Source organism: Aeromonas sp. ASNIH1 (genome assembly GCF_002934285.1).
Lineage (GTDB): Bacteria > Pseudomonadota > Gammaproteobacteria > Enterobacterales > Aeromonadaceae > Aeromonas > Aeromonas caviae.
Genome location: NZ_CP026228.1, coordinates 4,740,536 through 4,855,033 on the forward strand (window position 1 = coordinate 4,740,536; position 114,498 = coordinate 4,855,033).

The window sequence follows — 114,498 nt, forward strand, 5'->3', positions numbered from 1 at the left end:
AAGGCCACTATTGCTAGTGGCCTTATTAAGTCTTTGATTTTAATGGTGCCTGAGGCCGGAATCGAACCGGCACGACGCGAACGTCGAGGGATTTTAAATCAAAGAGATTCGTTTGCACCTCATTGCATGAAATAGCAAGCAGATGGAGCGAGTAACACCGCTAATTCACAACGAATGGCACCATGTCATAGGTCATCGCATACCGCTTATCACAGAATTCACAAAGATACGCCGCCGTGTTGGTCTTGCCCCCGATCTGATAATCTCTGAGCCTTCGCATTTGCAATCGTTTCAGTCGGAGTCCCCCATGGCAGCCTATTCCCCTCCCTTCACCCTGACCCACGCCATGTTGAGCCGGGTGGCGGAGATCGCCGAATTGGTGGGGCAATGGCGCTCGACGCAGAGCTCGCAAGTGCCCATGCTGCGCCGGGAAAACCGGATCCGCACCATCCAGGCCTCCCTGGCCATCGAGCACAACACCCTGAGCCTGGAGCAGGTCACGGCGGTGATCGACGGCAAACCTGTGTTGGGATTGCCCCGTGAGATCCAGGAGGTGCGCAATGCGTTTGCCGCTTATGAAGCAATGTCGGCTTGGGCCCCTACCTCTTCTGCGGATTTGCTCAGGGCCCATGGACGTTTGATGCACGGGTTATGCGATGACGCAGGGCAATGGCGTAGCAGTGGGGTCGGCATCTATCGGGGTGAGCAATTAGTGCATATGGCTCCCCCCCCGACTCAGGTTCCGCGTCTGATGGAACAACTGGTGCAATGGTTGGCAGAAACAGAGGCCCATCCCTTGATCGCCTCTTGTGCCTTGCACTACGAGTTGGAGTTTATCCACCCCTTTTCCGATGGAAATGGTCGTATGGGACGCTTGTGGCAAACGGTGATCTTGAGCCGTTGGCAACCAGTGATGGCCTTCCTGCCGGTGGAAGCGATCATCAAAGAGCGCCAAGAGCACTACTACCACCAATTAAGTCAGGCCGACAGGCTGAGTGACTGCACCGATTTTATTCTGTTTCTGCTAGAGGCGCTGCAAGATGCGTTGGCCGAAGCGATTGCCGCACAGCCGACATCTCAGCCCACCCCGCCAGAAAAAGTGAGGGTAGAAATGCCGGTAGAAATGCCGGTAGAAATGCGGGTAAAAACGCCGGATGCGGTGTTGGCTATCTTGGTGGCTGAGCCGACCTTGACCCTTAAACAAGTAGCCGAGCGGATAGGCAGATCGACCAGCACGGTGGAGCGAGCGGCGGCGGCGTTGGTTAAGGCGGGACGATTACGCTTTGTTGGTCCACGCAAGGGTGGGCATTGGGAAGTGTTGTCATAGGACTGCTTGCTAAGGCCACCGAGTGAGTTGCTACAGCCGCCCAGCTTCCGGGTCGCATCAGTAAACATACAACCAGCCAAGTAAACCCAAGCGCAACGAACCCCATTTGCGCACAAAGGGGGGCGCAGTAACTCTCTGTTTTATCTCACTAACACCACAAGGTGTAAGATCTCCATTGGGGATAATCAGATACTGTGATACTTGCCCCACATCCCAATGGATAGACTCCTATAGGTCAGCTAACCTGACCTCACCACATCCCCAAAAAGACGCATGAAATGGAATTCTCGTCGCTCGCGGTATCTGTTCTGGCAACTACTGGCTTGTTCTTGTGCCCAATATTCTTATCTGTCGGGATCATCTTGTTAATAAGAAAAAGGCTTCGCTCACATAGGGTCAGCCCGTTGACCGCCGACCTGCTCAGGCCAGCGGGTCACACCCTGCAACAGCAAATCCAGGACCTGCAGATAGACCTCTTTTCCCAAATGCTATTCACACCATTGACCATGATGATGATCGGGTTCTACCTCTTGTTACAGAGCTACATCGATAAGAAGGCTATGAGCACGACTGTGATGCTGACTTCTGGGGTAGTCATGCTGAGTCTCTTTATCTATGGCACAACCAAAACTTACAAAATGGCCAACAAGGTTCAACACCTCAAGCTGGGTTACTCCTGTGAACTGGCAGTGGGTCAGGAGCTGGACCAAATCGTTAGGCCCCAACAGCACCCCTATCGGGTTTACCACGATATCCCGTTTGATGGATTCAACATCGACCATTTGATCATCTGCCCTAACGGGGTCTTTGTCATCGAGACTAAGGGTCGCTCCAAACCCATCAACAATGGAGAAAAACAGTTCAAGGTTCGGGTCGAAAATGATGCGCTTCACTTCCCAAACCATGTTGAAAAAGCGCCGCTCGAACAGGTCCGCCGTAACGTCACCACTGTGCGTAACTGGCTCAACAGTGCAACTGGGACCGAAGTCCCGGTAGGTGGCGTTCTGGTTCTACCTGGCTGGTTTGTGGATTTACGCCAGAAGATCACCTTCCCCTACATCGTCAGTGCCGCTGCACTCCCCAAGCAACTCCCCCAATTTAGGGCAGGCTCACTAGAACTCGCCCAGATCCAGGCCATAGCGCACCAGGTAGAGCAAAAAGTACGGGACGTCGCCAAGGCTGGCTAAGAAGACTGTATTGCTGACAGAGATTTCACCAATCGGCAAACTGAGTAGCCTACGTTAGTGAGGGGGCTTGCAGGTGTAGATACAAGCAGAGACACTTCAGAGCATCGCTAGGGAAGGTGCGAATAAGTCATATGGCACGAGAGCATTTAATGGTAACCCATTGATATTAAATGACTAAAATTTTCATTTTTTGTTCGTGGGATACTTGTTCGCACTTTCCCTAGAAGGACTTGCAAAGCACTATAAAGAGATTGAAACTAATATAGAGCATGGTCTAAAGGACTTTAAGACACTGAACGAATGTATCGCACAGACCAAAAATGTTTCCAAGTATATCGACATTGGCTTACCGCCGCCTACGTTCAGATTATGGGATAGCGAATCCTTAAAGGAAAACATTAAAAAATGTAGGGACGAGCAATATAATTGCATCGCTAGGGGTAGTGCTACCTATGTAATATCAGATTGGACATGGTTTGGCAGTAAATCTGATGGTGCAAAAATGGCAGGGGATTACCGAAAATTATTGCTGAAAGCCTTTAATGCAGAGTTTGAGACAATACGAAAACAAATGCGCCTTAATAGTTATGAAGTCGCTTTGAAAAAATTGTATAGATTGAATGAACAACTCACAAAATTAGGAGAGACCGTCGGTGCATACATTACAACGCAATATCTTGATTTTAAAGTTAAAGAACTGACCGTTTGGCATCAAGAGCTGGTTAGGCTTGAAGAGTTGAAGCAGATAAAGAAAAAACAACAAGCCCAACTCAGGGCACAGAAGTCGTCCGGTGATGATGTGGATGAGCTGGATGAGGAAATCGGAGTCACGGAGTCACAATTAAGAAGAGCAAAGCGGGCGGCAGAAAAATTGGTCGGCGAAGAGCGGGCTAGGATGCAGTTGCGCATTGATGAGATTGAGGAAGAAAAGCGTCGGCTGGAAGAGAAGTACAGTCGCGCCATCTCACAAGCCCAATTGACCCGAGCCGGATATGTATATGTGATTTCCAATCACGGTAGCTTTGGTGAGGATGTGGTGAAAATTGGCATGACGCGACGCTTGGAGCCCATGGATCGCATCATTGAGCTGGGAGACGCCAGTGTCCCATACAAGTTTGATGTCCATACCTTAGCGTTTGTTGAAGATGCACCAAAAGTGGAAAGAGCGCTGCACGAACTGTTTTCGGAGAATCGCGTTAATAAGGATAACTTTCGAAAAGAATTTTTCTTTACTGATCCAAAAATAGTTAAAGAAGCAATGGAAAAAATGGGAGTCGAGTCAGATTGGTACTTTGAAGCTGAAGCAAAAGAGTTCCGTGAGAGTGAACTGATCCGCACTACATTAAATGCTAAAAAAAGCAGCATGACACTGTCTTCCATATTACCTGCCAGCATCTAGGAGAAACGCGATGTTGATTACAAGCATTATCAGTATCATTCTGGCTCTGGTATTTTCCTTTTATTGCTATCAAAAGCACAATAAATTAAAACCTCTTTATGATGAGCTGGATCGACACTTTGCGCCCGTAGAAAGAGAGAAATCCAGGCTGGATGAGATCGAAGTTAGGTATAGGTTACTTCAGCAAAACTACCAAAGTGGTAGAGCTACATTGACGCTGCAAGAAGATTCCTGATTACCCATGACCCTCAGCCAGCTTCAAGAGCCGATATGGCATCGGAGGGCTTGCCACGACTGCATGCCCCAATTCAACCAACATGCTCTTGAGGTCAAAACGATGATTAAACCGGAAGCAGTATTCCGCAAGATGCCTTGGTAAATGCTTCGCTCCGAGCGTATGGCAACTGCCCCGCAGCGAGTTTTTCACATTTCCTATCATCGTGTTTACCCAGTTGAATGCCGGATGATCCAGCCAGTCCAGGTTGCCCCCGGTGACAACACCCAGGTGCTCACAATTGGCCTCCTTGACCGCTTTGAAACAGGCCAATCCATCGGATATCACCGCGCTACCACTGGCAATATGCCGTTTTGCCCAATCAGCAACGGACTTGGTTTTGAAACCATCGACCACCGTCATCCGCATCTTGATTGGATGTCCTTCCTTGTTCAGGGCCACTGCTGCCACAAACGGCGTCTTGCCTGCCGCGCCCCGACCCCGTTTACCACCACGGCGCTCGCCACCCCAGTAGACATCATCGAGCTGAATGATGCCGCTGATGGGCTGCTTGTCATCGGACTCTTTCATGGCTTGCAGCAGCTTGTGCTTGAGCATCCAGGCGGTGTCATATTTGACGCCCAACTGGCGCTTTAGCTCCATCGCTGACAAGCCTGTTTTGGTTTGTGACAACAGGTGCATTGCCAGAAACCACTTGGTCAGTGGGAGCTTGGTGTTTGCGAAAATCGTGTTTCCAGTCAATGACATCTGGTGACGGCAGTGATTGCATTGCCACACACGTGGCCGCCTTCTCAGGCGACAACAGGTCTTGTTGGCACATTCAGGGCAGACAAAGCCGTTAGGAAAACGCCAAGTGAACAGCGCGTTTTCGCACTGAGCCTCAGTGCCATAGTCCTTGAGAAACTCAAACAGGCTGTAGCCTTTCTGGAATTGGATTTTGCTTTTGGCCATGATCTCGCACCTCGATAACTGTACGTAAGATCAGTATAGTTCGTGGTAACTGACTGCTAATCATGGGTAATCAGGAGAAGATTTGATCAGCCAATATGACATTGGCATAGGGACTGTAGATCAGGCAATGTATAAGTGCTCCAAGGATTCATCCAGTTTAGATGCACTAAACCTGAGGCTCGCCAAAGTCCAGAGTGAAGCAACGCTACTGGTAAAGAATAAGCAAGCTTGCATCTGTACGTTAGGCGATAACTTCGTAGTCAATAACAGCAAGGCAAAAGCAAAAACTCTGATTAATCGTGAGATAAAATTGCGTCTGAGATGCTTCGATAATGAGGTGAACGCAGCTATTTCATTGGCAGACTGGAACAACATCAATCGCCTGATAAGCCGTATCCGACGCAGTTTTGATGAGATCAATGATTGCGGTAAAATAATAAAGACTCAGCTCCAAACTCCCTACCTTTTGCTAAAGCTTGAGGAACTAATGCTTTCCTATGAAGTAATAAAATTGACGTCAGATATAAAGGAGAGTGAACGAGAGGAAAATAGGCTACAAAAAGAGGCCGAGCGTGAAGAGGCAAAGATAAAATCTGCGGCAGAAAAAGCAACAAAAAATAGGGAGTTGATGGAAAAGCTGATTCAAAATGAATTGAGTAAGCTTGATTCCGCAACTGAGGAACAGCGTGAATTGCTGGCAATGCACCAACAAGAATTGAAAATCCTTAAGCAACGCGAGCAAAGGGCTGTATCGATGGCACAGATCACCCGCGCTGGTTATGTATATGTGATCTCGAACGAACTGTCCTTTGGCACTGACATTGTAAAAATTGGCATGACCAGACGAGTAGACCCGTATGATCGTGTTCGTGAGTTGGGTGACGCCTCAGTACCGGACACTTTCGACGTACACGCGATGTTTTACTGTGAGGACGCACCGGCGCTTGAATCGGCGCTCCATAAGCGGTTTGCTGATGTCAGGATCAATCTGGTCAATAACAGGAAAGAGTTCTTCAGGGCTACACCGGATGCTGTGATTGCCGCTGCTGAACTAAATGGCATCGAAGTGATCCGAGCGGCGTAGCGAACAGCGCTTGGTGGAATAACACCATTAGGGATACACATATATCTGTCTTTTCTCCCTCCTCGCTGATGACAAAAAAACAAGCCTCCCAGCCACAGGCCGGGGATACTTGTTTTGTGGATCAGGTGAGAGGGACACCTGAAACAGACGAAGGATGGACTAACCTACTGAGCCGCTGACCGGTTTTGAGTTGGGTTAGTCCATGGCTCCTTGCCCTGCATGGAAAGGTAAACTCCACAGCACCACTGCCAGTGCCGAACCGCCGCGGGTTCCTGTTCCTCTCCTGTCCGGTGCGACGGTTACGCAGCCACTGAGACGGTAAACACGCCCATCTGGTAGTAACTGACGAAGTTCGACTCCCACATCGTATAGAGCTCCCTGGCCGACGCTGGTCCCATCTGGCCGTAACGGAGGGTAATCCCCCCGAAAAACTGAGGTGCTCATAAGTAGAATTTTCTCGTATCTTGAACGCAGGAGGTTCTACATGAAAACATCACGCTTTAGCGATGCACAGATCATCGCCATCCTCAAGCAGGCCGAGTCTGGTTCACCCGTCCCTGAGCTCTGCCGTGAGCATGGCATCAGCTCCGCCACCTTCTACAAGTGGCGCTCCAAATTCGGTGGCATGGATGCCTCTCTCATGGCGCGCCTCAAAGAGCTGGAAGAGGAAAATCGTCGCCTTAAGAAGATGTATGCCGAGGAGCGCCTAAAGGCTGAGATCATCTCCGAGGCGATGGCAAAAAAGTGGTGACGCCATCTGCCCGCAGGGAGATGGCGACCAAGGCTGTGGCTCATTACGCCATTTCTATCCGTCTGGCTTGCCAGGTGTTCAAGGTGAGCGAGGGTTGCTACCGTTATCAGCCCGTGCTGGCTGATGAAAACCAGGAGATTGCCGACTGGCTACTGCGCCTCACCGCCAACCAGCGCAACTGGGGTTTCGGACTGTGCTTCCTGTACCTGCGTAACGTCAAAGGCTTTGGCTGGAACCACAAGCGGGTCTACCGGATCTATCGGGCGCTAGAGCTCAATCTGCGGATAAAACCCAAGAAGCGGCTAGTACGCGCCAAGCCGGAGCCGTTGGCAGTCCCTGACCAACCGAATCACTGTTGGTCGATGGACTTTATGCATGACCAGCTCAGCGATGGTCGTTCGGTGCGGTTGTTTAATGTGATCGATGACTTCAATCGCGAAGCACTGTGCATCGAGGTGGATTTTTCCTTGCCTGCCTCGCGAGTCAAACGGGTGCTGGAGCAGGTCATCGAGTGGCGGGGCAAACCAGCCGCAATCCGCTGTGATAATGGTCCGGAATACATCAGCGAAGAGCTCAAGCAATGGGCGCAGCAGAAGAGGATTGCGCTGAGGTATATCCAGCCAGGCAACCCGCAGCAGAATGCCTACATAGAGCGATTTAACCGCACTGTGCGTTACGACTGGTTGGGCCATTACCTGTTTGAGTCACTGAATGAGTTACAGGAATTTGCCACGAACTGGCTGTGGGTTTATAACCATGAGCGGCCCAATATGGCGCTGGGCGGCTACACGCCGAAACAGCGCTTGGCACAGGCCGCATGACCTCTACTTTTGAGTGCTCCAAAAAATGGGGGGATTACCGGAGCAGGTAGTATTCTTCGCTCAAAAAGTTGAAGTCGATCTCTTTGACCAACTCCGCCATATCATCCGGCCCCTGATAGCTAAAGTCTGTCACGTAATCGAACTGCCACTGGTCTCTACGCTTTAGCAGCCGTATTTCTACCGGATGAAAGCCGCCACGAACCGGGCCGTAATCCGGGTCTCGGAAGTTGAAGACCAGACTGGATTTTCCCTTCAGCACCATTCCAGATCTAACCAGTTCCAGATCCAGAATACTCATCAATGCCTGACTGACAGGCAGGGCAAAATCGCCCGCAAATGGGATCGTCATAATCACCTCAGATTGGTTGTTTGGGGGGGCTCACCCTTGGACAGGTGAGCACTATGCAGGGGTTATTCGATGGTAGAAGTTACGGTACAGAGCTCATTGGTTAGCGACCCCCAGCGCTCAAGGTAATCAGGTACCAGTTCGTGCAGCATCGGATTACCGTCAGCCTTCTGGACCAACTTCAGCCCGTCCGAGCGCAGAATGGCTGATAAGAATCCGGCGTTGTTGGCGCTGCCACCTTTAAACAGTCGCTTCATGACGCTGGATTTAAACGGCTTGTCAGCGGGCAAGGAGCGCAAGATGCCGTCAATCTCTGACAACGCAATCCACTCCTTGCTATGCAGACCCCCGCCCTGATTGCCGGTAATTTTCAGGAACAGCTCGCCACTCTCTTCATGACGACCAATGGCATAGAAAATCAGCCCTTCTGATCGGGCACTGAGTTTCTCGGCGGTATGGTTGAGCAAGGTGTGTATGGGGGCAGGGCCGCCGGGCACGGAGTCTGCGGTGTCGCCGGGTCCAGGCCTGGCCTTGTCGGCGTCAGCCGCAAGGGCTGGCGAGAGGGGGTCGGCGCAGCCGCTTGCTCCGGAGGTGAGTGGGGGCTCTGTGGTTGGCGCGGTGTCGGGGGTGTTTGATGCTGCTGCCGTATTACTGACAGGTTTAGGGGTCTCTTCAACGCGGTGTTTACGGGGTCTTGCCATGATAGTTTCCTTACAACGTCGTTAGATAACCGGAGATTGCGATCTCCAGATCATCGGTAGATGGGTCATAGATAAAGGGTCATAGAAAACGCGATAGCGTGACAGGACCGACTCCATCACTGTCACAGTGATCTCATTCGGTCTTTCGCGGATTGGCGGTGGTGCGACTTAACCGGTAATGCTGCTAATGCCGAGGTGATGACCGATAAATCATCCAGATAACCGGCAAATGGAATGGGATCGGGTACTACGTCGAACGGATTTACCAGATAAGCCAGCGCACCGATGATGAGCGCATAGCACCAGACCGGCAGATCGCCATCCGTGAGCAGGACATACAACAGCACGGCCTTCTCCAGCAGCTCCTTAATCCCCTTGATCTCTTTTAACTTGCGCATGATGTCGCTATGGCTGGGGTTACTCATGGTGCATCGCCTCCAGGGTGGGAAGCAGCGGTGCATCTGAGTGGATCAACAGGTATATCCCCGCCCCCTCATCGTTGAGGATAGTCAGCAGCAGACGCCAATCTTCGGATATGGCGAGCTCTTGCTCCGGGTAACGCAAACCGAACATCACCTGATTCTGGATATGCTGCGGTAAGACCTGAAACTCACTGACCGAATCACCCTGCTCGATAATGACCAGACTGCAACCGGTCGCGTCCCAGAATGCCCTCGCCTCCTCTACTGATGAAAAGGGCTCGATAATTTGCTCCATGACCATTGGATAAATGTCCGGGTAGGCCGCGAGCAATGTCTCCTCCGGCCATTCCATACAAGTTTTCATCGTGTTTCTCTCCAACAAAAAGGCCCTTAAGCTCAGATGAACTTAAGGGCCTGGGAACTGTGAAATGTGGACCAACAGCTGATGTGACAGCGCTGTCTGGTTATTAATATCTGTTTATAAACAATACCTTTTCGGTCACTCCGCCTGGATCATAGACGAGAGACCTTCGCTGATATTGCGACTACGCTCAGAGGTCAGCTTGGCATACCGCTGGGAGGATTGAATGCTGGCGTGTGCCAGTTGCGCCTTCACGTCATACAGGCTGTATTGACCGGAAGAGACCAAGGCACTGGCGACAGAGTGGCGAGCTGTATGGAAGCAGACCTCATCGCGGTCTTCGATACCGGCCTTCTGCAACACCCGTTCATAGGCACATCTGGGTTCACCGATGGGCTTGCCCTGACAGCGAATATGCTGGCTCGCGAACACATAGGGATTACCGGCTATTCTGGGGAGCTTCTCCAGAATATCGATAGCCAATGTGCTCAGGTAAATGATCCGGCTCTTGCCATTCTTGGTCAGGGGTACGAACAACGTCTTATCCTCCCAGTTCACATGTTCCCATTTAGCGAGTAACACCTCTGATTTTCTTGCCCCCGTCAGGTAGAGCATCGCAATGAAGCTGCCTGCGGCTTGATTGCGATCCTGCAATGCCACCTCAATGACCCGTTTCATCTCTTCAATCGATAGGAAGCGTGTCCTGGCATTGTCCTCCTTCAACAGCTTGATCTTGGCCGCCTCGTTGGTGTCCAGAATGCCCCAGCGCACCGCATAGCTACCCATGGTCTTTAACTGGGCCAGCACACGGTTGGCGGTACTCGGTGCGTAGGCCGTCTGCTGAGGGTTGTTAGGGTGAACCATCTCCGATTGCAACTGCAGGACATCCATCGCCTTGAGCTGTCGGTAACGTATGGCCCCAAAGCGTGGTTCTATGTTGTGTTTGAACCGCTGAATATCGCTGTTGATCGACCGCTTGCCGATGGTCTTGAGGTGCGGCAAAAAGGTCTGCCAGAAGAACTCCGAAAGGGTGGGCTCAGTTTTGTAGCTATCCCGCTCTGCTACCGGGTCGATGCCTTCTGCCAACATCGCCTTGTACTTGCGGGCAATGGTCCTGGCTTGGCTCACATCGATATCGCCGAATCGCCCCAGGGCGATGCTGCGTTTCTTACCCTGGAGGGTATAGCGCAGTAGGAAACGCTTACTGCCCTGGCTTTTTCCTGACAAGAGTTTTAAGCCGATGACCTCTGTATCGGAGAACTCCAGTTCAGTAGCGCCTGCGTCTCGTTGTTGTGCGGGCAAAGCCTTGATGGCTGCATTGGTAAAGCGAAATTTGGTCTGCATAGATACCTCCGATGATAGGTTGGATCATGGGATTAATATCTGTTTCAAAGGGGGTTCAATGCGGGTTTGGGAAGTGCGCGGCCAAGACGTAACAGCACGCCACGCTTGCCTTAGTACCAGAGACAGACCCCGGAAAAGTCCGGAGCAGTAGCCTACCAAACGTCCTTGGCTATGTTGGAAGACTGAGCAGGTTGTTCGCAACGAATTGCAGGAAGTAGTAAGTCGCTTAGACAAGAAATGGACAAGAAAGGAAAAGTGAGAGAGGGAAAACGCTGGGGAGCAAAAACAAAAACGACGCAATGAAGCGTCGTATCTGTTTAATCTGTAAGGCTTTTTCTTCAATTTTAATGGTGCCTGAGGCCGGAATCGAACCGGCACGACGCGAACGTCGAGGGATTTTAAATCCCTTGTGTCTACCGATTTCACCACTCAGGCACCGCAATCGGTATCAAGTCCGCGGGCGGGCTTGTCAATATGGAGGCACGTTCCGGAGTCGAACCGGACTAAACGGATTTGCAATCCGCTGCATAACCGCTTTGCTAACGCGCCATGCAAAAGAGAGAAACTCTCTATTGTCTGAATTTGGAGCGGGAAACGAGACTCGAACTCGCGACCCCGACCTTGGCAAGGTCGTGCTCTACCAACTGAGCTATTCCCGCATCGGTCTGGCTGACTGCCTGACTGTGATAACGCATTCTAGCGATGTTCCCCGCCCAGTCAACCAAAAACATTTAATACGCTGATCGTTCGGGTGTTTTTTACCCTTGTCCCACACTTTTGGCGCTCATGGCCGTTTCTCGGCGCCAGTGGCAGAGAAACGGCCATCTTCCCGTCGGGACTAGAACCGGGAGTGGTAGCTGAGATCGCCCCAGGCTGCCTTCATGTACTGGAACATGGACCAGAAGGTGAGCACGGTGGCCACGTAGAGCAGCACATAGGCGAGCCACACCATCCAGATGTCGTATTGCCAGATGAGGCCGGTGAGCGACACCATCTGGATCATGGTCTTCCATTTGCCAATCCAGCTGACCGCCACCGAGGAGCGCTTGCCAAGCTCGGCCATCCATTCACGCAGGGCGGAGATGATGATCTCCCGGCCAATCATGGTCATGGCGGGGATGGTGACCCAGACGGTGTTGTAGTGCTCGACGATGACCACCAGGGCCGCCGCCACCATGATCTTGTCGGCTACCGGATCGAGGAAGGCGCCAAAGGCGGTGGACTGGTTCAGCTTGCGGGCAAGATAGCCGTCAAACCAGTCGGTTGCGGCCGCCAGGATGAAGACGATGGCCGCCGCCATGTAGGACCACTGATAGGGAAGGTAAAACAGGATGACGAAGACGGGGATGAGCAAAATCCGAAAGAACGTCAGCAGGTTAGGAATATTTGTCATTATTTTCAGCCACTTCTTGTATGCCGCTACATGGTAGCCCCAAGCCGATCGCGGATGCAACCGAACTGGCGCCCGCCTTGGTCCATTAATCCATCAATAACCTCAGGATGCCGGTCATTATGGCATTTGGGAGCCCCCTGCGTCACGGCTCTTGTGCGCAGGCGGCACGCCCTGATGCCCCCTGGCGTGACCTCCTTCACACCAAAGGCAGCGCTAGAGCGAGTGCAATGCGTCGTGGATGGACTGGGCCAGCTCCTGGCTGATGCCGGGCACCTTGGCGAGCTCGTCCACCCCGGCTTTTTTCACCTCCTGCAAACCCCCCAGGTATTTGAGCAGCGCCTGCCGCCGTTTCGGCCCCACCCCGGGAATCTCTTCCAGGGTACTGGTGGTGCGGGCCTTTGCCCGCCTGGCCCGGTGGCCCGTGATGGCAAAGCGATGGGATTCATCGCGAATGTGCTGGATGAGGTGCAAAGCGGGCATGTCTGCCGGCAGGTGCAGCTCTTCGTGGCTGTCCCCCAGGATCAGGGTCTCCAACCCCGCCTTGCGGGTCACCCCCTTGGCGATGCCCACCAGCAGCGGGTATTTGCCGCCGAGAAACTCCAACTGGCGCGCCAGGATCTCCTCCGCGCGGCGCAACTGGCCGAGACCGCCGTCGATGAACAGCACATCCGGCACCTTGTCCGGCTCCTGCTGCTTGCCAAAGCGGCGCTCCAGCGCCTGCTCCATGGCGGCGTAGTCATCCCCGCCGGTGATACCGTCGATGTTGAAGCGGCGGTATTCCGAGGAGAGCGGCCCCTCCCGGTTGAACACCACGCAGGAGGCCACGGTGCGCTCCCCCATGGTGTGGGAGATATCGAAACACTCCATGCGGGCGATGGGGGTCTCGAGCTCCAGCAGCTCCTCCAGCTGATCGTAACGGGCGCTGATGGTGCTCTTGTGGGCGAGGCGCGAGCGCAGCGCAGTCTGGGCGTTGATGGAGGCAAGCTTGATGAAGCGGGCCCGTTCGCTGCGCGTCCGGCTCACCACCCGCACCTTGTAGCCGGCGGTCTGGCTCAGGGTGTCGGCGATGACGCTCTCATCCTCCAGCGCCACGTCCAGCAGCACCTCGCTCGGGATCTGCCGTCCCCCCTGCCCCGACAGATAGAACTGCAGCAGGAAGGATTGCACCACCTCGTCAAGCGGGGTATCGGCCGGCACTTTCGGGAAGTAGCTGCGCGATCCCAGCACCTTGCCCTGGCGGATGAAGAGCACGTGGATGCAGGCGGTCCCCTGCTCGAAGGCCACCCCCACCACGTCGAGCTCGTCCAGCACGTTGCCGCTCACCGACTGCTGCTCGGTGACCCGGCGCAGGGCCTGGATCTGATCCCGGTAGCGGGCCGCCTCCTCGAAGCGCAGATCGCCGCTGGCGGACTCCATCTTGCCCACCAGCTCGCCGATCACCTGCTGGTTCTTGCCCGCGAGGAACAGCTTGGCCAGCGCCACCTGCTGAGCATACTCGGCCTCGCTCACCAGCCCCGCCACGCAGGGGCCGGCGCAGCGCTTGAGCTGGTAGAGCAAGCAGGGGCGGGTACGGTTGGCATAGACGGCATCCTCGCACTGGCGCACCGGGAAGATCTTCTGCATCAGGTGCAGGCTCTCGCGTACCGCGCCACCGGAGGGGTAAGGGCCGAAATACTCCCCCTTCACCTTGCGGGCGCCGCGATGGACGCCGATGCGCGGGTGCCGATGGTCGGTGATGATGATCCAGGGGTAGGACTTGTCATCCCGCAGCAGCACGTTGTAGCGGGGCTGGTACTGCTTGATGAGGTTGTGCTCGAGGATCAGCGCCTCGGTCTCGGTGTGAGTGACCGTTACCTGCACATCGGCAATCTGGCGCACCAGGGTGCGGGTCTTGATGCTGTCGACATTGGCTCGAAAGTAGGAGGCGAGCCGTTTCTTGAGATCCTTGGCCTTGCCCACGTAGATGACGGTGCCGCCGCTGTCGTACATGCGGTAGACACCACTCTGGTGGGTGACGGCGCTCAGAAACGCCTTGCTGTCAAAATGGGGCTCGGGAGAGAGGGTCATCGGCAACTCGACTCAACGGATGAATGCAAAAAGACGGGGAGAGCATACTGCCCACAGCCAGAAAAAAGCAAAAGGCGGCCGGTGCCGCCTTTGGTGTCCACATGCCCCCGTTACAGGGTATCGGCATCCAGCATGCCATAACGAATGGCCAGATGGGTCAGCTCCACGTCGCCGTTGATCCCCAGCTTGCTGAACAGGCGGTAGCGGTAGCTGTTGACCGTCTTCGGGCTCAGGTTGAGCTGCTCGGAGATGTCGGTCACCTTCTGCCCCTTGGTGATCATCATCATGATCTGCAGCTCCCGCTCGGAGAGGGACTTGAAGGGGTTCTCGTCGGCGGAGGCGAACTGGCTCAGGGCCATCTGCTGGGCGATCTCCGGGGAGATGTAGCGCTGACCGGAGTGAACCAGGCGAATGGCGTGGATCATCTCGTCCGGCGCGGCCCCCTTGGTGAGGTACCCGGCGGCGCCCGCCTGCATCACCTTGGTAGGGAACGGATTTTCTGAATGAATGGTCAGCACTATGATGCGTACATCGGGGCGGATCCGCAGGATCTTGCGGGTCGCTTCCAGACCGCCGATGCCCGGCATGTTCATGTCCATCAGGATCACATCGGGGTGATGTTGCCGACAGAAGGCCACCGCGGTTTCCCCGCTCTGCGCCTCGCCCACCACCTTGATCCCGCGGACGTCTTCCAAAATGCGTCTTATCCCTGTACGCACCAACTCATGATCATCGACCAGGAATACATTAATCACCCAAACACCCCGTTTTTTTATCTCGTTATATGCCAGTTAGGGTTAACACGGCGTCTTGCATCATAACCAAACTCGATGATTTGGCAAACCATGGGCGGGAAAAGTTTGAAATTGCTCGTAAAATCCGTTTTAAATCAAATTATTATACAAAGAATCAATTAAAAAACGGCGCCCTGGGGCGCCGTATTGCATCAAAGCCGTTCCGCCAGTCTCAACCGGCCAGCAGCGCACGTACCTTGTCGAGATCGGCCTGGGTGTCCACCCCCACCGGCGGGGCTTGCAGCGCCTGGGCCACGTGGATCTTCTCCCCGTACCAGAGCACCCGCAGCTGCTCCAGGGCTTCGACCTGCTCGAGCACGCTCGGTGCCCAGTCCACGTAACGCTGGATGAAGCCGGCGCGATAGGCGTAGATGCCGATGTGGCGTTGGTAGTGATCGCCAATCTGCTCGCGGCTCCCCGCAACGCGATCGCTGGCCGCAAAGCGGTCCCGATCCCAGGGGATGCTGGCGCGACTGAAATAGAGGGCATACCCCTCCCGGTCGGTCACCACCTTGACGGCATTGGGATTGAACGCCTCTTCGGCATCCCTGATCGGCACCGACAGCGTCGCCATGGGCGCGCTGGCCGCGGCCAGGTTGTCCGCCACCTGGCGGATGATGACGGGGGGAATGAGGGGCTCGTCCCCCTGCACGTTGACGATGATGGTATCGGCGGCAAAGCCGTAGTGACGGCACACCTCGGCCAGACGCTCGGTGCCGGACTGGTGATCCGGTGAGGTCATGCACACCTCGAACCCGGCAGCGGCGGCAAAGGGAGCCAGAGCCTGCTGCACCCGCTCGTCATCGGTGGCGACGATCACCCGATCGGCGCCCGATTGCAGGGCCTTCTCCACCACGTGCTGCACCATGGGCTTGCCGTGAATGTCGGCCAGCGGCTTGCCCGGCAGCCGGGTGGAGGCGTAACGGGCAGGAATGACGACGACGAAACTCATGGCTTCAGCTCTTCCAGCGCCAGGTGACGGGCCCGGTTCTCCAGCAGCACCGGGATCCCCTCCTCCAGGGGATAGGCCAGTCTGTCGAAGCGGCAGATGAGCTCCTGAGGGCCCTCAGCGTGCGCTTGATAGTGCAGTTTCCCCTTGCAGACCGGGCAGGCGATGATGTCGAGCAGTTTAATATCCAGTGCCACAACGAAACTCCTTTAACGATTTCCCACAGGCGATCTTGCCTGGCATGTCAATGTGCAGGGCCAGCCCCCGAGTCCGGGCGCTGGCCGTCTGTTCCAATCCGGTGGCGCCCGTCAGGGCGCCTGGTGCCCGTTCCTTCTTCCGGGCTGCGGGCCCAGGGTGCGCAGCAGCGCCTCTCCCAGGGCATCGGGCAGCTCGGCGCTGACCGGCAGATACCACCAGTTGTCCGGGGCGAAGGGGCGGCACTTGACCGCATCCTTCTCGGTCATCAGCAAGGGGCGCTGGCCGAAGCGGGCCAGCAGCTCGGCGGCGTCGAACGCCTGGTGATCCCCGTAGCCGACGCTCTGCACCAGCTCGTAACCAAGGGCGGTCAGGGTGGCGAAGAAACGGGGGGGATGGCCGATGCCTGCCAGGGCATCCACCGGCCCCGAGAAAGGGGCCGTGAGAGGCGCATCGTCGCACACCCGGCGCAGGGTATCCGGCACCAGGCGCATGGCGTACTCGCCACGGGCGGGTTCGCCGCCGTTGCAGATGATGGCGTCCACCCGCTTGAGGCGGGTCGTGGGCTCGCGCAGCGGCCCCATGGGCAGCAGACAGCCATTGCCAAAGCGGCGCGCCCCGTCCACCACCACCAGTTCGATGTCACGGGCCAGGGCATAGTGCTGCAGGCCGTCGTCGGTCACGATGATGTCCACCTCACCGCTTTGCTCCAGCAACCGCACAGCATCAGCCCGTCTGGGGGCCACCGCCACGGGGCAGCCGCAGCGCCTTGCGATGAGCACGGGCTCATCCCCGGCCTCGGCCGGGGTGCTGCTCTCATCCAGTCGATAGGGGTAATGGGGCGCCTTGCCGCCATAGCCGCGGCTGACCACGCCCGGGCGCCAGCCCCGGGCCTGGAGTTGTTCCACCAGCCAGACCACCACCGGGGTCTTGCCGTTGCCCCCCACCGAGAGATTGCCCACCACCACCACCGGCAGGGTGGCCCGATAGGCGCTGAACCAGCCTCGGCGATACCCCAGACGGCGGACGCCGCTAATCAGGGCAAACAGCAGGGCGAAGGGGGCCAGCCCCCAGCGCCAGAGGCTGTTCCCGTACCAGAGTCTGGCCAGCATCAGCCCTTGTTACCCGTGGCTGTATTACCAAACTGAATGGCCCGCAGCTGGGCATAAGTACCATGCATGTCCATCAGGGTTTGGTGGTTGCCGCGCTCGACGATGTGTCCCTCGTCGATCACCAGGATCTCGTCCGCCTTCTCGATGGTGGAGAGACGGTGGGCGATCACGAGGGAAGTGCGCGCCTTGCACAGCTCGTCGATGGCCGCCTGGATGTGGCGCTCGGACTCGGTGTCCAGGGCCGAGGTGGCCTCGTCCAGCAGCAGCACCGGGGAGTCCCGCAGCAGGGCGCGGGCGATGGCGATGCGCTGGCGCTGGCCGCCGGAGAGGGAGGCGCCGTTCTCGCCGATGACGGTGTCATAGCCTTCCGGCATCTTGCTGACGAAGTCGTCCGCATGGGCGATGCGGGCCGCCTGCTGGATCTCGTCGCGGCTGTACTTCTCTTCCGCCGCGTAGGCGATGTTGTTGGCCACGGAGTCGTTGAAGAGGTGCACGTGCTGGGAGACGAGGGCGTACTGCTTGCGCAGCTCGCTCAGGCGGTATTCGCGGATGTTGACGCCATCCAGCAGAATTTCCCCCTCTTCGATGTCATAGAAGCGGGTCAGGAGGCTCGCGATGGTGCTCTTGCCGGAGCCGGAACGACCCACCAGGGCCACCGATTTGCCCGCCTCCACCTTGAAGCTGATGTTGCGCAGCGCCGGTGTCTCCTTGGTCGGGTAGGTGAAGGTGACGTTGCGAAACTCGATTTCACCTCGGGCACGTTCCAGGGTGCGGGTGCCGGTGTCCTGCTCCGGGGTGGAGTCCAGCAGACCGAACAGGCTCTGGCAGGCGGTGATGCCGCGCTGGAACTGGTTGTTCACGTCGGTCAGGCTTTTCAGCGGCTTGAGCAGCATCATCATGGAAGTGACCATGACGGTGAAGGTGCCCGCGGTCAGGGTCGCCTTGACGCTGTCGATGGTGGCGACATAGAGGAAGACCGCAAGGGCCACGGAGGCCACCATCTGGACGATGGGGCTGCCGATGGCGTCGGCGGCGACCATCTTCATGGTCTGCTGGCGCATCCGGTTGCTCACCTGGTAGAAGCGCTTGTCCTCCACCTCCTGGCCCCCAAACATCAGCACCTCTTTGTGCCCCTTGAGCATCTGCTCGGTGGAGGTGGTGATGTCACCCACCGCCTGCTGGATGTGGCGGCTTATCTTGCGAAAACGTCGGCTGATGATGCTGATGAGGATCCCGACCAGGGGCCCCACCACCAGGAAGATCACCGACAACTGCCAGGAGTGCCAGAACATCAGGCCCAGCAGGCCGATGACGGTGGCCCCTTCCCGCACCAGGGAGACCAGGGTCGAGCTCGCGGCGGACGACACCTGACCGGCGTCATAGGTCACCTTGGAGAGCAGGTTGCCGGTGTTCTGGCGGTCGAAGAAGCTCATGGGCATGGCCATCAGGTGGCTGAACACCTGCTGCTGCAGGCGCATCACCACGTGGTTGCCGACCCAGGCCATGCAGTAGTTGGAGAGGAAGGCGGCGCAGCCGCGCAGAGCCACGATGCCGAGGACGAAGAAGGGCATCCACTTGAGCACGCTGCTGTCGTTGCCGTTGAGCCCCTGGTCGATGAGCGGTTTGATGGAGTAGACGAAAGTGGTATCCACGGCCGCGTAACCCAGCATGCCAATGATGCCGCCCACCAGACCCAGCTTGCGATCCCGGACATAACCGAGCAGGCGCTTGAAGACGGTCCAGCTCTCTTGTGAGGTTTCTTGTTGCATGAATAGCCGTTAATAAGGGAAATGACGGGCTATTCTAGCCAAACCTTGGAGCTACACCAAGCGCCGCTGGCGCGATGGCTACAACCCGGGTCACAAATGAAGGCCGCCCCTTGCCGGGCTGGCTCACCGGCTCCTCACTCCCTTTCCCATACCTGCGGCTGCCACCAGGGGCCGCCACGCCTGTACCAGGGCCCCTGCTCCCGCTCGGCCCGGATCCTGAGCCCCGCGCCCCCCGGCTCGATCAGGATGGCGCCATCCTGCCCCGTGACCCACTGCCGCGCCCCCTGGTATCGCGCCACCACCTCGGGGCGGGGAAAGCCCCACTGGTTCATGAAGCCTGCGCTGTGCACCACGAAGGCAGGTTTCACCGCAGCCACGAAGGGGGCCGTGGAGGAGGTGCGACTGCCATGATGCGGGCTCACCAGCAGGGTGCTGGCCAGCCCCGCGCCCTCCACCTCCTCCAGCGCCAGTGCCAGCAGGCGGCGCTCCGCCTGCTGCTCGATGTCGCCGCTCAGCAGCAACCGATGACGCCCGTCATCCAGCTGCACCACGCAACTGTCGTTGTTGCGCCCCGCCCCGGCTGCCAGGGGCCAGAGCACCCGCACATCCAGTCCCTGCCAATGCCACTGCTGACCTCGGCGGCAGGCCTGGGTAGCCGGTGCAAAGGGGAAGGAGGAGAGCTCCCGGCGCACCGCCATACTCTGCAGCAGAGCCTGCCGGTTGCCCGCGTGATCCCTGTCTCTGTGGCTGATGATCAGGGTGTCGATCACCCGGATGCCGAGCCGGTTGAGCAGGGGCAGGATGGCTGCATCCGCCATGTTGTAGCCCCCGGGGTAGCGATCCCCGGTATCAAACAGGATGGCCCGATCCCCCCGGGTGACGAGCACCGAGAGCCCCTGCCCCACGTCCAGCACCCGCACCTGCCAGGAAGCGGGAGCAGGCCAGAGGGCGAGCAGCAGGGCCGCCGCCACCGGCCCCCCCAGGGCGCGCCCTCCCGGCAGATGCCATCCCGTCCACAGCAGGATCAGCAGGGCGCTGGCGGGCATCAGCCAGCCGGGCACCGGCCACCAGAGCTGCAGGCAATCCGCCAGCTGCGTGAGCCCCCACAGCACCCACTCCAGGCCGAAGGCGGAGACCCAGAGCAGGCCGTGGGCCAGCAACGTGGAGAGGGGCGCCACCAGTACGCCGATAAGCGCCAGGGGAATGATGACAAGGCAGAACAGCGGCAGTGCCAGCAGATTGAGCAGAAACGCCAGGGGCGCCATCCCCTCGAACAGCAGCAGTTGCAGGGGCAGCAATCCGAGCAGCAGCAGAAGTTGCAGCCGCACCAGGCCGGGGCGATCGTGCAGCAGGCTCGCCAGCAACAGCAGGGCCACCGCCAGAAAAGAGAGCCAGAACCCTGCAGAATAGAGGGCGAAAGGGTCCCACAATGTCAGCACCACAAAGGCCCACAGCCAGATCCGGTGGCTCGGCCAGTCCCGCTTTAGCCAGCGCAGCAGGCTCCACACCAGCACCATGATGAGGGCACGCTCGGTGGCCACCGCAAACCCCGCCAGCCAGCTGTAGGTGGCCGCGAACAGGAGTGACACGCAGATAGCCCCGCGCAGCCCGAACAGCCGCCCGAGCCACCAGCCGAGCACCGCTACCAGAGCGATATGCTGGCCCGAGATGGCGATGATGTGGGTCAGGCCGCTGCCGCGAAAGAGTTCCCACTGGGCATCCGTGATCCCCCCCTGTTCCCCGAAGGTGAGGGCCGCCAGCAGGGGGGCCTGCGCCATCCCCTCCCAGGAGCGACTCGCCGCCGCCAGCCAGCGATCGCGCACACCCGGGGGCACGGCATCCAGGGCGATGACCCGGCGCAGGTTGCCGGTGGCGGTGATCCCCTTGCCAAGGAGCAGGCGCCGCCCATCCATCCCCGCTTCGTTGGCCAGGCCATGGGCCGGCTTGAGAGAGGTCACCAGGGTGACGCGGCTGCCGGCAGGCAACGGCGGCAACACCTGATAGGCATTGACCCGCACCAGGGGTGGCACGATGAGGGGGCGATCGTCCAGGGTGTCGAGGCGCAGCAGCAGGCGCGCAAATTTATCCCCCTCTTTCTCTCCCGAAGACTCCGCACTTTGCACGTGTGCGGTTATGATGTGGCTCGTTTTTTTGCCAAGCTGATCCAGCCAGGCAAGCCGGTAGTGCAAATTCACCTGCATCCAGAGGATGCCGAGCAGCAGAAACAGCAGCCGCCAGCAACGACCACCGGCGAGGGGGAGCGCGAGCAGCAGCATCAGGCCACCCCATTCCCATGAAGGCAGCCATGGCCACAGCAGTGAGGAGCTTGCCCCCAGGGCAAACGACAACAGACGCAGATCCATGGAGCAAGTATTTAGCAAGGTTCAGAACATGCCCAAACGAATCATACAGCGCTGGCTACCCGACCCGGCGACCCTCAAGGAACACAAACACTTGCGACTCTTTGGCAAGCTGCTGCTGGATGCCAATCTCTGGCATCTCAACCGGCGCTCCGCCGCCGGTGCCTGTGCGGTCGGCCTCTTCATGGCCTGGGTGCCCCTCCCCTGCCAGATGCTGCTGGCCGCTGGCGGCGCCATCGCCTGCCGGGTCAACCTGCCCCTCTCGGTGGCCCTGGTCTGGCTCTCCAACCCCCTGACCATGCCACCGCTGTTTTATGGCGCCTATCTGGTGGGCTGCCAGTTGCTGGGGCAACCCTCCCAGCACATCGAGATCACCTTCACCTGGGCCTGGCTGGTGTCGGTGTTCGAGACGGTGGCCCCGCCGCTCTTGCTGGGCTCCCTGGTGCTTGCTCTGCTGAGCGCCCTCGTCGGCTATCTCCTGGTTCGCGCGGGCTGGCGCCTGAGCACGGTGCGCCAGTGGCAAAAACGCAAGGTGGCGCGCCCATGCTGAATCGCTGGTTGGCCCGCTTCAAGATTGACCCCGATACCCTGCGCCAACAGAAGTGGTTCGCCCTCTTTGGCGAGCGACTGCTGACCCCCGCCCTCTGGCAAGGGGGAACGCGGGCCCTCTGTGGCGCCGTGGCGGCCGGGCTGTTCGCCAGCTGGATCCCCATGCCCATGCACTCCCTGGTGGCCGTCGCCTTGGTGCTGGCGTTCAGCTTCAACCTGCCGCTGGCCCTCTTGGCGGTCTGGTTCAACAACCCGCTGACGCTCCCCTTCATGTACCTCTACGCCTATCGTACCGGTTGCCTGGTGCTGAACGAGACGCCAGCCCCCTTCCATCTCACCTGGTCCCTGCACTGGCTGGAGCAGGAGGCAGCCACCCTGGTGCCCCCCTTCCTGCTCGGCAGCCTGCTGCTGGCGGTGCTGAGCGCCACCGCCGGCGCCTTGCTCACCCTGCTGCTGTTACAACTGGGCAAGCTGACCCGCCCCCGCTAGGTTGCCAGCACGCCGTCCTTGTCTCGGGTGGCGTGCCTTGCCATCGTCTGCCTCTGCCACCACACTCCTTGTAACCCGTTGTTTTTCGACCCCCATTCGAAACAAGGAGCCCACCATGGCCGAACCGCTCACGCTGGCCCATGCCAATGGCCACCCCCTCTCCCTGCTACCCGCCATGGCCAATCGCCACGGCCTCATCACCGGGGCCACCGGCACCGGCAAGACAGTCACCCTGCAGGTGCTGGCGGAGGGGTTTTCCCGCCTCGGCGTGCCGGTCTTTCTGGCCGACGTGAAGGGGGATCTGAGCGGCCTGGGCGCCGCCGGTACCCCCTCTGCCAAGCTGGATGCCCGTCTGGCCCAGCTCGGCCTTCAGGCACCCGACTTTGCTGCCAGCCCCACCCTGTTCTGGGATCTCTTTGCCGAAGAGGGCCACCCGGTGCGGGCCACCGTCTCCGACATGGGGCCTCTGCTGCTTGCACGCCTGCTCGGCCTCAACGACACCCAGAGCGGGGTGCTGGAGCTGGTGTTCAAGGTGGCGGACGACGAGGGGTTGCTGCTGCTCGATCTGAAAGACCTGCGGGCCATGGTGCAGTTTGCGGGGGAGCACGCCAAGACCCTCACCACCCGCTACGGCAATGTGTCGACCGCCTCCATCGGCGCCATCCTGCGCAACCTCCTCACCCTGAAGAGCGCGGGCGGCGATCACTTCTTCGGCGAGCCCATGCTGGACATCCAGGATCTGATGCAGACCGACGAGGCGGGCCACGGCCATATCAATGTGCTGGCCGCCGGCAAGCTCACCCAGTCCAGCCGCCTCTATGCCTGCTTCCTGCTCTGGCTGCTCTCCGAGCTGTTCGAACAGTTGCCCGAGGTGGGGGATCCGGAAAAGCCCGTGCTGGTGTTCTTCTTCGACGAGGCTCACCTGCTGTTCAAGGATGCGCCCAGGGCACTGCTGGAGAAAATTGAGCTGGTGGTGCGCCTCATCCGCTCCAAGGGGGTGGGCGTCTATTTCGTGACCCAGAGCCCGGCCGATATCCCCGACAGCGTGCTGGGGCAGCTTGGCAACCGGGTGCAGCACGCCCTGCGCGCCTTCACCCCGAGCGATCAGAAGGCGGTACGCATCGCCGCCAACACCCTGCGGGCCAACCCGGCCTTCGACGCCGCCGGAGCCATCACTGAACTGGGGGTCGGGGAAGCGCTCATCTCCCTGCTCGACGAGAAGGGACGGCCCAGCGTGGTGGAGCGCGCCTTCATCGCGCCCCCGGCCAGCCGCATCGGCCCCCTGAGCGCGGCCGAGCGCCAGGCGCTTATTCAGGGCTCATTGCTCTACGGCAGATACGACACCCAGGAGGACAGGGAGTCCGCGTTCGAGCGGCTTCAGGAGGCATCGCCCGCCGCCGGTGACGAGACCGCTTCCCCACAGACCGACCAGGGCGGCGGTCTGCTGGATGCCTTGAATGGCATCCTGTTCGGTCGCACCGGCCCCCGTGGTGGCCAGCATGACGGGGTGGTGCAGACCGCCGCCAAGAGCGTGGCCCGCACCCTCGGCAACGAGGTGGGACGCCAGCTGATGCGCGGGGTGCTCGGCTCCCTGCTGGGGAGCAGCAAGCGGCGCCGCTGATGCCGGAAAATGAAAAAGCCCGCCGACACGGCGGGCTTTTTATGGCTGAAGCAAGGCGCTTGGCGCAGATGCTTCTCTCTTACAACACCTTGGCGATGGCGTCGCAGAGGGGATCAATGTTGGCGCGGGTGATGCCTGCCACGCTGATCCGGCCGGAGCCGACGATGTAGATGGCGAATTCGCTCTTGAGGCGCTCCACCTGATCCTTGGAGAGACCGGAGAAGGAGAACATGCCGTTCTGTTCGCGGATGAAACTGAAATCCTGGTTCACCCCCCGCTCGGCCAGCTTCTCCACCAGCAGCTCACGCATCTCGCGAATGCGCACCCGCATGGCGGCCACTTCTTCCACCCACTCCGCATAGAGGGCCGGGTCGCTCACCACGGTGGTGACAACGGCGGCGCCGTGTGACGGCGGGTTGGAGTAGTTGGCACGAATGACGGTCTTCACCTGGGTGAAGGCGACGTCGGCCACCGCCTTGGTCGCGCAGACCAGGGTGAAGGCGCCGACCCGCTCGTTGTAGAGGCCGAAGTTCTTGGAGAAGGAGCTTGCCACCAGCAGCTCGTCGTGGCACTCGGCGAAGATGCGAAGGCCTTCGGCATCCTCTTCGATACCCCGGGCGAAGCCCTGATAGGCGAAGTCAAAGAGCGGCAGCCAGCCGGCGGCGGCACTCTGCCTGGCCAGGGCGCGCCACTGCTCGGTGGTGGGGTCGATACCGGTCGGGTTGTGGCAGCAGCCGTGCAGCAGCACCAGATCCCCCGCCTGCGCGTCAGACAGGGAGGCCTGCATGGCGGCGAAGTCGAGCCCCTTGGTGGCGGCGTCGTAGTACTTGTACCACTTGACGGTCAAACCGGCCGCCTGGAACACGCTGACGTGGTTCGCCCAGGTGGGATCGGAGATCCAGATGGTCTTGGCGAGATTGTTGCGTACCACGAACTCGGCGGCGATGCGCAGGGCACCGGTACCGCCCGGCGCCTGCGCCGTCTTGGCGCGGCCGCTGGTCACCAGGGCGGCATCACGGCCGAACAGCAGTTGCTGCACGATGCGGCCGTATTCGATATTGCCTTCGATACCGAGGTAGTTCTTGGTCTTCTCGTCGGTCAAGAGCTTCTGCTCGGCTTGCTTGACGCAGTGAAGGATAGGAGTGGCACCGGTCTCATCCTTGTAGATACCGACCCCCAGATTGATCTTGTGGCTGCGAGTGTCGGCACGGAAGGCTTCGGTCAGGCCCAGGATCGGATCCGCTGGGGCGGCAACAACCTTTTCAAACATGGTATTCCCTGTAGTCCGTTGAGTTCGTTGGCTGGCAAAGTAGGTTGGCAAACAAAAGCGCCCGTCCAGGGAGCGCTTCGTCAGCTCTTTATACCACTGCCTTCCATAGGGGAAAACCGCTTTCTCGGCGCCGCCTCAACCAATCCCGTGCCAATCCGGTGCCAGGGCACACACCTCGACCGACAGACCCCGATTCGACTCCACCAGATCATTGCACTGCGCCAGCAGCGCACGGGGGATACGGCTCGGCTCCCAGGGCCGGCCATCCCCCAGGGGAGCCCCGTAAGCCGCCTTGATGGGCACCAGATCCCGGGGCAGCCACCAGCTCGCCGGTCTCCCCAACCGCTGGGCCAATGCCAGTACCCTGTCGACCCCGGCCGGATCCAGGGCAGTGAGGTGGCTCCAGAGGGTCTGGGGCGGCAAGGCGGCGATCAGGGGCTCCAGCGTGCCGGGATCCTCGGCAGGATACCAGACCAGCAGGGCGTCGGCGGGCAGTGGCAACTCGGCGAAGGCGCCGACGGCATCGGTCGTGATCACCCGCTGTATCTCCCCCTCTCCCCAGAGGATCTTGCCAAGCTGCGCCAGGGTGCGGGCTGGCAGCGCCACCTCCCCCAGGGTCTGGAGCCAGGGGGCGGCATCCAGCAGGGTGCCGCCGCTGAGAAACAGGCTGAACGGCCGTGCGGCCCGCAGACGAAGGGGCAGATCAGTGCAAAGCCGGATCCCCTTGTCTTCGAAGTCAATCTGCTCGATGGGGCTGAAATGACCCTCCCCCTTGCGATACAGGGCCGCCAGCACCCGCTCGTTGACCCTCTCCCCCAGTTGCCAGCCGTGGGATTGCAGCCACTCCTCGGGTTCCGGCGGGGCACTGGCCATCTTCACCAGCATCAGCTCCCGGGTCAGATAGCGGTGCCCGGCAGGGGTGAGCTCATAGTGATGATTGCCAAGGGCCAGCAGCAACTGGTTGTCCCGAAGCATGCCGATGAGCGGCTGCCATTGACGACCGCGAACAGCCTGGGAGCCGCCGCTCAGCAACTGCTGTGCCAGCGCGCGCCACTCGGGGTGGGTGAAATCGATCAAAGGCATCCTTCCCTGTCGGCCAATCTGCTTCAACAAATTGAATAATCTAGCGATTTACCAGAGGAGAACCAAGGGGGCAAGGAAGACAACGTGATATGGCGCAGGGCCAGAGGACGAAAAGTGGTGAAGGGGCCAAAAAACAGAACGGCCAAGCGAGCTTGGCCGTTCATCAACTAAATCAGCGCAGAGGCTAGATTAGAAGTTGTATTGCAGGGCAACAGTGAACTCGTCGTCCTTGTCGTTGATACCCTGGATTTTGTACTCGGTGTACGCCTTGAACTTGGAAGTGAAGTTGTACTGCACGCCCAGCAGGGTTTCGTCGACGATGTCTTCGTAAGAAGAACCGGCGGAGTTGGACAGTACCTTGCCTTCGGCGAAGTTGTAACCGGCCAGGAAGGTCCAGGCGTCAACGTTGTAGGAAGCAGCCAGCTCGTAGCCACGGCCCTTGTCCTTGTTGTTGCCTTGGGTGGTGTTGTCGTAGCTCAGGTCACCCTGGGTGTACATACCGGCGAAGTAGAAACCGTTGATGGCGTAGTGTGCGCCCAGGGCCCTAATGCCAGTCAGTTAAGCCTGACTGGCATTGTTTTTACTAGGTTTTCTCGTCGCATACTTCTGTGGTTTGGCTTTGATGCACCTTGGGTAACTTCGTTCTCGGCGGGCGGGTAACTTGAACTGCTCTGCCTGTTTGTCCAACTCAGCGACACGCCCTGGAACCATGCCCGGTGACACAAACGGCAGGCAACTGAGTTCATGCAGCAGATACACCGATGCCATGTGAAAGCTCAACTGGCTGGCCGTATAGCCCTTTAAGCTCGCCGCCATCCTAACCATCTGATATCTCAGTAGGTTATAGGCCAATACCAAGCCCCATAGCTCCTGCCTTACTCCATCGGGTTTCTTGCTGCGCAGCGTCAGCCGGTGCTGTTGCAGGCTATGTTTCATCTCCCGATAGCCCAGCTCGATTTCCCAGCGATTCTGGTATAGCTCCATCAACTCGCTGGCCGGGAAGCGCAGCGGGTCGGTGAGCGAGGTCAGCACCTGCCGCTCCTTGCCGTTTACCGTCCGGGTCAGCAGCCGGGCTTCGAACTGCTCCGGCAACTCGCTCCACTTCTTCTTGGCCTGCGGACTGGCTCTGAGGCGTACCAGCACATCCTGCCGCCCCAGCTTGCGGATGACCTCGTATTGAGCCCCCTTTTTCAGCGGAATAAGCCAGTGACGCGCTACGCCCTGGCGTTGCCAGGCATGGAGTAACCCCAGTGAGTAGAAGCCCTTATCGAACAGGGTCAGGCTATTATCGGGTGTTTTTTCAATCAGTTGCTCTGCCAACACCATCTCGTTTACCGCACAGGAGTCCATCACTGTCTGGGTCAGCAGATGACTGGTCAGCTCCATCTGACACAACATGCGGACCTGGGGATATTGCGTCTCCCCCTGGACGGTTTTCGACTTGGCAAAGGCGCCGGCATTGTCCGGAGTATCGGGCGTGCGCCAGACCACCCCGTCCACGGCCAGCAGCTGCAAGCCGGCCCAGGTGGGGTGCTGACACAGCTGATGCCAGAGTGTGGCGGTCTGCTGGAACACCTGTCGAACGGCTTGGTCAGCCAGTTTTTGGCGCGCCTGGATGAAGGCGCTGGGGACGACAAACGGCCGGTCGCCGGGTAACAGGATATCGAGCTGGTTGGCCAGCTGGGCCATAGGGACATGACGAAACAAGGACATCCCGATAATGGCCCATAGCACCCGCTCCATGGGCATGCGCCGTCGGCGCAAGGAGACGGAGCCCGTCTCGGCCAAGCAAGCCTGCACCAGTTCAGGTGACAGCAGGTCAGACAGGGACTCAAACTTTCCGGGAGGACAGGCGTGAATGAAGTCGAGAGCTTGGTCGATACGCATAAAAAAATCCGAAACCCAACAAGGAGTTTCGGATTCTTACACAGCCTGAGGATCGGTCAATGGATCCTTAACTGATCGGCATTACGCCCAGGGCCCACTCTTTCTTGTCGCCAGAAGCGGTGCTGACGGTGCTTTCCAGGTCGGAGTAAGCGTAACCGGCGTTCAGGCCCAGACCGAAGTCGAAGTCGTAGCCAGCAGCAGCGGCGTAGCCGTAGTTGCGCTTGACGTTCGGACCGTAGACGTCGGTTTCCTTGATGCCTTGACCGATGTCAGTAACCTTGACGGCTACGTCATCGTTGGTCTGGTAGGACACTTTGCCCTTGAAGCCACCGAAGGTGTTGGAGTAGATGATCTGGCCTTCTTGACGACCGTCGTAGAAGTTACCTACGTCACCCCATTCGTTGAAGATATCGGTCGGCTCCAGCACGTCGTAGAACGCGGTGTCGGTCTGGCCGAAGATGATCTTGCCGTACTGGGTACCGTCCAGGCCGACATAGATGTGACGGGAGTTGAACTTGTTGTCAGAGTTTTCGGCGGATACTTGCCACTCGGTCTTGGCGATACCGGACCAGGTGTTGTTCAGGCCGACTTTGCCGGACCAGCCCAGACGGGAGGAACCAACCAGTTCAGCGTCGGTGTCGTCGTGGTCTGCGTACATGTTGGCTTGTACACGGCCGTAGATGTCAAAGGAGGTGCCGTCTTTGTCGTAAACGACAGCAGCGTTGGCTGCGGATGCGAACAGAGCCGGGATAGCAATAGCCAGAATTGTCTTTTTCATAGTTTCCAATGCCTACTGTAATTAAACACTAAGTCCTTGTTATTCCCTGTGTTAGCGATGTTCTTTGCATCACTATGGCGCCGAGACTATCACCGGGTTTTCGAATCCGCAATGAAAAAACTTGGAACTTTTTATGAAAACCATAGTCACAGGGAAAAATTTGTGAGCTGAATCTCACAATGTTTGCCCCATCAGGGAAAACGTTTACAGCGATACTCTCTGCCTGAATCCCTCTTTTTTGGTGGTTTATTGCAACCCCCTGTTCCCTCATAACATATGTGCAAAGCCGGGGCTGACTCGACTGCTTCTCCCCTGCCTCGACCCGGGCCGCCTGTTGCGGGTATCCTGTTGCCATCCACACCGACACGGCCACACCTTCTTTATGCTATCGACTCGCCTCAAAGCCACCATCCGCAATACCTATCGCCAGATTGCCGATGGTTTACCCGGTTTTGTGCCGCGCAAGGAGCAGAATTTCCTGGTTGCCGAAATCGCCAAGACCCTGACGGGAGAATATGACAGGAGTCGCCGCATCCTGGTGGCCGAGGCAGGCACCGGCATCGGCAAGTCCCTCTCCTATGCCCAGGGGGCCATACCAGTGGCACGGCTGACCCAGAAGAAGCTGGTGATCTCCACCGCCACCGTGGCCCTGCAGGAGCAGCTCATCCACAAGGATCTCCCCTTTTATCACCGTCACAGCGAGCTGCCGTTTCGTTTCATGCTGGTCAAGGGGCGCCAGCGCTACTGCTGCGAGCACCTGCTGGAGCAGGCGGCAAACGGCAGCGAGATGGCCAATTTCGAACTCGACTTCGGCGCATTGAGCAAACACAAGCCATCGGATGCTGACAAAGCGTGCTACCAGGGGCTGTGGCAGGCCTACACCGAAGGCAAGTGGGACGGGGATCGGGACAACTGGCCCAAACCCATTACGGACCCTTGCTGGGATCGCATCGCCGCCGACCGCCACACCTGCAACAAGGCCCTGAGCCACCATCAGCACTGCCCCTTCCACCGCGCCCGCAACGACATGGACGCAGCAGACGTGCTGGTGGTCAACCACGCCCTGCTGCTCTCCGACCTCACCATGGGGGGCGGCATCATATTGCCGCCACCGGACGAGTGCATCTATGTGCTGGACGAAGCCCATCACCTGCCCACCATCGCCCGGGATCACGGCGCCGCCAGCGCCAGCATCAAGGGATCCCGCCGCTGGCTGGAAAAGCTGGTGCAAAGCGCTGGCAAACTGGCAAGGACGCTGAACAAGGAGAGCCTCCTCGATCCCCAGCTCAAACTGCAGGATGCCCTGGCCTCTCTCCAGCCGGATCTCAAGGCCCTCGAGCAGTGGCTCACCAGCAATGACCACCTCTTTGGCGGCGAGCCCCACCACAGATTCGCCGATGGGGTGCTGCCGGATCCCCTGCCCATGCTGGCGGAAAACCTCAAGGAGGCGAGCAAGAAGGCACTGAGGGCGCTGGACAGAATGCAGGGGGCCATCGGCGAGGCGCTCAAGGATGGCGAAATCCGTCGCAAGGAGGCCGAGCCTCTGCTGGCGGAGAGCGGTTTTCACCTGCAACGGCTCGAGAGCTTCTGCGCCCTCTGGGAGATGCTGAGCCGCCATGTTCCCACCGGCAAGACCCCCCTTGCCCGCTGGATGGCCAGAAGCGAGGACGGGGACATCTGGTTGCACGCCTCCCCCATCGAGGTGGGGTATCTGCTGGAGGAGTGGCTCTGGTCCCGCTGTCTCGGGGCCGTGCTGGTGTCGGCGACCCTCACCGCCCTCTCCTCCTTCAGTTATTTTCGCCACCAGGTGGGGCTCAAGGAGCATGACGGCACCCGCTATCTGCGGCTGCGCTCCCCCTTCGACTACCACAAGGCCGAACTCTATCTGCCCAAGATGGCCCATGAACCCAGTGCCCCCGCCTTCACCCAGGAGTTGATCGATACCCTGCCCCGCCTGCTGGCAGGCAAGGAGGCCAGCCTGGTGCTCTTCTCCTCCTATCGCCAGATGAACGAGGTGGCGGTGGGGCTGCGGGCCAAGGGGATGTCGCTCCTGGTACAGGGGGAAGCGTCCCGCAGCGCCCTGCTCCTCCTGCACAAACAGAAGTGCGACGGCGGCCAGGCCAGCATCCTCTTTGGCACCGGCAGCTTCTCGGAAGGGCTGGATCTGCCCGGCCACTACCTCACCAACCTGGTGATCACCAAGCTCCCCTTCGCGGTGCCCAACTCCCCCGTGGAAGAGGCGACCGCCGAGTGGATAGAGCAGCGCGGCGGCAACCCCTTCCTGCAACTGACGGTGCCGGAGGCGTCACGCAAGCTCATCCAGGCCTGTGGTCGCCTCATCCGAAAAGAGGCTGATCGGGGGCGGGTCACCATCCTGGACCGGCGCCTGCTGACCAAGCGCTACGGCAAGGGCCTGCTGGACGCCCTCCCCCCCTTCACCCGACGCATCGAGTGACACGGCTGACGCCCGCCATGCGCTCCCCTGACCCTCATGTCAGGAGGTGGCAGGAAGATAGAAGAGCACGCTGCCCGCAGGACTCGGGGCAGCGGGATCCACACCCCGCACACCGGAAGGCGCCATAAACGGCTATTGCCGCTGTGGGGCAAACCTGTAAAAATGACCCCCTATTTTTCAGTGGGCAATTGCCTGACTGTTCAAGGAGATGAAATGAAACTGACTGTTCTGGTACCGGCCCTGGCTGGTCTGTTGTGGGCAGGTAGCGCCCTGGCCGCTAGCCAACTGGAAATTACGAATCCCTATGTCATCCAGCTGCTCGATGGCGAACCCGTCAACCCCCAGCTGCTCGACAAAGCCACCGTCTTCTCCCTGGAGCCCGGCAGGCACCAGGTCGTGGTCGCCTTCGAGGGCAACTACTCCAGCCGCAGTGAAACCAAGCTGGTCACCGCCGAGCCCCTGGTGATCAACTTCACCGCCGCCGACAACCAGCAACTCTTCCTCGACTTCAAGAAGCCCCGCAAGGAAGAAGAAGCCAAGCGTTTCGTCAAGGAACAGAACGTCGTTCTGAAAGACAAATCCACCGGCCAGGTTCTGAAATCCGAGCAGTTCGTCATGCCGACCGTGGGTGGCTTCCAGCTGACCCGTGACTATCAGCAGGAGCTGCTGAAGATGGGCAAGGCCTTCAACCAGCCCAAGACTGTGTCCGTCTCCACCGCCGCCGTGATGGCTGCCGCCAGCGCACCGGTGGAAGTGGCCCCGAGCAAGGCCATGAGCAACCCGGAAGCCCTGACCCAGCTGCAGAGCTGGTACAACAAGGCCGATGCGGAGACCCGCAAAGCCTTCCAGATCTGGGTGATCCAGCAGCAGTAAGGCGCATCGCACGCCTGCATCGAGGGGAGCCTGGCTCCCCTTTTTCATACCCGTTCATGGCCGATGCTTCATGTCACTGCGCATCTTCTATCACCCCCACTACTCCGCCCTGAGGCTGCCCGAGCGTCACCGCTTCCCCCTGGCCAAGTACCAGGCGCTGTTTGAACGCCTCGTCGCCCTCGACTATCCGCTGGCACAGGCCACCCCTGCCAGCCGTGAGCAGATAGAGAAGGTGCACGATGCGGCCTATGTACAGGCCGCCCTCGCCGGCACCCTCGATGAAGGGGCCATTCGCCGGCTCGGCTTTCCCTGGTCTCCCCTGCTGATAGAACGTACCCTGCACTCGGTCGGCGCCACCCTGGCCGCCAGCCGCCACGCCCTTGCGCAGGGCTGCGGACTGCAGATCTCCGGCGGCTACCACCACGCACACCGGGGATTTGGCAGCGGCTTCTGCCTCTTCAACGATCTTGTGATCGCAGCGCGAACCTGCCTGGACGAGGGACTCTGCGAGCGGGTACTGATCGTGGATCTCGATGTCCATCAGGGAGATGGCAGCGCCGCCCTGTGCACGGGCAGCCGTGACATCATCACCCTCTCCCTGCACGGGGAACACAACTTCCCCCGCCACAAGCCAGCCTCCCATCTGGACTTTCCCCTGCCAAGCGGCATGGAGGACGACGCCTATCTCGAGACCCTGGACCAGGCCCTCGCCCTGGCTCATCGCCTCTACGCCCCTGACTTCATCCTCTATCAGGCCGGGGTGGATGTGCACCGGGACGACGAGCTGGGCTACCTCTCCCTGAGCGACTCCGGCGTGCGCCAGCGCGATGCCATGGTCTTTGACTCTGCGCTTCGCCACGGGCTGCCCATTGCCGCCGTGCCCGGTGGCGGCTACCGGCGCGACTGGCAGCGGTTGATCCCCTTGCACATGTCCCTGTTCGAGGAGGCCAGACGCCGCTACGGCTAGCACATGGCGCCGCTTACCCCCTCCCGGCCACAAAAAAGGCGGCACCTGGGCCACCTCTTCTTTATATAAAGCACAACAACGCCAGCCCTCCCCTTCTCCCCCAGCCGAGCTCCCCGGAAAGGCCCGTCAGAGATCGCCCCCATGAAGGCGTCAGAGAAGCCCGACAGTCCTCAGGCATGGGCCACCGGCGTCGGGTGTTCTCCCATTTTGCGCAGCAGCATCAGCAGATAGATAAACGACACACAGGCGATCACGATGAACAGCAGGTTGTCCGAGTAGCGCTGCATCAGGAGTGCCGTCAGGGTCGGGCCGAGCAGGCTGCCGATGGTGTAGCTCAACAGCAGCGCCTGGTTCATGGCCACCAGCTGATGGTGCGCCACCTTTTCGCAGGCCCAGGCCATGGCCACGGGGTAGAGCGTAAAACACGCAGCCCCCAGCATGAACAGCGCCGGTCCCATGACGGCACCGCCGAGCATCGCCATGCACCCCAGGATCACGGCAAACACCTGCACCCGCAGCACAGGCAAGCGCCCGAAGCGCTCCGCCAGACGGCCGATGGGCCACTGCCCCAGAATGCCGGCGCTGACCATCACCGCCATCCAGAAGCCGATGCCGGCGTCGCTCACCCCCTGACGGTTCAGATAAAGAGGCATCAGGCCATAGAGAGATCCCAGCACCATGCCGGAGATGATGCAGCCGTTGACCCCCAGCCGGGCCTGGCGAAGGCGCAGCATGGGCCACACCAGGGCACTCGTCTCCTGTTCGCTGCGCGCGTTGACGATGCGGGCAAACAGCAGCGGCAAGACGGCTGCCAGTACCAGGGCGCTCACCCAGGGGAGGACATCCATCAGCCCCGTCGATACCTTGCTGACCAGCAGTTGCCCGAGCACTGTGCCCAGGTAATAGACCATCATGTAGGCCGCCAGCAGACGGCCCCGGTTGCGCGCATTGCCGCTGCACATGAGGGCGCTCTCCACCACCACCCAGATGATGGCGCAGCCCACACCGGCGATGAAGCGCCATGTCAGCCAGCTCCAGAACCCCTGGGTGACCCCCAGGCCGACGCAGCCTGCGGCAAAGATGGCAGACGCCAGGTAGTAGCTGCGGTTGAACCCGAGGCGCTTGATCAGCGACCCCGCCAGCAGGGTGCCCAGCAGGTTGCCGGTGAAATAGGAGGAACCGACCATGCCCACCTGCCAGGTCGGCAGATTGTCGTGGGCGAGCCAGAGCGGCACCAGGGTGTTCAATACCGCGATGGCCAGGGTCAGCAACAGCAGGCCACAGAGCAGAAGCAGCACCGGGCGGGAATATGTGGTCATGGATAAAACCGTGGGGAGAGGCAAAATGCGAGCGCATCATGCCACCGCCAATGCCATTGTCAATCGGCGCTGAGTAGGGATCGCAAGGTGTGGCGGCACGCAGCTCTTGCCGAGCACCACGGCACCGCTAAGCGCTAACCCTATCCTCTTGATTAACCAGCGCTTTGGCCATGATGACGATCATGGGCCGGTTGAGCATCGACCTTGTGGCCTCTCCACAATCCTGAAGGCCCAAACAAGAAGAGGCGACCCTTGGGCCGCCTCTTCTTTCTATCAAGCACAACCTATCGTGCACAACGCCGGTCAGCGCTGGCGCTTCTTGGCGTACTTGCGACGGGCCCGGGCCTGGCGCTCCTCTTCCCGCTCGGCCTTCTCCTTGGCCTTCTGCTCGGCCTCGGCCTCGGCCTCCACGATCTCGACCCTCACCATCTCCGGGGTCTCCAGGGAGATGCGGCCCAGCATGCCGGAGCGGAACTCGTTGACCAGGATCTCGGACGCCTTGTGCAGATCCGCCAGGCCCCCCTTGCGCATGAAACCGCGCTGGCGGGCGATGAGATCCAGCAGCTCGATCTCGGTTTCGGGCAGCTCGCTCAACTGGTAGCGTGCCTTGATGCGCTCCGGATAGGCCTTGATGAAGTAGTCGGCGGCAAACATGGCGATGTCGGCGTAGTCGAAGACGGTATCCTTGATGGCCGCGGTGATCGCCAGGCGGTAGCCACAGGAGGGCGGGTTGAGCTTGGGCCAGAGGAAGCCCGGGGTGTCCGTCAGGATGACGTGGTTGTCCAGCTTGATCCGCTGCTGGGACTTGGTCACCCCCGCCTCGTTGCCGGTCTTGGCGATGATGCGACCCGCCAGGGTGTTGATCAGGGTGGACTTGCCCACGTTGGGGATGCCCATGATCATGGCGCGCACCCCGCGCAGCTCGAAGTTGCGCTCCGGCAGCATCTCGTGGCACAGGGTCAGCAGTTGCTTGATCATCGTAGGCTCCTGCTGGGTCAGGGGCAGTGCCTTGATCCCCTTCTCCTGCTCCATGTGGGCCACCCACAGCTCGGTGATCTCGGGGTCGGCGAGGTCTGCCTTGTTGAGCACCTTGATCACCGGCGTCTCGCCGCGCAGCTCCGGCACCAGGGGGTTCTCGCTGGAGAAGGGAATGCGGGCGTCGAGCATCTCGATGATGACATCGACCTGGGGCATGACCTCTGCAATCTCTTTGCGGGCCTTGTGCATGTGGCCGGGGAACCAGTTGATGGACATATCCGTTACTCTCTCATTGGAATGCGGGCCCCTCTCGGGGCTGCGGGCGCTCGGGGCTGCGGGCGCGTGGTGATGCGCCAAACTGCTGGCACTCATCGCAAGGGGGCGCATTTTACCTGCTGCGGCCCCGATTTGACAGGCCATTCTGGCCGGGTGTTGTCACCCGGGTGGCCGGATGCCCGCCACGCCACCGGGAGGTGAGTGGCAGAACACAATCAACATAACCCATTGATATAAGATAACATTTGCAAGACGCTTTCACCGTATTGTCATCTCTCTTCACTAAAAGTGTCATCTGCCCCCTCTAGGCTGCGCTCAGGTTTCACAAGGAGCGAACCCCAATGAGAAAGATGGCAGGACTTGCAGTGATGATAGGCGCCGCCCTGGCCGCCGGCTGCAACTCCAACAACGACAGCAACACCCCGGAACCCAGCGCCAAGAACGTGATCTTCTTCCTCGGCGACGGCATGGGTCTCAACACCCTCACCGCCTCCCGGATCTATGGCGTCGGCGAAGAGGGCAGCCTCACCATCGACACCCTGCCGGAAACGGCCTTCATCAAGACCTTCTCCCACGATGCCCAGGTGACCGACTCGGCCCCCTCCATGGCGGCCTACATGACCGGGGTCAAGAGCAACAACGGCGTCATCAGCATGGACAGCGACGCCACCCAGGAGAGCGATTGCAGCCAGAGCGGCGGCAAAGCGGTGACCACCTTGCTGGAGCTGGCCAAGGCCGATGGCCGCGGCACCGGCGTGGTCACCACCACCCGGGTCACCCACGCCACCCCGGCCGCCACCTATGCCCATATCTGCAACCGGGATCTGGAGGCTGATATCGCCGTCCAGATGGTGCCGGGGGGCAGCGGTTACAACAGCGCCCTGAAGGAGGGGCTGGATGTGGTGCTCGGGGGCGGCAGCAGCTTCTTCCTGCCCAGTGCCGACAAGGGCAAGCGGACCGATGGCCGCAACCTCATCGACGAGATGAAGGCGAAGGGCTATCAGTTTGCCGCCACCCTGGACGAGCTGAACCAGGCCGATGCGAGCAAGCCGCTGCTGGGCCTGTTTGGCTCAAGCCACATGAAATATGACCTGGACCGGCCCGCCAGCGAGCCGTCACTGGCCCAGATGACCCTGGCTGCCATCAAGCAGCTCAAGGGCAAAGAGAAGGGCTACTTCCTGATGGTGGAAGGGGGGCGTATCGACCACGCCCTGCACGACACCAACGCCAAGCGCGCCCTGCAGGATACCCTCGCCTTCGACAACGCCATCCTGGCCGCCATCAATGAAGTGAAGAAAACCGATCCCGAGCTGAAAAACACCCTGATCGTGGTCACCGCCGACCATGACCACACGCTTGTGCTCAACGGGTACGCCAAGCGCACCGGCAAGACCACGGCAGGCAATGCGGGCGTGCTCGGGCTGGTGAAGAACTACGAGACCGGCGAGCCGAGCAAGGATAGCGATGGCATGCCCTACACCATCATCGGCTTTGGCAACGGCTACAACCGAGTGGATGGCCCGCGCAGCAGCGTGGCGGCCCTCGACGACGCCACCACCTCCGCCGACGACTATCACCAGGAGGTGGTGGTCAAGGTGGGCGAGATAGGCAACGAGACCCACGGCGGTACCGATGTCTTCCTCGGCGCCATCGGCCAGGGGGCGGAGCGCTTCCACGGCTCTCTCGACAACACCGCCGTGTTCGGCAAGATCAAGGCTGCGGCCAAGCTGTAAGGGATTATCAGGATGAACATCACCATGAAAAAGACGCTGGTCTGCACCGCCCTGCTCGGCACGCTTGGCGGCCTCTCCCAGGCGCACGCCGCCGATGCCAAGAACGTCATCCTCTTTATCGGTGACGGCATGGGTCCCACCGTGCTCACCGCCACCCGCCTGTTCAAGGTGGGGGAAGAGGGGGATCTCGAGATGATGAAACTGCCCCAGAGCGCGCGCATCAAGACCTTCTCCCACGATGCCCAGACCACGGACTCCGCCCCCTCCATGGCGGCCTACACCACCGGCGTCAAGATGAACAACGAGGTGATCGCCATGAGCAGCGACACCAGGGCCGTGGCACCGTCCAAGGATGCCAACGGCAACAAGGGCATCAACAACTGCACCAGCGACAACGGAAGCCCGGTGCCCACCATTCTCGAGCTGGCCAAGGCAGCCGGCAAGTCGGTGGGAGCCGTCACGACCACGGAGCTCACCCATGCCACCCCGGCGGCGACCTATTCCCATATCTGCCACCGGGATGCGGCCTACGCCATCGCCGAGCAGGCGGTACCGGGCGGCGCCGGCTTCAACCAGGCGCTGGGGGATGGGGTCGATGTGCTGATGGGGGGCGGCGCCAACCACTGGACGCCCTACAGCGCCAGCAACAAGGGCGGCCGGGCCGACGGCCGGGATCTCACCGCCGAGCTGACCGCCCGGGGCTACCGCTATGTCACCACCAAGGATGAGCTCTCTGCTGTCAACTCGGGCAAGGTGCTGGGGCTGTTCAGCACCAAATCCCACCTCGACTACGAACTGGACCGCGTCGCCAAGGGGGCGGCCAGTACCCAGCCGTCCCTCTCCGAGATGACCGCCAAGGCGATCGATCTGCTCAGCCAGAACAGCCAGGGCTACTTCCTGATGGTGGAGGGGGGACGTATCGACCACGCCCTGCATGCCACCAACGCCAAGCGATCCCTGACCGATGCGGTGGCGCTGGACGAGGCGGTCAAGACGGCCCTCGGCAAAGTGGATTTGAGCGATACCCTGATCGTGGTCACCGCCGACCACGACCACACCATGACCATCAACGGCTATTCCGCCAAGGGCAACAAGGTGCTGGATCTGGTCAAGAACGCCGATGGCTCGACCCAGAACGACGCGGACGGCAAGCCGTTCACTACTCTGGTATTCGGCAACGGCCCCAACCGCCAGGACCAGCGTCCCACCCTCACCAGCGATGAGGTGATGGCGGATGACTACCTGCAGGAGACCGGGGTCAAGCTCGGCTCCGAGACTCACGGCGGCGGCGATGTGATGCTGTTCGCGGGCGGAGCAGGCAGCAGCCAGTTCAAGGGCACCCTCGACAACACCCGGGTGTTCGGCAAGCTCAGGGAGGCCCTCGGCCTGTGATAAAGGGGCCCGGCACTGCGCCGGGCACCTTTTCCGTCGAGCGAGAGACGATGATGAAATATCTGCTTTCTTTATGGCTGCTGGGCAGCGCCCTCTCCTTCCCCCTCCTGGCCGACGAGGTGCCCGATCTGGCCGCCCGCATCCGCTACGTGGACAGGGTGACCGGCAGCGACGGCATCACCCGGGAGAGCCAGTGGCAGGAGAAGTGGCTGCGGGTCGGTGACCAGGTGTGGAGCCAGCGGCTCATTCCCGTTCCCCTGGCCCGTGCCTATCACGCCACCCATGATGCCCGCCCCGGCCACAAACACTTCACTCACCAGATGGCGGCACGCTGGGTCACCCGCAGCGAGGGAGACGCACTCCAGTTGCGCTACGCCGATGCCTGGCACAACCAGCTGGTGGAGGTGCCGCAGGAGGAGTACGGCCAGGTGGCCTTCAAACCGGAGTGGGCGCGGATCCGCCACCTCATCAACCCTTCCCTGTTAGAGGGAATGACACCGCTGGATGAGGCCGCCCCCGACCAGGCGAACTGGTATGAGACCCGCGAAGGTCGCCAGCGTACCCGCATCCTCTGGTCGAGCCGCTGGCAGTTGCCCCTGGTGGTGGAGTCGGCAAGCCTCGACGGTTATCGCAGCTACCGGATGGAGGTGACGCTCAAGACGCTGCCAAAGACCCTCCCCTGGCAGCAACTGGCAGGGTACCAGACCCTGGATCTGCGGGATTTCTTCGACTGATCCCCCCAGGCGGCAATCGCCTGGCTGACATGGCGTAACGGGATGTTACACTCTCTGTACTCATCCCGGACCCGAACATCCATGCGCCTTGTTACTCTGCTTCTGCTGCTCTCCCCTCTGATCGTCTGCGCCTTTTCGGCCCGTGCCGTGGTCGTCGTGGCCGCAGACATTCCCCCCTATGTGATCCGCGCCCAGCAGGGTGCGCCGAGCGGCATGGCCATCGAGGTGCTGGAGGAGGCTGCCCGCCGCCTCGGGGAACCGCTCGAGATCGAGTTGATGCCGCTGGCTCGCGCCCTCAGCCAGGCCAGCCACCGCCCGGATGTCCTGTTGTTGCCCCCGGCCCGAAACCCCCAGCGCGAACCACTGTTTCTCTGGATTGCCCCCCTGCTGGAGGAGGCCTTCGTGCTGGTCAGTCATCGCCGTCACCATCCAGCGCCGCTCTCCATGAAGACGCTGCCAGGCCTCACCGTTGGCGTAATGCGTGGCTCCCATAGCCAGAGCCTGATCCAGCCGCTGACAGGGGTGACCCGGGAGCTGGTCACCGAGGAGGTCAGCAACGCCAGCAAGCTGGCGCGCGGCCGCATCCAGGCCTGGGCGGTGGCCTGGAACACCGCCCGTTACAACCAGCAGCGGGCGGGTCTGCCGCTCCCGGATCTGGTGCGGGGCGAGACCTTGCAGCAGAGCACCCTATACCTGGCCGCCAGTCCCCGCTTCTCCCGCAGCGAGGCGCTGCGCTGGCGCCGGGTCATTCAGGAAATGAGGGAGGATGGCAGTCTCGCGCGCATCCTGCACCAGTACGATTACCAGGCTCCCTGATGAGACAGTCAGTCCAATTGCCAAACCACCCCAGAATGGTTATGGTATCTCCATGAAAGCAATCATGATTTTTTCCAGTACGCTCACACCCCGCTGAGCCCCCGCCCTCGCCCCGCTGCGCGAGTCGCTCGGGGGCATCGCTTTTGCTGTCTGCTTTTTACCCTTGCACCGTTTTTTGTCGACCAGTCTGCCCGTCATCCTGGTCCCTTCAGTCATTGATAAGGAAATACCCTATGAAACAGCCTCATCTCGTCATCTCCAGCCTGGATCTGGATCGCATCGAACAGCTGCTTGGCAACCACCCCCAGCACCTTGCCCTGCAAGAGGAGCTGGATCGCGCCGAGATCCGCGAACCCGCCGACATGCCGCCGGACGTGGTGACCATGAACAGCACGGTGCGCTTCAAGATGCAAAACAGCGGCAACGACTTCTGCCTGACGCTGGTCTATCCGAAGGATGTGCAGGGGGACGAATCGAAGATCTCCGTGCTGGCGCCAGTGGGCAGCGCCCTGCTGGGGCTCAAGGTGGGTGACAGCATCGCCTGGCCGGGGCCGGCCGGTCGTACCATCCAGGTGGAGATCCTGGAAGTGGTCTATCAGCCGGAACGCGCGGGGGAGTTGCACCGCTGACAGGCTGCCAGGCTGCCATTCAGATCTGATGCGACCAGGTGGCTGACTCGGTATGCCTTTGTCTGGTCGGAGCCAAGGGCCACCGGCCGGGCATGACCTGACGGGGGATCAGGCCCCCTGACAGATCCGGTTCTTGCCCTCCCGCTTGGCCTGATAGAGAGCGCGATCTGCCTGGCTGAACAGGGTGTCAAAGTGCCATTCACGGGCGCTGGGCGCCCACCCCAGGCTGGCCGTCACCCGGACCCCCTTCAGCCCCAGCGTTTCTATCCCCTGGCGGATCTGCTCGCAGCGCGCCTGCTGGGCCAGGGGGTCGCGCTCGGGCAACAGCAGCACAAACTCTTCCCCGCCGAAGCGGCTGGCCACCAGATCCCGCTGGCCGGCAAGATAGCGACCCACCGCCTCCAGCACCCTGTCCCCGGTCTCGTGACCGTGGCGATCGTTGATCTGCTTGAAGTCGTCGAGATCCAGCACCACCAGCGCCCCCAGCCTTGCCATCGTCACGCAGTGATCCATGAAGCCGCGCCGGTTCAGGAGGCCGGTCAGGGGATCCTGGCTGGCCTGTCGACGCAGGGCCAGGGCCCGGTACTGGGTACAGAGCAGCAGCACCCCGAAGGTCGACAGATAGTTGCCCATCAGCATGGAGAGGAAGGGGAGCACATTGACCGCATGCTGATCCATCAGGACCCGCACCTCGCCGCCGAGCAGGGCCTCCATGCGCACCAGATTGAAACCGTAGAGCAGGATGTTGACCACGGTGAACACCAGCACCGCAGGCAGATAGTCAGGGTAGCCATGGCGCCAGATGAGCCAGACAATCACCGCCCCCACCATCATGTAGCTCAGGCAGGCCAGCAGCACCCGGGGGGCCATCTTGTCGTTGAAGATGACGCTCCAGCAGAGGATCAGCAGATAGACCAGCATGAAGAGGGTGAATGCCCGCCAGTTTGGCGGCTCCCCGAAGAAGCGCTGGATGGCGAGTGGCATCAGGGCGAGGCAGAAGGTGATGAGCAGGTTGGCCAGCCAGATCCCCGCGATATGGGGGGAAAATGCCTGCATGAAGAAGAGCGATTGCGCCGCCAGGGCACAGAGGCTGGACCACCACCAGAGCCCGAGACCGGGTATTTCCCTATGGGTCGACCAGATGATGGAGAGGGTGATGAATCCCAGGCTGTAGCCCCCGAGGGCCATCAACATCAGGGTAAATACGCCCAGATTGAGCAGAATTGAGGCGTCCATTCCCGAACCTTCCAATGGGGATGGCTGAGTATATGGGAAGCCCATGACAAGACACAGAGGGAGCCTATGGGCCGGGCAAAAATATTTGCCCGACTCGCACGCCCCATTCCCCGTGAAGCGTGCCGGACAACGCCCTGTCTGTGCCCGGATTTTCCACCGAGACGGCCGCCGGATATTTTGCACTTGAACCGGCGCCATTAGATAGATATGTTGTTTTCATGTGGTTTTATGAGTCACCACGAGGGATAAAAGTCTCCATAACTTATTGAGTCTTCTGGCACAAACAGGTTTTGGTACATTTTTCATCCAACGAACCATTCATAGAATCTCATATGGGGCTTTTGCCCCGACCAAGACAATAATCCTGTCTTGCCTGCTGCCGGATGCAGCAGTCTCTTGTGCCATGGAGTCGCACGGGAGCAGGTTCAAGGCCGACCACATTTACGACAGAGACGTCATTTATGATCAAAAAACTCATTCTTTCTACCCTGCTGCTGTGCGGGTTGGCCAACGCCGCGCCCACTTCCACCCTGGATGCCGTACTGGAGCGCGGTGTGCTGCGGGTCGGCTTCGATGCCGGCTATCAACCCTTCGAGATGACCAACAAGCAGGGCCAGTACATCGGCTTTGACGTGGATCTCGCCAAGATGGTCGCCAAGGAGATGGGCGTGAAGGTGGAGTTCGTCAACACCGCCTGGGACGGCATCATCCCCGCGCTCTTGACCGACAAGTTCGACGTCATCATGGGCGGCATGACCGTCACTCCCCAGCGCAACCTGCGCGTGAACTTTGCCGATCCCTACATCGTCGTCGGCCAGACCATCGTGCTTCGCAAGGACAAGGCGGGCGAAATCAAATCCTTCCAGGACCTCAACGATCCCAAATACAAGATCGCGGTCAAACTCGGCACCACCGGCGAGCAAGCGGTCAAGCGCATGATCCCCAAGGCCACCCTGCTGCAGTTTGAAACCCAGGATGACGCCAAGCTGGAAGTGATCAACGGCAAGGTGGATGCCTTCGTCTACGACCTGCCCTACAACGCCATCTTCGCGTCCCAGAACCAGGGCGCCGTGGTGCACCTCGACAAGCCGTTCACCTTCGAGCCGCTGGCCTGGGCCATCCGCAAGGGGGATCAGGACACCCTCAACTGGTTCAACAACTACCTGCGCCAGATCAAGGGCGACGGCAGCTACGACCGTCTCTACAAGAAGTGGTTTGAATCCACCGCCTGGCTGAACCAGCTCAAATAACCTCTCAAAGGGGCGGCATGCCGCCCCTTCACGCAGACTCCCCACACGATAACGACAAAAGAGGTTGTGACAGTGATCAACCCCAAACTCACAAGACAGATGGAAAAACAGCCCAATCAGCTGCTCTGGCACGGGATCTTCCTGCTGCTGGTGCTGGCCGCCATTTTCGGCATCTACAAGGCCGTGCAGGCAGTGGATTACACCTGGCGATGGGAACGCATTCCCCAGTACATCGCCTATCAGGCAGAACAGAAACACTATGCCGAGTTTGACGGCACCGTGGTCGCGGACAAGGGACAGCTCTTCCTGCAAGACGATCTCGACCCCAGCCGCCGTCAGGCCATCGCTCCCAAGGGCTCCCAGCTGGCTGAAGGGGATACCGTCTTCCTCGGCGATACCCTGGATGTGCAACTGAGCTGGACCGCTGGCCCCATTGCCTGGGGCGTCTGGGTCACGGTCAAGCTCTCCCTGGTGGCAGGCATCTTCGCCATCCTGCTTGGCACCCTGGCCGGGCTCGCCCGCCTCTCCCCCAATCCGGCCCTGCGCAACCTGGCCGTGACCTATGTGGAGCTCATCCGTGGCACCCCGTTGCTGGTGCAGATCTTCATCGTCTATTTCTTTATCGGCACCGTGCTGAACCTCGACCGATTCACCGCTGGTGTGGCGGCGCTCGCGGTCTTCACCGGCGCCTACGTGGCGGAGATCGTGCGCGCCGGCATCAGCTCCATTCACAAGGGGCAGATGGAAGCGGGCAGAAGCCTTGGCATGACCTCGGCCCAGACCATGCGCTACGTCATCCTGCCCCAGGCCTTCAAACGGGTGCTGCCACCGCTCGCGGGTCAGTTCATCAACCTCATCAAGGACTCCTCTCTGGTCTCCGTCATCTCCATCACCGATCTCACCAAGGCGGGGCGCGAAGTGGTCAGCTCCACCTTCAGCCCGTTCGAGGTGTGGTTCACCGTGGCCCTGCTCTATCTGGTGCTGACCGGCACTCTCTCCTTCCTGGTGCGTCGTCTGGAGGTGAAATATGCGCGCAGCAACTGATCCCGTTATCAAGGCGCCATCGGTGTCGAAACGTTCTGCCATCACCGGCACTCCCTGTCCCTTCCCGGTGCGTCGTCTGGAGGTGAACTATGCGCGCTGCAACTGATCCCATCATCAAGGCGACCGGTGTAGAGAAGTTCTACGGCACTGAGGTGCACGCCCTGAAAAACGTCAGCACCCAGGTGGCCGAAGGGGAAGTGGTGGTGATCGTGGGGCCGAGCGGCTCGGGCAAGTCCACCTTCCTGCGCACCCTCAACCAGCTGGAGACCATCAACGATGGCAATATCGTGGTCGACGGCATCAGCCTCACCGAACCCGGGGATGTCAACAAGCTGCGGGAAGAGGTGGGCATGGTGTTCCAGTCCTTCAACCTCTTCCCTCACCTGACGGTGCTGGACAACATCACCCTGGCCCCTCAGAAGGTGAGAGGGCTCTCTCGCCAGGAGGCAGAGGAGCGAGCCAAGGCCCTGCTGCTCAAGGTCGGTCTCTCCAACAAGGCCCAGAGCTACCCCTCCCAGCTCTCCGGCGGCCAGCAGCAGCGGGTGGCCATCGCCCGGGCGCTCGCCATGCAGCCGCGCATCATGCTGTTTGACGAGCCCACCAGCGCCCTCGACCCCGAAATGGTGGGAGAGGTGCTGGACGTCATGAAGGGGTTGGCCCGCGAAGGGATGACCATGGTGGTGGTGACTCACGAGATGGGCTTTGCCCGGGAAGTGGCGGACAGGGTGCTCTTCATGGAGAGCGGCGAGCTGCTGGTGGACGAGAAACCCGCCGACTTCTTCGACAATCCACCCTCCCCGCGCCTGCGCCAGTTCCTGAGCCAGGTGCTATAACCCGCGATGCACCAACACGAAGAGGGAGCCCATGGCTCCCTCTTCTATGCTTGCCTTCCCCCCAGATCATCTCCCTGGCGCATTGCTTGCCGCAGCCTTTTGCCATCGGGTTGTCACCACGCCAACGAGCAAGGATGTTAATGAAATTTTAAATTCATCCGGTATGCTGACATCCAACTGGTCCAACCGGATGGCTCACATGGATGTGCAACTGCTCTTGCTCTACCTCTCGCCCCTCTTTCTGGTTTTCATCGGCTGGGAGATGCTCTACCTGCGAAAACACGGCGCCGCCTATCCCACGGCGGGCTACCAGTGGAAGGATCTCTTCGCCAATGCCACCCTGGCACTGATGCATCAGGGGGGCGATGCCCTGGCCGCCATTGCCATCGCCTATCTCTATGACACCCTCTGGGGCTGGCGATTATTCGATATCGAGCTGAACCTCTGGAGCCTCTTGCTGCTCTTTCTGTTGCAGGATCTCTGCTACTGGCTGTTCCACTTCGCGAGCCACCATGTGCGCTGGCTCTGGGCCTCCCACGTGGTGCACCACAGCTCGGAGCGGCTCAACCTCTCCACCGCCTTTCGCCAGAGCCTGATGTACCCGGTCTCCGGCATGTGGCTGTTCTGGATCCCCATGATCCTCATCGGCTTCCCCCCCGAGGCGGTGGTGGCCACCGTGCTCTTGAGCCTGGGTTTTCAGTTCTTCGTCCACACCCAGGTGGTGGGCAAGCTGGGCAAACTTGAATGGATCTTCAACACCCCGTCCCACCACAGGGTGCACCACGCCAGCAATGCCAGATACATCGATCGCAACTTCGCCGGCGTGCTCATCATCTGGGACCGGCTGTTTGGCACCTTCGTGGAAGAAGACTTGGGCGAGCCGTGCCGTTTCGGCATCACCAAGCCAATTCACAGCTTCAACCCCCTCACCCTCACCTTCCACGAGTGGCGCGACATGCTGCAAGAGGCCCGGGGCCTCCCATGGCGGCAAAAGCTCGCCGTGCTGTTTGGCAAACCGGCGGGCCCCACCAGCGGTTGACCCACCGACCAGAATAAAAAAAGAGCGCCCAGGGGCGCTCTTTTTCATGACAGGGACAACCCCCGGGTCAGACGTGAACGAAGGACCAGACGGCGGGGATCAGGCTCAGCAGCGTCACCCCGGCCAGCAGCCGTTCGCGCCCGCTGAGCCGCTGTTCGGCGCCGAGCTGGCGACGGCTGTAGAGAAACAGCAGCAGACCCGGCCCGTAGAGCAGAAGCGACAGCAGCAGGTACTCCACCCCGGCGGCGTAGAGCAGCCAGAAACCATAACCACTCGACACCAGCGCCACCACCCGCATCAGGCCGCGGCCCTGCCCACCCTTGCCACTGAAGACCAGCTTGAGCAGGAAGAGGCCGATGAGCAGGTAGGGCACCAGGATCATGGAGGTGGAGATGAGCAGCAGGTTGGTGTACCCCTTGCCAAGCAGCCACACCAGCAGCAAGCAGCCCTGCACGGTCAGGCTGGTGAGCCAGAGCGAGGCGATGGGGGTGCCGTTGCGGTTCTCGCGCCGGAAGATGGCCGGGAAGGCCCCGTGACGCGCCGCGCTGAACGGCACCTCGGCCGAGAAGAGGGTCCAGCTCACGTAGGAGGCGAGCACCGACACGATGAGGCCGGCGCTGATGAGCAGCTTGCCCCAGGAACCCGTCATCTGGGCCATCAGTCCCGCCATGGAGGGGTTGGGCAGGGCCGCAAGCTCCGGGCGGCTCAATATTCCGAGCGCCAGCACCGAGATGAGCACATAGAGCAGCAGCGCCAGCACCACGCCGAGCACGGTGGCGGTGCCCACATCCCGCTTGTTTCTCGCCCGGGCCGAGAGCACCGCTGCCCCTTCGATGCCGGTGAAGACCCAGAGGGTGATGAGCATGGTGTTGCGCACCTGCTCGGAGACCGGTACCGCCAGGGTGCTGCCCTCCTGATCTGCCGCAAAGGTGACCGGATCGAACCAGTAGCAGGCGAACAGGATGAACAGCAGCAGCGGCAGGCTCTTGGCCAGGGTCGCTACCAGATTGAACAGGGCCGCCTGCTGCACGCCGCGGGCCACCAGCAGGTGCACCGCCCAGAGGATGCAGGACTCGCCGACAAAAGCTGCCAATGTGTTGCCCTCGCCAAACCAGACCCGCTCCGGCGTATCGACGAAGCTGCCCAGCGCCGCGAAGGCGATCACCAGATAACCCACCACGCCGATGGTGGCACATAGCCAGTATCCCCAGGCGGAGAAGAACCCCACCAGCTCGCCAAAGCCGGCCCGGGCATAGCTGTAGATGCCGCCGTCGAGCTCGGGTTTGAGCCGCGACAGGTAGAGGAAGCTCATGGCCAGCGCCAGTATGCCGACCCCGGTGACGGCCCAGCCGATCAGCACGGCGCGGGCGCCCGCCACATCGGCCATGTTCTGGGGCAGGCTGAAGATGCCGGCCCCCACCATGGAGCTGAACACCAGCGCAGTGAGGGACCAGAGCCCGATCTTGCTCTCTTTCATGGGCGCTCCTTAACGCAGCCGGCTGGCCAGCGCCTCGATGTGTTCCGGGCCGATGCCGCAGCAGCCACCGATGAGGTTTGCCCCGGCTCTGCGCCAGCGCTCGGCCCAGCCGAGGTAATCCAGCGGCCCCAGATCGCCGCGGATCTCGTCCAGACCGTCATTGGCAGTCGCCTCCTTGGGCTGGGGCGGGAAGGCGTTGGCATAGGCGCCTAGGCGAACGTCGGTGCGCCCCTGAACCTGTAACGCGGCGACGGCCACCTTGAGCGCCCCTTCAATCACCTCGGGCTGGCAGCAGTTGAACAGGATGGCATCCACCCCGGCCGACGCCAACGCGGCCACGGCATCCGCCACCCGCTCGCCGGAGCGCAGGGTGGGCTCGCTGCCCGGCGCCTCGTCTTCCAGAGTAAAGGAGACCCAGAACGGCTTGCCGTCCTCGGGCAGCAGGGCCTTGAGGGCCAGGGGTTCGGCGATGAGGCTCATGGTCTCCGCCAGCCAGAGATCCACATGGGGTGACAGGGCCCGGATAAGCGGTGTCGCCAGCTCGCTCACCCGCTCGGCCTGATAGAGGTCCGCACGATAGGAGCCAAAGAGCGGCGGCAAGGAGCCGGCCACCTTGACGGCTCCCCCCTGCTCGTCGGCCACGTCTCGGGCCAGTTGCCCGGCCAGAGCTGCAAGTGCCTCCCCTTGGGCGGCAAAGCGCGCCTCGCCGATGTGGAAGGGCACCAGGGCATAGCTGTTGGTAGTGATCACCCGGGCACCGCTCGTCGCATAGGCCTGGTGTACCTCGCGCACCGTCTCGGGCGCTTCCATCAACGCCAGCGCCGACCACTCCGGTTGACGGAACGGCGCACCACGCCGCGCCAGTTCACGGCCCATACCGCCATCGAGTACCCACAAATCCTGCTTGTCCATCTCTGTCTCTCTGCGTCTCCCCGCCATGACGGGTGTTTATTGTGTGAAACCACATTAAGCCATCAAAACATCTAGACGGCTAGAAATCCCAAATATCATGACCCAAAGTAGAACAAGAGGCAATCGGGGGCTACGAACAAATCCGGGCAAGCTCAGGATGATGGCGGCAAAGGGAGATCTCCCCGGCACAGGCATCACCTGGGCAGGCACTGAAACGACAAGAGGCCACCCCGGGGGGTGGCCTCTTGTGAAACAGGGGATCAAGGCGGGCACAGCCGCCGATAACCAGGGGCTCAGCGCCCGGCCAGCACCCGCTTGGTCTGCTTGACCCAGTCGGAGACCCGGCCCTGCTGGGGATAGCCCTGCCAGATCTGCTCCCACTGGGCGGGGCTGAGGGGGCGGCCCAGCCGACGCTGCACCCCGGCATAGAGGTAGTCGTGGGCCGTGGTGCGTGCCTGGGCCGAGGTGAGGAACTTGGCAACAGGGTCGGTGAGACGCACGTCCCGCATGCCGAGCAGCGGATAGTCGCTGTGCACCGCCGCCAGCATGGTCTCGCGCATGGCGGATTCGATGTAACCCCGGGCAAACAGGGCGGTGACCGATTCAAGCGACCCTTGATCCGGGCCGTGATACTCCTCGTCGAACACCGGGCTGGGCTCTGCCACGGCGCTTTGCACCACCGCATCGGGATCCTGCTGCGGGACCACCACGGCAGGCTCGGGGGTAACGGGTTTGGCAGGCGTCACTGGCTTGCGCGGTGCGCTCTGGCTGCAGGCACCCAGTGCCAGGGCGAGCGCCACACAGGCCAGCGCACGGGAATGAGTCTTCATCTTCATGATTGCTAACGAACTCCTTTAGGATTCCTGAGCGGGCTTCTCATTGCTCGCAGGTTCTACCCGGGTGACCAGCAACTGGTCAATCTTGTAACTGTCGATGTCCACCACTTCGAACTTGTAACCGGCATATTTGACCGAGTCGGTGCGCTTGGGGATCTTGCGCAGCATGTACATGATGAAACCGGCGATGGTCTCGTAGTTCTGGTTTTCCGGGAACTCCTCGATGTCGAAGGCGCGCATCACGTCGGAGATGGGGGTCACCCCGTCCACCAGCCAGGAGTTCTCGTCCCGCTGGACGATCTGCTCTTCCACCACGTGGGTGGCCCACTCCCCCATGACGGTGCTCATCAGGTCGTTCATGGTGACGATGCCCACCACCAGGGCGTATTCGTTCATCACCACCGCAAAGTCGCCGCGATGGTTCTTGAAGTACTCCATCGCCTCGTAGAGGTTGAGGGTGTCGGGAATGATGATGACGTTCTGCACCAGGGAGCCGCTGTTGAGATCGATGCTCTGGCCGCTGATGACGCGGATCAGCAGCTCCTTGGCATCCACGAACCCCTTGATGCTGTCGAGGTTGTGGTCGCACACCAGGAACTTGTTGTGGGGGTGCTCGGCGATCTTCGCCTTGATGCTCTCCTCCCCCTCTTGCAGGGTGAAGTAGATGAGGCTCTCCCGCGCCGTCATGGCGGAAGTGACACCCAGAGACTGGAGCTCGAACACGTTCTCGATGAGCTGGTGCTCCTCGCGCTGAATGACACCGGCTTCGGCACCTGCATCCATCACCGCATAAATATCGTCGGAGGTGATCTCGTCGTTGCGCACCATGGAGATGCGCATCAGCCGGAACAGGCCGTTGGCCATGCCGTTGAACAGCCACACCAGTGGCATCAGCAAGGTGACGCACAGCATCATGGGACGCACCACCACCACGGCGATCCGCTCGGGCATGGTCATGGCAAGGCGCTTGGGCATCAGGTCCGCTATCAGGATGAACATGCCGGTGACGAAGACGAACGAGGCCGCAGAGCTAATCTGGCCGAGCCAGGGCCCCTGGTAGAAGCCGGCAATCAGCTCCCTGATGGCGGGATTGAGGGCGGATTCCCCCAGGATACCGCCGAGGATGGCGACGGTATTGAGGCCTATCTGCACCACGGTAAAGAAGTTGCCCGGCTGGGCCTGCAATGCCAGCACCTTCTCGGCGTGGCGGTTGCCCTCGTCGGCCATCACCTGCAACTTGATCTTGCGGGAGGCGGCAAGGGAGATCTCGGAGAGTGAGAAGAACACGCTGCCGGCGACCAGCAGCATCAGAAAGAACAAACTATCGGCAAAACTCATGATTAACCTATTGCGACAGCCGCCTTAGCACAAGACGGCAAACTGGGCCCGGGAAACCGGACCGTGACTCCATCCGGGACTCACACAGGGGCCATATTCTAGCAGAAAAGCGCCCGCCGGGTGGCGTTATCTTGAACTGCCGTGCCATGCAATGAAAAAGGCGCTCAAAGCGCCTTTTTATTCAATCAGGGTTGGATTCCCGTCCTGCAGCCGCGACGGGAGCTCCACCCAAGGCGCCCCATCAGCCCTTGCCCAGCAGATCGCTCAGGTCATCGGCCTTGGTGTGGCGCACATCCTTGCCCTTGACGTAGTAGACGATGTACTCGCAGATGTGCTGGCAGCGATCACCGACCCGCTCGATGGCCCGTGCCGCCCAGAGCACGTTGAGCACCTGGGGGATGGTGCGCGGATCTTCCATCATGTAGGTCATCAGCTCGCGGATGATGGACTCGTACTCCCGATCCACCTTGTCATCTTCCTTGTAGACCGCCAGGGCGGCATCCAGATCCATGCGGGCGAAAGCGTCCAGCACGTCGTGGAGCATCTTGATGGTGCGACGCCCCATGTTCTCCAGCGACACCAGCGGTGGCTGGGGCTTGTTGGCGTTGTCGGTCAGCATGCGGGCAATCTTGTCCGCCACGTCGCCAATCCGCTCCAGATCCGTGATGGTCTTGATGATGGCCATCACCAGCCGCAGGTCGGACGCAGTGGGCTGACGCTTGGCGATGATGCGGGTGCACTCCTCGTCGATCGCCACTTCCATGGCGTTGACCTTGTGGTCGTTGGCCACGATCTTGCGCGCCGCATCCAGATCCTGGCCATGGATGGCGGCGATGGCGTCGGTGAGTTGCTTCTCCACCAGCCCCCCCATCACCAGTACCTGATTGCGCACGCTCTCAAGCTCGGCATTGAACTGACCGGAGATGTGTTTGTTGAGGTTCATATTGTCCATACCAGTAATCCTTGTTGCTCCGATTATGCCTTAGCCGTTGAACTGACTGCCAATCTGTTTGTTGATGCTCATCTTGCTCATCTTGCTCATCTCAATCAGCGGCATCCCTTAGCCGTAACGACCGGTAATGTAGTCTTCGGTCTTCTTCTTGGCCGGGGTGGTGAAGATGGTGTTGGTATTCGAGTACTCGATGAGTTCCCCCATGTACATGAACGCGGTCTGATCCGAGACCCGCGCCGCCTGCTGCATGTTGTGGGTCACGATCACCACGGTGAACTGGCTCTTGAGCTCGTTGATGAGCTCCTCGATGGTGAGGGTGGAGATGGGGTCCAGCGCCGAGGTCGGTTCATCGAGCAGCAGCACTTCCGGCTCGATGGCGATGGCACGGGCAATCACCAGACGCTGCTGCTGACCGCCGGAGAGACCAAAGGCGTTGTCGTGCAGACGATCCTTCACTTCCTCCCACAGGGCGGCACCGCGCAGGGAACGCTCGGCGGCCTCGTCCAGAGTACGGCGGTCATTGATGCCCTGCAGGCGCAGGCCGTAGACCACGTTCTCGTAGATGGACTTGGGGAAGGGGTTGGGGCGCTGGAACACCATGCCCACCTGACGGCGCAGGGCGGAGACATCCACGCTCTTGTCATAGATGTTGTGGCCGTGCAGCTGGATCTCCCCCTCGATGCGGCAGATCTCCACCAGATCGTTCATCCGGTTGATGCAGCGCAGCAAAGTGGACTTGCCGCAACCGGACGGGCCGATGAAGGCGGTGACCTGACCCTTGGGGATCTTCATGTTGACGTTGAACAGCGCCTGCTTGTTGCCGTAGTACAGGTTGAGATCCTTCACCTCCAGCGCAGTCTGCTCCGGGGTCAGGTTGAGCAGGTCGGTGGCGGTGTGCGGGGCCGAACTCGGTGTTACGTTGATCATCTGTTTACCTCAAATTCTCTTGGTGGCAGCGGGTAAACGTCTTGCCCGCTGCCGGAATATCTGGTTGGCAGGGAAGGTCCCTGCCCGTCTCTGTAATGGCTGGATTAATGTTCCAGCGACCGGAATTTCTCGCGCAGGTGGTTACGAATACCGATCGCCGTCAGGTTGAGGCCGACGATCACCGTCACCAGCAGGAAGGAGGTGGCGTAGACCAGAGGACGCGCCGCCTCGACGTTCGGGCTCTGGAAGCCCACGTCATAGATGTGGAAGCCCAGGTGCATGAACTTGCGCTCCACGTGCAGGTACGGGAAGTTGCCATCCATCGGCAACGTGGGAGCAAGCTTCACCACCCCCACCAGCATCAGCGGCGCCACCTCGCCCGCCGCACGGGCGATGGCCAGGATAAGGCCGGTCATGATGGCCGGGCTGGCCATGGGCAGCACGATGCGCCACAGGGTCTCGGCCTGGGTGGCACCTAGCGCCAGCGAACCCTGGCGAATGGTGCTCGGGATCCGGGCCAGCCCCTCTTCGGTGGAGACGATCACCACCGGCAGGGTCAGGATGGCCAGGGTCAGGGCTGACCAGATGACACCAGGGGAGCCGAAGGTCGGGCTCGGCAGCGCTTCCGGGTAGAAGAGGCTGTCGATGCTGCCCCCCAGGGTGTAGACGAAGAAACCCAGGCCAAACACGCCGTAGACGATGGAGGGCACCCCCGCCAGGTTGATCACCGCGATGCGGATGATCTTGGTCAGGCTGTTCTTGCCCGCGTACTCGTGCAGGTAGACCGCCGCCACCACCCCGAGCGGGGTCACGATGATGGCCATCAGGATCACCATGAAGACGGTGCCGAAGATGGCCGGGAAGACGCCGCCCTCGGTGTTCGCCTCCCGGGGGTCATCGGAGACGAACTTGCCAATCTGGTGGAACCAGTGACCCACCTTGGCCATCAGGCTCATGTCGTTGGGCCAGACCACATCCAGCACCCGGGACATGGGCATGGTCACCAGCTCGCCGCGCATGTCCTTGACGGTGATGCTGTCTCTGTCCGCCTGGGTGCGCAGGGAGAAGAGCTCTTTCTCCAGCACCTGGTAACGGTCGTTGAGCGCCTGACGCTCGCTCGCCAGCTCGGCTTTAAGCTGATCGGTCAGCTTGTCATCCAGCTCGGCCTTGCGCTCTTTCAGGCGCAGGCGCTCCAGCTGATAGTTGATGCTGCCGATGGCCCCTTTTTGCAGGTCGTTGGCTTGGCTTGAGAGGCCGTTGGCACGGGCCAACACCCGCTGCAAGGCGGGATGCAGATCCGTGGTCAGCTCCTGGCCATCTTCCTTCACCGAGGTGATGTAACCATAGAAGTTGCCGTTGGTGGCGCGTTCCACCATGGCGAGCTCCGCCGGCTGGGTGCGCGATTTGATATCGGTCTCCAGCACCCAGCGAAAATCGAGGTCCACGAACTCCCGGTTGCCGGTCTTGACCAGATAACGGGTAATCTCTTCGCGATCCTCCCCTTCCAGCGCCTGGCCTGCGGCGCGCAGGCGCTCCACCGGCACCAGCTCCCGGTCGTTGATCTCGCCAATCAGGACGCTCTTGTTGCCGCTTGCATCTTCAAGTTGCCACTCATAGATGGGATGGGGCCAGAAATAGACCAGACCACGCCAGCCGATCAGCAACAACAGACCCAGTACGGCCACCAGACTCAGGCTGACGGCGCCCCCCGTCATCCAGATCCAGGGGGCCCCCGATTTAAACCACTTACCCATTGTCGATTCCTTAGTCCTTACAGAGAGCTGTACTTTTCACGCAACCGCTGGCGGACGAATTCAGCCAGGGTATTGAACAAGAAGGTGAACACAAACAGCACGAAGGCGGCGAGGAAGAGCACCCGGTAGTGGGAGCTGCCCACTTCCGATTCCGGCATCTCCACCGCGATGTTCGCCGCCAGGGTCCGCAGCCCCTGGAACATGGAAAAGTCCATGATGGGGGTGTTGCCGGTGGCCATCAGCACGATCATGGTCTCGCCCACGGCGCGGCCAAGGCCCATCATCACCGCCGAGAAGATGCCTGGGCTCGCGGTGAGGATCACCACCCGGCTCAGGGTCTGCCACGGGGTCGCCCCCAGCGCAAGCGAGCCCTGGGTCAGGTGCTTGGGCACCGAGAAGACCGCGTCTTCGGCGATGGAGAAGATGGTGGGGATGACCGCAAAGCCCATGGCGATACCGACCACCAGTGAGTTGCGCTGGTCAAACTTGATGCCCATGTCGTGGGTCAGCCAGATGCGCGAATCACCGTGCATAAAGGCGTTCTCGATGATGGGACTCAAGGCGAAGGCGCCCCATCCGATGAACAGCAGCACAGGGATAAGCAGAATGGCGTGCCAGCCTTCCGGCAGCCAGGTGCGGCCGCGCTCCGGCAGATAGTTCCACACCAGGGCGGTGAGCAGCATGCCCATGGGCAGCAGGATCAGCAGCAGGATCACCCCGGGCAGGGCCCCTTCGATGATGGGAGCGAGCCACAGACCCGCCAGGAAGCCGAGGATGACGGTCGGCAGCGCCGCCATGATCTCCACCGTCGGCTTGACGTATTTGCGCAGCCCCGCCGACATGAAGTAGGCGGTATAGATGGCGCCGGCGACACCCAGGGGCACCGCGAACACCATGGCATAGAAGGAGGCTTTCAAGGTACCGAACACCAGGGGCACCAGGCTCAGCTTGGCTTCGAAGTCGTTGCTGGCGGAGGTGGACTGCCACACGTACTGGGGCTCGGGATAGCCTTCATACCACACCTGTTGCCAGAGGGCAGACCAGGTTACCTCGGGGTGATCGTTCTCGACGTCAAAGACCTTGAAGTCATCCCCCTGCTGGGTCAACAGCAGGTTGTGGCGAGGAGAGATGGCAACGGCAGCCAGGTTGCCCCCGTCAACCTTCTCGCCAAGCAGCTTGGCTTCGCCGGTGGCATGGAAGAAGTTGATGGTGCCGTCGCTGCCTGCGCTGATGAAGCCCTTGCGAAAGTGCTCGGGGGTCAGCAGGGCGACCGGCGCGTCACTCTTGAAGTCACGGATCTGGGTGAACTGGCGCTTGCCATCCTTTGCCACCTCGAACCACTGGGAGATGACGCCGTTGTCGTTGCCCACCAGCAGGGAGGACGCACCGGAGAGCAGGGCCACCTGGGTCACGCTGGCATTGGGGGCGTTGATCTCCATGACATTGCGCAGGGAAATGTCGCTCAGGTTGTGGATGTCATAGACCGACAGGCGGTTGCCCTCGCGCACGAACAACAGGCGCAGGTTCGGGGTCAGCAGCATCTGGTCAACATGGCGTGGCAGGGACGGAATGGTGTAGGTCTGGTTGCTCCACTCGATTTCGCCGGAGAGGAAATTCTCCTCGCCGCTCATCACCATCAGCACACCACGACCATCTTCGGTCACGGCCGCGGTCGCCATCTTGTCCTTGGTCGCCTCGAAGACCATGCGCGTCAGCGCCTTGCCCTGGGGATCGATCACCACGGGGGTCTCGCCGAAGGGATATTGCAGGCTGGGCTCGATGACGCGCACGTCATTGGGATAGGAGATCTTGAAATAGGGTTGCACCACCTGGGCCTTGCCGTCGGCAAACCCATAGGCGATGAGTTTCTGGCCCGGCGCAGGCGGCGCAACCGCCGTGATCTCGCCGTTCACCTGCGCCTCGCCAATCACCTGTCCGGTCTTGATCTTGCCATCCGGTTGCACGGCAAAGAACTTGACCTTCCCCAGGTCACTGAAGCGGTAACCTATCTCGTTTTGCTCCTCGACCCCGAGCCAGGCGGTCTTGCCCTTGATGGGCAGGGTGAAGGAAGCGGTGCTCTCCATGCTGGCGCCATTGAAGATGGGCTTCACCACATAAAGCAGGTAGAAGAAGATAAGCAACAGCGCCACCAGCACCAGGGCTCCCCCTGTGGTGACGCCATATTTGGCCAATTTATCCTTGATCCGGCGTTTTCGACTGCCCGCCATGACCAGATTTAACGATTCCGATGACATGCAAGACCTCAATGTGAGCTAGGCTTGGCGGCATTATATGGCGGATGCATGACAGTTTTGTTACATCAACAGCGGCAAAGAGCGCGGGCTTCATCGCAGGGGTGGCAGTTGGTAGGAAGCAGGCCGCCGGTCTGGCAGTGAAATAAAAGCAAACGGGGCCATCAGGCCCCGGTGTCATCGTGAGGAAGCGCCTCTTTCGCGGCGAGTCTGGCCGCCTTCTTCTCGGCGCGGCGCCGTTTGAAGAAATCCGACAGCTGGGCCGAGCAGGCGTCGGCGAGCACCTCCCCCGTCAGTACCACCTGGTGGTTGTGGCGGGGATCCAGCAGGATGTCGAACACAGAGCCTGCCGCCCCCGTCTTCAAATCCCGGGCACCATAGACCACCCGCTTGACCCGGCTGTGGATGAGGGCGCCGGCACACATACAGCAGGGCTCCAGCGTCACATAGAGGGTGGTGTCGAGCAGGCGATAGTTTTCAAGCTGCTTGCCCGCTTCCCGAAGCGCCATCACCTCGGCATGGGCGCAGGCGTCGTGCTCGCTGATGGAGCGATTCCACCCCTCTGCCACTATCTTGTCCCCCAGCACTAGCACGGCGCCCACCGGGATCTCGCCTATCCCCTCTGCCCTGGCTGCCAGGGCCATGGCATGGCGCATCCAGCGTTCGTCCTCCTCGCGCTGGCTGATCTGTGCTGCAACTTCAGATGGTTTCACGCCCTGATCCTCTCGTCGATATGATGTCGGCTTGCCTGGCCCCTGCACGGCATCGGCCGCGTACTCCCGGATTGCTGCGTCCCGGCCCTGGGCACACCGGGCCCCTTCCCCCTCGCGCTAGCCGGTAGCCGGTAGCCCACGGCAGAAGATGCTGTCAATGAAAGAGAGGCCAAAGGCCCCGGCGACATCGGAACACCCCGAGTTGGGTGTTCGCCACCCTGTGCCCGCCTAAGGGGGCGGCGATTATGCCAAAACTCCGGCCAGGGCCCAAGTTGCATCTTGGCTGAACAATAAAGAAGCAGTCGGCATCTCCCTGATAAAAAAGGAGTTGCGCCCGCCAAATCATCCGATTAGACTTCCTCCCCGTCAGCCGAGCTGACTCCGTCGGTGTGTAGCGCAGCCAGGTAGCGCATCTGCATGGGGTGTAGAGGGTCGGAGGTTCGAATCCTCTCACACCGACCAAATTCCCCGAGAATAGCCCAGTCAAACGACTGGGCTATTTTTTTGCCTGCACGCCCGACGCTTGCCTCTTTTTCCTCTCGCCTCCCCCGTTCATCGGGTCGCCGCTTTTTATTGGCATGAATTTTATACAGAACCACTTGAAGCTTTCATAAAGTGCCGCTAGGATACGCAACTTTTCCGCCGGCCATAAAAACAGGGAGGTGGACACTAGGGTGATGGAATCACCGACCGGCTTGCAATCAATGAGGCAAGCATCCATGACCCAAGCTGTTGACTCCCAGCCCGTTCAGCCCCTGATCTCCCCCACGCCTTCCGAGCTCGATTCCGCAGAGCACGGGTTTGGCAGTTCAGTGCACCTCGATGTGATCGATCTCGCCGCCCCGGATGAAGATTACTGAGACGAGCCCGTGCCATAGTGCGGTTCAAGACGCCGGTTTTGCTGTCCGGCACCGCCCTTGACCCAGGCCAACAGACCGCCACCGCAAATAACGACAAAATGCTAGTTTTTATTCAAAAATCAGTTTAATTGACCATCTGCTGCGTTCCAACCTCCCTCTCCTTCATGGACACGCCTTGATACAAACCTACGTTATTGCTCGTCATTTCCCTCTCTCCTGTTCGCCTTCGCCATTTTGACTCAATTTGACATTTTAGTTTTAAACGCCAGTTCACTACCCGGTTACTTCATAGCCCCCATGCAGGCTGGATTGAACGAAGGCATTTCATACAGCTGTTTTTGCAAAGCTTGGAGTAATGTCGGGATTTGTTTTTGCATTTGTAATTTTATTACGTAATTAATTACATTTTTAACCCATCCCCTCTACCGAAATCCTCCCCCCTGCCGCCCCGGCAACCCAAGAGCATAACCATCTGCAAAGAGCTTTTGCACTAATCACATAAATCCATTTAAAACAGCATCTTAACTATCATCAAAAAACACCTGTTTTAAAAATCAAGTTGACGAACCCGCCATTCTTTTGCACCTTATGAATCGTGTTACCCCGCTGTTACGGGGAGTTTGAAAGAAAGGGATGTAGACGTTAGTCGTAGTTAATAAATTCAAAATGTAACTTTTGGAGGAGTACCCACTATGTCGGCACCGGCCCAGACCATCAGCAGCACCCGCCTGCGCATTCAAGGCGAGATGCTTCCCGATTACGCGCAGATCCTGACGCCGGATGCGGTGGCCCTGGTGTCCGAACTGGTGGAACGTTTCGCTCCCCAACGCAATGAGCTGCTGAAGCAGCGAGTCGCACGCCAGGCCCGTATCGATGGCGGCGAGTTGCCGGACTTCCTGCCAGAGACCGCCCATATTCGCGATGGTGACTGGACGGTGCGCGGCATCCCCGCCGATCTGCAGGACCGCCGTGTGGAGATCACCGGCCCGGTCGAGCGCAAAATGGTGATCAATGCCCTCAACGCCAACGTCAAGGTCTTCATGGCCGACTTCGAGGACTCACTGGCCCCGGCCTGGAACAAGGTGATCGAGGGCCAGATCAACCTGCGCGATGCGGTCAACGGCACCATTGCCTACCAGAGCCCGGAGGGGAAGGCCTATACCCTGAATCCCAATCCGGCCGTGCTCATCTGCCGGGTGCGCGGTCTGCATCTGCCGGAGAAGCACGTCACCTTTGATGGTGCCCCCATTCCCGGCGGCCTGTTCGACTTCGCCCTCTATTTCCTGCACAACCACAAGGCGTTGCTGGCCAAGGGCTCCGGTCCCTACTTCTACGTACCCAAGCTGCAGAGCCATCTGGAAGGGCGCTGGTGGAGCGAGGTGTTCGCCTGGACCGAGGACAAATTCGGTCTGCCCCGCGGTACCATCAAGGCCACCGTGCTCATCGAGACCCTGCCGGCAGTATTCGAGATGGACGAGCTGCTCTATCAGATGAAGGATCACATCGTCGCCCTCAACTGCGGTCGCTGGGACTACATCTTCAGCTATATCAAGACCTTGAAGAACCACCCGGATCGCGTCCTGCCGGATCGTCAGGTGGTGACCATGGACAAGCCGTTCCTCTCTGCCTACTCGCGACTCCTTATCAAGACCTGCCACAAACGCGGCGCGCTGGCGATGGGGGGCATGGCCGCCTTTATTCCGGCCAAGGACGCGGCAGTCAACGAACAGGTGTTTGCCAAGGTGCACGCAGACAAGCAGCGCGAGGCCGACAACGGCCACGATGGCACCTGGGTCGCCCACCCCGGTCTGGCCGATACCGCCATGGCGGTGTTCAACGCCACCATTCCGGCGGGTGCCCAGAACCAGATCGGCGTGCTGCGCGAGCAGGATGCCCCCATCACGGCGGCCGACCTGCTGGCCCCCTGTGAGGGTGATCGCACCGAGGCGGGCATGCGCACCAATATCCGGGTCGCCCTGCAATACCTGGAAGCCTGGATCAACGGCAATGGCTGCGTGCCCATCTACGGACTGATGGAAGATGCCGCCACCGCCGAGATCTCCCGCACCTCCATCTGGCAGTGGATCCGCCACGGCAAGACCCTCTCCAACGGTCAGGCGGTGACCAAGGCGCTGTTCCGCCAGATGCTGGCCGAGGAGCAGGAGGTGGTCAGAGGCGAAGTGGGCGAGGCCCGCTGGCAATCGGGCCGTTTCTCCGAGGCTAGCGCCCTGATGGACGAGATCACCTGCGCCGACACACTCATCGATTTTCTGACGCTGCCCGGCTACGAGCGGCTGTGAGACCCGGGCCGGTAACGGCCCCCATAACAAGTCAATGGAAACGTGAAATCAATGAAAGAGGGAACTGATATGGCACTGACCCGTGAGCAACAGATCCAGGCTATCGAGAAAGACTGGGCAGAAAACCCCCGCTGGAAAGGGATCAAGCGCGGCTACAGCGCCGAGGACGTGGTGAACCTGCGTGGCAGCCTGCAGCCGGCACACACTCTGGCCCAACGCGGCGCCGACAAACTGTGGGAGCTGATCCACGGCGGCGCCAAAAAAGGCTATGTAAACTGCCTCGGCGCCCTGACCGGCGGCCAGGCGGTGCAGCAGGCCAAGGCCGGCATCGAAGCCATCTATCTCTCCGGCTGGCAGGTGGCAGCGGACAACAACCTCTCCTCCACCATGTACCCGGATCAGTCCCTCTACCCGGCCAACTCTGTCCCCTCCGTGGTGGAGCGCATCAACAACTCCTTCGCCCGGGCCGACCAGATCCAGTGGGCCAACAAGGTTGGACCAGAGGACAAGGGCTTCATCGACTACTTCCTGCCCATAGTAGCGGATGCGGAAGCCGGTTTCGGCGGCGTGCTGAACGCCTTCGAGCTGATGAAGGGCATGATTGAAGCGGGCGCCGCCGGGGTGCACTTCGAAGATCAGCTGGCTTCCGTGAAAAAATGCGGCCACATGGGCGGCAAGGTACTGGTGCCGACCCAGGAAGCGGTGCAGAAACTGGTTGCTGCGCGCCTCGCGGCAGATGTCTGCGGCACCACCACCCTGGTTATCGCCCGCACCGACGCCAACGCAGCGGATCTGCTGACCACGGATGCCGACCCTTACGATGCCGGCTTCCTGACCGGTGAGCGCACCAGCGAGGGCTTCTACAAGGTGCAGGCCGGTATCGAGCAGGCCATCTCCCGCGGCCTGGCCTACGCTCCCTACGCCGACATGGTGTGGTGTGAAACTGCCAAGCCGGACTTGGACGAGGCGCGCCAGTTTGCCGAGGCCATCAAGGCCCAGTACCCGGACAAGATCCTGGCCTACAACTGCTCCCCGAGCTTCAACTGGAAGAAGAACCTGGACGATGCCACCATCGCCCGCTTCCAGCAGGAGCTCTCCGACATGGGCTACAAGTACCAGTTCATCACCCTGGCGGGCATCCACAACATGTGGTTCCACATGTACGAGCTGGCCTACCAGTACGCCCGTGGCGAGGGGATGAAGCACTATGTCGAGATGGTGCAGCAGCCGGAATTCGCCGCCGCCGAGCGGGGCTACACCTTCGTGGCACACCAGCAGGAAGTGGGTACCGGTTACTTCGACAAGGTGACCACCGTCATTCAGGGCGGCCAGTCGTCGGTGACCGCGCTGACCGGCTCGACCGAAGAAGATCAGTTCCACTGATAGCTGTGTAATGCTCGCAAACAAACCCCGGCCAAGTCCCGGGGTTTGTCGTTATGGGGCTTAGAACCTCTCCCAGTAGGCGTAATCGTTGAAGGCAGTTTGAACACGGACAGCGCGCAGAAACCGGAGCGTACTGTAGTACGTGAGGATTTCGAGCACTGCCCAGGTTCAAAATGGCGAATAAGATAGCCTAATGGGATAGGTTTTCAGAGCTCGAGGATCTCTTTGACGAAAGGGATGGTCAGCTTGCGCTTGGCACGGAAGGAGGCGTTGTCGAGACGATTGAGGGTGGCAAGCAGGGTGCGCATGTCGCGGGAGAGGCGGTTGAGCAGGAAACGGCCCACGTCGATGGGCAGCTTGAAACCCCGCAGCTCGGCGCGCAGTTGCAGGGCGCTGAGTTTGCCCTCGTCGTCCAGCTCGTCGAGGTGGAAGCTCACTCCCCAGTCGAGACGGGACGCGAGATCCGGCAGTTGCAGCCCCAGCTTGCGTGGCGCGCTGCAGCCGGTAACGATGAGCGTCCCCTCCCCCTTCTCCTTCCAGCGATTGTAGAAGTCGAACAGGGCCCGCTCCCACAGGGCGTTGCCGGCGATCGCCTCCAGGCTGTCAAGACAGACCAGGGGCAGGCTCTCCAAAGCATCGAGCATGCTGGGGTCAAGCTGCTCGAATTGATCGAGGGAGAGATAGGCCGCCGCCGCGTCGCGGGCGTTGACCTCGGCACAGGTGGCATGGAGCAGATGGGAGCGGCCCGACCCCTTGGCTCCCCAGAAATAGAGGAAGGGCGAGCCCTGACCGATGGCCGCATTCTTGAGGGCGGTGATCAGGTGGGCGTTGTTGCCGGGATAAAAACTGACGAAGGTTTCATCATCCGGTAGTTGTACGGCTAAAGACAGTTGGGCCGGTTGCTTCACTCGTTGGGCTTTGACTGTGATATTTGCGGGCAAGTGTATCACCAGCGGGGCAGATAGAGAACCGCCCGGACCATGCCGGGCGGTCAGGATCCTTCCCCGGGATCAGGGCTGCGACCATTGATAGCGCAGGCCGCTCTCGTTGTCTTCCACCTGATGCAGGCGGCTCTCCAGTTGCAACCCCCTCACCAGCTCGGCCTTGTCCCCCTGCAGCGAGAGGTTGAAGGTCACCTTGTCCCCTTCCAGCTTGCCGATGGCCACCTTGGTGACACTGGCCATCCCCTGCAGCAGCTTCTGGATCTGGATCATGCCATCGATATCGGACAGCCCCTCCACCACCAGGGTCTGGCTGGAGGCGACACCGGAGAGACGGGTACCGTACTGCTGCACCAGCCAACCGGCCAGGGCATCGGCAAAGCCCTTTGCCACCTCGGCCTGGGTACCTGAACCCGAGCCATTGGTCAGCTCGGTCAGCTCTCCTGCCTGCGCCCCCGGCTTGGTACCATAAAGACCCCAGTCGATGCTCCAGGCCTCCCCCTCCGGGCTCAGTTTGCCGAGCACCACCATTTCGGCGCCGTAACGCTGGCTCGCCTTGAGCACGGGATCGGCAAAGCGGCCCCAGACATCGGTGGCATTGACCGCCATGTTGTCATCCAAGTCCATCAGCGGGAGACTGACCGGCAGCCCCATGGCCTGAGTCTGGGCACGCAGCGCCTCGGACCAGCCATCGCCGGACTGATCCGGCAGAATGCGCCGCTCCCCTTCGCCGACCACCAGCCAGATGGCGACCTGCGGCCGCACCGGGCCAAGCAGGGCAAACTTGCTCTGGCCGACCAGGGCGTTCACCTTGGCCACATTGAAATCCGCCTTGAGAAACTTGACCGAGCCGATGTCCTGATAGCTGTATTGCTGCACATAATCCGCCGGCGCCGCCAGGGCCTTCACCACATCCGGCTGGGTGAGGATATCGCGCTTGCCCGTCACCTTGACGAGCACATCCCCCAGCGCCTGGGACTGGGCGGCCGTCATGTCGCCACTGGTGGGAGCCTTGCCCTGATAGAGGTCGGTTACCTGGGCGGCCGATACCACGAGTGGCAGACAGCAGCAGAGGAGAGTCGCTAAGCGTTTCAGCATAAAGAAGATTCTCGAAATGGGGGATGGTGCTTATGGTAGCGGCAAGGCGCGCATGGCAGCAAGCAAAGGGGGGAGAAACAGCGGAGCCGGCAGGGTGCCGGCTCCGTTTGCGCGCCTTGGGCGCGGCGATGGGGTGATGCTTACTTGGTGCCGAAGATCTTGTCGCCGGCATCCCCCAGACCCGGGACGATATAGCCCTTCTCGTTCAGCCCCTGGTCGATGGAGGCACAGAACAGCTCCACGTCCGGGTGAGCGGCTTCCAGGGCCTTGATGCCTTCCGGCGCGGCAACCAGCACCAGCACCTTGATGGACTGGCAACCTTTCTTCTTGAGCAGATCGATGGTGGCGATCATGGAGCCGCCGGTGGCCAGCATGGGGTCGATGACCAGGGCCAGACGCTCTTCGATGTTGCTGACGATCTTCTCGAAGTAGGGGACAGGCTGCAGGGTCTCTTCATCGCGATAGATACCGACCACGCTGACGCGGGCGCTCGGCATGTGCTCCAGCACCCCGTCCATCATGCCAAGACCGGCGCGCAGGATGGGCACCACGGTGACCTTCTTGCCCTTGATCTGGTCGACTTCCACAGGGCCGTTCCAGCCATCGATGGTCACTTTTTCGGTTTCGAAGTCAGAGGTCGCTTCGTAGGTCAACAAACTGCCCACTTCCTTGGCCAGTTCACGGAAACGCTTGGTGCTGATGTCGCCTTCGCGCATCAGGCCGATCTTGTGCTTGACCAGGGGGTGTTTGACTTCAACGACTTTCATTATTATCTCCTCTAACCGGCGCCAAAAAAATCGCGGAATCATACAACAAAAGCCACGGCTTGTAGAGCTTTTCGATTCAAAAACGCGCAAACGATTTTCTTTCTGGTTTTTCGTGCCCGCTGGTAGAATACGCCCCGAATTTTACCCTCCACTTCTTTATATGACGGGGAATACGCGTGACTGACAAAACCTCACTGAGCTACAAGGATGCTGGCGTAGATATCGATGCCGGCAATGCACTGGTTGAACGTATCAAGGGCGTGTCAAAACGCACTCGTCGTCCTGAAGTCCTTGGTGGTCTTGGCGGCTTTGGGGCCCTGTGTCAAATCCCTGCTGGCTACAAGGAACCGGTACTGGTCTCCGGTACCGACGGGGTGGGCACCAAGCTGCGTCTGGCCATCGACCTGAAGAAGCACGACACCGTGGGGATCGACTTGGTCGCCATGTGCGTCAATGACCTCATCGTGCAGGGCGCCGAGCCCCTCTTCTTCCTCGACTACTATGCCACCGGCAAACTGGACGTGGACACTGCCGCTGCCGTGGTCACCGGCATCGGCGCCGGCTGCGAACAGTCCGGCTGTGCCCTGGTTGGCGGTGAAACTGCCGAAATGCCTGGCATGTATGAAGGGGAAGATTACGACATCGCCGGTTTCTGCGTCGGCGTGGTGGAAAAGAGCGAGATCATCGACGGCAGCAAGGTTGGCGAAGGGGATGCCCTGATCGCCCTGGCCGCCAGCGGTCCCCACTCCAACGGCTTCTCCCTCATTCGCAAGATCCTGGAAGTCTCCAAGGCCGACGTGCAGCAGCCGCTGGGTGATACCACCCTGGCCAACGCCCTGCTGGAGCCGACCCGCATCTACGTGAAGCCCGTGCTCAAGCTCATCAAGGAGTGCGAGATCCACGCCCTGTCCCACATCACCGGCGGCGGCTTCTGGGAGAACATCCCGCGCGTGCTGCCCGCCAACACCAAGGCGGTCATCGACGAGCAGAGCTGGCAGTGGCCGGCGGTGTTCAGCTGGCTGCAACAGGCAGGCAACGTCACCCGCCACGAGATGTATCGCACTTTCAACTGCGGCGTCGGCATGATCATCGCCCTGCCGGCGGATCAGCTGGACAAGGCCCTGGCCCTGCTCAAGGCCGAAGGCGAAAACGCCTGGCACATCGGCCACATCGCCAAGGCGGCCGATGGTGAGGAGCAGGTCATCATTCAATGAATGATCGGATCAACGGCCAGATGACCTCCATGAAACGCATCCTCGTCCTCATCTCAGGCAGCGGCAGCAATCTGCAGGCCATCCTCGATGGCTGTGCCGGCGGCAAGATTGCCGGTCAGGTGGTCGGCGTCATCAGCAACAAGGCTGATGCCTATGGCCTGGTGCGGGCCAGGGAAGCCGGGGTGGCAACCGCCATCCTGGCTCAGCAGCAGTTCGCCAGCCGGGAGGAGTATGATGCCGCCCTGCTGGCCCTGATGGCGGATTATCAGCCGGATCTGGTGGTGCTGGCTGGCTTTATGCGGATCCTGAGCGCCGACCTCGTGCGTCACTTCGCGGGGAGGATGATCAACATCCACCCCTCGTTGCTGCCGAAATACCAGGGTCTGCACACCCACCAGCGCGCCATCGAGGCCGGTGATGACGAGCACGGCGCCAGCGTCCACTTCGTCACCGAAGAGCTTGACGGCGGCCCGGTGATCCTCCAGGCACGGGTCCCCATCTTCGAAGGGGACAGTGCCGACGAGGTCGCCGCCCGGGTCCAGGTGCAGGAGCACAGCATCTACCCCCTGGTAGTGCAGTGGTTCTGTGAAGGGCGCTTGCAGATGCGAGAAGGGTCTGCCTTCCTCGATGGCAAGCAGCTTGGCCTGGCAGGCTATGCCAGCGAGTAACCGCTAGCAGCAGTAAGACACAACAAGGGAGGCTTAGGCCTCCCTTGTCATTTCCATCGACCAGCGCAATGGTTGTCATCACGTCCGATGACGCCGCTGCGCGGCTAATCGGCCCTACACCGGATTGTCGATATCTATAAAGGTCACCTCCAACCCGTGTACGGTGGCGAGCCACTCTCCCAGCGCCTTGACGCCGTAACGTTCGGTGGCGTGGTGGCCTGCGGCGTAGAAGTGCATGCCCATCTCGCGGGCGGTGTGGATGGTCTGCTCGGAGGCTTCGCCGGAGATGAAGGCATCGATGCCCTGCTCCGCCGCCTGGCTGATGTAGCTCTGACCACCGCCGGTGCACCAGGCCACGGAGCGGATGAGCTCGGGACCACTGTCACCACAATGAAGCGGCTCGCGACCGAGACGCTCGGCAATCAGCTTGGCAAAATCGCTGCCGCTCATGGGCTCCTCCAGCTTGCCCACCATGGCGACGCTCTTGCTGTTCCAAGGTTCGAGCCCGCGACGCACCTTGATGCCGAGCAGCTTGGCAAGCTGGGCATTGTTGCCCACCTCGGGGTGCACGTCCAGCGGCAGGTGATAGGCAAACAGGTTGATGTCGTGGGTCAAGAGGGTCTTGAGACGACGCTGTTTCATGCCGGTGATCTGGGCCGGCTCGCCGCTCCAGAAGTAGCCGTGATGAACCAGGATGGCATCGGCCCCGGCGGCCACGGCGGCATCGATGAGGGCCTGGCTGGCGGTGACGCCGGTCACCACCTTGCGAATGCGCTCACGCCCCTCCACCTGCAGGCCGTTGGGGCAGTAATCCTTGATGGCATGGGGTTCGAGCAGGTGGTTGAGCAGGCTTTCCAGTTTACGATGAGAGATCATGGGGGTCTCCTAGCTGGGCTCCCCACGCACTGTGCGGGGAGCCGGATTCCGATCGTCAGAGCCCATGATAATCGAGCCGGACCGGCAAGGCCATGCGCCTGTCAGGCCTAGGCGGGCAGCTCGATGCCGGCGTCACGCATCTGGGCCAGCTTGTAGCGCAGGGTGCGCGGGCTGATGCCGAGCTTGTCGGCCACCGCTTTGCGACTGCCGTTGCACTCCTGCAGGGTGTCCAGAATGATCTGGTGCTCCTGCTGCTTGAGTTCGCCGCCGAGCCCCTCCCCTGACAGCCGCTCGAGCGGCCGCACCAGGGTCTCGTCCGTCTCTTCCAGGATCAGGTGCTCACAGTCGATGAGGCCGTCTGGGCAGAGGATCAGGGCCCGCTGCACCACGTTGTCGAGCTCGCGCACGTTGCCGGGCCAGGGGTGAGCCATCAGACGCTCTCGGGCGTCCTCTGCGAGCTGCGGCGTCGGCAGCCCCATCTGGCTGGCATGCAGCGCCAGCAGATGCTCCGCCAGGGGAAGAATGTCCCCCGGGCGCTCCCAGAGCGCCGTCCAGCGCAGGGGAAAGACGTTGAGGCGGTAGTAGAGATCCTCGCGGAACAGCCCGTCCTGCACCGCTTTTTTCAGATCCCGGTTGCTGGTGGCAATGACCCGCACATCGAGGGGGATCATCTTGCGACTGCCGAGCCGCTCCACCTCTTTCTCCTGCAAGACCCGCAGCAGCTTGGCCTGCAGCCCCAGATCCATCTCGGTGATCTCGTCGAGCAGCAGGGTTCCTCCCTGAGCCTGCTCGAACTTGCCAGGGCACCCCTGCACCGCACCGGTGAAGGCGCCCTTCTCATAGCCAAACAGGGTCGCTTCCAGCATGTTCTCCGGAATGGCGGCGCAGTTGATGGCGACGAAGGCCTGCTCTGCCCGGCTGGAGTGGTCGTGAATATAGCGAGCCAACACCTCCTTGCCCGTCCCGCTCGGTCCGGTCACCATGACGGTGGCTTCGCTTCTCGCCACCCGGGTCGCCAGCTGGAACAGCTCCGCAGTCCTGGGGTCCCCGTACACCACGGCACGCTTCTCCACCTTCTGGGCCGGCACATAACGGCTGACCTGGTTGAGCAGCACCTCGGGGGAGAAGGGCTTGGCCAGATAGTCGATCGCCCCCTCGCGCATGGCGCGCACCGCCCCGTCGATGTTGGCGTAGGCAGTCATCAGGAGCACAGGCACCTGGGGATATTGCTGGCGGATGTTGGCGAGCAGGGTCAGACCATCCATGCCCCCCATCTGGATGTCGGAGATCACCATGTCAAAGCGCTGACGGGACAGGGCAAGCAGGGCCCGCTCGCCGCTGTCCACCTCGCGGCACTCATAGCCACCGAGCAGCAGGGTATCCACCAGCGCCTCGCGCAGGCCGTTGTCATCTTCCACCACCAGAATGCGAGCCTGGGTCATGCCACACCTCCTACAACCAACATGGCCTTGTCGAGAATCATCTTCACCGGCGCTCCGGCTTTTGCGCGCCTCATGCCACGCCCCCCAACTGAACCTGTTGCTGATGCAGGGGGAAGGACAGGGTAAAACAGGTGCCCTCGCCAGGGACCGAGGCCACGCTTACCTCCCCCTGATGGGCTCGTACCACCGACTGCACCACCGCAAGACCGAGGCCCGTGCCCTGAGATCGGGTGGTAAAGAAGGGTTCGAAGATCTGGTTGAGCAGGGAGGGGGCCATCCCCTTGCCGTTGTCGATGACCCGCATCTCCACCCGGTTGCCGCTGCGCACAGCGCTCACCAGGAGCGAATCGGCGCCAGCCTGCCGGGCATTGGCGATGAGGTTGTTGATGGCCCCCGCCAGGGCACTGCTGTTGGCAAGCAGACAGAGATCGGGCTCAGGGGCCTCCAGATGCAAGGCGCACCCCTGCTGCTGGCAGAAGGCTTCGGCCCCCGCCTGCACTTCCGCCAGCAGGCCCTGCACCGAGAGGGGCGCCACCACCTGGTTGTCGCCATTGCGGGCAAACAGCAGGATGTCGTTGATCTGTTTTTCCAGGTCTTGCAACCTGGCCATCAATTTTTGCTGGAACTGGCTGCGGGATTCAGGCTTGAGGGTGCGGTTGGCCAGGTTGGCCGCATAGAGCATGGCGGCGGAGAGCGGGGTGCGGATCTGGTGCGCCAGGGAAGCCGCCATGTTGCCAAGGGCGGAGAGGCGCTTCATGTGGTTGACCCTGTCCTGCAACTGGCGGGTCTCGGTCAAGTCGGTAATGAACACCAGTTGGCCGGGCTGATCCGGCAGCGGCTGGGTCGACAGCTGGACCCGGCGGCCGTCGCGCAAGGAGATCTCGTGACCGTCATCCTCACGGGGTTCGAAGCAGCGGGCGATGATCTGGCGCCAGGAAAGGCCTTCCAGTGGCTCTCCCAGCAGCGCCAGGGCGGCAGGGTTTGCGCGGGTGATCAGCCCCTCGCCATCGAGCAGCAGCACGCCGGTCGGCAGCGCCGTGAAGATGGCGTAAAGCTGACTTACTACATGTGACTGGAGGGGGGCATCCTGCTGCAAGATTGTCATAAAGCTGACCTCAAACTGGCGATTGAGTCAGCTTATTCAATTTCCATGCCAGAAAAATAGACGTTATTTATCAATGTATTGGGTCAATGCGTCAAAGCATTGACCTCAATTGTCCTTGCTCATGCCGTACTTCTTCATCTTCTCCACCAGGGTGGTGCGGCGCATGCTGAGCAGGTCGGCGGCGCGTGCCACCACCCCGTCCTGGGACTCCAGGGCCTGGCGGATCAGCTCCACCTCGAGGTCGGCCAGCATCTCCTTGAGGTTGACTCCTTCCTGGGGCAACTGCATGGGCAGGGGCATGGCGATGCCGGGATCCAGCTCTGGTGGGGACTGAAACACGGCAGCCAGGGCGTCCCGCTCGTCCATCTCGGTGAGCCGTTCATCTCGTGGCTCGCAGGGCAGCAGGCGATAGCGGCCGGGCAGATCCGCCACATCGACGATCTGGTTCGGATAGAGGATGAGCAGGCGCTCGATGAGGTTGGACAGCTCGCGCACGTTGCCGGGCCAGGCGTACTGCATCAGGGACTCCATGGCGCGCTGGGTCAGACGGATGATCCCCTTGTGCTGTTCGGCATGGCGATTGAGCAGCTCCTGCAGCAGCAGCGGGATGTCGTCGGCCCGATCCCGCAGGGGGGGCGTCTCGATGGGGAACACGTTGAGGCGGTAGTAGAGATCTTCGCGAAATGCCTGGGTGCGGATCATGGCTTCCAGATCCCGGTGGGTCGCCGCGATCACCCTCACATCTGCCTGGACGGCCTTGCCGCCCCCGACCCGGTCGAACTGGCGCTCCTGCAGCACCCGCAGCAACTTGACCTGCATCGGCAGCGGCATGTCGCCGATTTCGTCGAGGAAGAGGGTGCCCCCCTGGGCCAGTTCGAAGCGGCCGCGCCGGGCGGCAATGGCACCGGTGAAGGCCCCCTTCTCGTGACCGAACAGCTCGCTCTCGAGCAGTTCAGCCGGAATGGCGCCGCAGTTGATGGGCACGAAGGGGCCCGCGCTTCGGGCGGACAGCTCGTGGATGGCGCGAGCCACCACCTCCTTGCCGGTCCCGGACTCACCGAGGATCAGTACGTTGGCGTCGGTCTCGGCCACCTGGCCGATGAGACGGCGCACCTCCTGGATGCCCCTCCCCTTGCCCACCAGCAGGCGCAGCAGGGTCTGACCCTTGTCGTGGGTCTGATGACGGGGATGCAGGGAGATGAAGGCCTGGCAGAAGTGCAGGTGACGGGTGAGGGACTCATAGGTAAAGGGCGCCTCGGCCACCCCGATGAAGTTGCTGCAACCATGGCTCGCCGGCATCAGGGAGAGGAAGGGCAGACGAGGATGGGCGGCAAGCAGCTCACTCAGGGCGCGCTCGCGCAGTTCCCCGGCCAGAATCCCCTGCAAGGGCCCGGCAGTCTCGATGGCCACATCGAGATCGCTCTCTACCACCTCCTGCCAGGGGATCCCCATGAAGGAGAGCACAGTCCCCAGTTGCTGGCGCCGCACATCATCGGCATCAACAAGCAGCACACCCATAGCCATCCTATCCATATTTTCACACCTGACGCCAAGTTATTATTTTTTAAGTGCTTATTAAAACCAATTTCGCACTGTGTCATAAGGGGGACAAAGTGCCAAAATTCTGGCGGATTGTCAAAACTTGTCGCATCCTCCCGGACCCTGGCGGGACGGGGATCATGCTTCCAGCCAGATTGAGTATCGGATGAAAACCTGCGAAGGGGAAAGAATGACGCCGACAGGGTGCGGCGTCAGAGGAGGGATCAGTGTTTCACGCTCTCCTGGGGAGCGGCATAGCGGCACTCGGGAAACCGGCTGCAGGCGAGGAACAGGCGACCGGCATGGGGACCCTTTCGTGCTTCCCGTGCCACCAGGGGCGCGGCACAGCGGGGGCAATGAGGGGTCGTCTTCCGGGGCTCCTCCTCATCCGGATCGAGGAAGGGATTCTCCTCCATCAACACCGGCATTGCCTCTTCGACCTGGGGGGGCGGCACCTGGGGCTCCCTGGCAGCCCCCGGGTGTGACGTACCCAGATCGACACCATCGAGCAGCAGCGGGCTGAAGGTCGGTTCGCGGCGCTCGCCGGGCAGCAGGTCATCCACCGGCGCCGTCGTTCTCGCCAGCAGGGGCAGCAGTTGCTCCCGCAACTCGTCGACCTGGTAGTGGCTGCTGGCCGGGATCTGCAACAGCGGCAGGCCGGCGCCATCGCAGGCCGCCTTCAGGAAGAGATCCCGCACCTTGCGCTTCTGGTGGCGGTGCCCCTCGTCATCCAGCTCCACGGCACACAGGAAAGAGAGATCCGCCGGGTGGCAGAGCAGAAAATCGAAGTGCTTCTCCCCTATCTTGCCGAGCGCCTGCTGGCGCTTGCCCTTGCCAAGGTGCGCCTCGGGCGTCAGTACATAGGAGGCTCGTACCTTGGCAAAGACACGGGCCTTGTCCCCCACCGCCTGATCCAGCACCCCGAAGAAGGTGCGCTCCGCTGGGCTCATCAAGGTTTCCTGCAGATCATAGGGCTCGGCTTTGCCCCCTTTCTCCCTGCGCCAGACGATCACCAGCAGGAGCAACCCCAGCAACACGGCTCCCGATACGACAAGGCTATTCATACACGCACATCCCGTTTACAAGACAAATTCAGTTCACACCAGAGGAAGGGGCACACTCTACCACGGGGAAAGCGACTCAGGCAGCGCAGAAATCAAGCCCGTCCCGGCATTCACGTTTTTTCACTGAATTTGCGCAAGGCGGGCTTCATATGGCCTGTCACAGCAGGCACAATGCTAGAGCCCATGGACGTTCTGGCGCACTCCCCGTCACCGCCAGGCGTCAACGGACCCCACGCAGCCCCATTCAAGGAGAGCAGGATGCAAAAGCAATTGGTCGTCACCGTGATCGGCGCAGACAAACCCGGGATCGTCGAGAGCCTGGCCGATACCATCACCCGGCAGCAGGGCAACTGGCTGGCCAGCTCCATGAGCGAGCTGGCGGGGCAATTTGCCGGCATTTTGCACGTCGCCGTGCCTGACGAGCATTACCGCAGCCTGTGCGAGGCCCTGGTGATGCTGCCTGGCCTCACCGTGAGCTTCGCCGAAGGGCAGCTCAGCCCGCAACCGGCCCATCAGGTGATGCTGAGCGTCACCGGCAACGACAGACCGGGCATCGTCCACGAAGTGGCCAGCATCCTGCGCCAGCTCAACATCAACGTCGCCGACCTCACCACAGGTTGCGAACCTGCGCCCCACTCAGGCGCCCCCCTCTTCTATGCCCACGCCCTGGTGGCCCTCCCGCCGCAGCTCGAACTGGACGATCTCGTCACGGCCCTGGAGTCCCTCTCCGACGACCTCGTCGTCGACATCGATCAGGATCTGAGCGAATAGTGTCGCCTGTCATAAATTTGTCATGGTTTGACGCCATAACTTCCGCGCAGACGCAACCAGAGCAAAGAGGCACCAGATGAGCACCGACAAGCAGTATGAAGAGAAAGAGCTTAGCTGGCTCTCATTCAATGAACGGGTGTTGCAAGAGGCGATGGACAAGACGGTACCCCTCATCGAGCGGGTCCGCTTCCTCGGGATTTTCTCCTCCAATCAGGACGAGTTCTTCAAGGTACGGGTGTCGGACGTCAAGCGCCGCATCCTCATCAACGAAGTCCACGGCGGCGACGACGAGGCCAAGGTGCTGCTGCGCGCCATCCAGCAGAAGGTGATGGCGCTCGGCGAGGCGTTCGACAACACCTACAAGGAGCTGCTGATCGCGCTGGCCCGCCACAACATCTTCCTGGTGAACGAAAGCCAGCTCTCCGAGTCCATCCAGCAGTGGCTGCGGATCTTCTTCCGGGAAAAGGTGCTGCGCCACATCATCCCCATCCTCCTCAACAAGGAGGTCAACCCGGTCAAGTTCCTGAAAGACGAGCACACCTATCTCGCCATCGAGATGAAGAAGAACGGCCAGGTGATCCAGTACGCCCTGGTGGAAGTGCCCACCGACGATCTGCCCCGCTTCTTCCAGCTACCGCCGGAGGGCACCCGTCGCAAGAAGCAGATCATCATCCTGGACAACGTTATCCGCTTCTGTCTGGACGAGATCTTCAAGGGCTTCTTCGACTACGACGAGATTGCCGCCTACGCGGTCAAGCTGACCCGGGATGCCGAATATGACCTCTCCGACCAGCTGGACTTGAGCCTGGTGGACAAGATGAGTGACGGCTTGAAACAGCGCCTCACCGCCATGCCAGTGCGCTTCGTCTACGAGCGGGAGATGCCGGCGGCCATGATAAGCTTCTTGAAGCTCAAGCTGCAGATCAGCTCCTACGACGCCATCATGCCCGGTGGGCGCTATCACAACTTCAAGGATTTCATCGGCTTCCCCAATGTGGGCCGGGATTATCTGGAAAACCCCAAGCTGCCGGCCCTGGACTGCCGCGACTTTGACGGCTTCGTCAACGCCTTCGACGCCATCGCCAAGCAGGACATCCTGCTCTACTACCCGTACCACAAGTTCCACCACTTCACCGAGCTGGTGCGCCAGGCGGCCTTCGACCCGGCGGTCAGCGCCATTCGCATCAACATCTACCGGGTGGCCAAGAAGTCGCGGATCATCCACTCCCTCATCGACGCCGCCAACAACGGCAAGAAGGTGACCGTGGTGGTGGAGCTGCGCGCCCGCTTCGACGAGGCAGCCAACATCGACTGGGCCAACATCCTGACCGACGCAGGCGTCAAGGTGGTGTTCGGGGTGCCCAGCCTCAAGATCCACTCCAAGCTCTGCCTCATCACCCGCCACGAGAACGGCGAGGCGGTGCGCTACGCCCATATCGGGACCGGCAACTTCAACGAGAAGACCGCCAAGATCTACACCGACTTCTCTCTGCTGACCCGCCATCCGGACATCACCGCCGAGGTGGAAAGCGTGTTCGAGTACATCGAGTACCCGTACCGGCGCTACAAGTTCAACCACCTGCTGGTCTCCCCCATCAACAGCCGCCGCCAGCTCTATCGCCTCATCGACAACGAGCTGACCAACGCCAAGGCGGGGCAACCCAGCGGTATCACCCTCAAGATCAACAACCTGGTGGACAGAGACCTCATCAACCGGCTCTATGCCGCCGGCCAGGCCGGGGTGCCCATCCAGATGATCATCCGGGGCATGTGCGCCCTGCGCCCGGGGGTGCCGGGTCTGAGCGACAACATCCGGGTCATCAGCATCATCGACCGTTTCCTCGAACATCCCCGGGTGATGGTGTTCCACAACAAGGGCAATCCCCAGCTCTATATCTCCAGTGCCGACTGGATGAGCCGCAACATCGACGGTCGCATCGAGGTGGGCACCCCCATCTATGACGAGCGGCTCAAGCAGCGCATCCTCGATATTCTCGAGCTACAACTGAGTGATACCTGCAAGGCGCGGGTGATCGATGCCGACCAGAAGAACGAGTACGTGAAGCGGGGCAACCGCCGCAAGGTCCGTTCCCAGGTGGCGATTTACGACTACCTCAAACGCATAGAGTCAAACCATGGACAATAGTCTGTACGCCGCTGTCGATCTGGGCTCGAACAGCTTCCACATGGTCATTGCCCGCCTCACCGAGGGGCGGATGCAGATCATCGATCGCATCAAGGAACGAGTGCGCCTCGCCGAAGGGATGGATGAGCAGCGCCGCATGTCCCCGGAGGCCATGGCCCGCGGGCTGGACTGCCTCGCCCTGTTCGCCGAGCGGCTCACCAACATCAAGCCGGATCAGATCCGCCTCGCCGGCACCTACACATTGCGCCGCGCCAGCAACGCCCGCGACTTCGTGCGCGAGGCGGCCAAGGTGCTCAACCACCCCATCGAGATCATCAGCGGCCAGGAAGAGGCCCGCCTCATCTATCAGGGGGTCGCCCATACCCAGCACATCGAGGGCCAGGTACTGGTGGTGGACATCGGCGGCGGCAGCACCGAACTCATCATCGGCGAAGGGTTTGAGCACAAGGCGCTCACCAGCCGCAAGATGGGCTGCGTGAGCTTCACCCAGAGCTTCTTTGGCAACGGCAAGCTCGGCGAGAAGGCCTTCAACGCCGCCGTGCTGGAAGCCCAGCACCAGCTCGCCCCCATCATCAACCAGTACCGCAAGCTGGGCTGGCAGAGCTGCCTCGGCAGCTCGGGCTCCATCCGCACCGTGCGCGACGTGTTGCAGGGAGAAGAGTGGACCGATGGTGCCATCACCCTGGCGGGACTCGAGCGGCTGAAGGAAGAGATGCTCAAGCACAAGCGGGTCGACCAGCTCAAACTGGCGGGCCTCACCGAGGAGCGTCAGGGGGTGTTCGCCGCCGCGGTGGCCATCCTGCTCGGGCTCTTCACTTCCCTGCCCATCGAGCGGATGGAGTACTCCGACGGCGCCCTGCGCGAAGGGTTGCTCTACGAGTTTGAGGAGCGCCTGCAGCATCACGACATTCGCGAACGTACCGCGCTTGCCCTCAGCACCCACTATCGCATCGACAAGCGCCAGGCCACCCGGGTAGAGAGCAGCGTCCTCTCCCTGTTCGACGCCCTGAGCGGCCCCTGGGAGATGCCGGAAGAGCCCTATCGCGCCATCCTCGGCTGGGCGGCGCGGCTGCACGAGATCGGCCTTGCCATCAACTACAGCGGCATCCACAAACACTCCGCCTACATCTTGCAAAACACCGACCTGCCCGGCTTCAACCAGGACGATCAGGCCCTGCTGGCGGCCCTGGTGCGCTTTCATCGCAAGGGGCTCAAGCTCTCCGAGCTGCCGGCCCTGCCCAACCACGACGAGCAGACGGTGCTGCGCTGCATCCGCATCCTCCGCCTCGCGGTGGCGGCCCACCACAGGCGTCAGGACAACCTGCTGCCCGAGTGGAACGTGCAGGCCGCCGGGGATCAGCTGGTGGTCACCCTGCCGCTCGACTGGTGCGACGAGAACAAGTTGCTGATGCAGAACCTGGAAAAGGAGCACCGCTACTGCCACGAGCAGGGCTGGCCCCTGCTGTTCCAGCTCGGGTAACCCGCCCCTCTGTGCAAAAAGGCAGCCAATGGCTGCCTTTTTTGTCTCTTGTGCTTTCCTACTGCAGATCCGGCAGGATCAGCTTGGCTATCTCGAAGTAGATGATGAGGCCGGTACCGTCCACCAGGGTGGCGATGAAGGGGGCCGAAACCACCGCCGGGTCGATGCGAAAGCGACGCAGCACCATGGGGATCACCGAGGCGACGGTGGCGCTCCAGAGCACGATGGCGACGATGGTCAGGGTCACCACCATGCCGATCTCGGGCCCCACCCCCAGGCTCCAGGCCCGCACCCAGGCCGCCAGTGCGATGGCGGCCGAGATGAGCAGACCGGTGGAGATCTCCTTCTTCAGCACGGTACCGAGGTTTTTCAGGCTCACCTCCCCCACCGCCATGGCACGCACTATGGTGGTGGTGATCTGGGTGCCGCTGTTGCCACCGGTGCCGATGAGGAGCGGGATGAAGAAGGCCAGGGCGATGGCCGCCTCCAGCTGCTCTTCAAAGGCTCGCAGCACGGTGCCTGTGTAGGCTTCCGCCACGAACAGGATCAGCAACCAGCCCACCCGCTTGCGCCACAACTGCCAGGGGGTGGCCTGCAGATAGGGGGTATCCAGCGGCGAGGAGCCCCCTTGCAGCTCCGCATCCTCGGTGGACTCCAGCTCCAGGATGTCGGCGGCATCGTCCACGTGGAAGACCCCCACCAGACGACCCTGATCTTCCACCGGCAGGAGCGAGAGGTCGCGATCAATGAGCAGGCGGGCCGCCAGCTCCTGATCCGCCCGGGCGTTGATGCGCACCGCCTCCCCCTCCATCAGGTCCCCTACCGGCAACAGGGGATCGGCGATCAGCAACGACTTGAGGGAGACGCTGCCAAGCAGGCGCTGCTCGCCGTCAACCACATAGAGATGACCGAACAGCCTGGCCTGATCCCAGGCGCCGTGGATCAGCTGCTTGGCGCTTTCAACTGTTGCATCGGCCTCCACTGCCAAGTATTCGTGGCGCATGTTGGCCCCCACCGACTCGTTCGGCCAGGCCAGCAGGGACTGGAAGGCTTTGCGGGTGGGGTCCGGCAGCCGGGCGAGCAGGGTCTTGCGATCGTGCTCGTCGAGCCTGCGCAGGATGGCCAGCAGGTCCCGGCGGGCCAGGGTGCCCTGCAGTATCCCCACGATGCTGCCATGCAGCCTGAGCAGCAGATGGCCGGCACACTCCGCCGGGAGGGAGGCGAGCAAGGACGCCCCTTCCGGCATGGAGAGGGTATCGAAGATGCAGTTGAGCTCTTCCGGGCGCAGGGTCAGAAGCTGATCGGCACGGGCCACCGGATCCAGGTTGTGCGCCAGCCAGTTGCGCAGGGCAACCGGGTCGAGCAGTTGATGACGATTGAGCAGGGTGTGTGTTTTCTTCATCACAGATGTCCTCATGTGATTTCAGGCGAACCTGAACGCCTCCGGCACCTGGCCGGATGCAACGGCAAGAAAACAGCAATTTGATTGACGAGTAACAGGCAGGAAATGACGCCGTCCGGCGTGTTTTCATCCCCACGTACCAGCTTTAGCACTGCATAACGTATCCGGCATGCCGGAAGCCACTTGGGTTGACACCTTAATCCGATGAAAACTGTCCTGATCTTGGGCGTCTCTGGACGTCGTGAGATCAGTGGCCTGTGTTTATGCAGGAGCCTCGCCTAACGAGATGCTGCGAACATTGATTGCACGGCGCTACCGTGCGGGCGGCATCATCTGCTCAGGCGCAGGTCGAGTCAAGGCAAACGGGCCCCTGGCAACGGGTTGTTACAAATTGGCCGGACGGCGGGCCCTTCATGAAACGAGGCTCCCCCGTGCGTGGCACGGGGGAGCCTGCGGTCAACGGATGAACGTCAGCGGATATAGTCGAAGAGGGTCAGCTTGCTTATCTTGCTGAAGGCGAGCTGGGAGGCGCTCATGGCTGCATCCTCCTTGGAGAGGGCCGCGATCACCTCGTACATGTCCGCCTCGGACACCTTGGCCCGCGCCTGCTGGTTCAGGGTGCTGAGTCCGTCGTTGGAGCTCATCACCTGCTCCAGGCTGTTCATCCTTCCCCCCAGCTCCCCCAGTCCCCGGTCTATCTTGGTTCTGGCGTTGCTCATGTGGGTGGTGGCATCGGAGACCGCCAGCTGGAAATCGCTCTCGGACAGGGTCGGATCGCGCATGGCGGAGATGAAATCGGACATGCCATTGAGGATGTTGTCGTTTTTCGGGGTATCCAGCACGAAGTTCTGGGTCGCCGACCCCGCAGGGAGGTCGAGGGTGAGCGCCAGGCCGTTGAAGGGGATCTTGTTGCCCGCCACATAGTCGCCGCTTTGCAGCAGGGTGCCACCGCTGTCACGGATCTCGTAGGTGTCCGGCGGCCCGGCCAGGGTGCTGACCGCATACTGGTTGCTCGGCAGGGAAGCATCATAGTTGTTGCGATAGAAGCTCTCGAAGTTCCCCTGATCCGCCACCGACACCTGGATGTTGCCACTGGCAGCGCTGGCGGTGCGCCGGGTCGCCACCATCTCGAACAGATCGAAACCGGAGTCGTTGGCCGGGATCTGCACCGTGGGAGAGACCTGGATGTTGCGCTGCCCCGTGTCCCCCTGGAACACATAGTTGCCGCTGGCATCCTTGACGAAGGGCTGGGTCTTGCTCTGATTGCCGCCGAAGATGTACTCCCCCTGGGAGTTCTTGCTGTTCATCAGGTCGAACATCTGCTTTTGCAGCCCCTCCAGTTCGCTCGCGATGGCGTTGCGCTCCTCGGAGCCCATGGCGGAGTTGTTCGCCTTCTGGATCAGGGTCTGGGCACTCAGCATGGCGTTGTTGAGGGAGGTGAGCACCGTCTCCTCGTGGCCCAGGCTGTTCTCCAGCAGGCTGCCGTTGACGCCGTACTGCTTGAAGAGATCGATCTCCTTGGTCAGCGCCATCTTCTGGCTCATGCCGGCCGGGTCCTCCCCGGAGCGGGAGAATTTATCCCCCGTCATCAACTGGTTGTAGGCGGTGTTCTGGCGCTCGCTCACCTTGCTCATGGAGGCAAGGTTGCGGTCATAGATCATGTTGGTGGTGATGCGCATGACTTACCTCACGGAGGAGAGCAGGGTGTCGAAGATGGTCTTGGCGGTGTTCACTATCTGGGCCGAGGCCGCATAGGACTGCTGGAAGCGGATGAGGTTGGCCGCCTCCTCCTCCAGATTGACGCCGGAGACACTCTCGAAGATGGCGGTACTCTGGGTCAGCTTCGCCTCGTTGGCCTGCAACAGGGTCTTGGCCTGGCTGGTCTTGTTGCCAATGCCGCTCACCAGACCCGAGTAGGCATCGTTGAAGGTCATCTTGTCGTTGCTGGTGGCGGCGTTGTTGTTCTTGCGCACCAGCTCCTTGTTCTGCAGCTCCGCCAGCGCCAGGCCGTTGGCGTTGTCCGCGAAGCCGTCCTTGTTGTAGCTGAGCGTGAAGCTGTCGCTGGCCTCCACCTTGCCGGTGATGCTGAACTCATAGCCCGGGCTCTGGGTCGGATCGGCGTAGACCTTGGCCCCCCCCAGGGGGCTCTCGAGGGCGGCCATCAGGTTCTTTCCCTTGCTGGAGGCGGGGGCCACACCGAGCAGGTTGTTGTTCTTGTCATAGACCTCGTAGTTGCCGCTGCCGTCGATCTTGATGACCTGGGGTGCACTCGGGTCCAGAGTGTTGGTGCCAAAACCCGAGCCCGTGCCGGTGTTGTAGACACCGCCCAGCGTTATCTCGCCCGAGCCCAGGTTCTGGGCTCCCTTGTCCGCCTTCAGGGGGGATGCCAGCGCGATATCCTCAGGACGGGTGATCGCCTGCTCCAGGTTGGCAGCCGCATTCCGGGTGGGTTGCAACAAGATCTTGTCACCTGCAGCCGGTGTGCCGGAGAGATCGATTTCGATGCCGTGGCCCGTCACTTCGAAGGTGGCTGGCGGCGTGGTCCCCGTGGCGAGCGAGGTACGCTGCCCGCTGCCGTCGATGGCGAACACCTCGTAACCGGTGGCGCTGTTGAACCGCACCTCGTAGTCGAAGGTGGTGACCTCGCTCCCCTTGCCGGGAACGAAGTTGACGCTGGCCGCCCCGTTGCCCTGGTTGCTGGCGTAGGGCAACCCCTGGCTTCCTTTGAGGGTGAAGAGATCCCCCCCAAGCTCGTTGTCGAGATCCATCCCCAACCGGTTCTGCTGGTTCATGGCATCCCCCAAGGCGACGGCCAGCTGCCCCAGCTCCCGCTTGGCGGGCTCCAGATCCCGACGCGCGGTGAAGAGGCCACCGATGGCACCGCCAATATCCTGGTCGTTGATGCTGGCCTGGTTCTTGCCCAGGGTCAGCTGCAGGGAAGGCTCACGGGAATCCGGGTCCCCCGGCACCACCTTGAACTGGGCCACGCCGCCATCGAGCACCAGGGAGTGCCCTGTGCTCATGTTGACCAGCATGCTGCCGTTGGGCTGGGTCACGGTGCGGATCTCCATCTTCTCGGAGAGCTGGCGAATGGCCTCATCACGCTGATCGAACAGCATCAGGTTCTCTTCAGGGGAGCCCTGGGTGCGGACGATGGACTGGTTCAGATCGTTGATGCTGTTCAGCAGGCTGTTCACCCTGTCCGTCTCGTCCCCTATGGTGGCGTTAATGGTATCGGACTGCTTGTCGAGCTGGGCGGAGAGGGTGTGGAATCTGTCCACCATGCCGCTCAGTTCACTCAGGGTCGTCTGGCGCCCTCCGATCTCGGACGGTGACTCGTTGGCGGTGTGGAAAGCCTTGAAGTAGGAGGTGATGGTGGACCCCACACTGTTGCTGGCATCACCGAGCAGGCTGTCGAGCTGGAACAGTTGATCGTAGCGGGTGTTGGCGGCGTTATAAGCGGACGTATCACGGCGAACCTCGGCCTGGGCATAGGCGTTGATGATGCGATCACTCACCATGTCGCCCGTCCCCAATCCGACGGAATTGGTGTAGATCAGGGTGCGTTCACGTACATAGCCCTGGCTATTGACGTTCACTATGTTGTTGCTGGTGGTCTGCAGCAGCCGCTGCTGGGCCAACACACCCGAGGTCCCAATTCCAAGCAGATCGCTTGCCATAGCTTACAGCTCCATCTCTGTGTTCCTGTCTGCAATGTTACCGGGCGTCGAATAACCGGCGATGGCATCACTGCGCAACACTTGTTTAAGTTTCCTGGCGTACTGGGGATCGGTGGCATAACCGGCCTGCTGCAACGCCTCGAAGTAACGATCCGGGCTGTCCACCTTGGCCAGCGCCCCCTTGTAGCGACTCCCAGAGGTCAGGAAATCCACGTAGTCGTTGAAGCTCTCTTCGAACGACTCGTAGGAGCGAAACGCCGCCTTCTGGCGCGAGGCCACCCCTTGCTCGTATTCCAGGGTGCTCACCACCGCCTTGGGGCCTTCCCAACGCGGATCGGCCTTGATGCCGAACAGGTTGTGCGTCACGTTTCCGTCTGCATCCTTGATCACCCGCTTACCCCAGCCACTCTCAAGGGCGGCCTGGGCCACCAGCACCGCCGGGCTCAACCCCAGCTTGTCCGCCGCCTTCTTGGCCAGCGGCATCAGCCTGTCGACGAACTCTTCCGGGCTGTCAAACACCTTGGCGCTGCCATCCAGGGCCGAAGGCCTCTGGCTGCTGCCCATGGGCGGCACGGTGCGGTGGGGGCGTCTTGGCATGGCCAGCGTACGCTCGGCCCCATTCAGCTCACCCTTCATTTCGTTATCAGCAAAATCTTTGCCAACTTTGGAAGCAGCAATCAGATCGTTGGAGGCACTGGGGGGTTGATAGGGCTTGTAGACCCGCTCGGTACGCTGGGGCAGCTTGAGTACCCGGCCATCCTGATGGGTGAAGGTCTGCTCGGGTGAGAGCTGCCTGGCCACCATCTCGGCAATGCCCAGCCCCCCCTTGCTCGACATGTCGGCAACCCGCTGCTCGTCCAGCATCCCTTCATAGAACTGGGTGTAGCTGCTGTTCATCGGGTTGCCCTCGGTGAGCACCGAGTTGGCCTGGCGCATCCCCTTGAACAGGGTCTGGGTGAAGATGGATTCGAACTGGCGGGCGGCCGCCATCAGGGCCCCTTGCTTCCCCTCCTTGCTCAGGCTCATCTGGCGCAGTTTGTCCAGGTTCTGGACATCCTGCACCATGCCAATATTGATACCGCTCTGGGTGTCGAACTCTGCCATAACCTACCTCTTTGCCGCCCGTGGCAACCGCTTGCCGCTCACGAAATTACAGAATGACCAGTTGGCCCTGGATCGCGCCCGCCTGCTGCAGCGCCTCTAGGATCGCCATCAGATCCCCGGGGGCGACCCCCACCTGGTTCACCGCCCGCACCAGGTCGTCCAGGGTCGCGCCGGTATCGAGCTTGAACATCCGACCGGGATCCTGCTGCACGTTGATGGTGGAGTTGTTGGTGACCGCCGTCTGCCCGCCAGCGAGCGGATTGGGTTGGGAGACCTGCTGGTTCTCGGCGATGGTGACCGTCAGCCCACCGTGGCTGATGGCCGCCGGGCGCAACTTGACCTCGCTGCCGATGACGATGGTCCCGGTGCGCGAATTCACGATGATCTTGGCGGACTCGCTCGCCGGGTCCACTTCCAGGTTCTCGATGGTGGAGAGGTAGGAGACCCGCTGGGCCGGATCCCTCGGCGCGAATACCTTGATGGAGGTAGCGTCCATCGCCTGGGCGGTGTTCGGACCCACCAGATCGTTGACCACGTCCGCCAGACGGCGGGCGGTGGTGAAGTCCGGCCGGTTCAGGTTGAAGGTGATGGTGTCGCCCTGGCTGAAGGAGTTGGGAACCTCCCGCTCCACGGTCGCCCCGTTGGCGATGCGCCCCACTGTGGGCGTGTTCACCACTACCTTGGAGCCGTCCGCCCCTTCGGCCCCGAGGCCACCGACCACCAGGCTGCCCTGGGCCACCGCATAGACGCGGCCATCCAGCCCTTTCAGGAAGGTCTGGAGCAGGGTGCCGCCACGCAGGCTCTTCGCCTCGCCGATGGCGGAGACGGTGACATCTATGGTCTGACCAGGCTTGGAGAAGGGGGGCAGATCCGCGTGGATGGCCACCGGCGCCACGTCCTTGATCTTGGGCTTGATGTTGTCAGGCACCTTGATGCCGAAGTTGTTGAGCATGGTCCTGAAGGTCTGCTCGGTGAAGGCGTTGTTCTTCTCCCCCGTGCCGGGCAGGCCCACCACCAGACCGTAACCGATCAGCTGGTTGCTGCGCACCCCTTCCACCGAGGCGAGGTCCTTGATGCGAGATGCGTGCGCCAGCCCGAAGGGCAGCAGGCAGCACAGCAGGGCAAGCAGACGGAATCGGTTCATGACATCTCCTAACAAAACCTTCCTGATCCGGGACCCGTGAACGCCCCGGACTCTTGAGTCTTAAATGGGCCACCAGGGGCCGTTGAAGAAGCTGGTGAGCCAGCCCTGTTCCTGGGTGTTCGCCAGATCCCCGGTACCGCCGTAATAGATACGCGCATTGGCCACCCGCTGGGAGGAGACGCTATTTTCCGAGCTCACGTCCTCCGGGCGCACCAGACCGGTGATACGGATATATTCGTTGCCATTGTTGAGCATGATCCACTTCTCGCCGCGCACCAGCAGGTTGCCGTTTGGCAGTACCTTGACCACGCTGACCGAGATGTTGCCCTGCAGGCTGTTGCTCTGATCCGCCTTGGCCTGCCCCTTGAAGGCACTGTTCTGGCCGATGGAGGCCGACAGATCGTAGGGCCCCGCCGTGACCGGCACACCACCCAGGGTGACGGGGTCGAGCGCCAGCTTGTTGTCCTTGCCGCTCTGGGTGTTGGCCTTTTTCGACGCCGAGGTCGACTCCGCCAACTGGATGGTGATGATGTCACCCACCCGGTGCGCCTTGATGTCCGAGTAGATGCCGTTGACCTGCTCGGGCTGGAAGATGGCGCCGGTCGGGCGCACCGACACCGGCTCCGACTCCCCGTAGACGGGGGCGAAATCCGGGTCATCCGGTTTGGCGGTATTGGGGGTACTGGTGCAACCCGCCAGCGTCAGCAGCCCCAGCATCCATATGGCTTTCATCATGGCACTCCTTTCATCAGGTCCGCTGGGTCAGGAAGGACATCATGGAGTCGACGGCGGAGATGACCTTGGAGTTCATCTCGTAGACCCGCTGAGCCTGGATGAGATTCACCAGCTCCTCGGTCACGTTGACGTTGGAGGTCTCCAGCATCCCCTGCTTGATCACCCCCAGCCCGTCCGCACCGGCTGTCCCCTGAATGGGGGCGCCGCTGGACTGGGTCTCGAGGAAGAGGTTCTCCCCCATGGGCTGCAGGCCGGTGGGGTTGACGAAGTCCGTGGTGTTGATCTGGCCCACCACCTGGGATTGGCCATCCCCCTTGAGCTGGACGGAGACCTGGCCATCCTCCCCCACGGTGACGCTCTGGGCGTTCTCGGGGATCTGGATCTCCGGTTGCAGCGGGTAACCGTTGCCCGGGGTGACGATGGTCCCCTCGTCGTTCAGGGTGAACTGGCCGTTACGGGTATAGGCGGCGCTGCCATCGGGCAGCTGGATTTCGAAGTAGCCGCGACCGCTGATCATCAGGTCAAGGGAGTTGTCCGTGGTCTGGACGTTGCCCTGACTGTGGTTTTTCTGGGTGGCGACCACCTTGGCCCCCGCCCCCAGCATCAGGCCGGAAGGGAGCTCGGTGTCTGCCGAGGAACGACCGCCAGGCTGGTTGATGTTCTGATAAAGCAGATCCTCGAAGATGGCCCGCGCCTTCTTGTAGCCCACTGTGCTGGCGTTCGCCAGGTTGTTCGAGGTGACCGAGATGTTGGTCTGCTGGGCATCGAGGCCGGTCTTGCTGATCCAGAGTGCAGGATTCATGGGGTGCTCCTTGATTAGCTGATACGCAGCAGCTGGGTTTGTGCCTCGTCGTTCTCCTCGGCGGTCTTCATGATCTTGACCTGAGTTTCAAACTGACGTTGCAAGCGAATAAGGTTGGTCATCTCGTCGACCACGTTGACGTTGCTCCCCTCGAGGGAGCCGGCGATCAGGCCCACATCCGCAGACGCGGCCTCATTCTGGCCATCCTTGCGGCGAAACAGGCCGTCCTGGCCTTTCTCCACCGCATCTGCCGCCGGGTTGACCAGCTTGATACGCTGGAAATCTTCCGGCAGGTTGGCGGCTGCCCCCTCGGGACGGCCGCTGATGGTACCGTCACGATTGATCTCGATCTTCTCCATGGGCAGGGGCAGCACGATGGGCTGACCGGCATCATCCACCACGTTCAGACCGGTGGAGGTCTGCAGATTGCCGGTGGCATTGAGCTGCAGGTTGCCCATGCGGGTATAGGCTTCCGCACCGTTGGGATCCTGCACCGCAATCCAGCCCGGCCCATCGACGGCAACGTCAAGATCCCGACCCGTGGTCATCAGCATGCCGTGCTGCAGGTTCTGGCCCGGCCGCTCGGTCATGGCGAACACCCGCGTGGGCAGCCCTTCGCCAAACGCCTGCATGCTGCGCGCCTGCTCGAAGTCAGACTTGAAGCCAATGGTGTTGGCGTTGGCAAGGTTGTTGCCACGAACAGCCAGGCTGTTCATGTTCTCCTTGGCCCCGGACATGGCGATGTAAAGCAGGTGATCCATGGGATCCTCCGTCAAACAGATGACTCTCACAGCTCAACTGCAAGTTGAATGCCAAGAGAGATGACGAAGACGGAATGAAAGGAGGAAATGAGGCGGGACGGAAATGACAAGGGGCGCCGAAGCGCCCCTGCCAACTACCCGCCGTCTTAGCGGATCTGCAGTATGTTCTGCTGCAGGGAGCTGTTCACTTCCAGGGAACGGGAGTTCGCCTGGAAGTTGCGCTGGGCAGTGATGAGATCGACTAGCTCGGTAGTGAGGTCCACGTTGGACTGCTCCAGCGCCGACGACTTGATGGAGCCGAACGTGCCGGAGTTCGGGGTGCCGGGCAAGGCATCGCCAGAGAGCAGGGACTGGCGCCAGGAGGTGTCGCCGACCTGGGTGAGCCCCTGGGCATTGGCAAACTTCGCCATGGCCACCATGGCCACCTTGACGGTGGTGGCGTTGCTGTAAGTGGCGGAGACTATGCCATCCGCCCCGATCTCCACCTTGGTCAGGCGACCGACGGTGGAGCCGTCCTGGGTCAGCTTGCTCACTTCAAAGGGGGAGGCGTACTGGGTCACGGTACCAAGCTTGAACTCAATCTCCTGGGTGCCATCGGCGCCATTGGTGATGATACCAGCCCCTGTCGCCCCCAGGGGTTCCGTCTTGATGACCGCCGGGGTGGTGGGTGTGACCATCTTGCCGGAGGCATCGAAGGTCACCCGGGCGCTCAGGGGAGCCTGGCTCAGACCGGTCGCCATGGTGGTGGCCGTACCGCCTACGATGTCGATGGGCTTGTCCCCTTCATAGAGGTACATACGCCAGGCAGTCGGCACCGCCGCTTGGGTAGGATCGGCCGGATCCGCTTCCTTGGTGAAGTACTGGGTGATGGTGTGTGGCTCGCCCAGGGAGTCATAGACCACCACGGAAGTAGAGGAGGAGTAGGTGGTCGAGTCCGTGGGATCGAATTTGGAGGCATTGACATCCATCAGCGTTTTCGTGCTGGAAGGCAGGTTGAAACCAGCCTCGACCGTCGTGGTCTGCACCGGCTCACCGGCCTTGTCCGGGATCTGGATGGGCTTGGTAGCGTTGATGCTCACCGCCTTGGGGGTGCCATCAGAGTTGATCTCGTACCCTTGCAGATAACCGCCGGAGTTGCTGACCATGTAGCTGCTTTCATTGAGCTTGAAGGCGCCCGCACGGGTGTAGGTGCGATCCAGGTTGGTCAGGCCGTCCGAGGTCACGAAGAAGCCGTTGCCCTGGATGGCGAGATCCAGCGCGTTGTTGGTGAATTGCAGCGCGCCCTGGTGGAACTGCTGAGCCACAGCGCCAGTCGCCACCCCGTTGCCGACCTGGGTCTTGGCGTTGACGAAGATGGAGTTGGCATAGACGTCGGCAAACTCGGCACGGGACTCCTTGAAGCCGGTGGTATTGACGTTGGCAATGTTGTTCGCGGTGACGTTCAGGTCTTTTTGAGCCGCATTGATGCCGCTGAGGGCATTGTTGAATGACATGTCTTTCTCCTTAGATCACTGCGTTAGAGGACGAAGCCGACTGGGTGGTGGTCTTGCCGGTCGTCGCGCCAATTTCCAATACATCGGTCAGGTAGATGCCACCCAGTCCCTTGAGTTTGAGGGTGCTGGGGTTGGTGCTCGTTCCCAGGGTGACGCTCTCCACCTTGGCGTAAGTCAGGGCGGGGACGCTCTCCGACTTGCCGTCGACGGTGGCATGCGCCTCTATCGAATACTTGCCGCTCTTGGCCTCGTTGCCGGACTTGTCCTTGCCATCCCATTCGAAGGCCACGTTCCCCTTGTGGCTCCCTTCGATGGCGAACTCTCGGATGACCTGGCCGCTCTCGTCCTTCACCGTCACCTTGATGTTGCTGCCGCCATCGCCGGTGGCGATGACCCCCGTGAGGGTGCCCCCCTTCTCCACGTAACCCGTGTTGGACGGGATCAGCACGTTCTGCCCCACCAGCGCGGAGGCCTGCAGCGCCTGGCTGGAGGTCATCAGGCTGTTGAGGCTCTCCATCTGGGTGGAGAGACTGCTGATCCCCTGAGACGTCGACATCGAGGTCATCTGGGAAAGCATCTGGGCGTTGTCCACCGGTTTGAACGGATCCTGATAGGAGAGCTGCATGGTCAGCAGCTTCAGGAAGGACTCCTGATCCAGCTCCTTTTTCTGGGTACTGGTGTTGGCCGTACTGGTCTGGGCCGACGTCGTCCGGTTGACACCCAGCAGGCTGTCATAGGTATCTGCCACTTATGCTCCCCCCTCTAGGGCGTGCCCATTGGGCCGATTGTTGCCGCCTGGCAGGCGATCACGGGTCACTCTCATCCGGGTTCACCTCTGTCAGGACTTGCCCAGACCCAGGGTCTGCTGCAACATTTTCTTGGCCGCGTCGGCCACCTGGACGTTGGTCTGGTAGCTGCGCGACGCCGCTATCATGTCCGCCATCTCTTCCACCATGTTGACGTTCGGCTTGAAGATGAAGCCATCCTTGTCCGCCATGGGGTGATTCGGGTTGTACTCCTTGAGCAGGGGCGCATCACTCTCGACGATGCCCTTCACATCCACCCCGACCGAGGCCTGCTTGTCGGACATGGCCTGATCCAGCTGGGCGGCAAAGACTGGCCGCCTGGCGTGGTAAGTTTTTTCCACGCTGGAGCTGACACTGTCAGCGTTGGCCATGTTGCTCGCCACCGTGTTGAGGCGAACGGACTGCGCGCTCATGGCAGAGCCTGCAATGTCAAAGACCTTGAACAAACTCATCCTTGCTCTCCTTTCAGTGCCTTGAGCAGGCCGCTTATCTTGCTGTTCATGAATTCAAGGGAGGCCTGGTATTCGAGGCTGTTGCGCAGGAACTCGCTGCGCTCCTGCTGCACGTCCACCGTGTTACCGTCACCGGTATCCGGTTGCAGGGGATTGCGGTACTGGGTCGTGCCCGGGGTATCCATCTGCAAGGCGAAGTGCTTCTCGCTGGTGGTGCTGAGCCCGAACCCTTGCTGGCCCTGGGCATCCTGCAACGCCTGTGAGAAGTCGATGTCACGGGCCTTGAAGCCCGGCGTGTCCGCATTGGCGATGTTGCTGGACAACACCTCGGCACGCTTGGCGCGCACGCTCAGCGTGTACTGATGAACACCGAATGCCTTGTCGAATGAAATTGCCATAGCACACCTCCTGCTTCATGAATATTTAGCAAGAGGTGTGCCAAGAGGGTATTGAGCGGGGTTATTTGACCTTGTAGACGATGCCGGGGTTGCAGCGGATCATCTCGAACTTGTCGGTGAGGCCGGCCAGAGACTCGGAGGCCCCCAGCATCAGGTAGCCGCCAGGATTGAGGCTGCTGGCGAACTGGTTGAGGATCTTGGATTTCACTTCGGGCGCAAAGTAGATGAGCACGTTGCGGCAGAAGATGATGTCAAACTTGCCGAGCAGGCTGTAGCTCTCCAGCAGGTTGAGGGGACGGAAGCTGGTCAATTTTCTGACACGCTCCACCACCCGCATCTTGTTGTCGCCACAGGGTTCGAAAAAGAGTCGCTTGCGCTCGGGGGAGAGCCCGCGAGCCAGCGCCAGGCTGTCGTAGACCCCCTCCTTGCACTGGTTGAGCATGGTGCTGGAGATATCGGTCCCCACTATCTGCACCCCGCCCGGCAAGGTACCCGGCCGCTTGACTTGCTGCTCCAGCGCCGTCATGGCGATGGAGTAGGGTTCCTGCCCGGATGAAGAGGCGGCAGACCATATCTTGATGGGACGACCGCTCTTACCAAGCTCCGGGAAAATCTTGTCGCTCAGCAGCTGGAACGGATAGGTATCGCGAAACCACAGGGTCTCGTTGGTGGTCATGGCATCGACCACCGCCATCTTGAGCTCCCGCTCGCGCACGCTCATCGCCCGGGTGACCAGATCAGACAGACTCTCGATACCAAACTGAGTCATCAAGGGCGACAGGCGGCTCTTGACCAGATACTGTTTGTTGTCACCCAGCACTATGCCGCTCTGTTGCGCCAGAAAATTGCTGAATTGCCTGTATAAGTCGTCCGAAAGTGTCTTCATGCAGTTGTTCTTCTTGATTAGAGAGCGCCTTGTACGGCCTTGGCCAATTCATCCGGCTGGAATTTGGCAATGAAATTGTTCGCTCCGACTTTCTGCACCATGGCCTGATTGAACACCCCACTGAGGGAAGTGTGCAGGATAACATGCAAATCCTTGAGGTTGGGATTGTTGCGGATCTCGGCGGTGAAGGTATAACCGTCCATCTCCGGCATCTCGATGTCCGAAATGACCAGGGCTATCTGATCCTTGATGGGACCGTTCTTGGACATCTCCAGCAACATGTTGAGCGCTTCCCGTCCATCCTTGGCCAGCACGCACTGCACCCCGATAGCCTCCAGTGCCCGTTGAACCTGCTTGCGCGCCACCGAAGAGTCGTCCGCAACCAGCACGGGACGCCCGTGAGGATTGCGCTCCACGCTTGCTTCCACCAGTTCGGTGGACACCTCGGTGGAGACCGGCGAGATCTCGTTGAGAATGCGCTCCACGTCCAGGATCTCCACCAGCTCACCATCTACCTCGGTCACCGCCGTCATGTAGTTGATGCGACCGGCCCCTTTGGGTGGCGGCAGGATGGACTCCCAGTTCATGTTGATGATGCGCTCGACCGAGTGGACCAGGAACCCCTGAATGGAGCGGTTGTACTCGGAGATGATGATGAAGCACTTGGAGAGGTCCTGGATGGGGCGCTTGCCCATCGCCATGCTGAGATCGATCACCGAGATGGTCTGGCCACGGATATGTGCCACGCCGCGAATGCAGGAGTTGAGCTTGGGCATGACGGTCAGAGGGGGACACTGCAGCACCTCGCGTACCTTGAATACGTTGATGCCAAATCTTTGACGTCCATTGAGACGAAACAACAGCAGCTCCAGCCTGTTTTGTCCCACTAGCTGGGTTCGCTGGTTGACCGAGTCCAGAATACTCGCCATAAACACTCCCTAAAAATGCTTGGCACTGATCGTGCATGTCATTATGCATGCACATTGGCTTGCATCAGATCATCGTTGTTTCAACAACCGAATAATTCTGGAGCAAGCATAGTTAACTACGGTGGTATACGTGAATAACTTATCGACCGGTAAGCAAAAATGATTAGTAGACTTTTCCTTATCTTACTGCCGTTTTGCAGTCTGTCTCACGCCATGGCGTCCGAGGTCACCGACTATCTGCAAGAACAGGCACAGGCGTTCGTGCTCGACCAGCTCGATATTCCCCTCGATGCACAGGCCGACGTCAAGGCCGGTACCATTGACGAGCGCCTCCCCCTCACGCGCTGCGAAGATGCCCTCACCATTTCCCTCCCCGCCAGGATGGAGATCCGTCGCAACACCACCGTCTACCTCAAGTGCGAGGGAGAGAAATCCTGGGATCTCTATCTACCGGTCCGGGTCAGCATCCAGAAACCCTATGTCACCGTCGCCGTCCCGGTTGCCAAGGGAGACATTCTGAGTGAACCCATGCTGACCCTGGCATACCAGGACCAGACCCTGATCCGTGGAGACTACCTTACCGACCCGACCGCCCTCATCGGGGTACGCAGCAAGCGTGAGCTCAAACCGGGTCAGCCAATCAGGCTCACCCAGGTATGCGTGGTCTGCAAGGGGGACCAGGTCACCCTGAGCGCCGAAAACAGCAGCATGCAGATCAAAACCATGGCCCGCGCCTTGCAAGATGGCAGCTTCGGAGACATGATCCGGCTTGTCAACACGCGCTCGGGCAGAACGGTGCAAGGCCAGGTCAGTGCAGTGGGCTCCGTGGTCGTGACATTCTGACACATGAATGCACTGCGCAATTTTTTTCTAAAGTTCTGACCGCCGTCACCGATACACAGGTAAGCGGACAGCAAAGCAGACGAAGGTAAACCTTATGGCTATCAACAATATCAACAACTTGGCTAACAACCGCCTGCAAAACAGCGGCAGCAGCCAAGGTGTGGCCACCAAGTCGGCGACCTCCAGCGAGAGCAGCCGTGCGACGACCGTCAAGAGCGACTCTGTCTCCTTGACCAGTGAGGCGCAGCAATTGCAACAGATGCAGAAGACCCTCAACACCGCCTCCACCGGTAACGAGAGCCGCGTCGAGAGCCTGAAGAAGGCCGTGGCCAGTGGGGAGTACAAGGTCAACAGCGAAGCCGTGGCCAGAAAGATGTTCAGCTTCGAAGCCGATCTGGATAAACGGTTGGGATGATGGACCTCCCTTCGCTGCTGCGCGCTCAGGACGACAACCTCTCCCAGATGCAAGGCTTGCTGGCAGAGGAGTTCGACCTCCTCAAGGCTCACCGGGCCCTTGCCTTGCCGGCACTCGCCGATCGCAAGCAGCAACTGCTGGTGGCCATCGAGACGCTGGACAAGACTCTGGCGAAGCTACCCGACCTGCAGCAACAGCTGCGCGCCTTCCCGACCCAATTGCAGGCCCTTCAAGCCAAGCTGGAAGCCTGTCAGGAGCAGAACAACCTCAACGGACGTCTGCTCGAACTCAGCATTGTCTCCAATCGCCGTCTCGCCAGCTTCCTCAGCAAGCTCAGAGACAGCAGCTCCCTGACCTATGACGCCAAAGGTAATACCCGCTCGGGCACCCGCTCTTTCGGGATCAAGGCCTGATCTCCTCTCCCCCTTCTGATTTCCTCTCCTTGCCAGCCCCTCATCAGAGCACCAGCTGCATCAGGGTTTCTCCATCCTTGCAGGCATGGATGCTCATGCAGCCGTCGTCATAGCGCCCATAACTGGCCACCCACTCGCCCCTTGGAAAACAGATAGACCCCGGGTTCATCAGGAAAATCTCTCCCTCCTGGCGCAGCACAGGCACATGGGTATGACCGCTGATGAACAGGCTCCCTGCTGGCAGGGGCACGTTGCCGGGCTCATAGAGATGACCGTGGCTGACAAACCAGCGCCGCCCATCCACCAGCAGCTGGTTGTAGGGCGCCGTGATGGGGAAGTGGAGCAGCATCTGGTCCACCTCCGAATCGCAATTGCCACGCACCGCCATGATGCGGGGGGCCAGCTCGTTGAGCCTTGCCGCCACGGCGGCAGGATCATACCCCGCCGGCACCGGATTGCGCGGCCCGTGATTGAGCAGATCCCCGAGCAGCAGATAGTGATCAGGCTGCCAGGGAGCGAGTTGCGCCAGCACCTGCTCGAGGGCAGTCAGACTGCCGTGCAGATCCGAGACAATGGCAATCTTCATTCCACACTCCTCATGGCTGGCTGAAATAGAGATCCTTGGTGGCGATGGCGCCCTTGAGGTTGCGGCTCGGCAAGCCGCGCAGTGCCGGGTCCACCAGTCGCATCTGGTTGTAGTGATAGACGGGGATGACGGGCACCTCCTCCATCAGCAGTTGCTCGGCCTGATGATAGATCCCGGACCGGGCGTTGGCATCCAGGGTCTCGGCGGCCTGCTGCAGCAGACCATCGAAGGCGGGGTTGCAGTAGCCGCTCTCGTTCTGGGGATCCTGGCAGCGGAAACTGCCAAGCATGGACGACGGCTCGACATAATCACCAAACAAAAATGAACGAGCCAGCATGAAATCTCCACTGTCCTTGGCCACCTGATAGGCATTCCACTCCATGTTGTTGAGGGAGACCTCGACCCCCAGCGGTTTCCACATGGCCGCCACCGCCAGGGCCAGCTTCTTGTGGTTCTCCGACGTGTTGTAGGTCAGCGTCAGCCTGAGGGGATGGGCGCTGTTGTAGCCCGCCTGGGCCAACAGTGCGGCGGCCCGGGCCAACCGGGTCGGCTGGTCTTCCCGGGAGAGGGGGATATCCAGCTCGTCATAACCCGGCATGGCGGGCAGCAGTGACCAGGCAGAGCGCTCCCCCTGGCCGCTCACCTTCTCGGTCAGCAGGTGGCGATCGATGGCCATGGAGAGCGCCTGGCGCACCCGCACATCCTGCAACTCGGGGCGATTGAGATTGAAGGTGTAAAGATAGGTGCCAAGCAGCGGCAGACCCCAGATCCGCTCCGGTGCCTCCTGCATGGTCTTCTGGTAGTACTCCAGCGCCACCTTGTTGGTGAGCTGGATCTCCCCCGCTTCGTAACGCAGCCGCTCCCCATGCTGGGAAGCGAGCGGCAGGTAGGTCACCCGCTGGATCCGGGTATGGGCGTCATCCCAGTACTGGGGGTTGCGTTCGGCTTCGATGCGCTCGTTCACCACCCAGCTCGCCAGCTTGTAGGGGCCATTGCTCACCATCTTGCCTGGCTGGGTCCACTGCTTGCCAAACTGGGCGATGACCCGCTCGTTGACCGGCACGAAGGGGCGCTGGCTGACCAGTTGCAGGAAATAGGGAACGGGGCGCTCCAGGGTCACTTTCAGGATCTGGTCGCTTTCTGCCTCCACCCCCAGGGCATCGAGGTCGAGCGCCCCGGCATAGATGGACTGGGCATTGTTGATGCCGGTCGCCAGCAGCAGGCCGGCGGAGGGGGAAGCCTGCGCCGGGTTCAGCAGCCGCCGCCAGGCGTAGACGAAATCCCGGGCGGTGAGGGGCTCGCCGTTGGACCATTTGAGCTGGGGGCGCAGGAAGAAGCGCCACACCAGCCCATCCTCGCTGGTCTCCCAGCGCTGGGCCTGGGCGGGCACTATCTTGCCCTGACCATCCTCGCTCACCAGCCCCTCGAACAGGTCCACCAGCACCACCTCCCCCGGGAAACCGGAGCGGATCAGGGCCGGATCGAGGGACTCGGGTTCGGCGCCATTGCCCTTGACCAGGGTCTGCCTGTCCGACAGCACGGGCTGCTGCACCACGGTAGTGGCCTGAAGCGGCGGCACCGCCATCAACCCGAACAGCAAGGGAGAGAGCCAGCGGCGGGCTGGCCTGGCGGCGAAACGGTAAAACATGACATCAACCTCGTTCAATTCTTTTGACTGCAATGGGGGGAAGGCCGGCGGCGCGCCTGGAACCGAATGCATCATGCCGCGCTTGTTATCCCCGAAGACGACCCGTATTGTATCGGGCCTGCCCGATAGAGGGAGTCTTTCGGGCTATTTTTTTCAAGGTTTTATGACGACACGGCCGCCACGGGTGGGCGCAATCGCCAGAAGGCGCACTCCCCTGCCCCCTTGGCAATCGCCCCGGGGCGATGTGTCGCCTGCAAGTCCGGTTGTCGTCTACCGTTTCAGGGGTCTTTATGGGTTACGAATGGCTGGCGCTGGCTGCCGCCAGTTTATGGGCGATCGCCGCCCTCATCTCCGTCAAACCGGCTCGCCATCTGGGGGCCTTTGCCTACAGCCGCTGGCGGATGTTCCTGGTCAGCCTGATGCTGGCCAGCGCAAGTCTGGTGACGGGAGGCTGGCAGACCCTCACCGAGAGCGCCCTTCCCCTGCTGGCCCTCTCCGGCCTCATCGGCATCTTCGTCGGCGATACTGCCCTCTTTGCCTGCATGAACCGACTCGGCCCCAGGCGCAGCGGTCTGCTCTTCTCCTGCCACGCCCTCTTCTCCGCCCTGCTTGGGCTCTGGCTCTTTGGCGAGCGGCTCGATGGTTGGCGCCTGCCAGGCGCCTTGCTGGTCCTGGCCGGGGTCATGCTCGCCATCCTGTTTGGTCGTCGTGGCGACAACCAGCAGAACGAATGGGAGCAGGTGCGCGGCCGCCTCGTAGTCGGCATAGCCCTTGGCCTCACCGCAGCCCTGTGCCAGAGCCTGGGAGCCATCATCGCCAAGCCGGTGATGATGAGCGGCACCGTGGACGCGGTGAGCGCTTCCGGCGTGCGCATGGGCAGCGCCCTCTTGGCACACTGCGTCTTGCGGGCGCTGCGCCTGCCGCTCGCCATGCCGCACAACCCCATCAACCGGCAGGTGCTCGGCATGATAGGCATCAACGGATTTCTGGCGATGACGCTGGGAATGACCCTGATCCTGGTGGCCCTGCGTCAGGGAGATGTGGGCATGGTGGCCATCTTGTCTTCCACCACGCCGGTCATTCTGCTGCCCTTGCTGTGGTGGCACTCGGGGATGCGTCCCTCGCTCCCCGCCTGGGCCGGAGCCCTGCTGGCCACCCTGGGCACGGCCCTGGTGCTGGGAATGGGGAACTGAGCCCCGTCTATCCTGCTGGAAGGACCAACACGCCCATCGGCGGCACTGAGCCGCCGATACTCCCCCGTGCCGGACAGGGAGAGAGGCGATCGCGCCCCTAGAACAGAGCCACTTCCTCTTCGGTCAGCTCCCGGTATTCCCCCGGTACCAGCTCATCGTCCAGAGCCAGATCGCCAATGCGTTCCCGATGCAGCCCGACCACCTTGTTGCCGATGGCGGCGAACATCCGCTTCACCTGGTGATACTTGCCCTCGTGGATGGTCAGGCGTGCTTCCCGCTCGTCCAGGATTTCCAGCTCCGCAGGGCGGGTCTTGTCGTTCTCGTTGCGCAGGTAGATACCGTCGGCAAAGAGCGAGATAGCCTCTTCACTCACGGGATCAGCCAGCCAGACATGGTAGGTCTTCGCACACTCGTGCCGGGGCGACGTGATGCGATGGGACCACTGGCCGTCATCGGTGATCAGCACCAGCCCGGTGGTATCGAGATCGAGGCGTCCCACCACGTGCAGTTTGCCCATGGCCGGCTCGTCGAGCAGGTGGAACACGGTGGCGTGATCCGGGTCCTCGTTGGAGCAGACATATCCTTCCGGCTTGTGCAGCATGAAGTAGCGATTCTGCAGGTTCAGGGTCAAGGTGACACCGTCAAACTCGATCTGGTGTTGCTCATTGATGTGAAAGGCGGGCTGCTTGACCAGCACGCCGTCTACCAGCACTTCCCCCTGACGGATCAGCTTGCCCGCCTGGGAACGGGTCAAATCGGAGCAATCGCAAAGAAATTTGTCGAGCCGCATGCAAAAACCTCGGAATCCATCATGATTGGGGGCGACATTATATCGGTCAGACCCGACAACACCAGTACTAAGCGACAGGGACTCAAGATGGTGCCTGACGCCATGATGTGCCAGTGATAGACTGCCGTCAGCAGACCGACATCACACATAATAATAAGCCCAGGATGTACCCATGAAGCCGACGAAGTCTCACCCCGTCATCCCCGTCAGCCAGTTGAAACCTGGCATGTATGTCATTGCCATTGCCAGCCAGACCGGCGCCATGGAAATTGCCCAGACGGGCATGGTGACCAACCCTCAACAGGTGGAGGCGCTGATCCGGCGCGGCGTGCTGACGGTGCGGGTGGATCTTGCCCGCAGCAAGCTGCCGGGAGGGGGCACGGCAAGCCCGGCGGATGTGGTGACAAACGGGGCGGGCTCCTCTCGTCAGATCGGCAGTGGTGAAGGGCGCGAGCTCAAGATCCGTCGGCTCTATCAGGAAGCGCGCGAACTCCAGGGCAAGTTCATTCGCCATCTCAAGGCCGGTGAGCCCATCGACATCACGCCCCTTGCCGCCGTGGCCGAAGAGATGGTCGATACCATGTTCACCCACGGCGATGCCATGCTCTGTTTGGCGCGGATCCGTGCCAAGGATGCCTACCTGATGGAGCACTCCATGAATGTCGCCATCCTCCTGGCGAACTTCGGCCGCTACCTGGGGCTGGATCGCAGCGTGCTCAAGGAGCTGACCCTCGGTGGCCTGCTCCACGACGTGGGCAAGATCATGACCCCGGACGAGGTGCTCAACAAACCGGGCAAGCTCACCGATGAGGAGCTGGAGGTGATGCGCGAGCACGTCATCCACAGCCACGACATCCTGGCCGCCACCGCCGGCATCACCCCCATCATGCTGGAAGTCGCTTCCAATCATCACGAACGGATCGATGGCACCGGCTACCCGCGGCGCCTCAAGGGGGATCAGCTCTCCCTCTACACCCGCATGAGTGGCATCGTCGATGTCTACGATGCGGTGACGGCAGACAGGGTCTACAAACAAGGCATGCAGCCTACCCAGGCGTTTCGCATTTTGCTCAAGGGGGTTGATCTGCATTTTGATGCCGACCTGGTGACCAAATTCATCAAGTGCATGGGGGTCTATCCGGTGGGCACCCTGGTGCAGCTCTCCAACCAACGTTTGGCTGTCGTAATGCAACGCAATGAACAACAACCGCTCAAGCCCGTGGTCAAGGTGATCTATCACGCCGGTCGTCGACACTATCTCGATGTGCAGTGGCTGGATCTCGCTAAGAAAGGGGTTCAAGAGACCATAGAGAGCACGGTGGACCCCAAGGAGTTTGGCATCAACCTGGCCAACTTCGTCTAACCTGTCCGGCTTGTTGACGGCTGCTCGCGGCAATGGCGAATCAGGAACTCCTCATCCAGCGGGGAGAGATCGAAGCGCAGGCAGGCCTCTTCGATGGCCCGGATGTCGTGTTGATGGTGTTCGCTGAGCCAGCGCACCGCGCGGCGCAAGTCTTCACCATGGGGCAGCAGGGTATGGTCGCTCATGGAATACCTCCGGTCAGCCATCGACGCCAGCCCGTCAATCGGGGCGCTCACTTTTAGCTTAGCCCGCCCGCGCTCGCCCGGTGTGCAGGTAGACACCTGCGCCCTTGACGGTGCCCACCCTGTAGCAGGTATGCTCGACCCCTTCGGCGCCCTGCCGTGCGGGCGCCGCTCAAACAAGGATGCCGCATGCAAACCAAGGACAAGTGTCTGGCCGCCCTGGTCATTCTCTGCTGGGGACTCAACTTCGTTGCCATCAAGTGGGGGCTGGAAGGCATCCCCCCACTGCTGCTGGGAGCACTGCGTTTCGTCGGCGTCGTCTTCCCCGCCATTCTGCTGGTCCCCAGGCCTGCCATGCCCTGGCGCTGGCTGCTGGCCTATGGCGGTGCGATCAGCCTGGGCCAGTTTGCCTTCCTGTTCTGCGCCATGAAATTCGGCATGCCCGCCGGCATGGCCTCCCTGGTGCTGCAATCCCAGGTGGTCTTCACCCTGCTGTTCGCCATGATCTGGCTGGGAGAGCGCTGGCAGCCCCACCACTGGGTAGCACTGCCGCTGGCGGGAGCAGGTCTTTATCTCATTGCCACCCATGGGGAGGGCAACCTCACCCTCATCGGGTTTGTGCTGACGCTGTGCGCAGCCGCCTGCTGGGGCCTCGGCAACGTCATCAATCGCCAGATAGGTCTGCGCTATCGCACCTCTCTGCCGAGCCTGGTCGCCTGGGGCGGGCTGGTGCCCATCCTGCCCTTCTTCGCGCTCTCCTGGTTGTTCGAGGGGCCCGAACTCATCGCAAGCAGCCTGCTCAACATCCGTTGGCAGGGCGTCTTGTGCGTGCTCTATCTCTCGTTTATCGCCACCTGGCTCGGTTATGGCCTGTGGGGGAGGCTGCTGATGCGCTATCCGGTGGCCCAGGTTGCCCCCCTCTCCCTGCTGGTTCCCTGTGTCGGCATGGTGGCCGCCGCCCTGTTGCTTGATGAACACCCCACTCCCCTGCAATGGCTGGGCTCGGGTCTGGTGCTGCTCGGCTTCGTGGTGCATCTGCTGGGGGGCAAGATGCGCTTCTTGAAGACCCAAACCGAGGATTGACCTCGCCCGGGAAACTTCCCATCATGGGTCAGGCCCTCTTGGGCCCACCCCGTTATTTCGGCAGGACGCCATCATCAGGAGAGCAAGGACATGCGTCATCCGTCATTTTCGATCATCCCCTCTTTACCAGGCATCATGCGGGTCACGGCCATGCTGCTCCCCTTCTGCTGGAGCCCATTCGTCTGGAGTGCCACCCTGCCGGCAGACCTCAAATGGGAGAGCAACGACACCGATCCCGTCTATGCAGACCCCGAGGCCAAGCGAGGCGGCACCTTCCGGGATTTCATGTCGAGCTTTCCGCTCACCTTGCGCAAATACGGGCCGGATTCCAACGGCGGCTTTGCAGCCTACGTGCGCGAGACCAACCTGCCGCTCCTGAGCACCCATCCCGTGACGCGCAACCCCATCCCCATGCTGGCCAATCAGTGGGCTTTCGGCGCGGATAACAAGACGCTCTATTTTCGTATCAACCCCAAGGCCCGCTGGTCGGACGGCCAGCCCGTCACTGCGGACGACTGGGTCTTCACCCTCAAGATGATGCGCAGCAAGGAGATCAACGACCCCTGGTACAACAACTACTACAGCACCCAGATAAGCGAAGTGACCAAGTTTGACGATCACACCCTCGCCATCACTAGCGGCACCGAGAAGAGCCGGGAAGATCTGCTCGAAGCCCTCCCCTTCACCCCGGAGCCCAGCCACGCCATCAAGCTGACCGCCAACTGGGTCAAGGAGTACAACTGGAAGGTGCTGCCGGTCACCGGCCCCTACCAGATTGGCGAGCTCAAGAAGGGCAAGTCGGTTACCTTCGACCGGGTCAAGGATTGGTGGGGGAACGACGAGCGCTACTTCCAGCACCGCTTCAATCCGGATCGCATCGAGATCAAGGTGCTCAGGGATCAGAACATCGCCTGGCAGCACTTCCTGCGCGGTGAGCTCGATACCTTCCCCCTCGTGATGCCCAACTGGTGGCACGACAAGAGCAAGACCGCCGAATTCGAGAAGGGCTATATCGAGCGGCTCTGGTTCTACAACCAGACGCCTCAGCCCCCCATGGGGCTCTATCTCAACACCGCCGATCCCTTGCTGAGCAATCTCGACGTCAGACTCGGCATCCAGCACGCCCTCGCCCTGGACAAGATGATCGCGACCCTGCTGCGGGGGGACTACCAGCGTCTCAACACCTATGGCTCGGGCCAGGGAGATTTCACCAATACCGACCTCAAGGCGCGCCCCTTCGATCCCGCCCTTGCTCGCGAATTCTTTGCCAAGGCCGGCTTTACCAAGACCGGACCGGATGGCATCTTGCGAAACGACAAGGGCCAGCCCCTCTCCCTCAGCATCACCTACACCACGGCGGAACATGCCCAGCGCCTCACCCTGCTGCGGGAAGAGGCGAAAAAGGCGGGGCTCAACCTCGAGCTCAATCTGATGGATGCGTCTGCCGGCTTCAAATCCATGCTGGAGAAAAAACACCAGAGTGCCTGGATGGCCTGGAGCGGCGGTCGCTATCCCGCCTATTGGGAACACTTCCACAGGGTCAATGCCAACAAGCCCCAGACCAACAACATCATGAACATCGATGACGACAGGATCTCGGCCCTGGTGGAGCAATACGACAAGGCGTTCGATTTCGGCAAGAAGGCCGACCTCTCCCGCCAGATCCAGCAGCGACTCTATGAGCTCGCCAGCTTCGTCCCCGCCTATCAGGTGCCCTATACCCGGGCCGGCGCCTGGCGCTGGGTACGCCTGCCCAAGGTGCCGGCAACCCCCCAGAGCGACTTGCTCTACTGGCCCCTCGACGGCTCCAACTCGGGTTACAGCTTCGGCGGCCTGCTCTGGATTGACGAAGCAGCAAAGGCGCAGACCCGGGCCGCCATCAAAGAGGGGCAGACCTTCCCGCCGGTGACCATCACGGATACCACCTACCAGCAAAAATAGGGCAGCTGGCACCGTCGGCCCCAAAACAGAAGACCCCGCACATTGGCGGGGTCTTTGTTACAACCGGGATGGCACCAGGCAGAGGGCACTCAGCCGCGTTTGGCCTGCTTTTGAGCAATGGCGTCAGCGACGTCGGCCGGGTCCAGCACAATGCCTTCCTGATCCGGCGTCGGGAACACGGCCACGCAGAGATCATCCTGCTCCATGCCGTCCACCCAGCGATCCAGCCACACCTTGAGGGTGATGGATTGCGGCTTGCACTCGGCCCACTCCCCTTCGGCCCAGGCCTTGGCGTAGTCGGGATGCGGCCATACCGGGATGCAATCTTCCTCTTCGGTCGTCAGCATCATGACGCCGTGTTCGTCGGTCAGGACAAACAGCTCTTCGTGCTCGACCAGCTTGCTGATGAAGTGATCAAAGCGGTAATCGGCGTTCAGTTGCAGCGCGGCATTGCGCTCGGTGTCGCTAAGTTCATAGCTCATCGGTCAAGTCTCTCGTTCAATAAAAGGCGACATGTTCACATCTTGCCGACCCCTTGTCCAGCAGGAGTAATGGGTCATCCGTCTTTCCATCGCCTCACCCCAGCTCGGGGGTCAACAGCCGGAGTCCCGCGGTCTCACCCAGTCGCTCCCTCAGCCAATAGGCGGACTCCACTTCCACAAAGCAGAGCTGATCCCGCCCCGCAGCGACCCCCACCATGATCTGCTCAAGCCGTGCTTGCTGGGCGGCACTCCAGGCAGCAACCAGCTTGCCGCCATGGGCCTCGTCCACCACCTCACGGCGCAGCTCGAACAGGTTATCGGTGATCGGGCTGTTTATCTTGCTCGGGTGGCGCCAGTACATCTGCAGGTTGTCCAGCATCTCCTCATCGTAACTTGCCAGCGCATCGAGCTCCGGCGTCTCTTTGCTCTGGGCCGCGAATTCACACCAGCCTGCCGACAAGGTAGCCAGACTCTGGGCATCCTTGCCATGCTGGCGAAGGGTTGTCACGTCTTCCCCACGAATGGCCGGCAGCCAGAGATCTCCTTGATGTTGCGCCAGGAGAGGGAGCAGCAAGGAGGGAGCATAAACAGGAAAACGGGGACCCAGAGAGTGCAGCAGAGAGACCAGAGTAACAGTGATCATGAGACGCGCCTTGAACAAGATGACCTGGCATCACGCCTGGTCATGAGGGTGAACGAGGGTGCCATTCTAGCATGTTTGCCTTGCTGGGGGCGTTTGCGTCCAGCCGGGCCGGTGATAGATAGCGTCCAAAAAAGCAGCGTTTGAACCAGAGCGGCCCCGATAAAGGCCAATTGTTTGAGCCAGCGCCCACTAAAGAGGCACCGGGGATGCTAGGTTGCATACATCTTTAGCGTAAGGAGTGCATCCATGAGTGGGATCAACCAGGTTTCTGACGATTTTGTGAATGAGCTGAAAATACTGGCGTGTTTTGATCCGGCCAACATGAGCCTGGGGATCAAGCTGCGCAGCGACATGTCGGAAGCGCTTTGCCAGGCGGCAGCGCGCCTGCACAGCCAGGGCCTGATCACCGCAGCAGATGGCGGCTATCTGACCCCTTTCGGCATGACCATGCTGGAGCATCTCCAACACCTGCTGGTCGCACTCAAGCCGAATTGAGCGGTTGTGGTGCCCAGAGCGAGAAGTTGAGCAACTCCCAGCGCTCTCCTTGTCGCAGTAGACAAGCAAACAGCAAAGGACCTTCGGGTCCTTTTATCTTGCCATCGACCAGCCACTCTCCCGCCCGTTTTGGCACCGGCTGTACCCTGATCTCATCGGGTTTCACCGCGTTTCCCAGACGAACATGTACAAACTGTTGACACACGGACACGGCATCATTCACCGCAGGATCCGGCGTTGGCGGGCTGGCCTGACCGGTCAACGCCACGGTCAGCAAGAGGGAGGAGATCAGGGTCATGACGCGTATTGATGAAGCCATGAAAACAAAAAGCCGTGGCACCAGAGGTACCACGGCTTTCTTAAATTCTGCAAGAATTACAGAGCAGTCACGTTCTCAGCCTGCGGGCCTTTTTGACCTTGGGTCACAGAGAACTGTACGCGCTGACCTTCAGCCAGGGTACGGAAGCCGTTACCTTGGATGGCGCTGAAGTGAACGAAAACGTCCGGGCCGTTTTCTTGCTGGATGAAGCCAAAACCTTTGGTTTCGTTGAAAAACTTAACGGTACCGGTGATCATGTTAGACATATCTTTAAACCTGTATTCAAAATAATTACTTATGCTTTTCAGCGGGTAAAGCTCAAAAAACGGGATTACTTATGAACAACAGGAAAAGATGTAAAACATCATATTCATTGACATAACTATCGCCCTTTCAAGCTGGTTGAGATTATACGTGCCTTTGTCGATTACGCAAACAAATTTGTACCCCGCCAGCGGCGGGGTACAGCGGTTTAGACCTGTGCCGACTCCAGTGCCTGAACCAGGGCTTTGAGGAAGCGAGCCGCCTCTCCACCGGTGCAGGCTCTGTGGTCAAACGTCATCGACAGGGGAAGTGCACGCACCGGGCGCGCCTCGCCGTGGATGAACACCACCTTCTCGAACAACTTGCCCGCTCCTATGATGGCCACCTGGGGTGGTGTGACGATGGGGCTGGCGTAACGGCCTGCGATGGCGCCAAAGTTGGTGAGGGTGATGGTTGCCCCCTGCAGCATTTCCCGCGGCACGGCACGGGCCTTCACATCGGCGATCATCCGATCCAGCCCCTGCCGTATGTCAGCCTGGTCCCGCTCTGCCACGTTCTCCATCACGGGCACATAGAGCCCATGCTTGGAGTCGACTGCGATGGCCACATTGACCTCCCTGAATAGACGCCGCGACAGGGTCTCTCCGTCAAACCACGCATTCATGGAGGGTTCAGCCCGACACGCCACGCCGATCGCCTTGATGAGGCGCACCGTCACATCTTCATCCGGGCGCCAGTGGCGCAAGTCCACTTCGTCGGTGATGCTCACCGGCACCACAGTCCGGTGCGAGAGCTCCATCGCCTTGGCCATGGCCCGGCGCGAGCCTTTCAGGAATTCGTTGCCGCTCTCCTGCTGGACCTCGAAAGCCTGTTGCACATCCTGCTCGGTCACCATGCCAGCGCTGCCGGTTCCCTTGACCTTGTCGATGTCCAGCCCCAGTTTTTGCGCCAGCAGACGGACCGCTGGCATGGCTTGCACCAGCGTGCCGCCTGGCGCCATGGCCCCCACCACGAAGTGATCCTCGATATGCTGCTGATGGGCGCTGACCTTGCCAACGACGGTGCCGTCATCCTCGCCCCCTTCAAACTCCACCAGCGGTGCCCCGATGTGGAGGATGTCCCCCTCCTGCCCGCACAATCTGGCGATGACCCCGGCCACCGGTGAGGGCACATCCACCAGCGCCTTGGCTGTCTCCACCGACAGCAGTACCTGATCTACCTGCACCGTATCACCGACGCTCACCTTCCACTCGACGATCTCGGCCTCGGCCAGTCCTTCGCCCAGATCCGGCAATTTGAAAAATTTCATGACCTGCTCTCCCTCTGCTGGGACATCACCAAACATTGACAGACACCATGGAGCCCTGTGGCCCTGGCACTTGCGCATCCGTACCTGTCGTGCGTCATAGCCACTGGTTCTCCATCAGTTGCCGAGCCGCCTGCGCGATCTCCTGCTCGGTGATGAGGTAATACTCCTCGTTGCGATAGTAGGGGACGGCGGCGTCCACGCCGGTGAGGCGTCTTGGCGGCGCCTTGAGGGCAGTCATCGCCTCTTCGGTCACCTGGGACACGATTTCGGCACCCACCCCGAAACTGCCACAGGCTTCGTGTACTACCAGCAGCCTCCCGGTCTTGCGTACCGAGGTCAGGATGCTCTCCATGTCCAGGGGTTTGATGGTGGCAAGATCCAGCACCTCGCACTGGATGTCCTGCTCCGCCAGCAGATTCGCCGCCCGCATGACTTCCTGGATGCAGGCTCCCCAGGCCACCACAGTGATGTCCCGGCCGGGACGCAGGGTGAAGCAGACATCCAGCGGCAGGCCGACGCCGTCATCCACCACATCCGACTTCATGGAGCGATAGATGCGATCCGGCTCGAAGAACATCACGGGATCCGGATCCCGAATGGCCGACAGCAGCAGGCCGTAAGCCCGCTTCGGGCTCGAAGGGATCACGACCCGCAGCCCGGGGATATGGGCAAACAGAGCCTCGACGCTCTCGCTGTGGTGCTCGGGTGAATGGATGCCGGCGCCGTAGGGGGAGCGGTAAACGATGGGACAGGTGATGCGGCCACGGGTCCGGTTTCGCATCCGTGCCGCCTGGCAGATGATCTGCTCCATGCCCGGGAAGATGAAGCCCTGGAACTGGAATTCGGCCACGGGTTTGAGCCCCTGGGTCGCCATGCCCACCGCCACCCCGGCGATGAGTCCTTCGGCCAGCGGCGTATCGATGACCCGCTTGAACCCGAATTTATCGCGAAGCCCCACAGTGGCGCGAAACACACCGCCGTTGACCCCCACATCCTCCCCCAGTACCACCACATCAGGATCGCGTGCCATCTCGTGGTGCAACGCCAGATTGATCGCTTCGAGCAGCGTGATATCGCTCATAGTCCCTCCCCGCTCTGCTGCATGCCCTTGGCGATGATGCGCTGGCGCTGGGCAAGATAGGCCTTCGGCAGCTCGGCAAACTGGTAATCGAGCAGGGTCTCCGGCGCCTGGGGCGTGATGGCCTCATAGGCGGCAACGGCGCGTTCCACTTCCCGGCCCGCCTCTGCCAGCAGCGCCTGTTCCTGCTGCTCGTCCCACCAGCCCCGTTCAAACATGAACTGGCGCAGCCGCTTGACCGGTTCCCTGGCCCAGGCCGCTTCCACCTCGGCGCCGTCACGATAGCGAGTCGCATCATCGGCGGTGGTGTGATCCCCGAGCCGGTAGCTGACGGCTTCGATGAGCGTCGGCCCCTTGCCGCTGCGAGCCCGCTCGACGGCGGCGCGGGTCGCCTCATAGACCGCCACCACGTCATTGCCGTCCACTTGGAGGCTGCGCACCCCGGCCCCTATGCCCTTCTGGGCCAGGGTGGGCGCGCTCGACTGCAACTTGCGCGGCACCGAGATGGCCCACTGGTTGTTGTTGATGATCATCACCATGGGGAGATGCCAGACACCGGCACAGTTGAGCCCCTCGAGAAAGTCTCCCTTGGAGGTGCCGCCATCGCCGATGGTCACCACGGCGACCCTGGGCTGGTTGCGCAGCTTGAAGGCGGCCGCGATGCCGGCAGCATGGGTGATCTGGGTGGCGATGGGAACGCAGATGGGCAAGTCTTCCGACAACTCGCCATCGGCCTTGTAGAAGACACTGCCCCGTTCATCGCCGCCCCAATACTGCAGGTTCTGCTCCATGGGCACGCCCCTCACGTAGAGAGTGGGCATGTCCCGGTAGTAGGGCACATAGACATCCTCTGGCTGCATGGCGAGCCCGACCCCGATCCCCACCGCTTCCGCCCCGAGATGGGAGGGAAAGGTGCCGAGTTTGCCGGTTCGCTGCAGTGCTATCGCTTTCTTGTCGTAACTGCGCACCATCACCATGTTGCGGTAGAAGGTGTGCAGCAGCGCCTTGTCCAGCCAGGTCGGCAGTGTCGCGACCGGGCGCCCCTCCTCATCGAGGTAACGAAGGAAGGGGATGTCGACATGGGTCATAACTGGCTCCTTGCCGTTGTCAGCGTCACCACCATGAGGTGACATTTAAAATGTAAACAACATGTTAACCAAAGGGCAACGAGATTCATCCAGGTAAGACCAGTAGAAACTTCTTTTATTTTCGAAGGTAATCGGAATTTTCGGCGAGCAGAAACAAAGAAGGGAGCCTGTTCAGGCTCCCTGTCATATCGAGTTCGGGATCACGCCCATCACCGCCATGCTGCTTGCCACTGCCCATGGCGCAGGATCAGCATGACAAAAAGGCGTCAATTCACTCCCACAAACGGGTGGGTACCACCAGCAGTATGGTGCGCTGTCCGATGGCCACGTTGGCGTTGGGGAAGACCACCGCTTCCCGCGGTTTCTCTACCCTGTATTGCCGATCCCCATCTTCTGCCAGCACAAAACCCTGGGGAAATTCGGTGAAGTTGTCCACATCGCTGGCAAACAGGAAGCGGAACTGCTCCGACTGCTTGTTGATCACCCGATCTATGGCAAAAAGGGTGAAGTCATCGGCTCGCCAGGGCTCGAGGGCCACCTCATCCCGGGTCACCAGCTCCTGCAATGTCTGGCGCACCTCGATGAAGCGGGTCATGTCGTTTTCACCGAAGGGCCGCACCTTGCCCAGCTCCACCGTAAAGGCATGGGCGCCGTGCTGGTGCGAGCTGTAATAGCTGAAGGTGGTGGTCGGGCCGCTCGAGAGCAGTATGGTGCGCACGCCGCAGGCACCGAGGAAACGTACCTGCTCCTTGCAGTGGGGGCGTTCGTGGGGAAAGGGATAGACGGCAAACTTCTCGTGGCGCGAGCCGCGAATGGCGGTATGGAGATCGTAGTGGTAACGGGGCCTGGCCGAGTCGGCAAAGAAGCGACTCACATACTGCTCCAGACGCATGGCGCGGATGCGCTCCCGGTTGCACAGCCCCTCCCCCTTGCTGTGGGCGCCCGAGAAGAGGCGGTTCATGTTCTCTTCCACCTCCCTCACCCCCTGGTTCATGGCGGCAGGGTTGCCAAAGAGGAAGAGCACCCGGTGACGAACCTTGAGCTCCTCTGCGAGCAACCGGGTCAGCAACTGGTTGCAGATCTCGATGGGGGCTGTCTCGTTGCCGTGGATGCCGCAGGAGAGGACGATGTCCTTGTGCCCGGGTTGCCCCGCCTCGGAAGCGGGTTCCAGGCAGATCACGCCGGTATCCCACACGCTCACCCGGGTACCGTCGGTCAGATTGAAGGCGAAAGGCTCGAGCTGCCACTCATGGCGGCGCGTCAGGGCCAAAAAGTCATGCTGGGGAATCATCCGTCTCACCCTTTAGTCTGGAATGCCATGGCCGGATTATACGCAAGGCAACCGGGCTTAAAATCAGTTTTTAAACAAATTCAAACAGTAAGGATAAAAAAGTGGCGAGAATGAGTGACAACTCATGCAACAGGATCAAGCGGGGGAAACACGGAAGAGGGAAAGCGGTGAACGGGTATCGGCAGGTGAAGACAGCATGCCTTCGGCAGACAGGTGGGCATCATGCCCCTGGGATCAGCAGAAAAACAAGGCATCCATGCCCGGCTGATCAACCACGCCAGAACGGCTTGGTGGTCTCTTGATAGCGGTCGGCTTCGTTCAGACCGATGTCCTTGAGCAGGTAGGCGGGCAGCTCGGAGAGCTGGCGGCGGCTGCGGCTGCGTTCCAGCCAGGTCAGGACGGTCATCTTGACGCGAGCAACCAGATTCGATTCGCTGGAATGCTGGTAACCGGCTTCGGTATAAGTCATGTTGGCCATGATATGGCTCCTCTCTCTCGTTCTGCGCAAGGCTCGGATTTGATGCGCAAAGCTTAGTCAGGGCGGGGAGGTGCCTCAATTGACGAATTTTGATACATGACATTAGTAAAAGTAATGGTTGATATCGCCAGGGCAATAACCATAACCATATGATTTTAAAATGAAATAACGTTTAAACTTTCCCCCTGTCAGTCTGGCAGCATTTTCTCCTGCGCCACCCACTTCTAACTATGCACTTTCCCACGCTAGCTATGCACGGCACGACACCGAGTCAGCAGGGTGCAAACTCTCGGCCACCAGAGTTTGTTAACAAATAGATCGCAACAAGATCGTTATTTAACAAAAAGATACGAACAGGCAACCTGAACCGGATGCCCCCATGTCACCCCCATCCTCAGGGTGGCACCGGACACTTGGCACCCTGCCGTCATACTGGTATGGTTATTTATACAGTGGTTTATCATGCTGCCTCCCCACACTGCCCCAATATCATGCTGAACAGGGGAGCGGCACACACACAGGATCTGCCGATGGACACCTTTACCCCCACCGCCGCCCTGCGTCAACAGATGGCCCTGCTGGAGGCGTCGCTGGCACGCCTTGCCCGGCAACTGGGCCAGCTCGACCTGCTGGAGGCTCATGTCTATCCCCTCCCGGCCGTGGCCCAGGGGGAAGAGCATGAGCCCATCGAGGCCATCGAGGTAGGCTATCTCTCGGGCGAGGCGGCCCTGGCCGCCACTCTCGCCGCCTTTCAGGACCACAGCGCCCGCCCCGGCTGCTCCACCAAGGCGACCCACCGTCTGCCCGGCTGGCTGCGCTTTCCTGCCGCCTGTGCCAGGGAGCTGGCCCCCGTCATCGAGGAGATCAACGCGCACAAGCTCGCCTTCAAGGCCATGGTGCAGGCGGCGGGCGGGCGGGACGAGAAGTTCGAGCTGGTGCACGGCGCCCTGCCCGGCGTCATCACCCTGCAGGTCTATCGCAAGCTGACCTGGCTTCAGGGGGATCTCCATTCGCTGGGTTTCACCTGGGCCGACAAGCAGAGCATCAGCCGCCTCAGCCGGGAGCAGGTGCTGGAGATGCTGGAGCGCAGCCGCCGGTATGTACCGGCGCTCTTTGACAACGAAGAGTGGAGCAAGATGGTGGATCAGGAGGTATACGACATTCGCCGCCTGCCGGCGGATGCCGCCCTGCGGATCCGCAGGCCGGTCAAGACCCACCCCATGATCAACCTGCTCTGGCAGGACCGGGAGCCCCGCAAGCAGCAGATCAAGGCGAGCCTTCCCCTGCTGCTCTGCTCCGATACCCAGCCGGCCGTCACCCATCTGGGCCACTACCCGCCCAAGTTGCGCCAGGCACGCCGGGATCGCAAGATTGGCGGTGACCCCATCATAGAGCGGCTGCACCTCTACCTCTATCAGGGGTAGTGCAGGCTCGGCACCGCCACAAACGACAAGGGGAGCATCACGGATGCTCCCCTTGTCACATCGGGCGACAGCCCATCGCCGTCAGCTCATCAGCAGTGCCCGCAGGCTCTCCACATCCAGCCCCTTCACCTCGGACTGGCCGCTCAGGAGGCCGTCGGCCAGTGCCCGCTTCTCGTCGTGCAGCGCCACTATCTTCTCCTCCACCGTCTGCTCGCACACCAGGCGATAGACGGTCACCGGCTGGGTCTGGCCCATGCGGTGCGCCCGATCGCTCGCCTGATCCTCCACCGCCGGGTTCCACCAGGGATCGAGGTGCAGCACGGTGTCGGCCTGGGTCAGGTTGAGGCCCGTGCCCCCCGCCTTGAGACTGATGAGGAAGAGCGGCACCGCTTCGTGGCGAAAACGCAGGATGGACTCCTGACGGGACTTGGCCGAGCAGCCCCCATCCAGATAGCAGTAGTCCCACTGCCGCTGTTCGATACGGCTGCGCAGCAGGCTCAGCAGATCGACAAACTGGCTGAACACCAGCACCCGGTGGCCACCATCGATGGCTTCGTCCAGCAGCGCCATCGCCTCGTCCAGCTTGCTGCTGGTCTGGGACCACTCCGGCATCACCAGCTGGGGGGAGCAGCAGAGTCGGCGCAGCCGGGTCAGGCCGCTCAGCACATGCATCAGGGCACGGCCATCGGCACTTTGCACCTGCTGCACCACCTCGCGCCGGGTCGCCTCGTAGAGTTGACGCTCCTCGGGGGAGAGGCTGATGTGATGGATGATCTCGGTCTTGTCCGGCAGCTCCGTCAGCACCTGTTGCTTGAGGCGGCGCAGGATGAAGGGGCTGATCACCGCCCGCAGCATCGCCATGTGCTGGGGATCCTTGACCGCCTTGCCAAAGCGGCGCTTGAACTCCCCGAGGCTCCCGAGCAGGCCGGGGTTGATGAAGCTGAACAGGCTCCACAGCTCCCCCAGATGGTTCTCGATGGGGGTGCCGGAGAGGGCGAGGCGAAAATCCCCGTCGAGCTGGAACAGCAGCTTGGCGCGCTGGGTACCGGCATTCTTGATCTGCTGTGCCTCGTCCAGCACCATGCTCGACCAGCGGCGGGACTTGAGCGCCTGGGAGAGACTGCCGAGCATGCCGTAGTTGACCAGGACGATCTGTCCGGCCCTGGCCCCCTGGATCAGGGTCTCCCGCTCGGCGGGATGGTCGAACACCACCACCTCGAGCTCGGGGGCAAAGCGGGCCACCTCCTCCTGCCAGTTGGTGACCACTGACTTGGGCACCACCACCAGCGCCGGGCCCAGGTGCTGGCGCATGCGCAGCACGATGAGGGCCTGCAAGGTCTTGCCCAGACCCATGTCATCGGCCAGACAGGCGCCAAAGCCGTGATGGGCCAGGGTCGCCATCCAGCGTACCCCCTCCTTCTGATAGTCCCGCAGCGCCGTCAGCAGCTCGGGGGGACAGCTCACCTCCTGCTGCCACTCCTGCTGAAGGTTCTGCCAGGCGGCATCCCCCTCGGTGGTGATGACGGAGAGCAGGCGGGCCAGCGGATAGGCCAGCTTGTTGTTGATGCGCTGCTCGTTGTCCAGCATGGCGCCGAGCACGGTGAGGCGTTCCACCAGCTTGTCGCTCAGCATCAGGCTGGTCTTCTCGTCGAGCTGCACCGTGCGCTGGCCCGGAGTCAGCTGGCGCAGGATGAGGCGAAGATCGAGGATCTGGTGCTCGTCCAGCGAGAGCGCCCCCTCCACCTGGAACCAGTCCTGACGCCGCTCGATGCGCAGGCTCAGGGCCGCTTCATCGAGGCTCTTGAGGCGGGCGCTGTCCTGGTGCCAGTGCACCACCACACCGGCGTCCACCAGCTCGGGCAGGGCGTTGACCAGGGTGAGCGCCTGCTCCCCGTCCAGCTTCCACTCGTTGCCGGGCAGGCCGATGGGCAACTGGTTGCGAAGGCGCTGGGCATCCTCTTTCTCGGCAGCCAGATCCCGCTGCCAGTAGTGATACTCCCGGATACCCTGGCGCACGATGGCCTCCCCCTTGCCCAGAGGCAAGGGCGGCAGGTCCCCCTCCCGGGTCACCAGCTGGACCACGAGCTGCCCCTCCTGCCAGTCGAGCAGGACGGAGGGAACGCCGGGCCAGGGGGCCAGCTCGGCATTGCCTCTGAGCCCCGCCACCTGGCTGTGCCAGGGGAGATCGGGGATCGCATCCAGCGTGCGTTGCAGCTCCTCGAGCCCGGCTGGCGGCAATGCCGGAATGGCCTCCAGGGCCGGTAATCTGTCCAGCAGTGCCTGCGGTGTCAGAATAAGCTGCCACAAATCCTGAGCCAGGGGGACGATGTGCGCACCGCGGGTGGCGGGAGCAGGATGTAGTCTGGCGCTCATGCCCTCCCCGCTCTGTACCAGTTGCAGCAGGGGGGCGCTGACGGCCAGTTGCAGCTTCTGCCCCTTGGCATTGAAGAGGCGAGGATGGTTTGCCAGGGGCACCCAGGCATCCCGGGGCAACTTGCCCATGTTGCGCGGCAGGGTGCGCACCAGTGCCCAGTCAGCCTCGTCCAGCAGGCTGGCGTACTGGGTGGAAAGCAGGGCCGGATCGACCCTTCGCCCGGCGGTCCACTCCCCCTTGGTGCTCTGCTTCTGGATCTTGCACTCAAGCTCAGGCCCCTCCGCGTGGAGCAGCCAGACCAGCCGCTCCTGGGGCTTGCGCACCCCGCTCGAGCGTCCCAACCCCTGCAGCCAGTTGAGCCAGCTTGCCGAGGCGGGGGCCTTGCCTTCCTCCTCGGTGGCATCCTCTTCCTCCCCTTGAGCAGGGCGCAACGCGCGCAGGGGCCAATGGGCGGCTTCCCGGCCAAGCAGGAGTCGCAGCAGATCCTGGCAGAAGGCCATCAGTCGATGCCGAGGCTCGGCGTCCAGCACGTGGGAGAGGTCCCACTTGTGCAAGATGGTCACCTGGGGG

At 61.0% G+C, this 114,498-nt stretch carries 105 protein-coding genes, 4 tRNA genes, 2 pseudogenes and 1 riboswitch (1 of these 112 running past the window's edge); of the genes and pseudogenes, 40 read left to right on the forward strand and 71 right to left on the reverse strand.

From position 1 onward, the window contains the following. The first annotated feature begins 307 nt into the window (after positions 1–307). The 4 genes from C2U37_RS22835 to C2U37_RS22850 all read left to right on the forward strand — a co-directional run bounded on the left by C2U37_RS22835 (position 308) and on the right by C2U37_RS22850 (position 4,148). Positions 308–1,327, forward strand: a complete 1,020-nt coding sequence (locus tag C2U37_RS22835) for a Fic family protein (RefSeq protein WP_199770489.1) — start codon at positions 308–310, stop codon at positions 1,325–1,327. Between the two features lie 404 nt (positions 1,328–1,731). Then, positions 1,732–2,514: a nuclease-related domain-containing protein gene (locus tag C2U37_RS22840; protein WP_233768439.1), complete on the forward strand. Its 783-nt coding sequence runs from the start codon at positions 1,732–1,734 to the stop codon at positions 2,512–2,514. A gap of 205 nt (positions 2,515–2,719) precedes the next feature. Next, positions 2,720–3,913, forward strand: a complete 1,194-nt coding sequence (locus C2U37_RS22845) for a DUF4041 domain-containing protein (RefSeq protein ID WP_158656305.1) — start codon at positions 2,720–2,722, stop codon at positions 3,911–3,913. 10 nt (positions 3,914–3,923) lie between these two features. Next, the gene (locus C2U37_RS22850) at positions 3,924–4,148 is read left to right on the forward strand and encodes a hypothetical protein (RefSeq protein WP_104453115.1); all 225 of its coding nucleotides are present in this window, start codon (positions 3,924–3,926) and stop codon (positions 4,146–4,148) included. Here the strand turns inward: C2U37_RS22850 and C2U37_RS22855 are convergent, their stop codons facing one another. After that, the gene (locus C2U37_RS22855; protein WP_005342491.1) at positions 4,149–5,099 is read right to left on the reverse strand and encodes an IS1595-like element ISKpn3 family transposase; all 951 of its coding nucleotides are present in this window, start codon (positions 5,097–5,099) and stop codon (positions 4,149–4,151) included. It abuts the gene before it with no gap. A gap of 82 nt (positions 5,100–5,181) precedes the next feature. On the opposite strand from C2U37_RS22855, the gene C2U37_RS22860 reads away from it, so the two are divergent. Further along, positions 5,182–6,183, forward strand: coding sequence for a DUF4041 domain-containing protein (locus C2U37_RS22860; RefSeq protein ID WP_104453116.1), 1,002 nt, complete (start codon positions 5,182–5,184; stop codon positions 6,181–6,183). Between the two features lie 299 nt (positions 6,184–6,482). Here C2U37_RS22860 and C2U37_RS25415 read toward each other — a convergent pair whose 3' ends face one another. Next, positions 6,483–6,581: a DUF2787 family protein gene (locus C2U37_RS25415; RefSeq protein ID WP_158656307.1), complete on the reverse strand. Its 99-nt coding sequence runs from the start codon at positions 6,579–6,581 to the stop codon at positions 6,483–6,485. Between the two features lie 86 nt (positions 6,582–6,667). Here C2U37_RS25415 and C2U37_RS22865 point away from each other — a divergent pair. Next, a protein-coding gene (locus C2U37_RS22865; RefSeq protein ID WP_088821966.1) for an IS3-like element ISAs22 family transposase occupies positions 6,668–7,755 on the forward strand; the annotation gives its coding sequence in 2 pieces (ribosomal slippage) (positions 6,668–6,920 and positions 6,920–7,755; 1,089 coding nt in all). A gap of 34 nt (positions 7,756–7,789) precedes the next feature. On the opposite strand, the gene C2U37_RS22870 is transcribed toward C2U37_RS22865, so the two are convergent. The 16 genes from C2U37_RS22870 to C2U37_RS22945 all read right to left on the reverse strand — a co-directional run bounded on the left by C2U37_RS22870 (position 7,790) and on the right by C2U37_RS22945 (position 21,484). Further along, positions 7,790–8,104 carry a DUF2787 family protein gene (locus tag C2U37_RS22870; protein WP_104453117.1) on the reverse strand — a complete coding sequence of 105 codons (315 nt, stop codon included), beginning with the start codon at positions 8,102–8,104 and terminating at the stop codon, positions 7,790–7,792. Positions 8,105–8,166: 62 nt separating this feature from the next. Beyond that, positions 8,167–8,802: a hypothetical protein gene (locus C2U37_RS22875; RefSeq protein WP_104453118.1), complete on the reverse strand. Its 636-nt coding sequence runs from the start codon at positions 8,800–8,802 to the stop codon at positions 8,167–8,169. A 122-nt stretch (positions 8,803–8,924) separates the two neighbouring features. Further along, positions 8,925–9,227, reverse strand: a complete 303-nt coding sequence (locus tag C2U37_RS22880; protein ID WP_025201450.1) for a YkvA family protein — start codon at positions 9,225–9,227, stop codon at positions 8,925–8,927. Next, on the reverse strand, positions 9,220–9,576 hold the full coding sequence (locus C2U37_RS22885) for a hypothetical protein (protein WP_104453119.1): 357 nt from the start codon (positions 9,574–9,576) through the stop codon (positions 9,220–9,222). The genes C2U37_RS22880 and C2U37_RS22885 overlap by 8 nt, the downstream gene beginning before the upstream one ends. 147 nt (positions 9,577–9,723) lie before the next feature. Beyond that, positions 9,724–10,929, reverse strand: a complete 1,206-nt coding sequence (locus tag C2U37_RS22890; RefSeq protein WP_104453120.1) for a tyrosine-type recombinase/integrase — start codon at positions 10,927–10,929, stop codon at positions 9,724–9,726. 348 nt (positions 10,930–11,277) lie between these two features. Beyond that, positions 11,278–11,364 (reverse strand) — tRNA-Leu (locus tag C2U37_RS22895). A 40-nt stretch (positions 11,365–11,404) separates the two neighbouring features. Next, positions 11,405–11,478 (reverse strand) — tRNA-Cys (locus C2U37_RS22900). Between the two features lie 34 nt (positions 11,479–11,512). Beyond that, positions 11,513–11,588: transfer RNA gene (locus tag C2U37_RS22905), tRNA-Gly, on the reverse strand. Between the two features lie 179 nt (positions 11,589–11,767). Then, on the reverse strand, positions 11,768–12,322 hold the full coding sequence (gene pgsA, locus C2U37_RS22910; RefSeq protein WP_010675229.1) for a CDP-diacylglycerol--glycerol-3-phosphate 3-phosphatidyltransferase: 555 nt from the start codon (positions 12,320–12,322) through the stop codon (positions 11,768–11,770). Positions 12,323–12,535: 213 nt separating this feature from the next. Next, the gene (gene uvrC, locus C2U37_RS22915; RefSeq protein WP_104453121.1) at positions 12,536–14,389 is read right to left on the reverse strand and encodes an excinuclease ABC subunit UvrC; all 1,854 of its coding nucleotides are present in this window, start codon (positions 14,387–14,389) and stop codon (positions 12,536–12,538) included. Positions 14,390–14,499: 110 nt separating this feature from the next. Further along, positions 14,500–15,144 (reverse strand): UvrY/SirA/GacA family response regulator transcription factor, encoded by a 645-nt coding sequence (gene uvrY / locus C2U37_RS22920; protein WP_010675231.1) that lies wholly within the window; start codon positions 15,142–15,144, stop codon positions 14,500–14,502. A 211-nt stretch (positions 15,145–15,355) separates the two neighbouring features. After that, a complete protein-coding gene (kdsB, locus tag C2U37_RS22925) occupies positions 15,356–16,135 on the reverse strand; it encodes a 3-deoxy-manno-octulosonate cytidylyltransferase (RefSeq protein WP_049636856.1) in 780 nt (259 codons plus the stop codon). Next, complete coding sequence (locus C2U37_RS22930) at positions 16,132–16,329, reverse strand: Trm112 family protein (RefSeq protein ID WP_010675233.1); 198 nt, start codon at positions 16,327–16,329, stop codon at positions 16,132–16,134. The genes kdsB and C2U37_RS22930 overlap by 4 nt, the downstream gene beginning before the upstream one ends. 111 nt (positions 16,330–16,440) lie before the next feature. Then, positions 16,441–17,439, reverse strand: a complete 999-nt coding sequence (lpxK, locus tag C2U37_RS22935; RefSeq protein ID WP_104453122.1) for a tetraacyldisaccharide 4'-kinase — start codon at positions 17,437–17,439, stop codon at positions 16,441–16,443. Then, positions 17,439–19,208 (reverse strand): lipid A ABC transporter ATP-binding protein/permease MsbA, encoded by a 1,770-nt coding sequence (msbA, locus tag C2U37_RS22940; RefSeq protein WP_042014329.1) that lies wholly within the window; start codon positions 19,206–19,208, stop codon positions 17,439–17,441. Before msbA ends, lpxK begins: the two co-directional genes overlap by 1 nt. 134 nt (positions 19,209–19,342) lie before the next feature. Further along, positions 19,343–21,484, reverse strand: coding sequence for a DNA internalization-related competence protein ComEC/Rec2 (locus C2U37_RS22945; RefSeq protein ID WP_233768440.1), 2,142 nt, complete (start codon positions 21,482–21,484; stop codon positions 19,343–19,345). A gap of 115 nt (positions 21,485–21,599) precedes the next feature. Here C2U37_RS22945 and C2U37_RS22950 point away from each other — a divergent pair, with 115 nt between their 5' ends. From C2U37_RS22950 to C2U37_RS22960, 3 genes are all read left to right on the forward strand, one after another. Next, the gene (locus tag C2U37_RS22950; RefSeq protein ID WP_039040274.1) at positions 21,600–22,118 is read left to right on the forward strand and encodes a DUF2062 domain-containing protein; all 519 of its coding nucleotides are present in this window, start codon (positions 21,600–21,602) and stop codon (positions 22,116–22,118) included. Further along, positions 22,112–22,606 carry a DUF2062 domain-containing protein gene (locus tag C2U37_RS22955; protein ID WP_104453124.1) on the forward strand — a complete coding sequence of 165 codons (495 nt, stop codon included), beginning with the start codon at positions 22,112–22,114 and terminating at the stop codon, positions 22,604–22,606. The genes C2U37_RS22950 and C2U37_RS22955 overlap by 7 nt, the downstream gene beginning before the upstream one ends. 115 nt (positions 22,607–22,721) lie before the next feature. After that, complete coding sequence (locus C2U37_RS22960; protein WP_104453125.1) at positions 22,722–24,227, forward strand: helicase HerA-like domain-containing protein; 1,506 nt, start codon at positions 22,722–22,724, stop codon at positions 24,225–24,227. A 79-nt stretch (positions 24,228–24,306) separates the two neighbouring features. Here C2U37_RS22960 and C2U37_RS22965 read toward each other — a convergent pair whose 3' ends face one another. From C2U37_RS22965 to C2U37_RS22985, 5 genes and pseudogenes are all read right to left on the reverse strand, one after another. Beyond that, complete coding sequence (locus C2U37_RS22965) at positions 24,307–25,497, reverse strand: amino acid aminotransferase (RefSeq protein WP_010675240.1); 1,191 nt, start codon at positions 25,495–25,497, stop codon at positions 24,307–24,309. A gap of 135 nt (positions 25,498–25,632) precedes the next feature. Beyond that, entirely contained in the window at positions 25,633–26,574 is a 942-nt protein-coding gene (locus C2U37_RS22970) for a hypothetical protein (RefSeq protein ID WP_199770491.1), read from the reverse strand. Positions 26,575–26,769: 195 nt separating this feature from the next. Further along, positions 26,770–27,123: pseudogene (locus C2U37_RS22975) on the reverse strand (porin); the annotation flags it as partial. A gap of 15 nt (positions 27,124–27,138) precedes the next feature. Then, positions 27,139–28,467 (reverse strand): IS4 family transposase, encoded by a 1,329-nt coding sequence (locus C2U37_RS22980; RefSeq protein WP_010676218.1) that lies wholly within the window; start codon positions 28,465–28,467, stop codon positions 27,139–27,141. Positions 28,468–28,552: 85 nt separating this feature from the next. Next, positions 28,553–29,245: pseudogene (locus C2U37_RS22985) on the reverse strand (porin); the annotation flags it as partial. Between the two features lie 382 nt (positions 29,246–29,627). On the opposite strand from C2U37_RS22985, the gene dinG reads away from it, so the two are divergent. From dinG to C2U37_RS23000, 3 genes are all read left to right on the forward strand, one after another. Further along, complete coding sequence (gene dinG / locus C2U37_RS22990) at positions 29,628–31,700, forward strand: ATP-dependent DNA helicase DinG (protein WP_042864102.1); 2,073 nt, start codon at positions 29,628–29,630, stop codon at positions 31,698–31,700. A 213-nt stretch (positions 31,701–31,913) separates the two neighbouring features. After that, complete coding sequence (locus C2U37_RS22995; RefSeq protein ID WP_039040268.1) at positions 31,914–32,573, forward strand: YccT family protein; 660 nt, start codon at positions 31,914–31,916, stop codon at positions 32,571–32,573. 70 nt (positions 32,574–32,643) lie between these two features. Then, entirely contained in the window at positions 32,644–33,540 is an 897-nt protein-coding gene (locus C2U37_RS23000) for a histone deacetylase family protein (RefSeq protein WP_104453126.1), read from the forward strand. A gap of 170 nt (positions 33,541–33,710) precedes the next feature. On the opposite strand, the gene C2U37_RS23005 is transcribed toward C2U37_RS23000, so the two are convergent. Both C2U37_RS23005 and ylqF read right to left on the reverse strand, forming a co-directional pair. Beyond that, on the reverse strand, positions 33,711–34,859 hold the full coding sequence (locus C2U37_RS23005; RefSeq protein WP_104453127.1) for an MFS transporter: 1,149 nt from the start codon (positions 34,857–34,859) through the stop codon (positions 33,711–33,713). Positions 34,860–35,162: 303 nt separating this feature from the next. Continuing rightward, positions 35,163–36,113: a ribosome biogenesis GTPase YlqF gene (gene ylqF, locus C2U37_RS23010; RefSeq protein ID WP_104453128.1), complete on the reverse strand. Its 951-nt coding sequence runs from the start codon at positions 36,111–36,113 to the stop codon at positions 35,163–35,165. A 341-nt stretch (positions 36,114–36,454) separates the two neighbouring features. On the opposite strand from ylqF, the gene C2U37_RS23015 reads away from it, so the two are divergent. From C2U37_RS23015 to rnk, 5 genes are all read left to right on the forward strand, one after another. Next, complete coding sequence (locus tag C2U37_RS23015; RefSeq protein ID WP_041214887.1) at positions 36,455–37,846, forward strand: alkaline phosphatase; 1,392 nt, start codon at positions 36,455–36,457, stop codon at positions 37,844–37,846. A 24-nt stretch (positions 37,847–37,870) separates the two neighbouring features. Next, positions 37,871–39,238, forward strand: a complete 1,368-nt coding sequence (locus C2U37_RS23020; RefSeq protein ID WP_174218574.1) for an alkaline phosphatase — start codon at positions 37,871–37,873, stop codon at positions 39,236–39,238. 50 nt (positions 39,239–39,288) lie between these two features. Next, positions 39,289–39,972 carry a hypothetical protein gene (locus C2U37_RS23025; RefSeq protein ID WP_041215862.1) on the forward strand — a complete coding sequence of 228 codons (684 nt, stop codon included), beginning with the start codon at positions 39,289–39,291 and terminating at the stop codon, positions 39,970–39,972. An 81-nt stretch (positions 39,973–40,053) separates the two neighbouring features. Next, positions 40,054–40,788 carry a substrate-binding periplasmic protein gene (locus tag C2U37_RS23030; RefSeq protein WP_010675251.1) on the forward strand — a complete coding sequence of 245 codons (735 nt, stop codon included), beginning with the start codon at positions 40,054–40,056 and terminating at the stop codon, positions 40,786–40,788. Between the two features lie 233 nt (positions 40,789–41,021). After that, positions 41,022–41,417: a nucleoside diphosphate kinase regulator gene (gene rnk, locus C2U37_RS23035; protein WP_010675253.1), complete on the forward strand. Its 396-nt coding sequence runs from the start codon at positions 41,022–41,024 to the stop codon at positions 41,415–41,417. Between the two features lie 108 nt (positions 41,418–41,525). Here rnk and C2U37_RS23040 read toward each other — a convergent pair whose 3' ends face one another. Next, positions 41,526–42,653: a GGDEF domain-containing protein gene (locus C2U37_RS23040; RefSeq protein ID WP_104453129.1), complete on the reverse strand. Its 1,128-nt coding sequence runs from the start codon at positions 42,651–42,653 to the stop codon at positions 41,526–41,528. Between the two features lie 461 nt (positions 42,654–43,114). Here C2U37_RS23040 and C2U37_RS23045 point away from each other — a divergent pair, with 461 nt between their 5' ends. The 5 genes from C2U37_RS23045 to C2U37_RS23060 all read left to right on the forward strand — a co-directional run bounded on the left by C2U37_RS23045 (position 43,115) and on the right by C2U37_RS23060 (position 46,819). Continuing rightward, the gene (locus C2U37_RS23045) at positions 43,115–43,903 is read left to right on the forward strand and encodes a transporter substrate-binding domain-containing protein (protein ID WP_010675255.1); all 789 of its coding nucleotides are present in this window, start codon (positions 43,115–43,117) and stop codon (positions 43,901–43,903) included. Between the two features lie 99 nt (positions 43,904–44,002). Beyond that, positions 44,003–44,947 carry an amino acid ABC transporter permease gene (locus C2U37_RS23050; protein WP_041201654.1) on the forward strand — a complete coding sequence of 315 codons (945 nt, stop codon included), beginning with the start codon at positions 44,003–44,005 and terminating at the stop codon, positions 44,945–44,947. Further along, the gene (locus C2U37_RS25280; protein WP_257692682.1) at positions 44,931–45,053 is read left to right on the forward strand and encodes a hypothetical protein; all 123 of its coding nucleotides are present in this window, start codon (positions 44,931–44,933) and stop codon (positions 45,051–45,053) included. Before C2U37_RS23050 ends, C2U37_RS25280 begins: the two co-directional genes overlap by 17 nt. Then, positions 45,037–45,780, forward strand: a complete 744-nt coding sequence (locus C2U37_RS23055; protein WP_010675257.1) for an amino acid ABC transporter ATP-binding protein — start codon at positions 45,037–45,039, stop codon at positions 45,778–45,780. The genes C2U37_RS25280 and C2U37_RS23055 overlap by 17 nt, the downstream gene beginning before the upstream one ends. A 199-nt stretch (positions 45,781–45,979) precedes the next feature. Continuing rightward, entirely contained in the window at positions 45,980–46,819 is an 840-nt protein-coding gene (locus C2U37_RS23060) for a sterol desaturase family protein (RefSeq protein ID WP_039040283.1), read from the forward strand. 67 nt (positions 46,820–46,886) lie between these two features. Here the strand turns inward: C2U37_RS23060 and C2U37_RS23065 are convergent, their stop codons facing one another. The 9 genes from C2U37_RS23065 to tadA form a co-directional block, all read right to left on the reverse strand. Beyond that, positions 46,887–48,296: a basic amino acid/polyamine antiporter gene (locus C2U37_RS23065; RefSeq protein ID WP_042864109.1), complete on the reverse strand. Its 1,410-nt coding sequence runs from the start codon at positions 48,294–48,296 to the stop codon at positions 46,887–46,889. Positions 48,297–48,305: 9 nt separating this feature from the next. After that, complete coding sequence (locus C2U37_RS23070) at positions 48,306–49,208, reverse strand: homocysteine S-methyltransferase family protein (RefSeq protein WP_069652537.1); 903 nt, start codon at positions 49,206–49,208, stop codon at positions 48,306–48,308. Between the two features lie 293 nt (positions 49,209–49,501). Then, positions 49,502–50,044 (reverse strand): hypothetical protein, encoded by a 543-nt coding sequence (locus C2U37_RS23075; protein WP_042017561.1) that lies wholly within the window; start codon positions 50,042–50,044, stop codon positions 49,502–49,504. Between the two features lie 18 nt (positions 50,045–50,062). Further along, entirely contained in the window at positions 50,063–51,382 is a 1,320-nt protein-coding gene (locus C2U37_RS23080; protein WP_041213150.1) for a hemolysin family protein, read from the reverse strand. 241 nt (positions 51,383–51,623) lie between these two features. After that, entirely contained in the window at positions 51,624–52,334 is a 711-nt protein-coding gene (gene phoU / locus C2U37_RS23085) for a phosphate signaling complex protein PhoU (RefSeq protein WP_029314752.1), read from the reverse strand. Between the two features lie 108 nt (positions 52,335–52,442). After that, the gene (pstB, locus tag C2U37_RS23090) at positions 52,443–53,261 is read right to left on the reverse strand and encodes a phosphate ABC transporter ATP-binding protein PstB (RefSeq protein WP_010675264.1); all 819 of its coding nucleotides are present in this window, start codon (positions 53,259–53,261) and stop codon (positions 52,443–52,445) included. A 104-nt stretch (positions 53,262–53,365) separates the two neighbouring features. Next, positions 53,366–55,015 (reverse strand): phosphate ABC transporter permease PstA, encoded by a 1,650-nt coding sequence (pstA, locus tag C2U37_RS23095; protein WP_103260414.1) that lies wholly within the window; start codon positions 55,013–55,015, stop codon positions 53,366–53,368. Between the two features lie 17 nt (positions 55,016–55,032). Next, positions 55,033–57,270, reverse strand: coding sequence for an ABC transporter permease subunit (locus C2U37_RS23100; protein ID WP_045524162.1), 2,238 nt, complete (start codon positions 57,268–57,270; stop codon positions 55,033–55,035). Between the two features lie 161 nt (positions 57,271–57,431). After that, the gene (tadA, locus tag C2U37_RS23105; RefSeq protein WP_104453130.1) at positions 57,432–57,980 is read right to left on the reverse strand and encodes a tRNA adenosine(34) deaminase TadA; all 549 of its coding nucleotides are present in this window, start codon (positions 57,978–57,980) and stop codon (positions 57,432–57,434) included. A gap of 385 nt (positions 57,981–58,365) precedes the next feature. Between tadA and C2U37_RS23110 the strand changes: the two genes are divergently transcribed. From C2U37_RS23110 to aceA, 4 genes are all read left to right on the forward strand, one after another. Continuing rightward, positions 58,366–58,442, forward strand: a tRNA-Pro gene (locus tag C2U37_RS23110). 257 nt (positions 58,443–58,699) lie between these two features. Then, a complete protein-coding gene (locus C2U37_RS24955; RefSeq protein WP_010675269.1) occupies positions 58,700–58,840 on the forward strand; it encodes a hypothetical protein in 141 nt (46 codons plus the stop codon). 692 nt (positions 58,841–59,532) lie between these two features. After that, the gene (gene aceB, locus C2U37_RS23120) at positions 59,533–61,140 is read left to right on the forward strand and encodes a malate synthase A (protein ID WP_104453131.1); all 1,608 of its coding nucleotides are present in this window, start codon (positions 59,533–59,535) and stop codon (positions 61,138–61,140) included. A gap of 69 nt (positions 61,141–61,209) precedes the next feature. Continuing rightward, on the forward strand, positions 61,210–62,523 hold the full coding sequence (aceA, locus tag C2U37_RS23125) for an isocitrate lyase (protein WP_104453132.1): 1,314 nt from the start codon (positions 61,210–61,212) through the stop codon (positions 62,521–62,523). Positions 62,524–62,729: 206 nt separating this feature from the next. Here aceA and hda read toward each other — a convergent pair whose 3' ends face one another. From hda to upp, 3 genes are all read right to left on the reverse strand, one after another. Next, positions 62,730–63,431, reverse strand: coding sequence for a DnaA inactivator Hda (gene hda / locus C2U37_RS23130; RefSeq protein WP_010675272.1), 702 nt, complete (start codon positions 63,429–63,431; stop codon positions 62,730–62,732). A 102-nt stretch (positions 63,432–63,533) separates the two neighbouring features. Continuing rightward, entirely contained in the window at positions 63,534–64,562 is a 1,029-nt protein-coding gene (locus C2U37_RS23135) for a DUF2066 domain-containing protein (protein WP_103260416.1), read from the reverse strand. A 140-nt stretch (positions 64,563–64,702) separates the two neighbouring features. Further along, positions 64,703–65,329 carry a uracil phosphoribosyltransferase gene (upp, locus tag C2U37_RS23140; RefSeq protein WP_005302745.1) on the reverse strand — a complete coding sequence of 209 codons (627 nt, stop codon included), beginning with the start codon at positions 65,327–65,329 and terminating at the stop codon, positions 64,703–64,705. A gap of 176 nt (positions 65,330–65,505) precedes the next feature. Here upp and purM point away from each other — a divergent pair, with 176 nt between their 5' ends. Continuing rightward, positions 65,506–66,543, forward strand: coding sequence for a phosphoribosylformylglycinamidine cyclo-ligase (purM, locus tag C2U37_RS23145; protein ID WP_052815406.1), 1,038 nt, complete (start codon positions 65,506–65,508; stop codon positions 66,541–66,543). Positions 66,544–66,572: 29 nt separating this feature from the next. Then, entirely contained in the window at positions 66,573–67,211 is a 639-nt protein-coding gene (purN, locus tag C2U37_RS23150) for a phosphoribosylglycinamide formyltransferase (RefSeq protein WP_042017578.1), read from the forward strand. A 114-nt stretch (positions 67,212–67,325) separates the two neighbouring features. On the opposite strand, the gene C2U37_RS23155 is transcribed toward purN, so the two are convergent. From C2U37_RS23155 to C2U37_RS23175, 5 genes are all read right to left on the reverse strand, one after another. After that, on the reverse strand, positions 67,326–68,087 hold the full coding sequence (locus C2U37_RS23155; protein WP_104453133.1) for a Nif3-like dinuclear metal center hexameric protein: 762 nt from the start codon (positions 68,085–68,087) through the stop codon (positions 67,326–67,328). A gap of 107 nt (positions 68,088–68,194) precedes the next feature. Beyond that, on the reverse strand, positions 68,195–69,529 hold the full coding sequence (locus C2U37_RS23160) for a sigma-54-dependent transcriptional regulator (RefSeq protein ID WP_010675277.1): 1,335 nt from the start codon (positions 69,527–69,529) through the stop codon (positions 68,195–68,197). Between the two features lie 70 nt (positions 69,530–69,599). Further along, positions 69,600–70,634, reverse strand: a complete 1,035-nt coding sequence (locus tag C2U37_RS23165; protein WP_104453134.1) for a sensor histidine kinase — start codon at positions 70,632–70,634, stop codon at positions 69,600–69,602. 105 nt (positions 70,635–70,739) lie between these two features. Further along, positions 70,740–72,158 carry a sigma-54 dependent transcriptional regulator gene (locus C2U37_RS23170; RefSeq protein ID WP_041213159.1) on the reverse strand — a complete coding sequence of 473 codons (1,419 nt, stop codon included), beginning with the start codon at positions 72,156–72,158 and terminating at the stop codon, positions 70,740–70,742. A 239-nt stretch (positions 72,159–72,397) separates the two neighbouring features. After that, the gene (locus C2U37_RS23175; RefSeq protein WP_103260419.1) at positions 72,398–73,237 is read right to left on the reverse strand and encodes a DUF2726 domain-containing protein; all 840 of its coding nucleotides are present in this window, start codon (positions 73,235–73,237) and stop codon (positions 72,398–72,400) included. 258 nt (positions 73,238–73,495) lie between these two features. Between C2U37_RS23175 and C2U37_RS23180 the strand changes: the two genes are divergently transcribed. The 3 genes from C2U37_RS23180 (at position 73,496) to ppx (ending at position 77,634) form a co-directional block, all read left to right on the forward strand. After that, on the forward strand, positions 73,496–74,008 hold the full coding sequence (locus C2U37_RS23180; RefSeq protein ID WP_010675281.1) for a glycine cleavage system protein R: 513 nt from the start codon (positions 73,496–73,498) through the stop codon (positions 74,006–74,008). Between the two features lie 76 nt (positions 74,009–74,084). Further along, positions 74,085–76,154, forward strand: coding sequence for a polyphosphate kinase 1 (ppk1, locus tag C2U37_RS23185; RefSeq protein WP_039040240.1), 2,070 nt, complete (start codon positions 74,085–74,087; stop codon positions 76,152–76,154). Then, positions 76,144–77,634, forward strand: coding sequence for an exopolyphosphatase (ppx, locus tag C2U37_RS23190; RefSeq protein WP_104453135.1), 1,491 nt, complete (start codon positions 76,144–76,146; stop codon positions 77,632–77,634). The genes ppk1 and ppx overlap by 11 nt, the downstream gene beginning before the upstream one ends. A gap of 58 nt (positions 77,635–77,692) precedes the next feature. On the opposite strand, the gene mgtE is transcribed toward ppx, so the two are convergent. The 14 genes from mgtE to C2U37_RS23260 form a co-directional block, all read right to left on the reverse strand. Beyond that, positions 77,693–79,036 (reverse strand): magnesium transporter, encoded by a 1,344-nt coding sequence (gene mgtE / locus C2U37_RS23195; RefSeq protein ID WP_104453136.1) that lies wholly within the window; start codon positions 79,034–79,036, stop codon positions 77,693–77,695. 123 nt (positions 79,037–79,159) lie between these two features. Then, positions 79,160–79,329: riboswitch (M-box (ykoK) riboswitch) on the reverse strand. A gap of 177 nt (positions 79,330–79,506) precedes the next feature. After that, positions 79,507–80,715, reverse strand: coding sequence for a flagellar hook-associated protein FlgL (gene flgL / locus C2U37_RS23200; protein WP_010675285.1), 1,209 nt, complete (start codon positions 80,713–80,715; stop codon positions 79,507–79,509). Between the two features lie 3 nt (positions 80,716–80,718). Then, positions 80,719–82,716, reverse strand: a complete 1,998-nt coding sequence (locus tag C2U37_RS23205) for a FlgK family flagellar hook-associated protein (protein ID WP_104453137.1) — start codon at positions 82,714–82,716, stop codon at positions 80,719–80,721. 3 nt (positions 82,717–82,719) lie between these two features. Next, complete coding sequence (flgJ, locus tag C2U37_RS23210) at positions 82,720–83,820, reverse strand: flagellar assembly peptidoglycan hydrolase FlgJ (protein ID WP_069652528.1); 1,101 nt, start codon at positions 83,818–83,820, stop codon at positions 82,720–82,722. 46 nt (positions 83,821–83,866) lie between these two features. Beyond that, positions 83,867–84,964 (reverse strand): flagellar basal body P-ring protein FlgI, encoded by a 1,098-nt coding sequence (locus tag C2U37_RS23215; protein ID WP_010675288.1) that lies wholly within the window; start codon positions 84,962–84,964, stop codon positions 83,867–83,869. Positions 84,965–85,024: 60 nt separating this feature from the next. Continuing rightward, positions 85,025–85,696 (reverse strand): flagellar basal body L-ring protein FlgH, encoded by a 672-nt coding sequence (flgH, locus tag C2U37_RS23220; protein WP_010675289.1) that lies wholly within the window; start codon positions 85,694–85,696, stop codon positions 85,025–85,027. A 16-nt stretch (positions 85,697–85,712) separates the two neighbouring features. Next, the gene (gene flgG, locus C2U37_RS23225) at positions 85,713–86,501 is read right to left on the reverse strand and encodes a flagellar basal-body rod protein FlgG (protein ID WP_010675290.1); all 789 of its coding nucleotides are present in this window, start codon (positions 86,499–86,501) and stop codon (positions 85,713–85,715) included. Positions 86,502–86,515: 14 nt separating this feature from the next. Further along, positions 86,516–87,262, reverse strand: a complete 747-nt coding sequence (gene flgF, locus C2U37_RS23230) for a flagellar basal-body rod protein FlgF (protein WP_010675291.1) — start codon at positions 87,260–87,262, stop codon at positions 86,516–86,518. 146 nt (positions 87,263–87,408) lie between these two features. Continuing rightward, positions 87,409–88,755 carry a flagellar hook protein FlgE gene (flgE, locus tag C2U37_RS23235; protein WP_039040233.1) on the reverse strand — a complete coding sequence of 449 codons (1,347 nt, stop codon included), beginning with the start codon at positions 88,753–88,755 and terminating at the stop codon, positions 87,409–87,411. A 10-nt stretch (positions 88,756–88,765) separates the two neighbouring features. Continuing rightward, entirely contained in the window at positions 88,766–89,503 is a 738-nt protein-coding gene (locus C2U37_RS23240) for a flagellar hook assembly protein FlgD (RefSeq protein WP_042017540.1), read from the reverse strand. A 90-nt stretch (positions 89,504–89,593) separates the two neighbouring features. Further along, positions 89,594–90,013 carry a flagellar basal body rod protein FlgC gene (gene flgC, locus C2U37_RS23245; RefSeq protein WP_005329775.1) on the reverse strand — a complete coding sequence of 140 codons (420 nt, stop codon included), beginning with the start codon at positions 90,011–90,013 and terminating at the stop codon, positions 89,594–89,596. Beyond that, the gene (gene flgB / locus C2U37_RS23250) at positions 90,010–90,411 is read right to left on the reverse strand and encodes a flagellar basal body rod protein FlgB (protein ID WP_010675294.1); all 402 of its coding nucleotides are present in this window, start codon (positions 90,409–90,411) and stop codon (positions 90,010–90,012) included. Before flgB ends, flgC begins: the two co-directional genes overlap by 4 nt. A gap of 61 nt (positions 90,412–90,472) precedes the next feature. Beyond that, positions 90,473–91,297: a CheR family methyltransferase gene (locus C2U37_RS23255; protein WP_010675295.1), complete on the reverse strand. Its 825-nt coding sequence runs from the start codon at positions 91,295–91,297 to the stop codon at positions 90,473–90,475. Between the two features lie 17 nt (positions 91,298–91,314). After that, positions 91,315–92,226, reverse strand: coding sequence for a chemotaxis protein CheV (locus C2U37_RS23260; protein WP_010675296.1), 912 nt, complete (start codon positions 92,224–92,226; stop codon positions 91,315–91,317). Between the two features lie 237 nt (positions 92,227–92,463). On the opposite strand from C2U37_RS23260, the gene flgA reads away from it, so the two are divergent. The 3 genes from flgA to C2U37_RS23275 all read left to right on the forward strand — a co-directional run bounded on the left by flgA (position 92,464) and on the right by C2U37_RS23275 (position 93,897). Next, positions 92,464–93,069, forward strand: coding sequence for a flagellar basal body P-ring formation chaperone FlgA (gene flgA / locus C2U37_RS23265; RefSeq protein WP_039040281.1), 606 nt, complete (start codon positions 92,464–92,466; stop codon positions 93,067–93,069). A 94-nt stretch (positions 93,070–93,163) separates the two neighbouring features. Further along, entirely contained in the window at positions 93,164–93,484 is a 321-nt protein-coding gene (flgM, locus tag C2U37_RS23270; RefSeq protein WP_010675298.1) for a flagellar biosynthesis anti-sigma factor FlgM, read from the forward strand. Beyond that, positions 93,481–93,897: a flagella synthesis protein FlgN gene (locus tag C2U37_RS23275; RefSeq protein ID WP_162629641.1), complete on the forward strand. Its 417-nt coding sequence runs from the start codon at positions 93,481–93,483 to the stop codon at positions 93,895–93,897. The genes flgM and C2U37_RS23275 overlap by 4 nt, the downstream gene beginning before the upstream one ends. A gap of 43 nt (positions 93,898–93,940) precedes the next feature. On the opposite strand, the gene yfcE is transcribed toward C2U37_RS23275, so the two are convergent. Both yfcE and C2U37_RS23285 read right to left on the reverse strand, forming a co-directional pair. Next, on the reverse strand, positions 93,941–94,483 hold the full coding sequence (yfcE, locus tag C2U37_RS23280) for a phosphodiesterase (protein ID WP_103858464.1): 543 nt from the start codon (positions 94,481–94,483) through the stop codon (positions 93,941–93,943). Between the two features lie 10 nt (positions 94,484–94,493). Next, positions 94,494–96,131, reverse strand: coding sequence for a peptide ABC transporter substrate-binding protein (locus C2U37_RS23285; RefSeq protein ID WP_185367329.1), 1,638 nt, complete (start codon positions 96,129–96,131; stop codon positions 94,494–94,496). Between the two features lie 290 nt (positions 96,132–96,421). Here C2U37_RS23285 and C2U37_RS23290 point away from each other — a divergent pair, with 290 nt between their 5' ends. Further along, positions 96,422–97,324 (forward strand): DMT family transporter, encoded by a 903-nt coding sequence (locus C2U37_RS23290; protein WP_010675302.1) that lies wholly within the window; start codon positions 96,422–96,424, stop codon positions 97,322–97,324. A 97-nt stretch (positions 97,325–97,421) separates the two neighbouring features. Here C2U37_RS23290 and rsuA read toward each other — a convergent pair whose 3' ends face one another. Continuing rightward, a complete protein-coding gene (gene rsuA / locus C2U37_RS23295; protein ID WP_104453139.1) occupies positions 97,422–98,114 on the reverse strand; it encodes a 16S rRNA pseudouridine(516) synthase RsuA in 693 nt (230 codons plus the stop codon). A 172-nt stretch (positions 98,115–98,286) separates the two neighbouring features. On the opposite strand from rsuA, the gene C2U37_RS23300 reads away from it, so the two are divergent. Continuing rightward, the gene (locus C2U37_RS23300; RefSeq protein ID WP_103858461.1) at positions 98,287–99,477 is read left to right on the forward strand and encodes an HD-GYP domain-containing protein; all 1,191 of its coding nucleotides are present in this window, start codon (positions 98,287–98,289) and stop codon (positions 99,475–99,477) included. Here C2U37_RS23300 and C2U37_RS23305 read toward each other — a convergent pair. Next, on the reverse strand, positions 99,474–99,662 hold the full coding sequence (locus C2U37_RS23305) for a hypothetical protein (RefSeq protein ID WP_102948629.1): 189 nt from the start codon (positions 99,660–99,662) through the stop codon (positions 99,474–99,476). The two genes, C2U37_RS23300 and C2U37_RS23305, sit on opposite strands and share 4 nt — an antisense overlap. A 186-nt stretch (positions 99,663–99,848) precedes the next feature. Here C2U37_RS23305 and C2U37_RS23310 point away from each other — a divergent pair, with 186 nt between their 5' ends. After that, positions 99,849–100,742 carry an EamA family transporter gene (locus C2U37_RS23310; RefSeq protein WP_010675306.1) on the forward strand — a complete coding sequence of 298 codons (894 nt, stop codon included), beginning with the start codon at positions 99,849–99,851 and terminating at the stop codon, positions 100,740–100,742. Positions 100,743–100,877: 135 nt separating this feature from the next. Next, positions 100,878–102,683 (forward strand): extracellular solute-binding protein, encoded by a 1,806-nt coding sequence (locus C2U37_RS23315; RefSeq protein WP_199770549.1) that lies wholly within the window; start codon positions 100,878–100,880, stop codon positions 102,681–102,683. Between the two features lie 89 nt (positions 102,684–102,772). Here the strand turns inward: C2U37_RS23315 and C2U37_RS23320 are convergent, their stop codons facing one another. Both C2U37_RS23320 and C2U37_RS23325 read right to left on the reverse strand, forming a co-directional pair. Further along, positions 102,773–103,165 (reverse strand): DUF2750 domain-containing protein, encoded by a 393-nt coding sequence (locus C2U37_RS23320; RefSeq protein WP_010675308.1) that lies wholly within the window; start codon positions 103,163–103,165, stop codon positions 102,773–102,775. 94 nt (positions 103,166–103,259) lie between these two features. After that, positions 103,260–103,808 carry a hypothetical protein gene (locus C2U37_RS23325; RefSeq protein WP_045524136.1) on the reverse strand — a complete coding sequence of 183 codons (549 nt, stop codon included), beginning with the start codon at positions 103,806–103,808 and terminating at the stop codon, positions 103,260–103,262. Between the two features lie 246 nt (positions 103,809–104,054). Here C2U37_RS23325 and C2U37_RS23330 point away from each other — a divergent pair, with 246 nt between their 5' ends. Further along, positions 104,055–104,303 carry a TIGR02647 family protein gene (locus tag C2U37_RS23330; RefSeq protein WP_010675310.1) on the forward strand — a complete coding sequence of 83 codons (249 nt, stop codon included), beginning with the start codon at positions 104,055–104,057 and terminating at the stop codon, positions 104,301–104,303. On the opposite strand, the gene C2U37_RS23335 is transcribed toward C2U37_RS23330, so the two are convergent. The 7 genes from C2U37_RS23335 to C2U37_RS23365 all read right to left on the reverse strand — a co-directional run bounded on the left by C2U37_RS23335 (position 104,290) and on the right by C2U37_RS23365 (position 110,130). After that, positions 104,290–104,601 (reverse strand): hypothetical protein, encoded by a 312-nt coding sequence (locus tag C2U37_RS23335; RefSeq protein ID WP_102948633.1) that lies wholly within the window; start codon positions 104,599–104,601, stop codon positions 104,290–104,292. The two genes, C2U37_RS23330 and C2U37_RS23335, sit on opposite strands and share 14 nt — an antisense overlap. A 77-nt stretch (positions 104,602–104,678) precedes the next feature. After that, positions 104,679–104,888 carry a cold-shock protein gene (locus C2U37_RS23340; RefSeq protein ID WP_005302803.1) on the reverse strand — a complete coding sequence of 70 codons (210 nt, stop codon included), beginning with the start codon at positions 104,886–104,888 and terminating at the stop codon, positions 104,679–104,681. Positions 104,889–105,094: 206 nt separating this feature from the next. Further along, entirely contained in the window at positions 105,095–106,195 is a 1,101-nt protein-coding gene (locus C2U37_RS23345) for a dihydrolipoamide acetyltransferase family protein (RefSeq protein ID WP_104453141.1), read from the reverse strand. A gap of 94 nt (positions 106,196–106,289) precedes the next feature. Then, a complete protein-coding gene (locus tag C2U37_RS23350) occupies positions 106,290–107,276 on the reverse strand; it encodes an alpha-ketoacid dehydrogenase subunit beta (RefSeq protein WP_104453142.1) in 987 nt (328 codons plus the stop codon). Then, complete coding sequence (gene pdhA / locus C2U37_RS23355) at positions 107,273–108,361, reverse strand: pyruvate dehydrogenase (acetyl-transferring) E1 component subunit alpha (RefSeq protein WP_104453143.1); 1,089 nt, start codon at positions 108,359–108,361, stop codon at positions 107,273–107,275. The genes C2U37_RS23350 and pdhA overlap by 4 nt, the downstream gene beginning before the upstream one ends. Positions 108,362–108,632: 271 nt before the next feature. After that, complete coding sequence (gene astE / locus C2U37_RS23360; protein ID WP_104453144.1) at positions 108,633–109,652, reverse strand: succinylglutamate desuccinylase; 1,020 nt, start codon at positions 109,650–109,652, stop codon at positions 108,633–108,635. A gap of 268 nt (positions 109,653–109,920) precedes the next feature. Continuing rightward, positions 109,921–110,130 (reverse strand): DUF1127 domain-containing protein, encoded by a 210-nt coding sequence (locus tag C2U37_RS23365; RefSeq protein ID WP_010675316.1) that lies wholly within the window; start codon positions 110,128–110,130, stop codon positions 109,921–109,923. A gap of 530 nt (positions 110,131–110,660) precedes the next feature. On the opposite strand from C2U37_RS23365, the gene C2U37_RS23370 reads away from it, so the two are divergent. After that, positions 110,661–111,554, forward strand: a complete 894-nt coding sequence (locus C2U37_RS23370; RefSeq protein WP_039040220.1) for a DNA replication terminus site-binding protein — start codon at positions 110,661–110,663, stop codon at positions 111,552–111,554. An 81-nt stretch (positions 111,555–111,635) separates the two neighbouring features. Here the strand turns inward: C2U37_RS23370 and C2U37_RS23375 are convergent, their stop codons facing one another. Then, positions 111,636–114,498 carry the 3' portion of a DEAD/DEAH box helicase gene (locus tag C2U37_RS23375; protein WP_104453145.1) on the reverse strand. It continues 974 nt past the right edge of the window, so only the last 2,863 of its 3,837 coding nucleotides appear in the window; its start codon lies off the right edge, out of view; its stop codon occupies positions 111,636–111,638.

Coding starts and splice junctions, on each gene's coding strand:
- C2U37_RS22950 (WP_039040274.1), top strand. CDS start 21,600: ATGCCCAAACGAATCATACAGCGCTGGCTACCCGACCCGGCGACCCTC.
- C2U37_RS25280 (WP_257692682.1), top strand. CDS start 44,931: ATGCGCGCAGCAACTGATCCCGTTATCAAGGCGCCATCGGTGTCGAAA.
- C2U37_RS22980 (WP_010676218.1), bottom strand. CDS start 28,467: ATGCGTATCGACCAAGCTCTCGACTTCATTCACGCCTGTCCTCCCGGA.
- flgF (WP_010675291.1), bottom strand. CDS start 87,262: ATGGATCACCTGCTTTACATCGCCATGTCCGGGGCCAAGGAGAACATG.
- C2U37_RS22855 (WP_005342491.1), bottom strand. CDS start 5,099: ATGGCCAAAAGCAAAATCCAATTCCAGAAAGGCTACAGCCTGTTTGAG.
- ppx (WP_104453135.1), top strand. CDS start 76,144: ATGGACAATAGTCTGTACGCCGCTGTCGATCTGGGCTCGAACAGCTTC.
- pgsA (WP_010675229.1), bottom strand. CDS start 12,322: ATGACAAATATTCCTAACCTGCTGACGTTCTTTCGGATTTTGCTCATC.
- flgJ (WP_069652528.1), bottom strand. CDS start 83,820: ATGGCAGAGTTCGACACCCAGAGCGGTATCAATATTGGCATGGTGCAG.
- C2U37_RS23175 (WP_103260419.1), bottom strand. CDS start 73,237: ATGAATAGCCTTGTCGTATCGGGAGCCGTGTTGCTGGGGTTGCTCCTG.
- aceA (WP_104453132.1), top strand. CDS start 61,210: ATGGCACTGACCCGTGAGCAACAGATCCAGGCTATCGAGAAAGACTGG.
- C2U37_RS23030 (WP_010675251.1), top strand. CDS start 40,054: ATGCGCCTTGTTACTCTGCTTCTGCTGCTCTCCCCTCTGATCGTCTGC.
- C2U37_RS23065 (WP_042864109.1), bottom strand. CDS start 48,296: ATGAAAGAGAGCAAGATCGGGCTCTGGTCCCTCACTGCGCTGGTGTTC.
- C2U37_RS22835 (WP_199770489.1), top strand. CDS start 308: ATGGCAGCCTATTCCCCTCCCTTCACCCTGACCCACGCCATGTTGAGC.
- C2U37_RS23080 (WP_041213150.1), bottom strand. CDS start 51,382: ATGAGTTTTGCCGATAGTTTGTTCTTTCTGATGCTGCTGGTCGCCGGC.
- C2U37_RS23005 (WP_104453127.1), bottom strand. CDS start 34,859: ATGACCACATATTCCCGCCCGGTGCTGCTTCTGCTCTGTGGCCTGCTG.
- C2U37_RS23215 (WP_010675288.1), bottom strand. CDS start 84,964: ATGAACCGATTCCGTCTGCTTGCCCTGCTGTGCTGCCTGCTGCCCTTC.
- C2U37_RS23045 (WP_010675255.1), top strand. CDS start 43,115: ATGATCAAAAAACTCATTCTTTCTACCCTGCTGCTGTGCGGGTTGGCC.
- C2U37_RS23345 (WP_104453141.1), bottom strand. CDS start 106,195: ATGAAATTTTTCAAATTGCCGGATCTGGGCGAAGGACTGGCCGAGGCC.
- C2U37_RS23000 (WP_104453126.1), top strand. CDS start 32,644: ATGTCACTGCGCATCTTCTATCACCCCCACTACTCCGCCCTGAGGCTG.
- C2U37_RS22890 (WP_104453120.1), bottom strand. CDS start 10,929: ATGCAGACCAAATTTCGCTTTACCAATGCAGCCATCAAGGCTTTGCCC.
- C2U37_RS23305 (WP_102948629.1), bottom strand. CDS start 99,662: ATGAGCGACCATACCCTGCTGCCCCATGGTGAAGACTTGCGCCGCGCG.
- C2U37_RS23285 (WP_185367329.1), bottom strand. CDS start 96,131: ATGTTTTACCGTTTCGCCGCCAGGCCAGCCCGCCGCTGGCTCTCTCCC.
- mgtE (WP_104453136.1), bottom strand. CDS start 79,036: ATGAAGAAAACACACACCCTGCTCAATCGTCATCAACTGCTCGACCCG.
- flgM (WP_010675298.1), top strand. CDS start 93,164: ATGGCTATCAACAATATCAACAACTTGGCTAACAACCGCCTGCAAAAC.
- C2U37_RS23310 (WP_010675306.1), top strand. CDS start 99,849: ATGCAAACCAAGGACAAGTGTCTGGCCGCCCTGGTCATTCTCTGCTGG.
- C2U37_RS23325 (WP_045524136.1), bottom strand. CDS start 103,808: ATGATCACTGTTACTCTGGTCTCTCTGCTGCACTCTCTGGGTCCCCGT.
- C2U37_RS22965 (WP_010675240.1), bottom strand. CDS start 25,497: ATGTTTGAAAAGGTTGTTGCCGCCCCAGCGGATCCGATCCTGGGCCTG.
- purN (WP_042017578.1), top strand. CDS start 66,573: ATGAAACGCATCCTCGTCCTCATCTCAGGCAGCGGCAGCAATCTGCAG.
- C2U37_RS23275 (WP_162629641.1), top strand. CDS start 93,481: ATGATGGACCTCCCTTCGCTGCTGCGCGCTCAGGACGACAACCTCTCC.
- C2U37_RS23290 (WP_010675302.1), top strand. CDS start 96,422: ATGGGTTACGAATGGCTGGCGCTGGCTGCCGCCAGTTTATGGGCGATC.
- yfcE (WP_103858464.1), bottom strand. CDS start 94,483: ATGAAGATTGCCATTGTCTCGGATCTGCACGGCAGTCTGACTGCCCTC.
- C2U37_RS22955 (WP_104453124.1), top strand. CDS start 22,112: ATGCTGAATCGCTGGTTGGCCCGCTTCAAGATTGACCCCGATACCCTG.
- C2U37_RS23205 (WP_104453137.1), bottom strand. CDS start 82,716: ATGGCAAGCGATCTGCTTGGAATTGGGACCTCGGGTGTGTTGGCCCAG.
- C2U37_RS22945 (WP_233768440.1), bottom strand. CDS start 21,484: ATGCTGCTGCTCGCGCTCCCCCTCGCCGGTGGTCGTTGCTGGCGGCTG.
- C2U37_RS23350 (WP_104453142.1), bottom strand. CDS start 107,276: ATGAGCGATATCACGCTGCTCGAAGCGATCAATCTGGCGTTGCACCAC.
- C2U37_RS23025 (WP_041215862.1), top strand. CDS start 39,289: ATGATGAAATATCTGCTTTCTTTATGGCTGCTGGGCAGCGCCCTCTCC.
- C2U37_RS23165 (WP_104453134.1), bottom strand. CDS start 70,634: ATGACAATCTTGCAGCAGGATGCCCCCCTCCAGTCACATGTAGTAAGT.
- aceB (WP_104453131.1), top strand. CDS start 59,533: ATGTCGGCACCGGCCCAGACCATCAGCAGCACCCGCCTGCGCATTCAA.
- C2U37_RS23365 (WP_010675316.1), bottom strand. CDS start 110,130: ATGGCCAACATGACTTATACCGAAGCCGGTTACCAGCATTCCAGCGAA.
- flgG (WP_010675290.1), bottom strand. CDS start 86,501: ATGAATCCTGCACTCTGGATCAGCAAGACCGGCCTCGATGCCCAGCAG.
- C2U37_RS22880 (WP_025201450.1), bottom strand. CDS start 9,227: ATGAGTAACCCCAGCCATAGCGACATCATGCGCAAGTTAAAAGAGATC.
- uvrC (WP_104453121.1), bottom strand. CDS start 14,389: ATGACCCTCTCTCCCGAGCCCCATTTTGACAGCAAGGCGTTTCTGAGC.
- C2U37_RS23255 (WP_010675295.1), bottom strand. CDS start 91,297: ATGAAGACACTTTCGGACGACTTATACAGGCAATTCAGCAATTTTCTG.
- C2U37_RS23070 (WP_069652537.1), bottom strand. CDS start 49,208: ATGGACAAGCAGGATTTGTGGGTACTCGATGGCGGTATGGGCCGTGAA.
- astE (WP_104453144.1), bottom strand. CDS start 109,652: ATGATTCCCCAGCATGACTTTTTGGCCCTGACGCGCCGCCATGAGTGG.
- C2U37_RS23040 (WP_104453129.1), bottom strand. CDS start 42,653: ATGGACGCCTCAATTCTGCTCAATCTGGGCGTATTTACCCTGATGTTG.
- C2U37_RS22960 (WP_104453125.1), top strand. CDS start 22,722: ATGGCCGAACCGCTCACGCTGGCCCATGCCAATGGCCACCCCCTCTCC.
- flgB (WP_010675294.1), bottom strand. CDS start 90,411: ATGGCAATTTCATTCGACAAGGCATTCGGTGTTCATCAGTACACGCTG.
- pstA (WP_103260414.1), bottom strand. CDS start 55,015: ATGGGTAAGTGGTTTAAATCGGGGGCCCCCTGGATCTGGATGACGGGG.
- C2U37_RS23075 (WP_042017561.1), bottom strand. CDS start 50,044: ATGAAGATGAAGACTCATTCCCGTGCGCTGGCCTGTGTGGCGCTCGCC.
- rnk (WP_010675253.1), top strand. CDS start 41,022: ATGAAACAGCCTCATCTCGTCATCTCCAGCCTGGATCTGGATCGCATC.
- ylqF (WP_104453128.1), bottom strand. CDS start 36,113: ATGTCCATCAACTGGTTCCCCGGCCACATGCACAAGGCCCGCAAAGAG.
- C2U37_RS22995 (WP_039040268.1), top strand. CDS start 31,914: ATGAAACTGACTGTTCTGGTACCGGCCCTGGCTGGTCTGTTGTGGGCA.
- flgE (WP_039040233.1), bottom strand. CDS start 88,755: ATGTCATTCAACAATGCCCTCAGCGGCATCAATGCGGCTCAAAAAGAC.
- pstB (WP_010675264.1), bottom strand. CDS start 53,261: ATGATCAACGTAACACCGAGTTCGGCCCCGCACACCGCCACCGACCTG.
- C2U37_RS22870 (WP_104453117.1), bottom strand. CDS start 8,104: ATGACGATCCCATTTGCGGGCGATTTTGCCCTGCCTGTCAGTCAGGCA.
- phoU (WP_029314752.1), bottom strand. CDS start 52,334: ATGGACAATATGAACCTCAACAAACACATCTCCGGTCAGTTCAATGCC.
- C2U37_RS23100 (WP_045524162.1), bottom strand. CDS start 57,270: ATGTCATCGGAATCGTTAAATCTGGTCATGGCGGGCAGTCGAAAACGC.
- C2U37_RS25415 (WP_158656307.1), bottom strand. CDS start 6,581: ATGGGACCAGCGTCGGCCAGGGAGCTCTATACGATGTGGGAGTCGAAC.
- C2U37_RS23340 (WP_005302803.1), bottom strand. CDS start 104,888: ATGTCTAACATGATCACCGGTACCGTTAAGTTTTTCAACGAAACCAAA.
- C2U37_RS22850 (WP_104453115.1), top strand. CDS start 3,924: ATGTTGATTACAAGCATTATCAGTATCATTCTGGCTCTGGTATTTTCC.
- C2U37_RS23180 (WP_010675281.1), top strand. CDS start 73,496: ATGCAAAAGCAATTGGTCGTCACCGTGATCGGCGCAGACAAACCCGGG.
- C2U37_RS23135 (WP_103260416.1), bottom strand. CDS start 64,562: ATGCTGAAACGCTTAGCGACTCTCCTCTGCTGCTGTCTGCCACTCGTG.
- C2U37_RS23015 (WP_041214887.1), top strand. CDS start 36,455: ATGAGAAAGATGGCAGGACTTGCAGTGATGATAGGCGCCGCCCTGGCC.
- kdsB (WP_049636856.1), bottom strand. CDS start 16,135: ATGAGTTTCGTCGTCGTCATTCCTGCCCGTTACGCCTCCACCCGGCTG.
- C2U37_RS23320 (WP_010675308.1), bottom strand. CDS start 103,165: ATGAGCTATGAACTTAGCGACACCGAGCGCAATGCCGCGCTGCAACTG.
- C2U37_RS23050 (WP_041201654.1), top strand. CDS start 44,003: ATGGAAAAACAGCCCAATCAGCTGCTCTGGCACGGGATCTTCCTGCTG.
- flgC (WP_005329775.1), bottom strand. CDS start 90,013: ATGAGTTTGTTCAAGGTCTTTGACATTGCAGGCTCTGCCATGAGCGCG.
- C2U37_RS23060 (WP_039040283.1), top strand. CDS start 45,980: ATGGATGTGCAACTGCTCTTGCTCTACCTCTCGCCCCTCTTTCTGGTT.
- pdhA (WP_104453143.1), bottom strand. CDS start 108,361: ATGACCCATGTCGACATCCCCTTCCTTCGTTACCTCGATGAGGAGGGG.
- flgL (WP_010675285.1), bottom strand. CDS start 80,715: ATGCGCATCACCACCAACATGATCTATGACCGCAACCTTGCCTCCATG.
- C2U37_RS23335 (WP_102948633.1), bottom strand. CDS start 104,601: ATGACCCTGATCTCCTCCCTCTTGCTGACCGTGGCGTTGACCGGTCAG.
- C2U37_RS23020 (WP_174218574.1), top strand. CDS start 37,871: ATGAAAAAGACGCTGGTCTGCACCGCCCTGCTCGGCACGCTTGGCGGC.
- C2U37_RS23370 (WP_039040220.1), top strand. CDS start 110,661: ATGGACACCTTTACCCCCACCGCCGCCCTGCGTCAACAGATGGCCCTG.
- rsuA (WP_104453139.1), bottom strand. CDS start 98,114: ATGCGGCTCGACAAATTTCTTTGCGATTGCTCCGATTTGACCCGTTCC.
- upp (WP_005302745.1), bottom strand. CDS start 65,329: ATGAAAGTCGTTGAAGTCAAACACCCCCTGGTCAAGCACAAGATCGGC.
- C2U37_RS23155 (WP_104453133.1), bottom strand. CDS start 68,087: ATGATCTCTCATCGTAAACTGGAAAGCCTGCTCAACCACCTGCTCGAA.
- C2U37_RS23160 (WP_010675277.1), bottom strand. CDS start 69,529: ATGACCCAGGCTCGCATTCTGGTGGTGGAAGATGACAACGGCCTGCGC.
- C2U37_RS23170 (WP_041213159.1), bottom strand. CDS start 72,158: ATGGCTATGGGTGTGCTGCTTGTTGATGCCGATGATGTGCGGCGCCAG.
- C2U37_RS23300 (WP_103858461.1), top strand. CDS start 98,287: ATGAAGCCGACGAAGTCTCACCCCGTCATCCCCGTCAGCCAGTTGAAA.
- C2U37_RS22875 (WP_104453118.1), bottom strand. CDS start 8,802: ATGGCAAGACCCCGTAAACACCGCGTTGAAGAGACCCCTAAACCTGTC.
- flgH (WP_010675289.1), bottom strand. CDS start 85,696: ATGAAAGCCATATGGATGCTGGGGCTGCTGACGCTGGCGGGTTGCACC.
- msbA (WP_042014329.1), bottom strand. CDS start 19,208: ATGCAACAAGAAACCTCACAAGAGAGCTGGACCGTCTTCAAGCGCCTG.
- ppk1 (WP_039040240.1), top strand. CDS start 74,085: ATGAGCACCGACAAGCAGTATGAAGAGAAAGAGCTTAGCTGGCTCTCA.
- dinG (WP_042864102.1), top strand. CDS start 29,628: ATGCTATCGACTCGCCTCAAAGCCACCATCCGCAATACCTATCGCCAG.
- C2U37_RS24955 (WP_010675269.1), top strand. CDS start 58,700: ATGACCCAAGCTGTTGACTCCCAGCCCGTTCAGCCCCTGATCTCCCCC.
- C2U37_RS23260 (WP_010675296.1), bottom strand. CDS start 92,226: ATGGCGAGTATTCTGGACTCGGTCAACCAGCGAACCCAGCTAGTGGGA.
- lpxK (WP_104453122.1), bottom strand. CDS start 17,439: ATGCTGGCCAGACTCTGGTACGGGAACAGCCTCTGGCGCTGGGGGCTG.
- C2U37_RS23055 (WP_010675257.1), top strand. CDS start 45,037: ATGCGCGCTGCAACTGATCCCATCATCAAGGCGACCGGTGTAGAGAAG.
- C2U37_RS23330 (WP_010675310.1), top strand. CDS start 104,055: ATGAGTGGGATCAACCAGGTTTCTGACGATTTTGTGAATGAGCTGAAA.
- C2U37_RS22885 (WP_104453119.1), bottom strand. CDS start 9,576: ATGGAATGGCCGGAGGAGACATTGCTCGCGGCCTACCCGGACATTTAT.
- C2U37_RS23315 (WP_199770549.1), top strand. CDS start 100,878: ATGCGGGTCACGGCCATGCTGCTCCCCTTCTGCTGGAGCCCATTCGTC.